The sequence below is a fragment of the Pseudomonas sp. G5001 genome (genome assembly GCF_013385475.1).
Taxonomy (GTDB): Bacteria; Pseudomonadota; Gammaproteobacteria; order Pseudomonadales; family Pseudomonadaceae; genus Aquipseudomonas.
Window position 1 is genome coordinate 1 of sequence record NZ_JACAPZ010000024.1, and the last position, 108,921, is coordinate 108,921.

The 108,921-nt window shown below is 59.1% G+C and carries 90 protein-coding genes, 1 tRNA gene, 1 rRNA gene and 2 pseudogenes; 64 read left to right on the plus strand and 30 right to left on the minus strand.

All coding sequences use genetic code 11. The features are described 5' to 3' along the window. Nucleotides 1-84 precede the first annotated feature (84 nt). Nucleotides 85-200, plus strand: a 5S ribosomal RNA gene (gene rrf / locus HX805_RS19800). Between the two features lie 78 nt (nt 201-278). On the opposite strand, the gene HX805_RS19805 is transcribed toward rrf, so the two are convergent. The 4 genes and pseudogenes from HX805_RS19805 to HX805_RS19820 all read right to left on the minus strand — a co-directional run bounded on the left by HX805_RS19805 (nt 279) and on the right by HX805_RS19820 (nt 5,603). Then, on the minus strand, nt 279-1,454 hold the full coding sequence (locus HX805_RS19805) for a PepSY domain-containing protein (RefSeq protein WP_177081717.1): 1,176 nt from the start codon (nt 1,452-1,454) through the stop codon (nt 279-281). 71 nt (nt 1,455-1,525) lie between these two features. Continuing rightward, nucleotides 1,526-4,018 (minus strand): TonB-dependent siderophore receptor, encoded by a 2,493-nt coding sequence (locus tag HX805_RS19810; RefSeq protein WP_177081716.1) that lies wholly within the window; start codon nt 4,016-4,018, stop codon nt 1,526-1,528. Nucleotides 4,019-4,123: 105 nt separating this feature from the next. Continuing rightward, nucleotides 4,124-5,106 (minus strand): annotated as a pseudogene (locus HX805_RS19815) (FecR domain-containing protein). Beyond that, a complete protein-coding gene (locus tag HX805_RS19820; protein ID WP_003218244.1) occupies nt 5,103-5,603 on the minus strand; it encodes a sigma-70 family RNA polymerase sigma factor in 501 nt (166 codons plus the stop codon). The pseudogene HX805_RS19815 and the gene HX805_RS19820 overlap by 4 nt, the downstream one beginning before the upstream one ends. Before the next feature lie 279 nt (nt 5,604-5,882). Here HX805_RS19820 and HX805_RS19825 point away from each other — a divergent pair, with 279 nt between their 5' ends. Then, nucleotides 5,883-7,763 carry a methyl-accepting chemotaxis protein gene (locus HX805_RS19825; RefSeq protein ID WP_003218243.1) on the plus strand — a complete coding sequence of 627 codons (1,881 nt, stop codon included), beginning with the start codon at nt 5,883-5,885 and terminating at the stop codon, nt 7,761-7,763. Between the two features lie 42 nt (nt 7,764-7,805). Here HX805_RS19825 and HX805_RS19830 read toward each other — a convergent pair whose 3' ends face one another. The 5 genes from HX805_RS19830 to HX805_RS19850 all read right to left on the minus strand — a co-directional run bounded on the left by HX805_RS19830 (nt 7,806) and on the right by HX805_RS19850 (nt 14,534). Further along, nucleotides 7,806-8,255: an SRPBCC family protein gene (locus HX805_RS19830; RefSeq protein WP_087692330.1), complete on the minus strand. Its 450-nt coding sequence runs from the start codon at nt 8,253-8,255 to the stop codon at nt 7,806-7,808. A 27-nt stretch (nt 8,256-8,282) separates the two neighbouring features. Then, nucleotides 8,283-11,666 (minus strand): amino acid adenylation domain-containing protein, encoded by a 3,384-nt coding sequence (locus HX805_RS19835; RefSeq protein ID WP_177117224.1) that lies wholly within the window; start codon nt 11,664-11,666, stop codon nt 8,283-8,285. Continuing rightward, the gene (locus HX805_RS19840) at nt 11,663-12,610 is read right to left on the minus strand and encodes a diiron oxygenase (RefSeq protein WP_177081713.1); all 948 of its coding nucleotides are present in this window, start codon (nt 12,608-12,610) and stop codon (nt 11,663-11,665) included. Before HX805_RS19840 ends, HX805_RS19835 begins: the two co-directional genes overlap by 4 nt. After that, nucleotides 12,607-13,371 (minus strand): DUF3050 domain-containing protein, encoded by a 765-nt coding sequence (locus HX805_RS19845; RefSeq protein WP_102605413.1) that lies wholly within the window; start codon nt 13,369-13,371, stop codon nt 12,607-12,609. The genes HX805_RS19840 and HX805_RS19845 overlap by 4 nt, the downstream gene beginning before the upstream one ends. A 452-nt stretch (nt 13,372-13,823) precedes the next feature. Then, complete coding sequence (locus tag HX805_RS19850) at nt 13,824-14,534, minus strand: GntR family transcriptional regulator (protein ID WP_008433627.1); 711 nt, start codon at nt 14,532-14,534, stop codon at nt 13,824-13,826. 298 nt (nt 14,535-14,832) lie between these two features. Here HX805_RS19850 and HX805_RS19855 point away from each other — a divergent pair, with 298 nt between their 5' ends. The 11 genes from HX805_RS19855 to HX805_RS19905 all read left to right on the plus strand — a co-directional run bounded on the left by HX805_RS19855 (nt 14,833) and on the right by HX805_RS19905 (nt 27,989). Next, the gene (locus HX805_RS19855) at nt 14,833-15,726 is read left to right on the plus strand and encodes a TauD/TfdA family dioxygenase (RefSeq protein WP_177081712.1); all 894 of its coding nucleotides are present in this window, start codon (nt 14,833-14,835) and stop codon (nt 15,724-15,726) included. Between the two features lie 14 nt (nt 15,727-15,740). Further along, nucleotides 15,741-16,766 carry an ABC transporter substrate-binding protein gene (locus HX805_RS19860; RefSeq protein WP_003218229.1) on the plus strand — a complete coding sequence of 342 codons (1,026 nt, stop codon included), beginning with the start codon at nt 15,741-15,743 and terminating at the stop codon, nt 16,764-16,766. A 1-nt stretch (nt 16,767) separates the two neighbouring features. Next, nucleotides 16,768-17,619, plus strand: a complete 852-nt coding sequence (locus HX805_RS19865; protein WP_008433632.1) for an ABC transporter ATP-binding protein — start codon at nt 16,768-16,770, stop codon at nt 17,617-17,619. Nucleotides 17,620-17,631: 12 nt separating this feature from the next. Then, the gene (locus HX805_RS19870; RefSeq protein ID WP_003218225.1) at nt 17,632-18,480 is read left to right on the plus strand and encodes an ABC transporter permease; all 849 of its coding nucleotides are present in this window, start codon (nt 17,632-17,634) and stop codon (nt 18,478-18,480) included. 216 nt (nt 18,481-18,696) lie between these two features. Next, nucleotides 18,697-19,617 carry a LysR family transcriptional regulator gene (locus tag HX805_RS19875; protein WP_177040678.1) on the plus strand — a complete coding sequence of 307 codons (921 nt, stop codon included), beginning with the start codon at nt 18,697-18,699 and terminating at the stop codon, nt 19,615-19,617. Between the two features lie 229 nt (nt 19,618-19,846). After that, nucleotides 19,847-21,382 (plus strand): MFS transporter, encoded by a 1,536-nt coding sequence (locus HX805_RS19880; protein WP_102367852.1) that lies wholly within the window; start codon nt 19,847-19,849, stop codon nt 21,380-21,382. A 26-nt stretch (nt 21,383-21,408) separates the two neighbouring features. Beyond that, nucleotides 21,409-22,467: an HlyD family secretion protein gene (locus HX805_RS19885; RefSeq protein ID WP_003218219.1), complete on the plus strand. Its 1,059-nt coding sequence runs from the start codon at nt 21,409-21,411 to the stop codon at nt 22,465-22,467. Continuing rightward, nucleotides 22,464-23,906, plus strand: a complete 1,443-nt coding sequence (locus HX805_RS19890; RefSeq protein WP_177081711.1) for an efflux transporter outer membrane subunit — start codon at nt 22,464-22,466, stop codon at nt 23,904-23,906. Before HX805_RS19885 ends, HX805_RS19890 begins: the two co-directional genes overlap by 4 nt. 73 nt (nt 23,907-23,979) lie before the next feature. Then, nucleotides 23,980-24,489, plus strand: coding sequence for a sigma-70 family RNA polymerase sigma factor (locus HX805_RS19895; RefSeq protein WP_008433639.1), 510 nt, complete (start codon nt 23,980-23,982; stop codon nt 24,487-24,489). Then, on the plus strand, nt 24,486-25,442 hold the full coding sequence (locus HX805_RS19900) for a FecR domain-containing protein (RefSeq protein ID WP_177081710.1): 957 nt from the start codon (nt 24,486-24,488) through the stop codon (nt 25,440-25,442). The genes HX805_RS19895 and HX805_RS19900 overlap by 4 nt, the downstream gene beginning before the upstream one ends. A gap of 93 nt (nt 25,443-25,535) precedes the next feature. Next, complete coding sequence (locus HX805_RS19905; protein ID WP_177081709.1) at nt 25,536-27,989, plus strand: TonB-dependent siderophore receptor; 2,454 nt, start codon at nt 25,536-25,538, stop codon at nt 27,987-27,989. Between the two features lie 62 nt (nt 27,990-28,051). On the opposite strand, the gene HX805_RS19910 is transcribed toward HX805_RS19905, so the two are convergent. Both HX805_RS19910 and HX805_RS19915 read right to left on the minus strand, forming a co-directional pair. After that, nucleotides 28,052-28,756, minus strand: coding sequence for a DUF3142 domain-containing protein (locus HX805_RS19910; protein ID WP_008433644.1), 705 nt, complete (start codon nt 28,754-28,756; stop codon nt 28,052-28,054). Between the two features lie 3 nt (nt 28,757-28,759). Continuing rightward, on the minus strand, nt 28,760-30,922 hold the full coding sequence (locus HX805_RS19915) for an outer membrane assembly lipoprotein YfiO (protein WP_177117225.1): 2,163 nt from the start codon (nt 30,920-30,922) through the stop codon (nt 28,760-28,762). 210 nt (nt 30,923-31,132) lie between these two features. On the opposite strand from HX805_RS19915, the gene HX805_RS19920 reads away from it, so the two are divergent. Together HX805_RS19920 and HX805_RS19925 are read left to right on the plus strand one after the other, a co-directional pair. Then, a complete protein-coding gene (locus tag HX805_RS19920) occupies nt 31,133-32,740 on the plus strand; it encodes a glycosyltransferase family 39 protein (RefSeq protein ID WP_371133010.1) in 1,608 nt (535 codons plus the stop codon). Nucleotides 32,741-32,815: 75 nt separating this feature from the next. Beyond that, on the plus strand, nt 32,816-33,061 hold the full coding sequence (locus HX805_RS19925; protein ID WP_102605404.1) for a DUF2789 domain-containing protein: 246 nt from the start codon (nt 32,816-32,818) through the stop codon (nt 33,059-33,061). Between the two features lie 4 nt (nt 33,062-33,065). Here the strand turns inward: HX805_RS19925 and HX805_RS19930 are convergent, their stop codons facing one another. Together HX805_RS19930 and HX805_RS19935 are read right to left on the minus strand one after the other, a co-directional pair. Continuing rightward, a complete protein-coding gene (locus tag HX805_RS19930; protein WP_177027844.1) occupies nt 33,066-33,359 on the minus strand; it encodes a type II toxin-antitoxin system RelE/ParE family toxin in 294 nt (97 codons plus the stop codon). Continuing rightward, on the minus strand, nt 33,356-33,634 hold the full coding sequence (locus tag HX805_RS19935; protein WP_003218199.1) for a hypothetical protein: 279 nt from the start codon (nt 33,632-33,634) through the stop codon (nt 33,356-33,358). Before HX805_RS19935 ends, HX805_RS19930 begins: the two co-directional genes overlap by 4 nt. A gap of 259 nt (nt 33,635-33,893) precedes the next feature. Here HX805_RS19935 and HX805_RS19940 point away from each other — a divergent pair, with 259 nt between their 5' ends. The 27 genes from HX805_RS19940 (at nt 33,894) to HX805_RS20075 (ending at nt 67,099) form a co-directional block, all read left to right on the plus strand. Next, on the plus strand, nt 33,894-34,325 hold the full coding sequence (locus HX805_RS19940; RefSeq protein WP_008433651.1) for a MarR family winged helix-turn-helix transcriptional regulator: 432 nt from the start codon (nt 33,894-33,896) through the stop codon (nt 34,323-34,325). Then, the gene (locus HX805_RS19945; protein ID WP_177081705.1) at nt 34,322-36,400 is read left to right on the plus strand and encodes an FUSC family protein; all 2,079 of its coding nucleotides are present in this window, start codon (nt 34,322-34,324) and stop codon (nt 36,398-36,400) included. Before HX805_RS19940 ends, HX805_RS19945 begins: the two co-directional genes overlap by 4 nt. Further along, nucleotides 36,397-36,606 carry a DUF1656 domain-containing protein gene (locus HX805_RS19950; RefSeq protein ID WP_003218193.1) on the plus strand — a complete coding sequence of 70 codons (210 nt, stop codon included), beginning with the start codon at nt 36,397-36,399 and terminating at the stop codon, nt 36,604-36,606. The genes HX805_RS19945 and HX805_RS19950 overlap by 4 nt, the downstream gene beginning before the upstream one ends. Beyond that, nucleotides 36,603-37,493, plus strand: coding sequence for an efflux RND transporter periplasmic adaptor subunit (locus tag HX805_RS19955; protein WP_177081704.1), 891 nt, complete (start codon nt 36,603-36,605; stop codon nt 37,491-37,493). The genes HX805_RS19950 and HX805_RS19955 overlap by 4 nt, the downstream gene beginning before the upstream one ends. Then, nucleotides 37,490-38,932 carry an efflux transporter outer membrane subunit gene (locus tag HX805_RS19960; RefSeq protein ID WP_003218190.1) on the plus strand — a complete coding sequence of 481 codons (1,443 nt, stop codon included), beginning with the start codon at nt 37,490-37,492 and terminating at the stop codon, nt 38,930-38,932. The genes HX805_RS19955 and HX805_RS19960 overlap by 4 nt, the downstream gene beginning before the upstream one ends. An 81-nt stretch (nt 38,933-39,013) precedes the next feature. Then, the gene (locus HX805_RS19965) at nt 39,014-39,646 is read left to right on the plus strand and encodes a hypothetical protein (protein WP_003218188.1); all 633 of its coding nucleotides are present in this window, start codon (nt 39,014-39,016) and stop codon (nt 39,644-39,646) included. Nucleotides 39,647-39,912: 266 nt separating this feature from the next. Next, nucleotides 39,913-41,409 carry a YdgA family protein gene (locus HX805_RS19970; RefSeq protein ID WP_177081703.1) on the plus strand — a complete coding sequence of 499 codons (1,497 nt, stop codon included), beginning with the start codon at nt 39,913-39,915 and terminating at the stop codon, nt 41,407-41,409. A gap of 181 nt (nt 41,410-41,590) precedes the next feature. Next, nucleotides 41,591-44,044, plus strand: coding sequence for a poly-beta-1,6 N-acetyl-D-glucosamine export porin PgaA (pgaA, locus tag HX805_RS19975; RefSeq protein ID WP_177117226.1), 2,454 nt, complete (start codon nt 41,591-41,593; stop codon nt 44,042-44,044). Between the two features lie 12 nt (nt 44,045-44,056). After that, nucleotides 44,057-46,054 (plus strand): poly-beta-1,6-N-acetyl-D-glucosamine N-deacetylase PgaB, encoded by a 1,998-nt coding sequence (gene pgaB, locus HX805_RS19980; protein ID WP_177117227.1) that lies wholly within the window; start codon nt 44,057-44,059, stop codon nt 46,052-46,054. 3 nt (nt 46,055-46,057) lie between these two features. Further along, nucleotides 46,058-47,404, plus strand: coding sequence for a poly-beta-1,6-N-acetyl-D-glucosamine synthase (pgaC, locus tag HX805_RS19985; protein WP_003218180.1), 1,347 nt, complete (start codon nt 46,058-46,060; stop codon nt 47,402-47,404). Then, complete coding sequence (gene pgaD / locus HX805_RS19990; RefSeq protein ID WP_003218178.1) at nt 47,401-47,883, plus strand: poly-beta-1,6-N-acetyl-D-glucosamine biosynthesis protein PgaD; 483 nt, start codon at nt 47,401-47,403, stop codon at nt 47,881-47,883. The genes pgaC and pgaD overlap by 4 nt, the downstream gene beginning before the upstream one ends. Before the next feature lie 321 nt (nt 47,884-48,204). Continuing rightward, entirely contained in the window at nt 48,205-49,926 is a 1,722-nt protein-coding gene (locus tag HX805_RS19995) for a ShlB/FhaC/HecB family hemolysin secretion/activation protein (RefSeq protein ID WP_177117228.1), read from the plus strand. Nucleotides 49,927-49,957: 31 nt separating this feature from the next. Beyond that, nucleotides 49,958-58,342, plus strand: a complete 8,385-nt coding sequence (locus HX805_RS20000; protein ID WP_177117229.1) for a DUF637 domain-containing protein — start codon at nt 49,958-49,960, stop codon at nt 58,340-58,342. 6 nt (nt 58,343-58,348) lie between these two features. Further along, complete coding sequence (locus HX805_RS20005) at nt 58,349-58,807, plus strand: SMI1/KNR4 family protein (RefSeq protein ID WP_008433668.1); 459 nt, start codon at nt 58,349-58,351, stop codon at nt 58,805-58,807. 135 nt (nt 58,808-58,942) lie between these two features. Continuing rightward, a complete protein-coding gene (locus HX805_RS20010) occupies nt 58,943-59,185 on the plus strand; it encodes a methyltransferase domain-containing protein (RefSeq protein WP_371133009.1) in 243 nt (80 codons plus the stop codon). A 91-nt stretch (nt 59,186-59,276) separates the two neighbouring features. Next, the gene (locus tag HX805_RS20015) at nt 59,277-59,651 is read left to right on the plus strand and encodes a barstar family protein (protein ID WP_087693608.1); all 375 of its coding nucleotides are present in this window, start codon (nt 59,277-59,279) and stop codon (nt 59,649-59,651) included. Nucleotides 59,652-60,025: 374 nt separating this feature from the next. Continuing rightward, a complete protein-coding gene (locus HX805_RS20025) occupies nt 60,026-60,661 on the plus strand; it encodes an SMI1/KNR4 family protein (RefSeq protein ID WP_256348234.1) in 636 nt (211 codons plus the stop codon). Nucleotides 60,662-61,130: 469 nt separating this feature from the next. Next, complete coding sequence (locus HX805_RS20030; RefSeq protein ID WP_177117230.1) at nt 61,131-61,451, plus strand: hypothetical protein; 321 nt, start codon at nt 61,131-61,133, stop codon at nt 61,449-61,451. A gap of 125 nt (nt 61,452-61,576) precedes the next feature. After that, on the plus strand, nt 61,577-61,732 hold the full coding sequence (locus tag HX805_RS20035; protein ID WP_177117231.1) for a hypothetical protein: 156 nt from the start codon (nt 61,577-61,579) through the stop codon (nt 61,730-61,732). Between the two features lie 49 nt (nt 61,733-61,781). After that, nucleotides 61,782-62,138 (plus strand): hypothetical protein, encoded by a 357-nt coding sequence (locus tag HX805_RS20040; RefSeq protein WP_177117232.1) that lies wholly within the window; start codon nt 61,782-61,784, stop codon nt 62,136-62,138. A 235-nt stretch (nt 62,139-62,373) separates the two neighbouring features. Then, nucleotides 62,374-62,901, plus strand: a complete 528-nt coding sequence (locus HX805_RS20045) for a hypothetical protein (RefSeq protein WP_256348235.1) — start codon at nt 62,374-62,376, stop codon at nt 62,899-62,901. Between the two features lie 197 nt (nt 62,902-63,098). Continuing rightward, on the plus strand, nt 63,099-63,587 hold the full coding sequence (locus tag HX805_RS20050) for an Imm6 family immunity protein (RefSeq protein WP_003218174.1): 489 nt from the start codon (nt 63,099-63,101) through the stop codon (nt 63,585-63,587). Between the two features lie 400 nt (nt 63,588-63,987). Beyond that, nucleotides 63,988-64,584 carry a hypothetical protein gene (locus HX805_RS20055; protein ID WP_023659327.1) on the plus strand — a complete coding sequence of 199 codons (597 nt, stop codon included), beginning with the start codon at nt 63,988-63,990 and terminating at the stop codon, nt 64,582-64,584. A gap of 316 nt (nt 64,585-64,900) precedes the next feature. Next, nucleotides 64,901-65,131 carry a hypothetical protein gene (locus HX805_RS20060; RefSeq protein ID WP_003218173.1) on the plus strand — a complete coding sequence of 77 codons (231 nt, stop codon included), beginning with the start codon at nt 64,901-64,903 and terminating at the stop codon, nt 65,129-65,131. A 297-nt stretch (nt 65,132-65,428) separates the two neighbouring features. Next, nucleotides 65,429-65,590: a hypothetical protein gene (locus HX805_RS20065; RefSeq protein ID WP_008433669.1), complete on the plus strand. Its 162-nt coding sequence runs from the start codon at nt 65,429-65,431 to the stop codon at nt 65,588-65,590. A 4-nt stretch (nt 65,591-65,594) separates the two neighbouring features. Further along, nucleotides 65,595-66,320, plus strand: a complete 726-nt coding sequence (locus HX805_RS20070; RefSeq protein ID WP_177117233.1) for a hypothetical protein — start codon at nt 65,595-65,597, stop codon at nt 66,318-66,320. Between the two features lie 248 nt (nt 66,321-66,568). Next, on the plus strand, nt 66,569-67,099 hold the full coding sequence (locus HX805_RS20075) for a contact-dependent growth inhibition system immunity protein (protein WP_177040697.1): 531 nt from the start codon (nt 66,569-66,571) through the stop codon (nt 67,097-67,099). A gap of 104 nt (nt 67,100-67,203) precedes the next feature. On the opposite strand, the gene HX805_RS20080 is transcribed toward HX805_RS20075, so the two are convergent. Further along, the gene (locus HX805_RS20080) at nt 67,204-67,461 is read right to left on the minus strand and encodes a hypothetical protein (protein WP_008433674.1); all 258 of its coding nucleotides are present in this window, start codon (nt 67,459-67,461) and stop codon (nt 67,204-67,206) included. 390 nt (nt 67,462-67,851) lie between these two features. On the opposite strand from HX805_RS20080, the gene HX805_RS20085 reads away from it, so the two are divergent. From HX805_RS20085 to HX805_RS20110, 6 genes are all read left to right on the plus strand, one after another. Further along, complete coding sequence (locus tag HX805_RS20085) at nt 67,852-68,544, plus strand: hypothetical protein (RefSeq protein WP_177117234.1); 693 nt, start codon at nt 67,852-67,854, stop codon at nt 68,542-68,544. Nucleotides 68,545-68,893: 349 nt separating this feature from the next. Then, entirely contained in the window at nt 68,894-71,482 is a 2,589-nt protein-coding gene (locus HX805_RS20090; RefSeq protein ID WP_177117235.1) for an autotransporter outer membrane beta-barrel domain-containing protein, read from the plus strand. Nucleotides 71,483-71,570: 88 nt separating this feature from the next. Next, a complete protein-coding gene (locus tag HX805_RS20095) occupies nt 71,571-72,164 on the plus strand; it encodes a hypothetical protein (RefSeq protein WP_177117236.1) in 594 nt (197 codons plus the stop codon). A 74-nt stretch (nt 72,165-72,238) separates the two neighbouring features. Further along, nucleotides 72,239-73,900, plus strand: a complete 1,662-nt coding sequence (locus HX805_RS20100) for a VWA domain-containing protein (protein ID WP_177117237.1) — start codon at nt 72,239-72,241, stop codon at nt 73,898-73,900. 26 nt (nt 73,901-73,926) lie between these two features. After that, on the plus strand, nt 73,927-74,487 hold the full coding sequence (locus HX805_RS20105; protein WP_003218160.1) for an RNA polymerase sigma factor: 561 nt from the start codon (nt 73,927-73,929) through the stop codon (nt 74,485-74,487). Then, the gene (locus tag HX805_RS20110; RefSeq protein WP_177117238.1) at nt 74,484-75,083 is read left to right on the plus strand and encodes a hypothetical protein; all 600 of its coding nucleotides are present in this window, start codon (nt 74,484-74,486) and stop codon (nt 75,081-75,083) included. Before HX805_RS20105 ends, HX805_RS20110 begins: the two co-directional genes overlap by 4 nt. 742 nt (nt 75,084-75,825) lie before the next feature. Here HX805_RS20110 and HX805_RS20115 read toward each other — a convergent pair. The 6 genes and pseudogenes from HX805_RS20115 to HX805_RS20140 all read right to left on the minus strand — a co-directional run bounded on the left by HX805_RS20115 (nt 75,826) and on the right by HX805_RS20140 (nt 82,053). Next, on the minus strand, nt 75,826-76,413 hold the full coding sequence (locus tag HX805_RS20115; protein WP_177117239.1) for an HNH endonuclease: 588 nt from the start codon (nt 76,411-76,413) through the stop codon (nt 75,826-75,828). Next, on the minus strand, nt 76,400-77,770 hold the full coding sequence (locus HX805_RS20120; protein WP_256348241.1) for an AAA family ATPase: 1,371 nt from the start codon (nt 77,768-77,770) through the stop codon (nt 76,400-76,402). Before HX805_RS20120 ends, HX805_RS20115 begins: the two co-directional genes overlap by 14 nt. Before the next feature lie 47 nt (nt 77,771-77,817). Beyond that, complete coding sequence (locus tag HX805_RS20125; protein WP_177117240.1) at nt 77,818-79,797, minus strand: AAA family ATPase; 1,980 nt, start codon at nt 79,795-79,797, stop codon at nt 77,818-77,820. Nucleotides 79,798-80,235: 438 nt separating this feature from the next. After that, nucleotides 80,236-80,802: a hypothetical protein gene (locus HX805_RS20130; RefSeq protein WP_177117241.1), complete on the minus strand. Its 567-nt coding sequence runs from the start codon at nt 80,800-80,802 to the stop codon at nt 80,236-80,238. Between the two features lie 125 nt (nt 80,803-80,927). Beyond that, a pseudogene (locus HX805_RS20135) lies at nt 80,928-81,808 on the minus strand (tyrosine-type recombinase/integrase); the annotation flags it as partial. A gap of 168 nt (nt 81,809-81,976) precedes the next feature. Further along, nucleotides 81,977-82,053 (minus strand) — tRNA-Arg (locus tag HX805_RS20140). Between the two features lie 395 nt (nt 82,054-82,448). Here HX805_RS20140 and gabD point away from each other — a divergent pair. From gabD to HX805_RS20155, 3 genes are all read left to right on the plus strand, one after another. After that, nucleotides 82,449-83,891 carry an NADP-dependent succinate-semialdehyde dehydrogenase gene (gene gabD / locus HX805_RS20145; RefSeq protein WP_177117242.1) on the plus strand — a complete coding sequence of 481 codons (1,443 nt, stop codon included), beginning with the start codon at nt 82,449-82,451 and terminating at the stop codon, nt 83,889-83,891. A 182-nt stretch (nt 83,892-84,073) separates the two neighbouring features. Continuing rightward, nucleotides 84,074-85,351, plus strand: a complete 1,278-nt coding sequence (gene gabT / locus HX805_RS20150) for a 4-aminobutyrate--2-oxoglutarate transaminase (protein WP_003218153.1) — start codon at nt 84,074-84,076, stop codon at nt 85,349-85,351. Nucleotides 85,352-85,488: 137 nt separating this feature from the next. Further along, nucleotides 85,489-86,697: an HDOD domain-containing protein gene (locus HX805_RS20155; protein ID WP_177117243.1), complete on the plus strand. Its 1,209-nt coding sequence runs from the start codon at nt 85,489-85,491 to the stop codon at nt 86,695-86,697. A 120-nt stretch (nt 86,698-86,817) separates the two neighbouring features. Here HX805_RS20155 and HX805_RS20160 read toward each other — a convergent pair whose 3' ends face one another. Then, the gene (locus HX805_RS20160; RefSeq protein WP_177117244.1) at nt 86,818-87,816 is read right to left on the minus strand and encodes a sensor domain-containing diguanylate cyclase; all 999 of its coding nucleotides are present in this window, start codon (nt 87,814-87,816) and stop codon (nt 86,818-86,820) included. Nucleotides 87,817-88,188: 372 nt separating this feature from the next. Beyond that, on the minus strand, nt 88,189-89,373 hold the full coding sequence (desA, locus tag HX805_RS20165) for a delta-9 fatty acid desaturase DesA (protein WP_087693634.1): 1,185 nt from the start codon (nt 89,371-89,373) through the stop codon (nt 88,189-88,191). Between the two features lie 166 nt (nt 89,374-89,539). On the opposite strand from desA, the gene dibA reads away from it, so the two are divergent. From dibA to HX805_RS20195, 6 genes are all read left to right on the plus strand, one after another. Further along, entirely contained in the window at nt 89,540-91,450 is a 1,911-nt protein-coding gene (gene dibA, locus HX805_RS20170) for a phosphodiesterase DibA (RefSeq protein ID WP_003218145.1), read from the plus strand. Between the two features lie 322 nt (nt 91,451-91,772). Then, nucleotides 91,773-91,955 carry a sulfur starvation response protein OscA gene (oscA, locus tag HX805_RS20175; protein WP_003170956.1) on the plus strand — a complete coding sequence of 61 codons (183 nt, stop codon included), beginning with the start codon at nt 91,773-91,775 and terminating at the stop codon, nt 91,953-91,955. Between the two features lie 76 nt (nt 91,956-92,031). Further along, the gene (locus HX805_RS20180; RefSeq protein ID WP_003218143.1) at nt 92,032-93,042 is read left to right on the plus strand and encodes a sulfate ABC transporter substrate-binding protein; all 1,011 of its coding nucleotides are present in this window, start codon (nt 92,032-92,034) and stop codon (nt 93,040-93,042) included. 163 nt (nt 93,043-93,205) lie between these two features. After that, nucleotides 93,206-94,024 (plus strand): sulfate ABC transporter permease subunit CysT, encoded by an 819-nt coding sequence (gene cysT / locus HX805_RS20185; RefSeq protein ID WP_003218141.1) that lies wholly within the window; start codon nt 93,206-93,208, stop codon nt 94,022-94,024. Nucleotides 94,025-94,037: 13 nt separating this feature from the next. Beyond that, nucleotides 94,038-94,910, plus strand: a complete 873-nt coding sequence (cysW, locus tag HX805_RS20190; RefSeq protein ID WP_003218139.1) for a sulfate ABC transporter permease subunit CysW — start codon at nt 94,038-94,040, stop codon at nt 94,908-94,910. 3 nt (nt 94,911-94,913) lie between these two features. After that, entirely contained in the window at nt 94,914-95,894 is a 981-nt protein-coding gene (locus HX805_RS20195) for a sulfate/molybdate ABC transporter ATP-binding protein (RefSeq protein WP_003218138.1), read from the plus strand. 126 nt (nt 95,895-96,020) lie between these two features. Here HX805_RS20195 and HX805_RS20200 read toward each other — a convergent pair whose 3' ends face one another. Further along, nucleotides 96,021-96,545, minus strand: coding sequence for a DUF962 domain-containing protein (locus HX805_RS20200; protein ID WP_177037339.1), 525 nt, complete (start codon nt 96,543-96,545; stop codon nt 96,021-96,023). An 83-nt stretch (nt 96,546-96,628) separates the two neighbouring features. Here HX805_RS20200 and HX805_RS20205 point away from each other — a divergent pair, with 83 nt between their 5' ends. Next, nucleotides 96,629-97,315: a Crp/Fnr family transcriptional regulator gene (locus HX805_RS20205; RefSeq protein WP_003218134.1), complete on the plus strand. Its 687-nt coding sequence runs from the start codon at nt 96,629-96,631 to the stop codon at nt 97,313-97,315. Nucleotides 97,316-97,353: 38 nt separating this feature from the next. After that, a complete protein-coding gene (locus HX805_RS20210; protein WP_003218132.1) occupies nt 97,354-97,719 on the plus strand; it encodes a response regulator in 366 nt (121 codons plus the stop codon). Nucleotides 97,720-97,864: 145 nt separating this feature from the next. On the opposite strand, the gene HX805_RS20215 is transcribed toward HX805_RS20210, so the two are convergent. Continuing rightward, nucleotides 97,865-98,869 carry an AraC family transcriptional regulator gene (locus HX805_RS20215; protein WP_003218131.1) on the minus strand — a complete coding sequence of 335 codons (1,005 nt, stop codon included), beginning with the start codon at nt 98,867-98,869 and terminating at the stop codon, nt 97,865-97,867. 101 nt (nt 98,870-98,970) lie between these two features. Here HX805_RS20215 and HX805_RS20220 point away from each other — a divergent pair, with 101 nt between their 5' ends. After that, on the plus strand, nt 98,971-100,050 hold the full coding sequence (locus tag HX805_RS20220; protein WP_177117245.1) for a fatty acid desaturase: 1,080 nt from the start codon (nt 98,971-98,973) through the stop codon (nt 100,048-100,050). Between the two features lie 38 nt (nt 100,051-100,088). Here the strand turns inward: HX805_RS20220 and HX805_RS20225 are convergent, their stop codons facing one another. From HX805_RS20225 to HX805_RS20250, 6 genes are all read right to left on the minus strand, one after another. Beyond that, nucleotides 100,089-100,400 carry a putative quinol monooxygenase gene (locus HX805_RS20225; RefSeq protein ID WP_177117246.1) on the minus strand — a complete coding sequence of 104 codons (312 nt, stop codon included), beginning with the start codon at nt 100,398-100,400 and terminating at the stop codon, nt 100,089-100,091. Between the two features lie 292 nt (nt 100,401-100,692). Next, the gene (locus HX805_RS20230; RefSeq protein ID WP_177117247.1) at nt 100,693-101,574 is read right to left on the minus strand and encodes a LysR family transcriptional regulator; all 882 of its coding nucleotides are present in this window, start codon (nt 101,572-101,574) and stop codon (nt 100,693-100,695) included. A gap of 12 nt (nt 101,575-101,586) precedes the next feature. Further along, nucleotides 101,587-102,759 (minus strand): L-dopachrome tautomerase-related protein, encoded by a 1,173-nt coding sequence (locus HX805_RS20235; RefSeq protein ID WP_003218125.1) that lies wholly within the window; start codon nt 102,757-102,759, stop codon nt 101,587-101,589. 130 nt (nt 102,760-102,889) lie between these two features. Then, on the minus strand, nt 102,890-103,822 hold the full coding sequence (locus HX805_RS20240; protein ID WP_003218124.1) for a LysR family transcriptional regulator: 933 nt from the start codon (nt 103,820-103,822) through the stop codon (nt 102,890-102,892). A 74-nt stretch (nt 103,823-103,896) separates the two neighbouring features. After that, complete coding sequence (locus tag HX805_RS20245) at nt 103,897-105,096, minus strand: CynX/NimT family MFS transporter (RefSeq protein ID WP_177117248.1); 1,200 nt, start codon at nt 105,094-105,096, stop codon at nt 103,897-103,899. Next, a complete protein-coding gene (locus tag HX805_RS20250) occupies nt 105,083-105,544 on the minus strand; it encodes a nucleoside deaminase (RefSeq protein ID WP_177117249.1) in 462 nt (153 codons plus the stop codon). The genes HX805_RS20245 and HX805_RS20250 overlap by 14 nt, the downstream gene beginning before the upstream one ends. Nucleotides 105,545-105,649: 105 nt before the next feature. Here HX805_RS20250 and HX805_RS20255 point away from each other — a divergent pair, with 105 nt between their 5' ends. The 4 genes from HX805_RS20255 (at nt 105,650) to HX805_RS20270 (ending at nt 108,733) form a co-directional block, all read left to right on the plus strand. Next, nucleotides 105,650-106,501 carry a LysR family transcriptional regulator gene (locus HX805_RS20255; protein ID WP_177009312.1) on the plus strand — a complete coding sequence of 284 codons (852 nt, stop codon included), beginning with the start codon at nt 105,650-105,652 and terminating at the stop codon, nt 106,499-106,501. Between the two features lie 240 nt (nt 106,502-106,741). Then, on the plus strand, nt 106,742-107,554 hold the full coding sequence (locus HX805_RS20260; protein WP_003218120.1) for an energy transducer TonB: 813 nt from the start codon (nt 106,742-106,744) through the stop codon (nt 107,552-107,554). A 50-nt stretch (nt 107,555-107,604) separates the two neighbouring features. Beyond that, complete coding sequence (locus HX805_RS20265) at nt 107,605-108,330, plus strand: MotA/TolQ/ExbB proton channel family protein (protein ID WP_085984637.1); 726 nt, start codon at nt 107,605-107,607, stop codon at nt 108,328-108,330. A gap of 1 nt (nt 108,331) precedes the next feature. Continuing rightward, nucleotides 108,332-108,733 (plus strand): biopolymer transporter ExbD, encoded by a 402-nt coding sequence (locus HX805_RS20270; RefSeq protein WP_017478080.1) that lies wholly within the window; start codon nt 108,332-108,334, stop codon nt 108,731-108,733. The last annotated feature ends 188 nt before the right edge of the window (nt 108,734-108,921 follow it).

Here is a 108,921-nt window from a genome sequence, read left to right on the forward strand (position 1 = left end):
TATGCAGTCAGGGGTTTTGTTTATGTAGAAGTCCATGATTTTCACCGGCACGTTGCGAACGCAACGGTCTGGTACACAGAATTTCTTGACGACCATAGAGCATTGGAACCACCTGATCCCATCCCGAACTCAGCAGTGAAACGATGCATCGCCGATGGTAGTGTGGGGTTTCCCCATGTGAGAGTAGGTCATCGTCAAGATTGAATTCCGAAACCCCTGTCTGCTAGCGCAGACAGGGGTTTTGTCGTTTAAGGGCTGGGCAAACAACTAGAACCGACTCACCCTTTGCGTGCCTTACTGCTTCGCCTGGCCATTAACTTGCGCCACCATATATAGATCCCGGTAGCAGACAACATCGCGATCACAGCTCCCAGCAGCGCAATCAGCACCTGACCCGCCACCCCGATGATCCTGCCCCCATGGATCGGCAGTTGCAGCCGATAAAAGCGCTCTCCCAACGTACCTTGCCCTGCTATTTCCTGCCCCAGTAAACGCCCATCCGTCCCGTGGAAAAACAACCAGGATTTCCCATGGGCCTCGGTATCATGTTGTCCAAAACCCGCCCCATAAAAGTTGTACTCAAAGCTGTAGTAAAGCTCTCCAATCGCCGCCGTCAGTCCCAGCCGCGTGCCTTCCTCCAGCGCCCGCTCATAGGCCTGTTGATAACTCAGTTGTGTCACGCCCAATTGCTCGGCGGGTAACCCGCCACGGGCCTCATAGACGCTAGGCTCAACCGGTGAGAACAGCGAGACAGCAGGCTTGAACACCTGGCTCGGCAAATTCATCGCGACGCTGCTGACTGCAATCGGCAGCAACAACAGCCAAAGCCATAACCCGCCTGCACGATGCAGGTCGAAGTTCAGCCGGTAAGCGTGGCCGCCCTTGATCTTCCACGCCGTGGACCACTTCTTCCAGAACGGTTTACCTCTCGGCAGGGTCAGCCACAGCGCGATAAAACAATCGAACACCCATGCGATCGCCACCAGTCCCATCAGCCACAAACCCCAATTACCCGGCAGTGTCAGGTTGTAGTGAAATTCCAGAATGAACGGAATGAAGTTCTCGCGCTGAAAGCAGCAAGCCCCCCAAACACGCCGGCCCATTTCTTCGCCGCTGACCGGATCCAGGTAAAAGACCTGGTTGGGCTCCTCAAAGGGTTTGCCCGTCGCCGGATCGTTTCTCGCAACTGCCGCCAGCATCGCGGTATGACCGGCCTCTTGTGGATACTCCATGTACCAGACTTGCAGTTTGGGATGCTGCCCCTGCAACGTGTCCACCAGTTCACCTGGCGGCAATGCCGAACCTTTGGCCGTTGCTTCATAAAAGCCGGGATTGAGCCATTCATCCAACTCATGGTTAAACGCCAGTAGGCTGCCCGTGAGTCCCGCCATCATCAGAAACAACGCCGTTGCCAACCCGATGTAGCGATGAAGTAAAACCAGCAATGCGCGCATAAAAATTTCCTGCAAAGACGACAAAGCCAGCGCCTGGAATCAGGAACTGGCTTTGTATGAATCGAGAGGGATTAGAACTGGTAGCTCACCGTCGCACTGACGTTGCGCTCTTCACCCAGGTAGCAGAAGTTCAAACTGGCACACGACGCCACGTACGACTCGTTCGTCAGGTTGTTGGCATTCAGGCGTACATCCACACCCTTCAGTCCAACCTTGCCAAGGTCATAACCCATCGAGGCGTCAAACAGCGTGTAGGCGGGCACCTTCATGGTGTTCTCCGCATCTGCCCAGCTGTAGCCGACATAACGAACACCACCACCGAGTCGCAGGCCATCCAGTGCGCCGCTATCGAACTTGTAGTCTGCCCATACCGACGCCATATGACGCGGCGCCTGCGTCGGCGAGTTCCCCTTGTTCTCGATCACGTTGTCTGCGGTACTCAGCGTGCTGACCATCGACTTCGAATACTCGATATCGGTGAAGGTATAGCTGCCCAACAATTTGAGATGGTCGGTCAACTGCATATGCGCCTCCAGCTCCAGGCCCTGGGAGCGCACAGCGCCGACCGCGCGATAGAAGTTTTCCTGCGGCAGTTTGGTCGCCAGGTTTTCCTGGTCGATGCGGAACAGCGAGGCCGTGAACAAATTGTCGGTACCCGGCGGCTGATACTTCAAGCCGACTTCCCACTGGGTACCGTCGGTAGGTGCAAGGGGATTGCCGGCACTGTCCGAATAGGAGTTCGGGTTGAAGGATTCGGAATAGCTGACGTAGGGCGCGAGACCGTTATCAAACAAGTAGAGCGCTCCGGCCCGGCCGGTCAGTTTGGTACGTTTATCACTGATCTCTGTGCCCAGCGGTCGTCCCGCTTCGGCAATGCGATTTTCATCGGAGGTCTCAACCCAGTCCTGACGCAGCCCGAGGGAGAACCGCCACTTGTCCATCTCAATCAGGTCTTGCAGGTAAACGCCGGTCTGCTCGAGCCGGCGCAGATAACTGGTTGGGCTGTAATAGCTGATCTCGGAATTGCCATACACCGGGTTGAACGCATTGATTGGCGCAAGAGAGCCGCTGCTCCAGTCCACGACGGTTTTGCGCCGCTGATAGTCCGCCCCCATCAACACCGTATGCTTGGTCGCGCCGGTAAAAAATTCAGCCTGCAGCATGTTGTCGATGATGAACGCATGCAGCTTTTCGTCACCGCCTGAGTAATAGCGATTCAACTCATTACTGGTGGGCGTAGTCCAGCCATAGGCATATACCTGGTCCAGCCGGACCTTGGAGTCCAGATACCGAAAGTTCTGCCGCGCGGTGAAAACATCATTGAAGCGATGCTCGAACTGATAGCCGAACGACTGTTGATCACGCTTGTACCCATCAATGCTCGGCTCGCCTTCGAAGAAGTGATTGGAGATCCGCTGGCCGTTGCGCTGGTGCAACGCGCCATCTGCCGGCATGCCTCCGTGGTAGCCACCGTCGGGGTCATGCTGCAGGTAAGCCTGGAGTGTGAGGGACGTGTCATCGGTAAAGTCGATGCTCAAGGTGGGTGCCAGCGCGTAGCGTTTTTCCTTGGCATGGTCGAATTGCGTGTCGGACTTGTCTGCAAGCCCGGTCAGTCGGTAAGCAATGCGCTTGTCGTCATCCACCGGGCCGCTGAAGTCGAAACCCATGCCTCGCTGCCCTTGGGAACCTATCGTGGCCTGGACCTGATGGTATGGCTCAAACAATGGCTTCTTGCTGGTCAACGCCACCAGCCCACCCGGCGAGCTGCGCCCGTAGAGCACCGATGACGGTCCTTTGAGGATATCTACGCGCTCGAGGAAATACGGGTCCACCTGCATGGTGCTGTAGGTTCCGCTGTCACCCATGGATTTCAAACCGTCAAGGTAGATGTTATCCACCGAACCGTCGTTGAAACCACGCATCGCCACATAGTCATAGCGGTGAGTGGCGCCATAAGGGTTGGTCAGCACGCCAGGGGTGTAACGCATGGCCTGGGCAACGGTTTGCGAGCCTTGGTCGTCCATCTGCTCGCGGGTCACCACTGAAACCGTCTGAGACGTTTCCAGCAGCGCGGTACTGGTCTTGGTGGCGATCTGGCTGTGGGTCGCGTTGTAGCCTTCCATGCTGCCCAGGGCATTACCCAGGGCGAAGCCTTTGATGTCGGTGGTCGGCAAGGTCAGCGCCTCGCTCTCGGGCTGGACCTGCAACACGAAACTCACGTCGTCCTGGGCCTGCGCCTGCAAGCCTGAGCCGTTGAGCAATTGGCTCAGGCCCTGTTCGGCCGAGTACTCCCCGTGCAGCCCGGGAGACTGTCGGCCCTGAGTCTGCGCAGGCGTGCTGGAAAGGGTGATGCCTGCCTGACGGGCAAACTGATTGAGCACATCGCTCAGCGCGCCTGCCGGGATGTCATAGCGCTGGCTGATACGTTCGACCCCGCTATCAGCCGCGACACCGGCCACTGGCAGCAAGCCGATGCCCATCGTGGTCGACAGCAATGCTGCGCGTACGGCTTTGCCGAGCAAAGGGTAGGAAGAGGGAGAGTTGCTGAAAAAACGCACAGTCATTATCGAGATCCGTAGAGGTCGCTGAAGGCAGATTGAATTGCTTACTGTCTAAGCCGGACTCACGGAAAAAAGCCGCCAAAAATAAATCAGGCACGCCAAAAATAATCAGGCCTGACGCTCCAGGCTCACCCACCAGCGGGTGCGATAGCGCAGGCGCACAGGCAGCGTCTGCGGAAGGATCGCCAATAGTTTCTCGGTGTCCTCCAGGCGAAAAACACCAGACAAGCGCAAATCTGCGATATTGCTCGAGCAGCCCAGATAACCATGGCGATAGCGCCCCACCTCCGCCAGGAAATCGGCAAGACGCATGTTGCGGGTGACGATCAATCCGTCGGCCCAGGCCCCTGTATCCATATCCGAAGGCGGCGCCAGAGCGGCCGCATTCTGACGCACCAGGTAGCTTTCTCCTGCATGCACTTGAGTGAAAAGCCCGTCGGCGGTATGCGGTGAATGAATCGCCACGTTGCCTGACGCGACGCTCAGACGTGTGCAATCGCTGTCCTGGCGCACCACAAATCGCCCGTCTATTCCTTCGAACAAACCATGGCGGGTGCGAACCAGTAGGGGGGGGTCGCCGCGGCGCCGCAGGTCACCAGGATTTCCCCACGCACCAATGTGATCAAGCGTTGTTGCGGGTTGAAGTCGAGGTCCACTGCGCTATCGGTATTGAGCTGCAGGCGCGTGCCATCCGGTAGTTGCACGCTACGGCGTTCGCCAGTGGTGGTAGCCAGGTCAGAGGTCCAACGCTGCCAGCCGGTGAGGTCTCGGCTGACCCAGGCCGCCGAACCCATCAACAGCACGCCGGACAATACCTTCAATGCCTGCCGGCGCCCAAGGCGCTGGGCACTGTTCTCCAGCGCCACATGGGCCCCGGGAATCGCCGCCAACTGGCTGCTTAATTCATGCTGCAGTGCCTGCACGCGTTGCCAGGCCAACTCGTGTTCATGATGAGCCTCGCGCCAGTGCTCGCACTGCGCCTTCAGGCGGACATTGGCGCGATTGTTACGCAGGCGCAGCATCCAGCTGATGGCCTGCTTGACCACCTGCGGGTCGATTCCTGCGCGCGCGGTGTTATCCATCGAGGTCATGCCTCATACCGCAGCACATAACAGTGATAAAGCGCCTCGGCGACATAGCGTTCCACCGAACGCAGTGATACACCCATCTGCTGCGCAATCTGCTTGTAAGTCAGGCCGTCGCATTGAGCCAGTAGAAACGCCTTGCGTACCTTGGGCTTGAGTCCGTCCAGAAGCCGGGCGATGGACTCCAGCAATTCCAGAATCAACGCACGTTCTTCAGCACTCGGCCCCAAGGCTTCGGGCAAATGCGCGATGGACTCCAGGTAGGCGCGCTCGATTTCTTCGCGACGCCAATGATCGATCACCAGGCCCCGCGCGATAGTGCGCAGGAAAGCGCGAGGGGCCTTGAGTTCGAAACGTTCGGTTTTTTGCAGCAGCCGCACGAACGTGTCCTGGGCCAGGTCCGCCGCATCCGCTGCGTTACCCAGACGGCTGCGCAGCCAAGTGTTCAGCCAGCCATGATGGTTGCTGTAAAGCGTCTGTACTGCGTACTCGGATGAGGGCATTCACACGGCCTGGCAAAGCGTCACAAATGATAATTAGTCGCATTGTCGACAAGCCTGAAAAATTTTGCAACTCCTGACGCTAGAGCGCTACCACTGGTCGGTTTCTGACATTAAAAGCAGATGCTTCTCACAAATTCCTAAGATTTATCCTGCCTTGGCCGAAAGCCTGACGAGCCATGCGTGCACCGAAATAGAGCAGTCGCAGAGTCTGCCTATACCGTTACATGGAATGTTGCATCCGGCACGCTCACCCCCTTTTGGCAAAAAGAAGTCAATGAAATGAATCTCAAGTTCAGTCATAAAATTCTGTTGGCCGCGTCAGGCGTAGTGGTTCTGGCCTTCGCGTTATTCACGTTCTACAACGACTACTTGCAGCGCAATACCATCCGGCAAAACCTGGAGTCGTCCATTCAGCAATCCGGTGAACTCACCGCCAGCAGCGTGCAGAACTGGCTCAGCGGGCGGGTGCTGGTACTGGAAAGCCTCGCGCAAAACGTGGCCCATCAAGGCAGCTCTGCCGATCTTCCGGGGTTGGTCGACCAGTCGGCATTTACCTCCAACTTCCAGTTCACCTACGTCGGTTCCACCAACGGCGTGTTCACCCAGCGTCCCGACGCCAAAATGCCCGATGGCTACGATCCGCGTCAGCGTCCCTGGTACAAGCAAGCTGTCGCAGCCGACAAGACCATGCTTACACCGCCCTACATGGCTGCGGTAGGCGGGCTGATCGTGACCATCGCGATGCCGGTGAAAAAGAATGGCGAACTGCTTGGCGTGGTCGGCGGTGACCTGAGCCTGCAAACCCTGGTGAAGATCATCAACTCGGTGGATTTCGGCGGCATCGGCCATGCATTCCTGGTCAGCGGTGATGGTCAGGTGATCGTCAGCCCGGACCAGGACCAGGTGATGAAGAACCTCAAGGACATCTATCCCGGCACCAACGTGCGCATCGAGAAGCTCAGCCAGGAAGTGGTCTTGAATGGCCAGGAACGGATTTTGTCCTTCACCCCGATCAGCGGGTTGCCGAATGCCGACTGGTACATCGGCCTGTCGATCGACAAAGACAAAGCCTACGCACCGCTGGGTAAGTTCCGCACCTCGGCATTGATCGCCATGTTCATTGCGGTTGCCGCCATTGCCGTGTTCCTGAGCGTCCTGATCCAGGTCTTGATGCGCCCGCTGACCACCATGGGCCGCGCCATGCAGGACATCGCCCAGGGCGAGGGTGACCTGACCCGCCGCCTGACAGTGGAAAGCAAGGACGAGTTCGGTGACTTGGGCAGTGCCTTCAACCAATTCGTCGAGCGTATTCACGCGTCGATTTCCGAAGTTTCCTCGGCGACGCGCCAGGTGCACGACCTGTCCCAGCGAGTAATGGCCTCGTCCAATGCGTCGATCATCGGTTCCGACGAACAAAGCGCGCGCACCAACAGCGTGGCCGCAGCGATCAACGAACTGGGGGCCGCCACGCAGGAAATCGCGCGCAACGCTGCTGATGCTTCGCAACACGCCAGCGGTGCCAGTGAGCAGGCCGATGATGGGCGCAAGGTGGTTGAGAAAACCATCCTGGCGATGTCGGAGCTTTCGCAAAAAATCAGCCTGTCCTGCACGCAGATTGAAACCCTGAACGCCAGCACCGACAACATCGGCCACATCCTGGACGTGATCAAAGGCATCTCCCAGCAAACCAACCTGTTGGCCCTCAACGCCGCGATTGAAGCGGCACGTGCCGGTGAGGCCGGGCGTGGGTTTGCCGTGGTGGCGGATGAAGTACGCAACCTGGCGCACCGCACCCAGGAGTCGGCAGAAGAGATCCACAAAATGATCACCTCGCTGCAGATTGGCTCGCGTGAGGCCGTGACCACGATGAACGCCAGCCAGACCTCCAGCGAAGAAAGCGTCGAGGTCGCCAACCAGGCCGGTGAGCGCCTGGTCAGCGTGACGCAGCGGATCGTCGAGATCGACGGGATGAACCAGTCGGTAGCGGCCGCCACCGAGGAACAGACCGCCGTGGTGGAAACCCTCAACGTCGACATCAACCAGATCAACCTGCTGAACCAGCAGGGCGTGGCCAACCTCAACGAAACCTTGAAGGATTGCGACGCCTTGTCTCAACAGGCCAACCGCCTGAAGCAGTTGGTCGACAGTTTCAAAATCTGATCGATGAACACACAGGAGCGAGCCTGCTCGCTCCTGTCTCCTTTAGCCAAACATCGCTCGCACATTCGCCAGCGCACCGTCGGCGAATGCCTGCACAAACGGCCCAAATCCCTCCATGCCAGGTTCAACCGGCTCGGCGATGATCGTCCAGGTCACCCGTGAGGATCCTGCTCCCAACGGTTCGACATTCATGGCGGCCCACAACCGTGCTACGCCCAAGGTGTTGTAGATCGTGGTCCAGGTCATGCGCATGGCCTGCTCGTCGCGGCTGTTGAGTTGCTCCAATACCAGATTTCCATCGTGGAAGAACTTCTTGCGCAGCGATCCCGCGCCCGCACCAGTGATTTCGATGTGGGACAAGGCGGGGATGAATCGATCAAATCCGCCAAAGTCACCGACCACCGCCCACACACCGGCGGCATCACAGGCAACCACAACTGAGGACACCACAGGTTTGGCGCAAGGGTTGCGAATCAACGTATCGGGTTTCATAAGGTCTTCCTTCAATTGAGAGCCTGGTCACAGGAAACCGGTGCTGCGCAGGTACTCGCAGCCCTTGCGTAACAGCGCCGGATTTTTTTCGGGGTAGCGTCCGCCCATCTGCTCGACGCCGCGTCGTGCGTTGTCATGGCGGATCATCGAGGTATCGCCGATGTCCTCGCCCACCCCGTTGAGGTAGAAGCCCAGTACGCCGAACAGCGCATTGCGGCTGTCCACTGTGTGCAGGTGACGTTGCCAGTGAGCCACGCTCACCAGCTCGAATGCGTGGCCTGCCTGGCGAAAGGCGTCGACGTAGGTTTCCCAGCTCAGGGGCTGCGGGTTATGCAGGTTGAACACCGTCCCTCCAGCACGGCAGCGGCTGCTCTGGAACGCAATAAACCGGGCGAGAAAGTCCACCGGCATCAGGTCGAAATTCAACTCAAGGTGCGGCACCAGGCCCAGTTGGAGTGAACCTTTGAGCATCAACATCAGGCGATTCTTCTGTGGCTCGCAGACTCCGCTGCGGCTGTTGAAGCTGATGTTCCCCGGGCGATGGATATTGACCCAGGCACCTTGCGCTGCGGCGCGTCCCAGCAAGCGTTCGGCAACCCATTTGGACAGGTTGTAGCCATTCTGGATGTAGAGCGGCGGGGTGGCCGCGGCGGGGTTTTCGAGTACCTGGCCATGTGCGTCGATAGTGCTGGCGGCCGACAGCGTCGAGATAAAATTGAAGACCTTCTTGCACCGGGTTTCACACAGGCGCAGGCATTCCAGCACCGGTTCGACGTTGTCCTTGGCCAGGGTGGCGTAATCCATCACATGATTGACGTGGGCGGCGTTGTGCACCAACACGCCGAACTCCCCGGCGAGGTAGTCATACACCTCACTCGACAGGCCAAGACGCGGCTGGCTGATGTCGGCGGCATACACCTGCACCCGGCTCAGGTCCAGGTGTTCCAGACGGTACTCTCGCAGGGCCTCGGCAAACCTCGCGGTCGCCGAATGTCCGGGCCGTTCGCGCACCAGGCACGCCACTTCAAGTGCACCCTCGGCCAACAGTGCCTCGACGATATGCACCCCGAGAAAACTGTTGGCCCCGGTCACGATCACCCGGCGACGTTCGCCCGCCTGTTCAGCCGGCAATGTCTGCACATGCAGCTCACGCAGCGCATCCCGGGTAGCCTGGCCGGTCGGTGCTTCGGGTGGTGCGTCGTCCCCCATCAGCGTAGCGAGGGTACGAACCGTGGGGGTTTCAAAAAACCGGCTGAGGGAGAGGCTGCGCCCGAACTGCTCGCGGATACGCAGCAGCATCGTCGACAGCAGGATGGAATGGCCGCCAAGATTGAAGAAGCTCTCGTCGGCCGACAGCTGCGTGACCGGCATGCCCAGCAACTCGCTCCACAGGTTGAGCAACTGCACTTGCATGGGCGTGTGCGGTTCGCCGTGAATGATGGCCGGCAGCGTTGGAGTCGGTAACGCCAGCAATGCCTGGCGGTCGACCTTTCCGTTGGGGGTGCACGGCATGCTCGCAAGTTCCGTGCACAGGGTTGGGCGCAAATAGTCCGGCAGTGTTTGCCGGGCATGCTGCGTCAGTGCAGGCAGGGCGTCTTGTGTTTCGGGCTGAGCAACAAAAGCCAGGATTCGCCGCTCACGGTCAATCACCACCGCCACTTGGCGAAACAGCTGACTGCTGCGCAGGCAATGTTCGATCTCTTGCGGTTCGACCCGGAACCCACGGATCTTCACCTGCTGATCCCGGCGCCCGACCAACTCGATGCCGGCAGCGGTCCACTTCGCCAGGTCGCCTGTGCGGTAGGCCCGCAAGGTCTGGCCGTCGGGCAACTCCAGGGGGACGAAATGCTCGGCGGTCTGACGCGGCTGGTTGAGGTAACCCAGGCTGACGCCGGGACCGGCGATGTACAGTTCGCCCAACACCTGCTCATCCACCGGTTGCAGGTGCTCGTCGAGGATCAGTACCTGGCTGTTGGCGATGGGCGTGCCGAGGTTGCGATTGCTGTCGCCCGGCTGCAACGTGTGGCTGGTCACCAGCACGGTGGCTTCGGTGGGCCCGTAGAAATTGTGCAGGCGGCACTGGCCTGCCAACTGCTCGATGACATAGGGCTCGCACACATCGCCTCCGGTCATCAGGTGCGCCAGGCCCAGGGGTTGATCCAGCGGCAGGATGCTCAGCAGCGCCGGCGGCAGGAAGGCGTGGGTGACGCGCTGTTGTCGGATCAACTCCACCAGTTGCTGCGGGTCGCGTCGCTGGTCCTCACTGGGCACGATCAGCTCGGCGCCCGCGATCAGGCTCGGGAAGATATCGATCAGGGACGAGTCAAAACTCAAGGGCGAAAACTGCAAGACCCGGCTGTGTTCGCTCAGCTGCACATGACCCCCGAACCAGGCGCTGAAATGGGCCAGGTTGTGCTGGCTGAGCAGCACGCCCTTGGGGTGGCCGGTAGTGCCCGAGGTGTGGAGCACCATGCAAGGGTCGTCCATGGCGGGGCGCTGGCGCATTGGCAGCGAGGTGTCGGGAGTGTCGACGGCACTCACATCCAATGCACAAAACCCGTCCCGCAGTGGATGCTTGCCATCATCCAGCAGCACCGAGACGCCGGCGTTTTCCAGCATCGCTTGCTGGCGTTGCAGCGGGTGGCCCGGCTCCAGGGGCAGGTACACCGCACCGCAGGCGAGTACCGCGAGAATGCTGGCGTACAGCTCCAGGGATTTGTCCAGGCAGACGCCGATTACCGGCGGTGTGTCGTGGGGCCTAAGCAGAGGTCGCAGACGGTGCTGGATAGCCAGGCTCTGGCGATGCAACTGTCGGTAAGTCAGCCCGCTGCCGGCAATGTTCAACGCCAGCCGGTCGGCGAAGGTTTGCAGACTGTTTTCCAATCGTTCGATCAGGGGTACCTGGGCTTGCTGCTGCAGAACCAAATCGGCCGTCAGGTTAAAACGATGCAGGTACGCCAGGGATGCGAGCGCTTGCAGGCCGTGTTCCGGATCATCAGAGGCGACGGCCGCCTGCGAGAAATAGCCCGGGTCCCGGGAGAACCCACTCACCTGTTGGGCTACCCACTCCACCAGGCTGCTTACTGCGTGTTGACGCAGCCGTTGACCATTGCCACAGGCTTCTCCGGCAACCTCCAGGGTTGTCAGGAGTCGCCGTGAGTGGGCGTAACACCTGAGCTGCAGGGCCGGCAATCCACAGTCGGTCAACGCTCCCATACCCACGCGCAGGCTCATCAAGGCTGTGCACGTCACGCCGGGCGGAACCTCCTCGCTACCGTCATCAATCAGCAGGTCTACTAGGTGGGTGACATCCTGTGCTCGCACCACCCCATGACCGTATTGCGCCAATGTCTCACCCAGTTCATTCAGCGCCGCGCTGAAGCCCGCCAGCCCAATCTTCAGGTGCCTCATGGGTGCCCTCCTGGCGCCGCAAGAAAGGCATCCAGCGCCCCAATCACACTCGGCGTTTGCAGCAGGCCGCTGTGGTTCAGGAAGCCCATGATATTGCCGATCAACGGGTGCTGGCGGGTAATGGGAAAGCCCATCGCCTGCACTTCAGTGCGCAGCGCAGAGCGCGTGCCGTCACTGACATCCAGGTGCTCGATCAAGTGCAGGTCGAAGTTTTTCTGCAGGTCGTGGGTCAGGTAATGCTGGAGAAAAACCGGCAGGATCCGGGCGATACAGTTGCGGTCCGCGGCGTCTGCAGACTGCCAATAAATACGCACCAGGCGCGTCCAGAAAAGCGCGTGGCGGCCCTCGTCAAACAGGTGGTCGGCCATCAACCCACGGATGGACTGCTTGACACTGTCGTCCTTGGAAAACGCTGCCACGTCATGGGTCACGGTGTTCTCGGCGATGGCCACGGCAATCAGTTCCACGGCATCGCGCAGGTGTTCGGGCGCCAGCGCCAGTGCGGCAGGCAAGGCGCGGCTCAGCTCGATTTGCGCGGGTAGTTCAAGGGGTGGGATCCCGGTCATCTCGATGGTCTGTTGCATGAAATCGAGGGCGACGAGGGCGTGGTAATCCTCGTCCACCACCACGGTCATGGCGTCGTAGCGACAGGCAAGCGGGAAGGGCACCGAAAAGCGATTCTTGGCGATGCTGCGTGCGGTCTTGTCGACGATCTCGGTTTCAAAGATCACCACGTCGTTGATGAACTTGTAGAACGTCTGCAGCAAGACAACATCACGGCACTGCGGGCATTGGTCGATAAAGGTCGCGCTCAGCACCAGAGGCTGTCGGCTCAGGGGGTAGATCAGTTTCTGATCGTTTTCCAACCGCCGCCGCGGGCGTGTGCGGATGGTCGCGCGGCGCTCCCAGTCGTCGGCAAATGAGCGGTAGTCTGCAGGGTTCATGCGCTCATCTCCGGCAGGCACCTATGCAACCCATCCCATAAGGCCAGGCGGCTTTCCACGGCGCCGAGGGCGCAACTGTCGGCTTGCTGCTCGCGGCTTGGGTCGCCGAGGGTAAGGCGTTGCAGCAATTGCGTTGCCGCCGGGCCATGCTCCTGGGCGTCGATCTCCATGTGGCGCTTGAGGTAGTAGCAGAAGGTGGGCGCCTGGCGATGGAGCACCTCGCACTCCTCCAGGATGCGCTTGAACATCGCCGGGATGACGCTCTCGCGCCCGTGGAGAAAGGCAGCCGCCACGCAGTGCGTCGGGGCGTCCAGGGCAACCTGCAGGGTACTTCTGACGAACCGGGCCACGGACGGGTGGATGTCGATTTTTTGCAGGGCCGTTTCTGCATCGTTGCCGTCACGCTGCAGGCTGACGAACCGCTCGATGTTCGCCGTGCTCGCGCCGACTTCACGCATGGCTTCCAGGTACAACTCGAAGTGGCTGCCGTGCCCATGGCCGGGATACGCGTCCGACTCTTCGCCCAATACGATCTCATTGATCAGGCGAGCCGCTTGCGGGTCCGTTGGCGGTAACCAGGGCAGGCGCATACCGGTGAGGTCATGTTGCAGGCGTTTGGTGAGTGTCATGAAGTCCCACACGGCGAATACGTGGTTTTCCATAAAGTACTGCAACTTTGGAAGGGTATTTATATATTTGAATATTGGATGGATATGTAACTTCTGCTTTTTTTGTTTAAGCAGGTGTGAGTGCTGGAACATGTTGATGCCTATAAGTCGTTGTCTCTTCCCTGATAAAAGCGTTGTGCTTTAGCGACAAATAAACATTGGTTTTCACGGATGCGCGGGTGCCTTGATAACAGGCAGCCCTGTACGAGGCTGACACTGTTACTGGCAAGCAGCATGCTGTGACAAAATACCAAGGCTTTATTTAAAGGAACGCCACGCGCAGTGACGCACCGAGCATGGATTCACGCTGTCGATTGGGAGAATTGGAGTGTTGGTAATAATCTGATTAAGTATTCAGGTGTTTTTAGTTTTATAAGTTTTTCGAGTTGGAATATTGCGGTAGTTGGATCGCTCTGCGGAGTGTGTGAAGTTTTCTTTGGGCTTAATGGTTTAACGGGAGTAATGGTGGTGCACTGGCCTCTGTCGGCCAGCGTCACTTTGCAGCGCTTTGTGGTCGAGGGAGGCGTTTCAGTTCCATGCCGAATTTACAGCGCAGCGTTCTGTTCAGTCTCTTCAAGAGTTTTGAGGTAACCCGTAATCACCTCCATGCCGCGGGTAAGGTGGTTACGCAGGGTCAGGATGCTTTCGTCGACCTTCTTTTGCGCCACGAGGTCGAGCAGTTCGCGGTGATCTTCCTGGGACGTCTTGCCCAGGCCCATGGCCTCGAGGTTGAAGCGCAGGAAACGTTCCTCTTCGTTCAAGCCGTGTTCAACCAGCTTGAGCAACCGCTGATTGCCCGCCTTGCCATATAGCGCCATGTGGAACAGGCGGTTGAGGCGGCCGATTTCGGTGTAGTCGCTTTCCCGTTCCAGCGCGTCGATAAAGGCGCCAGCCTGGGCGATGTCATCGGGCGTGAGCAGGGGAATCGACAAGCGCAGCGCTTCGGATTCGAGGAGTATGCGCAGGGCGTAGGTTTCCGCCGAGTGGTCCTCGATCAGTGGCGCCACCACCGCGCCTTTGTGGGTGACCACATGCAGCAGCGATTGGGCTTCCAGTTGACGCAATGCCTCGCGCACCGGCATCCGGCTGACACCGAACAAGCTGGCCAGCTCCTGTTGACGCATGGCGGTGCCACAGGGCAAGCGGCCATCCAGGATGGCGTTGCGCAATGTTTCTTCAATCACGGAGCGGGCGAGATGGGCGGGGATAGGCCCGCTGATCTGGATGCTGCTCAAAGGGTTCGGCTTCTGCGTCACGACTACGCTATCCTCCTTTTCAAGGTGAGGTGGCTAATTGGATCCAATGCACACTAGAGATTGTCTACAAGCTTGTCAAACGGGCAAGGTTTCGGCTTGTAAGCGACTCAACAGCGTGTTCTTCGGGCCCACAGCTCCCATTTGTCAGGTCTTACAGGCTAAAGGTCCGTCGTGCACATTTTATTCCCGGGAGTGGGGCCAACAGCGGTATTGCTGCATATCGATATTCACTAACGGTATTTAAAATGCGGTTCTTATGACTATAAAGTCACTCTCCTGACTGCACGGGAGTGAACTCATGTCTGCCACCTCTACTGTTCCAACAGCGACCGACACCACACAAACCTTCGAGATCCGTCCATTTCCCGGCAGCGTCGGCGCCGAAATCATAGGCCTGGACCTGGCCCGCCCGGTCAGCGACCAGGACTTCGCACGCATTCACCGCGCGCATCTGGACCATCACGTCGTGGTCTTCCGCGACCAACGTATCACCCCCGAGCAACAGATCGCCTTCAGCCGCCGTTTCGGCGTGCTGCAAATCCATGTGCTCAAACAATTCCTGCTGGCCAACCACCCGGAAATCCTGATCGTCTCCAACATCATCGAAAACGGCCAATCCATCGGCCTGGGAGACGCGGGCAAGTTCTGGCACTCGGACCTCTCCTATAAGGAGCTGCCGAGCCTGGGCTCGATGCTCCATGCCCAGGAGCTGCCGTCCGAGGGTGGCGACACATTGTTCGCCGACATGCATAAAGCCTGGGACAACCTGCCCGAGCCCTTGCGCAAGGCGGTCGAAGGCCGCAGCGCCGCGCATTCCTACACCGCACGCTACAGCGAAACCAAATTCGAAGGCAATTGGCGCCCGACCCTCACGCCCGAGCAACTCGCTCAAGTGGCGCAAGTGGTACACCCGATTGTGCGCACCCACCCGGAAAACGGCCGCAAGGCGCTGTTCGTCAGCGAGGGCTTCACCACCCGTATCGTCGGCCTGCCGGAAGACGAAAGCCGCGACCTGCTTGCCCAGCTGTACGCCCACAGCGTGCTGCCGGAAAACATCTACCGCCATCAGTGGCAGCCCCACGACATGGTGTTCTGGGACAACCGCTCGCTGATCCACCTGGCGGCCGGCTGCCCCAGCCACCTGCGGCGCAAGCTGTACCGCACCACCATCCAGGGCGACGCGCCTTTCTGACCCGGAGCATGACCATGTCCAAGAAAACCCCATTTGCGCGCCTGGCCGCGACGGTCGGCCTGGGCGTCAGCCTGCTGGCCGGCAGTCTTGTGGCGCCTGCCGCCGCCCAGGCCGAAGGCGAGATTCGCATCGCCGAGCAGTTTGGCATCGTCTACCTGTTGCTCAACGTGGTGCGCGACCAGAACCTGATCGAAAAATACGGCAAGCAGGAAGGCATCGACATCAAGGTCGACTGGACACAATTGTCCGGCGGCGCAGCCGTCAATGATGCGCTGCTCTCCGGTTCCATCGACATCGCCGGGGCCGGCGTTGGCCCGCTGCTGACTATCTGGGACCGCACCCACGGCAAGCAGAACGTGAAAGCCGTCGCCTCCCTGGGCAACTTCCCCTACTACCTGGTGAGCAACAATCCCAAGGTCAAGACCATTGCCGACTTCACTGAAAAAGACCGCATTGCCGTACCGGCAGTGGGCGTTTCCGTGCAGTCGCGTTTCCTGCAATACGCTGCCGCCAAGCAATGGGGCGACAAGGAATTCAATCGCCTCGACAAGTACACCGTCGCCGTCCCGCACCCGGATGCCACGGCTGCGCTGATTGCCGGTGGCACCGAGCTGACCGGGCACTTCTCCAACCCGCCGTTCCAGGAGCAGGCCCTGACCAACCCGAACGTGCATGTGGTGCTCAACTCCTATGACATCCTCGGGCCTAACTCGCCGACCGTGCTGTTCGCCACCGAGAAATTCCGCAACGACAACCCGAAAACCTACAAGGCGTTCGTCGAGGCACTGACCGAAGCGGCGCAGTTCGCCCAGAACGACAAAGGCGCCGCCGCCGATACCTACATCCGCGTGACCAAGGCCAAGATCGACCGCGCCGAGCTGCTGAAAATCATCGAAAACCCGCAGTTCGAATTCAGCGTCACACCGAAAAACACCTACCCGCTGGCGGAATTCCTCTACCGCGTCGGCGCGATCAAAAACAAACCCGAATCGTGGAAGGATTACTTCTTCCAGGACGCCAAGCCGCTGCAAGGGAGCTGACATGAACGCGCCCTTGCAAGGCCACACGGCCAGCAACCCGACCACCACCGAAGCACTGCTTTCGGTGGATAAAGTCAGCCTTGAATACCGCACGCCCGAACGGGTGGTGCGGGCCACTCACCAAGTCAGCTTCGCGATCGATCCGGCAGACCGCTTTGTATTGCTGGGGCCTTCGGGCTGCGGCAAATCCACACTGTTGAAATCCATCGCCGGCTTTATCAAGCCGTGTGAAGGCGAGATCCGTCTGCTCGGGCAAAAAGTCGAGCAGCCAGGGCCGGACCGTATCGTGGTGTTCCAGGAGTTCGACCAACTGCCGCCGTGGAAAACCGTCAAGCAGAACGTCATGTTCCCGCTGCTGGCGTCCAAAACCCTCAAGCGTCGCGAGGCCGAAGAGCGGGCGCTGTACTACCTGGAAAAAGTCGGCCTCACGGCCTTTGCCGACGCCTACCCGCACACCCTGTCCGGCGGCATGAAGGCCCGCGTGGCAATCGCCCGGGCGTTGGCCATGCAACCGAAAATCCTGCTGATGGATGAACCCTTCGCCGCCCTCGACGCCCTGACCCGGCGCAAGATGCAGGAAGAACTATTGCTGCTCTGGGAAGAGGTGCGTTTCACCCTGCTGTTCGTCACCCACTCCATCGAGGAAGCGCTGGTGGTGGGCAACCGCATCCTGTTGCTGTCGCCGCACCCGGGGCGGGTGCGGGCGGAAATCCACAGCCATCAATACGACCTGCACAGCCTCGGCGGTGTGGAGTTCCAGGCTTCGGCGCGGCGCATTCATCGGCTGCTGTTTGATGAAGCGCCCGAGGTGGAAACCGAACTGGGTTTCGCCGATATCCGCATCGCTTATTGAAGGGCTTGCACCATGCGCCAGGAATATGAAATCACTCTCGAACCGTTGCCCGGTGTACGCGTAGAGCGCGAGTTGCCGTGGCGCCAGCGCCTGTGGCAACAAGGCTGGCTGCGTAAAAGCCTGATCCTGATCGTGCTTGCGATCCTCTGGGAAGCGGCTGCCCGTTATCAGAACAATGACCTGCTGCTGCCGAGCTTCCTGCAGACACTGAGCGCGTTCTACGACGGCATGGCCAGTGGCGAGTTGTTGAGCAAGGTCAGTATCTCGCTGGTGGTGCTGATCAAGGGTTACCTGATCGGCATTGTGCTGGCGTTTGCCCTGACCACGCTTGCGGTGTCGACCCAACTGGGGCGTGACCTGCTGAGCACCCTGACCTCGATGTTCAACCCGTTGCCGGCGATTGCCCTGCTGCCGCTGGCGCTGTTGTGGTTTGGCCTGGGGCAGAACAGCCTGATCTTCGTGCTGGTGCATTCAGTGTTGTGGGCGCTGGCGCTCAACACCTATTCAGGGTTCCTCGGTGTCTCCGAAACCCTGCGCATGGCCGGTCGAAATTATGGCCTCAAGGGTATGCGCTTCGTGTTGTTCATCCTGATCCCGGCTGCGCTGCCGTCGATTCTCGCCGGGCTGAAAATCGGCTGGGCGTTCGCCTGGCGCACGTTGATCGCTGCCGAGTTGGTGTTCGGTGCTACCAGCGGCAAAGGCGGTTTGGGTTGGTACATCTTCCAGAACCGTAACGAGCTGTACACCGACAAAGTGTTTGCCGGCCTGGCGGTGGTGATCCTGATCGGGCTGCTGGTGGAGAACCTGGTGTTCGACACCCTGGAGCGGGTCACCGTGAAGCGCTGGGGCATGCAACGCTGACTGAAACACCAACCCGGACTGAAACACCAACCCTGTGGCGAGGGAGCTTGCTCCCGCTGGGCCGCGAAGCGGCCCCAATAACATCACCGCGTTCTTTCAGAAAAGTCTCGATTGCAAATTTTGGGGCTGCTTCGCAGCCCAGCGGGAGCAAGCTCCCTCACCACAGTCTGCTACGATTGCGCCAAGTTCACTCCCAACCCATCACGAGTGCTTGGCATGCAATTACCGGACATGAACCTGCTGGTCGCCCTCGACGCCTTGCTCGACGAGGGCAGTGTGGTAGGTGCCGCGCGGCGGATGAACCTGAGCCCGGCCGCCATGAGTCGCACCCTCACGCGTATCCGCGAGGCAGTGGGCGATCCGATCCTGGTGCGCGCCGGTCGCGGCCTGGTACCGACGCCCAAGGCCCTGGAGCTACAGGGCCAGGTGCGCAGCGTGGTGGAGCAGGCGGCGCTGCTGTTCCGCTCGGCGGACGAAGTGGACCTGCGCACCCTGCGCCGGCGCTTCAGCGTGCGGGCCAATGACTTTTTCGTCGGAGTGTATGGCGGTCGGCTGTTCGACACCATGGAACGCATGGCACCGCTGTGCGAACTGCGCTTCGTGCCGGAAGGCGACACCGATGACGAGGCCCTGCGTGAAGGCCGTCTCGACCTGCGGGTGGGCAACACCATGCCGATCACTCCGGAAGTGAAGGTGCAGAACCTGTTCACCACCACCTTCGTCGGCCTGGCACGGGAAGGGCACCCGTTGTTCGATGGAGAAATCACCGCCGAACGGTTTGCCAGCTATTCCCATATCAGCATCTCCCGCCGCGGCATTGCCCGGGGGCCCATCGACACCGCCCTCAACGCCCAGGGGCTGGAACGCCGAGTCGCGATGATCGCCCCGGGGTTTCACGGCGCGATGTTCATGCTGCCGGACTCCGACCTGATCCTGCCGGTGCCCAAGGAAGCGCTCTACAGCGCCAATCGCCTGAAGCTGCCGTTGCGAGCCTTCACCCTGCCGATCTCCCTGCCGACCCTGGTGCTGACCCAGGCCTGGCACCCGCGCTTCGACAAAGACCCGGCCCATAAGTGGCTGCGCGAGACCATGCGCGAATGCTGCGAGGCGACGTGGCGGGAAGCGCAGCCCAAGTGAGTCGCAATTGAGCCCGGTCAATGTGGGAGCTGGCTTGCCTGCGATGCGGGCGACACGGTTTTTCAGGCATAGCGAGGTGATGCCATCGCGGGCAAGCCCGGCTCCCACAGAGATCGCCTACATTTTGATCATTGCGTCTGGTGCACTTATAAGCTTCCTATAAGTCACTTTTTGTCATGTCTAAGCCTTATTAAACTGCTCGGGTATTTCCTATTCCGAGTTGTAGTTCATGACGTCCCTCGCTGCTCCCGCACCCCTGGCCGCAGCCAAACCGACCGCTATTACCCCGCCCGTTTTCGGCCCGCGCATCATCATCGGCCTGGTGGGCGTATTGCTTGCGGTACTGGTGTCCGGCCTCAACGAGATGGTGACCAAAGTCGCTCTCGCCGATATTCGTGGTGCGATGTACATCGGCTTCGACGAAGGCACCTGGCTGGTGGCTGCCTACACCGCCACCTCTGTCTCGGCGATGGCCTTTGCACCCTGGTGTTCGGTGACGTTCTCTCTGCGCCGTTTCACTCTCTGCGCCATCGGCCTGTTCACCGTGCTTGGCGTGCTGTGCCCGTTCGCACCGAACTACGAAAGCCTGCTGATCCTGCGCACCGTGCAAGGCCTGGCCGGTGGCGCCTTGCCGCCGATGCTGATGACCGTGGCCCTGCGGTTCCTGCCGGCCAACGTCAAGCTGTACGGCCTGGCCGGCTATGCCCTCACGGCCACTTTCGGCCCCAGCCTCGGCACACCGCTGGCGGCCATGTGGACCGAATACGTCGGCTGGCAATGGGCGTTCTGGCAGATTGTCGGGCCGTGCCTGCTGGCCATGGCGGCCGTGGCCTACGGCTTGCCCCAGGACCCGCTGCGCCTGGAGCGCTTCAAGCAGTTCAACTGGCGTGGCCTGCTGCTGGGCTTCCCGGCGATCTGCATGCTGGTGATCGGCCTGTTGCAGGGCAATCGGCTGGACTGGTTCGAGTCGCCGCTGATTACCTCATTGTTGATCGGCGGCCTGGTGTTGCTGGTGCTGTTCATGATCAACGAGTGGTCGCACCCGATGCCGTTTTTCAAGTTGCAGATGCTTGGGCTGCGCAACCTGTCGTTCGCGCTGATTGTGCTCGCCGGGGTGCTGATCGTGCTGCTGGCGGTGACCATCATTCCGTCCAGCTACCTGGCCCAGGTGCAAGGCTACCGCCCGCTGCAAACTGCACCGGTGATGCTGATCATGGCGCTGCCGCAGTTGATCGCACTGCCGTTGGTGGCGGCGTTGTGCAACTTGCGCTGGGTCGATTGCCGCTGGGTATTGGGCATTGGCTTGAGCATGTTGATCCTGTCCTGCGTGGGCGGGGCGCAACTCACGTCGGCATGGATTCGCGATGATTTCTACGTGCTGCAACTGCTGCAAATCTTCGGGCAACCGATGGCGGTGTTGCCGCTGCTGATGCTCTCCACCGGCAGCATCACGCCCCAGGACGGGCCTTTCGCCTCAGCGTGGTTCAACACCGTGAAAGGCCTGGCTGCCGTGGTCGCCACCGGCGTGCTCGATGCCCTGACCACACACCGCCTGCATTTCCACTCGACCATGCTGGTGGACAGCCTGGGCAACTCGCCCCTGGCCGACAGCGATGCCGCCGGCCTTGCCCATCGGCTGCACGAGCAGGCCGTGGTGCTCACCTCTTCGGATCTCTACTACGTCATGGCCGGTGTCGCGGCGGCGTTAATCCTGCTGATTTTCTGGATGCCGACGCGGATTTATCCGCCCCGCGCGCCGACTTGATTGCTCACTGAGCCAAAGGGATTGTTATGAAACGCAAAGACAAAATCGCTGTAACCGTCATCACCGTGTTTGCCGTAGGTGTGCTGGTTTACCTGCTGGCGCCGGGTGTGTTCGGCAGCAAACGCCAGAGCACCAACGACGCCTTCGTCGCCGCTGACTACACCCTGGTGGCGCCGCGTGTGGCCGGCTTCATCAAGGAAGTGCTGGTGGAAGACAACCAGCGGGTCAAGGCCGGGCAGTTGCTGGCGCTGATCGATGACCGTGACTTCCGCGCCGCTGCCCAGGCGGCCGATGCCGATACGCTGGTGGCCCAGGCGCAGCTGAAAAATGCCACGGCAACCCTGGAGCGCCAAAGCTCGGTGATCGCCCAGGCCCAGGCGACTGTGGCGGCGGATCGCGCCGAAGTGGCGTTTGCCGAACACGAACTGAACCGCTACAACCACCTCGCGGGTGTAGGCGCCGGCACCGTGCAGAACGCCCAGCAAGCCAAGACGCGTATTGACCAGGCCACCGCACGCCTGGCGAATGCCACGGCGGTGCTGGCCGCTGAACGCAAGCAGGTGGAAATCCTCAGCGCCCAGCGTGATGCGGCAGAGGGCGGCCTGAAACGTGCCCAGGCCGCACTGGAAATGGCCAGCTATCAGCTGTCGTACACCCGCATCGTCGCGCCGGTGGACGGCATGGTCGGCGAGCGCGCGGTGCGGGTCGGCGCCTATGTGACGCCGGGCAGCAAGATCCTCGCCGTGGTACCGCTGGCCGAGGCCTACGTGGTGGCCAACTTCCAGGAGACCCAGTTGTCCCACATGCACGCTGGCCAAACGGTGGACGTGAAGGTCGACAGCCTCGACGGCGAAGTGCTCAAGGGCCACCTCGAAAGCCTGGCGCCAGCTACCGGCGTGACATTTGCCTCGGTCAAACCCGACAACGCCACCGGCAACTTCACCAAGGTGGTGCAGCGTATTCCGGTAAAAATCATCCTGGAGCCCGGCCAGGCGTTGACCGAGCGCCTGCGGGTCGGCATGTCGGTGGAAGCCAGCGTCGACACCCACGCCGCCGCCCAGCAACGTGAGGTGGCGCAGCAATGAGACGCCTTGCCTGGTTAACCTTGAGCCTGCTCACCCTGAGTGCCTGCACCGTCGGCCCGGACTTCCAGCGCCCGCAGAATCCAGTCGGCCAATGGACCGAGCCCCATGGCCGGCAAGCCGCCAGCCACGCGGTCAACGACCCGCTGGAAGAGCGCTGGTGGGAAGTGTTCCACGACGCGCAGCTCACCGCGCTTACCCATCGCGCGCTGACCGATAACCTTGACCTGAAACTCGCCAGCAGCCGCCTGCAACAAAGCCGCGCGGCGCGCCAGGTGATCACCGCCGAGCGCTACCCGACCGTCAACGCCACCGGCGATTACCTGCGTCAGCGCAACAGCGCCGATGGCTTGAGCGATGCCTCGGGCAAGAACGGCCGCTCGGCGTTCAACCAGTGGGACATGGGTTTCTCCGCCGCCTGGGAACTGGACTTCTGGGGCCGGGTAAAACGCGAAACCGAAGCCGCCGACGCCACCCTGCAAGTCGCCGAAAACGACCGCCGCGCGGTGCTGTTGTCGGTGCTGGCGGAAACCGCCCAGGACTACATCCAACTGCGCGGCGTGCAAAACACCCGCGCCGTCACCGAGCAAAACCTCGAGGTGGCGCGCCACAGCCTGAAGCTCTCGCAACTGCGCCTGGCCGATGGTGTCGCCACTGACCTGGACGTAGCCGAAGCCGCTGCTCAAGTGGCCGCCATCGAGGCGCGCCTGCCGGATTTGCAGCAACGCCAGGACCAGTTGATCAACGCCCTGAGCCTGCTGATGGGCGAACCGCCACAAGCCTTGTACGCCGAGCTGTCCAAGGACGCTGCGGTGCCGCAAACCCAACGCCAGGTCGCCATCGGCCTGCCGTCGCAACTGGCCGAGCGCCGCCCGGATATCCGCCAGGCCGAAGCTCGCTTGCATGCGGCCACCGCCTCCATTGGTGTGGCCAAGGGCGACTTCTACCCGCGCATCACCCTGTCTGGCAGCGTGGGCTCCCAGGCGTTGCAGCTGGCGGATTTCGGCTCGTGGAGTTCGCGTGCATTCGCCTTCGGCCCGCAACTGAGCTTGCCGATTTTCAACGGTGGCCGGTTGCAAGGCATGCTCGATCTGCGCGAAGCCCAGCAACAGGAGGCGGCCCTGGCCTACCAGCAGACCGTGCTGCGGGCCTGGCATGAAATCGACGATCAACTGACCCGCTACAACGCCAGCCAACTGCGGCGCGACAGCCTCGCCGAAGCCGTGCGGCAGAACCAGATCGCCCTCAGCACCGCGCAGCATCAATACGTCGAAGGCGTGGTGGATTTCGTCAACGTACTGACCGTGCAAAGTGCGTTGCTGGCGACCCAGGAGCAGTGGGTGGAAAGCTCCACCAGTGTGTCCCTGGCCATGGTCGGGTTGTACAAGGCATTGGGTGGGGGCTGGGAGTCGGTGTACCCGTTGCAGACCGCCGGACGCTGAATGACAAAGAACTTTGCCAGCCGTGCAACATGGTGTAATGATAATTGCTCTCAATAACGTATCCGAGCTTTTCATGGACACCGCGACTGACGGCCGGCAACAGCTTCATCTCCTGTATCGCGACCATCATGGCTGGCTGCAAGGCTGGCTGCGCAAACGCCTGGGGGATCGCGAACACGCCGCCGATGTGGCGCAGGACACCTTCCTGCGCTTACTGGTATCGGGGCGCTTTCCCGGTGACAAGGAAAGCCGCAGCTACCTGACGCAGATCGCCCGCAACCTGGTGATTGATCAATGGCGACGCCTGCGCATCGAGCGTGCCTACCTGGAAAGCATTGCCCACCTGCCGGAGCCCGAATCCCCGTCCCTGGAAACCCGCGCACTGATCCTCGAAACCCTGATGCAGATCGACGCCATGCTCGACCGCATGCCCGACAACGTGCGCCGCGCATTTCTGTTGTCGCAGTTCGAAGGGCTGAGCTACGCACAGATCGCCGAGCGCCTGGAGGTCACTGTCAGCTCGGTGCAGAAGTACATGACCCGGGCGATTCTCGCCTGCTACCAGGTCGTCTACGAAGAATGAGAACCCCGCACGAAGCGCCGATTGCCCCGGCCATTGTCGAGCAAGCCAGCGAGTGGTTGATGCTGCAATGGGGCGGCGAGATGGACGGCGATCAGCGCCAGGCCTTCGTGCGCTGGCAGGAGGCCGATCCGGAACACCGGCGCGCCTGGAAGCGCTTGCAGCAGTTACAGCAAACCCTCGGCGGTGTGCCTGTCGACAGTGCCCGCGCGGTGTTACGCGATACACCAGACACCCAACGCCGTGCCGCCTTGAAACTGCTCGGGCTGTTGCTGGTGGCCGGTGGCAGCGGCTATCTGGTGCAAAGCAGCCAGCCCTGGCAGGCGGCGTTTGCCGAATACCGCACCGCCACCGGCGAGATTCGTCACCTGACCTTGAGCGATGGCACACGCCTGGACCTCAACAGCAACAGCGCGGTCGACTTGCGCTTCAGCGCCAGTGAGCGGCGTATCCGCCTGATACGTGGCGAGATGCTGTTGACCAGTGGCCACGACCCGTCCCGGCCATTGATCGTCGAAACCCCGGCCGGAGATGTGCAGGCCTTGGGCACCCGGTTTGCCGTGCGTGAAGTGGACGATGGCAGCCGCGTCGACCTGTATGAAGGACGTGTGCAGGTACGTCCGGTGCGCGGTGCGGCGGTGCAGATGAATGCCGGGGACAGCCTGTGGTTCAGCGCCAGCCGGACTTCGACGCTGGTGCCGGTGGATGCCAATGCCAGCAGTTGGACCGAGAACCGCTTGATCGCCGAGCGCCAGCCGCTGGGGCAGTTCGTTGCCGAGTTGAGCCGTTATCGCCCGGGGCTGTTGCGCTGCGATGCGGCAGTGGCCGGCTTGCTGTTGACCGGCGTGTTTCCGCTGAATGACACCGACGCGATTCTCCACGCGCTTGAGCGTTCGTTGCCGGTGCAGGTACAGGCGGTGACGCGCTATTGGGTCACGATCAAGGCGCGGGGCTAAAAAATTTTTTGCCTACGGCTTGTCGGTTTTCCAACCCCGTCCGGGATACCTCTTGAAAGCCAATCAAGAAGCGTTCTCACGGGGAGCCCTGCAATGTCGCACCACCCAATCCAACCCCTGGCCCGCGCCCTGCGCCGTGGCCTGTTTGTCAGTCTGCTGGCGACGGCGCCTGTGGTGCCGAGCGTGGTCCAGGCCCAGGAGAGTGCTGAAGCCCTGCGCCAATACAACATTGCGGCGGGCAACCTCGACCAGGCCTTGAACCAGTTCGCCAGCGCCTCGGGGATTCTGTTGTCGGTGGACGCCTTGCTGACCCAAGGCAAGCGCAGCGCCGGCTTGCAGGGCCGCTACGCCACCGGGCCAGGGTTGGAGCGTTTGTTGGCCGGCAGCGGATTGGTCGCGGTGCAATCCCAGGGCGGCTGGTCATTGCAGGCCCTGCCCGCGAGCGGCGCGCTGCAACTCGGTGCGACGCAGATCAGTGGTCAACAGGATCAGGAAACGGCCTGGGGCCCGGTCGACGGCATCGTTGCCAAGCGCAGCGCCACCGGGAGCAAGACCGATTCGGCGCTGGTGGAAATCCCCCAGACCATCAACGTCATCACCGCCGCCGAGATCAAGGCGCGGGGCGCGCAAAGCGTTACCCAGGCGTTGCTCTATACACCGGGCATGACGGCCGGCGGTTTTTCCGATCGGGTCAAACTGTTTGATGAGCCTACTTCCCGTGGCTTTACGCCGACGCCGCTGTACCTCGACGGTTTGCACTTGCCCTACGGCGGCGGAAGCACCGGCGGTGCTTTGCAGATCGAGCCCTATTCCCTGGAGCGCATCGAAGTGCTCAAGGGGCCGGCCTCGGTCTTGTACGGGCAGAACCAACCGGGTGGCATCGTCAACATGGTCAGTAAGCGCCCCAGCGAAACCCCGGTGCATCAAGTGGTGCTGGAGGCCGGCACCTACGAGCACAAAAGCGCCGCCATCGACCTCGGAGGACCGCTGGATGAGCAGGGCGAGTTTCTCTATCGCCTCACCGGCCTGGCCAAGGACGAACAGGGCGAGATCAACTACGTCGAGAACAAACGCCAGTTCATCGCTCCCAGCCTGACCTGGCAGCCCAACGACGACACGCGCCTGACCGTGTTCGCCCAGTACCAGAAAGACAAAGGCGTGCCCGAGGCCCAGGGGTTGCCCGCGTCCGGGACGATCTGGGACAACCCCAACGGCAAGATCAAGCGTGATGTGTTCATCGGTGAGCCAGGCGTCAACCAGTACAACCGCGAGCAGTACGTGTTGGGCTATGAGGTGTCCCATCGCCTGAACGACACCTGGACCCTCAAGCAAAACGCTCGCTACGCCGAAGTGGACGACCGCTACACCGCACCGTTGCACGGCTACAGATTTGTGCCCAACCCGGTAACCGGCGTGCAAGACCAACGCTATCTGCAACGCTTCGGTGTGGACTGGTCGCAGCACAACAAAGTATTCGGTGTGGATAGCATCGCCCAGGCGGAGTTCGACACCGGCGCCCTGTCCCACACGTTGATCGTTGGCCTGGATTACTACCACTTCAACTCGCAATTCCACGGCCTGTACGATCGTAATCCGCCGGTGATCGACCTGTTCAAGCCGGTCTATGGCCAGCGGCTGAATTTCGGCCAGCCTTATCGCTGGGACCGCACCGTGACCCAGACCGGCTTGTACGTGCAGGACCAGATCAAATTGGACAAGTGGGCGCTGGTCCTTGGCGGGCGCTACGACTGGGCCAACGTGGTCAACAAGGAACCACTGGCCGACACCCGCACCAGCAGCAAAGACCAGGCGTTCACCGGCCGGGCCGGTCTGGTGTACCTGTTCGATAATGGCCTGGCGCCGTTTGTCAGCTACTCCGAATCCTTCCTGCCGCTGTCGGGCACCGATATCAGCGGCAAACCATTTGACCCCTCTACCGGCAACCAGTACGAAGTCGGCCTGAAATACCAGCCGCCGGGCCAGAAGAGTTTTGTGCAGGTTTCGGTCTATCAACTGGATCAGAAAAACGTGCTGACCACCAACCCGGTAGACACCACCTTCAGCACCCAGAGCGGTGCCATGCGCTCACGTGGCGTGGAGCTGGAAGCCAAGGCGTCCCTCAGCGATGCCTGGGACGTGGTCGCGTCAGCGGCGCGCAATGACATCAAGTACACCAAGGACAACGACGGTCGTCAGGGCCGGCATCCGGCCGGCATTGCGCCGCTTACCGCTTCGGTCTGGGTCAACTACACCGTCCTTGGCGACACACCCCTGGCCGGTGTTGGCGCAGGATTGGGCGCGCGTTACGTTCGCAGCAGCTTTGGTGATTACTACGCAGGGGCGTTCAGCATTCCGTCCTATACCGTCTACGACGCCAGCCTGAGCTACGACCTGGGCCGCTCGGCGTTCAAGCTCAAAGGCGTGAAGCTGGCAATGAACGTGCAGAACCTCACCAACAAGACCTACGTGTCGCAGTGCACCAGTGACCTGGATTGTTACTACGGGGAAGGGCGCACGGTGGTGTCGAGCTTGACTTATGACTGGTAGATACCGGTCATTCGCGGGCGTTTTTTAGCCCTGAGTGCCCACAGTCCAAGGACCGTGGGCACTCAGGGATTCTGCAAAAACACCACATACCCGCGAAACCACTCACTCCCCTTCAAATACCCCGGCTCCTCCCATGCCCCACCCTGAATCAACCCAATCTTGAACGGCACCCCCAACCGGTTCATGCGTGGCAGATACGCCGCGTAGTCCGGGATGCTGTGGCGGCCCTGGTAGGTCTGCACCACCACTTCATCAATCACGCCCTTGAGTTGTGCGATGGCGGCCGGGTCGGCGTTGCTGCTCCAGTCCATCAGCCCGGTGATGCTCAGGCGTAGATCCTTGGGCAAGCGTTGGCGCAGGTCGCGCAGGAAATCCGCGTATTCGTCGAGGTATTGCGTGCGCGCATCGAAGTCGATCTGGATGCCCACCACCGGGTTGCCCGCATCCCGCCAGCGTTGCACCTGGCCGAGCATCTGGCTGTACACCGACTCGGGCCAGTGCAGGGTGTGGGCGCGGTACACCACCCAGATTTCACCCTGGGTGATGCGCGGCACACTCATGCCCTGGGCGATGAATTGCACGCCACGCCGGGGCGCGCGGCGGGTCGAGTTGATCTGGCCCTGGAGGATGTACAGGGTTTTCGCCTGCTTGAGCACCGGCTGCGGCGCGACGCCGCTCCACAGCCAGAACGCGTCATGGTCGCGGGCGTCCACCGCGCCGAAGGCCGGGCTTGCCAGCAGGAGCAGGGCCAGCCAGAAACGCTTCACGGCTTACCAGTAGTACTGCAGCGACTTGCCCCACTGGGTGTCGGCGAACCCGGTTTTCAACTGGCGGAACCAGCCTTTGCGCACGTTCTTGTCGACGTCCTCGCCACCGCAACTGTTGTAGCCCGAAGGTCCGTAGCAGTTGATGGCACGAAACAGCGCGTAGGCCTTGTCGTTTCGCGGTGCCTTGGGATTGCCGATCACCCGCTTGTAGCCCTCCAGTCGCGAGAAGGTTTCACCCTTGAAGGGCGAGGCGGTACTGCCCAGGCTGCCGGCGGAGCGCGCTTGTTCCAGGGGCATGCCGTCCAGGCCGTTACGCAGGACGAATTCCCCCAGGCAGTTCAGGCCCTGCGGGTTTTTCGGATCGGCCTGCAAGGTGCTGGCGATTTGCGCGATGCTCGGGCAGGTGTAGCCGGACTCGGCCTTGTCACCGTTCCACTGGAACAGTCTCAACGACTGGCCGCCGCTGTAGACGTAGCCCAGGCTGGTGCCGAGCTTGTCATCGGGAACCGAGGCGGGCAGTTGCTTGAGGTCCTCGGCAAAGGTCTCGAACTGGCCGCGCAGCAGGTCTTTATAGAGCAGCGTGAATTGCGCAGTCTGGCGCTCTACCGGGTCTTCGGCATGGGCAAGCTGTTGGCGCAGCAGGTCGGGACCGGCGACGTTGCGCAGCAGGATATAGCGCACCTGCTTGGCACTGATCGGCGAATCGGCGGCGAATACCTTGGCCAGCTGGCCGCTGCGTTCGTAGTTCATCGCCAATGCCAGCTCCAGCTGGTCACGTTGCAACGGTTGCTTGGTCAGCGGCAGCAGTTGCAGCCACAGCGCTTCGGCGGCTTTCCAGTCTTCCTTGGCTTCCAGCGCGAGGCCACGCAGGGTCTGTTGGCTGAAAGCGAAGTAGTCGAGATTCGACGGCACGTCTTGCGGCAGCAGCTTCAAGGCACGGTCGGGCTGATGCTCGACGTTCAGGGCAAACGCCGCCTGCACGTAGGCATACAGCGCGGGCTCCTGCGCGAACACCGCTTTTTGTGCATCGAGCGCTTCACGCGTGAGCTTCGGCGGCTCACCGGCACGCATCCACATCAGGTCGTTGAGGGCCAGGATCAGCGGGTTGCCCACAGGTGCCGTGGTGCTGGTCAGCAGCTTGGTGTCGGCTTCCTGCACCAGTTCATCCAGCGACACGTTGCGCTGGGCATCGGTGGCCTGGGTCAGTTGCCAGGCAAAGTCGTCCGCCAGTTTGTCGGGGTTGGGCGCCAGCCAGTGCACCCGGCGCAACAGGCCACGGGCGGAGGCGGCGTATTCGCCCTGTGGATAAGTTTTCAGGTAGTCGTTGAAAGCGCTTTCGGCCCGTTGCAGGGCAGACTTATCCACATGCTCAAGCGACGGTGTGCCGTATTCATCGAAGGCATTTTGCTGGGCGTCGTTCAGCGCGGTGCGGGCGGTCATGTACAGCGCTGTTTCCTTCAGCCAGGGCAGCGAGCTGCTCGTCAGCCCGGCAAAACCTTTTTGCGCATCGCTGAAGCGTCCGCTGTAAAAGTCCCCGGCGGCTTTCAGGTAGGTGAGCAATGCCTGGCCGTCTGCCGATTTGATTTGGTCGGCCTCGCCTGCCGCTACGCCGTCCGAGGAACAACTGCCGAGCATCTGCAGCCGCAGCTTGGCCAGTAACTGGCGCTCGGCCTGCGGTACATCGGCCTTCACCACCTGGCTGATAAACGCGGCGGCACTGTCATCGGCGTTGCTGCGGCAGCGGCTGCCTTCGCCGGAAAGGAAGGCTTCACCGGCGGTCTTGGCGTCGTCGCGCGTGATCCCCAGCGGGCTGAGCAGTGCATCCAGTTCGGCGGTGCGCGAGTCGTCGGGTTTGTTGTCGGGCTCATCCGCAGCCGGCATAAGCCGATACACCGGAAAGGGCACCGGGCCAAATCCTTCGGACACGTCCTGCTCGCCCAAGGCATTCGGCGCCAGCGGCATGACGTTTTTGTCCGCCAGCAACAGCCGCAGGTTGACCCGGCTGTCATTGCCGGGGCTCAGGAAGGGCAGGTTGCTGCACACGTCCAGGCTGTTGCGCGACACCCGCCAATCCGGGTAGCAAGAGTCATCGCCGCTGGCGTGGGCCTGGAGGGGAAGGGTGGCGAGCAATGCCAGTGCCAGGGGTGACAGAAGACCGATGCGCATGAAATGTCCTTGATCCTGAATCCATGGAAGGCAGCAATCATAGCGTGATCCGATGAAAGCGTCGGAGACGTCCTGCGCAAAATTCAGATTTGTCCGATTGGCGGATGGTTGGTCAAATCCATGCAAAACAGCGGGCGAATCAAGGCCTTTTGACCTAGAGTGGCGGGTGTTCGCGCAAGCGCAGGTTCAGTAGTGGGTGAGGAAGTAGAGGTGCGACGCTCTGTGGCGGAACAAGACAACAAGGCCGGGGCATTGCCCGTGCTCAATCCTGGCCTTTGGGAGAATGCCGGCTGGCTGGCTCGGTTGTGGTGGGTACCGCTGGTGGCGTTGGCCATGGCCGTGCGTTTCTATGGCCTGACCGCCTCCGCCATCTGGGGCGATGAAGGTTCAAGCCTGCTGCTCGCCGAGTATTCCCTGGAAGACCTGTGGTTTCACGCCGCACATGACGTTCATCCGCCGCTGTATTTCTGCATGCTGCGCGGCTGGATCGAGGTGTTCGGCGACAGCATTTTCTCCCTGCGCAGCATGAGTGCGATCCCCGGTGTGGTCGCAGTCGGCCTGGGAATCTGGCTGACAAGGCTGGTCGCGACCCGTCGCGCGGCGGTGCTGGCCGGGATTCTGTTGGCGTTGCTGCCCACGGCAGTGCGCTACAGCCAGGAAGTGCGGATGTATTCGCTGCTGGGCGTGTGGCTGCTGGCCGCCACCCTGGCCCTGGTGTATTGGGTCCGCCAGCCTGAGCGCAAGCGCTATCTGGTGGCCTATGCGCTGTTGATGACGGCAGCCTTCTACACCCACTATTTCACCGCGTTGTGCGTGCTGGTGCATTGGTCATGGCTGCTGTTGCTGCGCCAGCCACGGGCCGGCGGCCTGCGCCTGGTCACGCGTGCGGGCTGGTGGGTGGCCAACGTTGCCATTGTGTTGCTGTACTTGCCCTGGCTCCCGAATCTGCTGGGCCTGGTGCAGCACACCGAAGAACTCAAGGTGGGCGGTGATATTGGCTGGGAAGACCCGGTCAACCTGTATTCCGTGCCGTCGATGGTGTGGCAGTTCCTCATTCAGGACCCGGGCGACCACTTGTGGCGACCGCTCTTTGTGGTGTTTCCGTTATTGCTGATGGCGCTGGTCGGTATGACTGCCTGGCGCGATCAAAGCCGCTTTCGCTTTGGCTGGCTGCTGGGGCTTTTTTTCATGCTGCCGGTGCTGCTGGTCTATGGGGTTTCGTTTATTTCCCCGGTGTTTATCGAGCGTTATCTCACCGCCTACGCGATGAGTTTGCCGATCATCGTGGCGTTGGCCGTCGACCGTCTGTCGTCGCGCCTGCCGCTCGCAGCAGCGGCAGTCTTCGTGTTGTTTGTCGGGGTCGAGCTGGTGGGCGTGAAGACCAACTCCACCGTCGATGAGCATGATCAATTCAACGTGGTGGTGGAGTTCGTCAATCGTAACTACCAGGAAGATGACCGCATCGTCATCAGCGACATGCTGTGGTACCTGCCCTACGTCTATTACGACGAGACCGACGCCCAGTTGCAGCTTTTCACACCGCCGACCGCCGCCGGCAAGTCCACCCGGCCTAATGCCTATGGTTTTGGCACCCTGGTGGACCAGGATGGCGGGCGCATCTACCTTGATCGCTTGTCGGTGTTACCCGCCGAGATCCAGCGTGTATGGCTGATCAGCGCCGCGGAGCCGCCGGATGAGTTTGCCCCGTTGCCGGCCGGATGGCGTCAGCTCAGCCAACAGGACGGCGGCGGCGCGCGGGCCCGGCTGTTCGTGCTGTGTAACGCGCCAGCGGGCGTGCACCGTGAGGGCTGTGATTAATCTGCGCAACACCCGAGAGGTTTATGTTCGCCTGGGGGGCTAGACTCAGGTGAACCTACTCTCCAGGAACGCCTCATGGAATCCCCAGTCCACAACTTGCCATCGTTGTTCAAACAGCTCGGTTTGCCGGAAGACCCGGTCAGTATCGAGCGGTTCATCGCGGTCCACTCCCCACTCAAACCCGAACTGCACCTGGCGGATGCTTTTTTCTGGACGCCGGCTCAGCGGGCGTTTTTGCGTGAAGAGATTCTGGAGGACGCGGATTGGGCGGAGGTGGTGGATGAGTTGAATTTGCGGTTGAGAGAGGGGCGAGGAGTCTAGGCCGTCAAGAGGCGGTTGCTTTCTCTGGTGGCCATTGGCGAGCGGTGTGCACAAGCGCCACGACCCTTTCTACGTCGGGCTCAAGTTGGTAAGCAAGGCGGTAGCTTGGATGAGGAATGACTTCGCGTGTACCTGTGATCCTGCCGAGTGGGCCGATTTCTGGGTGTTTTGCCAGCCCCAGCACTGCACTGCTGAAGCGTCGATCCATATCGGCTGCGGCTTGTGGGTTTTTCTCAAATAAAAAGTCCCAGATATCCCTACGGTCCTGCGCCGCTTCCGGCGTCCAGGCAACCCTCATTCCTGATTATCTACGTGAGCACGTTTCGCAGAAAACTCAGCTTCCAAATCCTCATTGGAAATCTCTCTGCCTGCCTGTATCGAGGCGCGAGAGGCGTCTACTTTACGCTGCAAGAACGCGTCGTACTCCCGTGATTCCTGCTGGGCCTGGACAAACTGACGCATCATATCTCGCACGATTTGCGATGCAGGACGGTGGGTAGCCTCGCACTCGGCCATGAATTGGTCGCGTAGTTCCGACTCAAGCTTCAAGGTGAAAACGGCTAGTTTTGACATAAGTGAATGCTCTAGATTGGTATGTACGAAGTGTATACAACGTGCATACCTGACGACGCATGTGAGCTGAGTGAGGCGACTGACGGTTGCTGACGGCGAAACACCTTCCCCAAACCAGCTTTACTTAGCCCACGGGCCATCCTCCCATCCGCAAATTTGTATCAAAACTTGACTGCATTGGATCCATCGACCATATTGATAGTTAGCAAACTAACTGTATGCGAATAATCCAGTGTCCCAGACCCTCGAACAACTCCAGATGAACATCAGCAGCAGCATGGTGGTAGGTGCCAGGACCTGGCGCAAAATCTGCCAGACCACGCTCGTCAGCTATGGCATCTCCGAAGCCTGCGCCGTGCCGCTGCTGATGATCGGCCGCCTCGGCGACGGTGTGCATCAGGTCAAGGTGGCCCAGGCCGCCGGGATGGAAAGCCCGTCCCTGGTGCGCCTGTTGGATCAGCTGTGCAGTTCCGGCTATGTGTGCCGCACCGAAGACATCCACGACCGCCGCGCCAAGGCCTTGAGCCTCACCGCGCGTGGCCGCGAGCTGGTGCAGGCAGTGGAACAGCAACTGGTGCGCCTGCGTCGCGAGGTGCTGGCGACAATCGACCCCGATGACCTGGAAGCTGCTTTGCGTGTACTGCGGGCCTTCGAAGGTGCCAATCAACATCCCATGGTTGTGAGTTCTTGAACGGATTTTTTACCGGCATGCCGCCGGCCAAGGATTGGTTCTACGGCGTAAGGACATTCGCCGCTTCAATGATCGCGTTGTACATCGCCATGCTGATGCAAATGCCGCGTCCGTATTGGGCGATGGCCACGGTGTATATCGTGTCCAGCCCGTTTGTCGGCCCTACCAGCTCCAAGGCGCTGTACCGGGCGGTCGGTACCTTCATGGGGGCGGCCGCAGCGGTGTTTTTTGTGCCGATGTTTGTGCAGACGCCTTACTTGCTGGTGGTGGTGATCGCGCTGTGGACCGGGATTCTGCTGTTCCTGTCCCTGCACCTGCGCACCGCCAACAGCTATGCGCTGATGCTGGCCGGCTACACCTTGCCGCTGATCGCCCTGCCGGTGGTGGATAACCCGCTGGCGGTGTGGGATGTGGCCGAAGCGCGGACCGAAGAGATCTTCCTCGGCATCGCCGTGGCGGCGGTGGTGGGGGCGATGTTCTGGCCGCGACGCCTGGCGCCGGTGTTCGATGACTCGGTGAGCAAGTGGTTTGCCGACGCCCAGGTCTACAGCCAGCGCTTCCTCAGCCGCAACGTGCAACCCGAGGAAATCAGCACCCTGCGCGGCGGCATGGTCGCTACCTTCAACACCCTGGAATTGATGATCGGCCAACTGCCCCACGAGGGCTCCCGGCCGCAAACGGTGCGCAATACAAAGGAGCTGCGCGGGCGGATGATCCACCTGCTGCCGGTGATCGACGCACTGGACGACGCTGTGTACGCCCTGGAACACCGCGCCCCGGAGTTGCTCGAGCGCTTCACGCCGCTGCTGACCGCCGCCAACGAGTGGCTGGTCAGCACGCAAAAGGATGCGCCCCTCGAACGCTGGCGTGTCCTGCGCGACCAGATCGAAGCCCTGCAACCCGATGCCGACGCCCTGGATGACCGCCATCAGTTGCTGTTCTCCAACGCCCTGTATCGCCTGGGCGAGTGGGTGGATCTGTGGCAAGACTGCCGCAGCCTGCAAGCCGCCATCCAGTGCGAAAGCCAGGACAGCTGGCGCGCAGTTTACCGCCACTGGCGCCTGGGCCGGCTGACGCCATTCCTCGACCGTGGCCTGATGTTCTACTCGGCGTTTTCCACCGTCACCGCGATCATCGTCGCCTCGGTGCTGTGGATCCTGCTGGGCTGGACCGACGGTGGCAGCGCGGTGATCCTCGCGGCGGTGGCCTGCAGCTTCTTCGCCTCCATGGACGACCCGGCGCCGCAGATCTACCGGTTCTTTTTCTGGACCGCGATGTCGGTGCTGTTCGCCAGCCTCTACCTGTTTCTGGTGCTGCCCAACCTGCACGATTTCCCGATGCTGGTGCTGGCGTTTTCGGTGCCCTTTATCTGCATCGGCACGCTGACGGTACAGCCGCGTTTCTACCTCGGCATGCTGCTGACGCTGGTCAATACCTCGTCGTTCATCAGCATCCAGGGTGCCTACGACGCGGACTTCCTGGCCTTTGCCAACTCCAACCTGGCGGGCCCGGTGGGCCTGTTGTTCGCCTTTGTCTGGACCCTGATTGCCCGGCCGTTCGGCGCCGAGCTTGCGGCCAAGCGCCTGACCCGTTTCAGCTGGCGCGACATCGTCACCCTGACCGAGCCTGCGACCCTGGCCGAACACCGCAAGATGGGCGTGCAAATGCTCGACCGCCTGATGCAACACCTGCCGCGCCTGGCCATGACCGGCCAGGACACCGGCATCGCTCTGCGGGAAGTGCGGGTGGCGCTGAACCTGCTGGACCTGCTGGCGTACTCGCCGCGCATCCTCGGGGTGCCGCGGGTGTTGTTGAACCAGGTGGTGGAAGGCGTCGGCGGTTACTTCAAGGCCTGCCTCAAGGCCGGTGAACGTCTGCCGGCCCCCAGCGGTCTGCTGATGACCCTCGACCGTACCCGCCGCGCCCTCAACGGCCAGGGCCTGCAAGGCGAGGACGAAACCCGCCTGCATTTGTTGCACGCTCTCAGCGGCTTGCGCCTGGCGCTGTTGCCCGGCGTGGAATTTCTTGGCGGCACAGAGATGGAAGCGCCGTTACCCGATGGAGCGCCTTTATGATCGGTGATCTGGATATCAGCGGGGTGTTCCTGCCCACGTTGCTGGTGCTGATGGGCATTACGTATGTGTTGTACCTGGTGGTGCACGGGCTGTTGACCCGCGTCCACTTCTATCGCCTGGTCTGGCACCGGGCATTGTTCAATGTGGGTCTCTACGCTCTGTTGCTGGGCGCAGTGGATTCACTCAGTCGATACCTCATGACATGAAAAAACCTTTTTTGACCATTGGCCGTGTAGTCCTGACGTTACTGGTGGTGACCTTCGCCTGCGTCGTGGTGTGGCGCATGGTGATGTACTACATGTTCGCGCCGTGGACCCGTGACGGCCACATCCGTGCCGACATCGTGCAGATCGCCCCGGACGTGTCCGGGTTGATCCAGCAAGTGGACGTGCGCGACAACCAGTTGGTGGTGCGCGGCCAGGTGCTGTTCTCCGTCGACCAGGACCGTTTCAAGCTGGCCCTGCGCCAGGCCCAGGCCGCCGTGGCCGACCGTCAGGAAACCCTGGCCCAGGCCGTGCGCGAGAACAAGCGTAACCGTGGCCTCGGCAACCTGGTGGCCAGCGAGCAACTGGAAGAAAGCCAGTCCCGCGTCGCCCGTGCCCAATCGGCCCTGGCCGAGTCGCAAGTGGCGGTGGATGCCGCGCAACTCAACCTGGACCGCTCGGTGATCCGCAGCCCCGTGGACGGCTACATCAACGACCGTGCGCCGCGTAACCAGGAGTTCGTGACCGCCGGGCGTCCGGTGTTGTCGGTGGTGGACAGCAACTCCTTCCACATCGACGGCTACTTTGAAGAGACCAAGCTCGACGGCATTCACGTCGGCCAGAGCGTCGACATCCGCGTGATCGGCGACAACGCTCGCCTGCGCGGGCATGTGCAGAGCATCGTCGCCGGTATCGAAGACCGTGACCGCACCAGCGGCTCCAACCTGCTGCCCAACGTCAACCCGGCGTTCAGCTGGGTGCGCCTGGCCCAGCGGATTCCGGTGCGCATTGCGTTTGACGATGTGCCGGCAGACTTCCGCATGATTGCCGGGCGCACCGCCACCGTGTCGATCATCGACGACCAACCCAAGTCGGAGAACCAGCCATGAAACGGCTTTTAGCAACCGCCGGGCTGGGGTTGTTGCTGGCGGCCTGCCAAGTGGTGGGGCCCGATTACAAACTGCCGGACAAGGCGGCCGTGAACCGCGGTGACCTTCAGGGCCAGTTGGCCGGGGAGGGCAGCAATGTGGTGTCGGCGCCGGTACCGGCGGACTGGTGGAAGCTCTACCAGGACCCGCGCCTGGATAAGCTGGTGGAGCAGGCCATGGCCTCCAACACCGACCTGCGGGTGGCTGCGGCCAACTTGCAGCGCTCGCGCTATCAGGTGCAGCAAGCCGAATCGGCCGGCGGCTGGAGTGCCGGCGCCAAGGCCGAAGCCCAGCGCCTGCAAGAATCGGGTGAGGCCTATTTGCTGACGGAAAAAGTCCCGGTGGCGAATATCGGCAGCGCCAGTATCAGCACCTCCTATCAATTCGATTTGTTCGGCACCTTGCAGCGCGGCATTGAAAGCTCCCAGGCCACTGCCGATGCGGCCCAGGCGGCGTCCGATATCGCCCGTATCACGCTGGTGGCGGACGTAGTGCGCTCCTACACCCAAGTGTGTGCGGCCAACGAAGAGCTGGCGATCGCCAACGAGTCCCTCGACCTGCAAGCCCAGAGCACGCACCTGACCCAGCGCCTGCGGGATGCCGGGCGCGGTGATGAAACCCAGGTCACCCGTTCGCAAACCCAATACAAATCCTTGCGCGCCGAAATGCCGCGCTATGAAGCACTGCGCCAGGCCGGGCTGTTCCGCCTGTCGATGTTGCTGGCCAGGCCGCTGGATCAGCTGCCGGCCGGCACTGCCCAATGCGCCGAGCTGCCGCACATCGCGCAACTGCTGCCGGTGGGCGATGGCGCCACGCTGCTCAAGCGTCGCCCTGACGTGCGCCAGGCCGAACGCCAACTGGCGGCGGCCACCGCGCGCATCGGTGTGGCCACCGGCGCGCTGTACCCGGACATCAGTATCGGCGCCACCGTGGGCACCGTCGGCATCCTGGATGACCTCGGCACGCCGGCCACCAACCGTTGGGGCTTTGGCCCGCTGATCAGCTGGACGCTGCCGACCAACGGCGCCCGCGCCCGCATCCACGAAGCCGAAGCCGCGACCCAGGGCGCCCTGGCGCACTTCGACGGGGTGGTGCTCAACGCTATCCGTGAAACTCAGACGGGCCTCGCGCAATACACCGCGCAACTGCAACGCCGCGATGCCCTGGCGGATGCCGGCGCGTCGGCCAAAGAGGCGGCGGAGCAGACGCACCGGTTCTTCCAGGCCGGCCGCGCGTCGTTCCTGGCCGACCTGCAAGCCACCCGCACCTACACCGACGTGCGGGCGCAACTGGCCGCGGCGAACACCCAGGTTGCCATGAGCCAGATCGATTTGTTCCTGGCCCTGGGCGGCGGCTGGGAAAGTGGACGAACGCAAGCCACACAAGCCAGCAAACCCTGAGCTGATTGCTATGCTTTGACAGGCGGACTTACGTGATGGTCCGCTGGTCACTGCTCGCGTTTGCTCATGGGGATTCCAATAATGAAAAACCCTTATGCTCCCGCTTTCTGGTGCGTGTTCTTCGCACTGGTGTTGCTATCGGCGACTTACTTCTACGGCATCATGCTGGCCCATCAAATCGACAAGGCCATGGTGTTCCTCGACAGCGCCAGCGCGCTGATCGCGGTGCTGTCCATCGGCGTGGTGGCCTGGGCCTCCTACCAGGGCCAGCGAATCAAGCGAAGACTGCTCGAACAAGGCAAGACCCGCGTGGCGATCTGGGACACCAAGGTTGCCCTGCGTCGGGTCGAGACAGTGTTCGACCGCTACTTCTGGGGCAGCTACTGGCAACCGGGGCGCACCTTCCAGGAAGTCATGGGTGAACTGACCGGCACCCCGCTGGAAAAAAGCCTCGAAGCCCTGAAAAAACAATGCGTGATGCTTGATCGGCAAGTCGCCGACGGACGGCATTGGCTGAATAACGCCCGGGAATTATCCGACGTGGCCACTGCGATGGCGCGAGAGCGTTACCAGCTGGATTTTTATGATCCCAAGTCGGATACGCCGGGCAATGCGGTGATTCACCGTGAGTTTGAGGTGCTGGTGTATACGTGGACGGCGCGCCTGAAAAGCTTCGACCATCAACTCGATGAGATCGAAACCGAGTATTCCTGAAATCTGTGGTGTCTGTACTGACGCCTTCGCGAGCAAGCCCGCTCCCACATTCGATCGAGTTCCATCTTTGGAATGCAGTCGAATGTGGGAGCGGGCTTGCTCGCGAAGGCACTTTACCGTTCAGCGCTGAAGTCTGCGCCTATTGAAAAATTGGGCTGCATACGCCAGCCAATGCTAATCTTCCCCGGATTTCGGCGGGCTTGAGCCGACACCCTTCGGGGTTCAGGGAAGACAGCCCACTTCACAGGATTTGATCAGGTCACTACATGAATAAGCCAGCAGTCGTTCTCTTGGGTATCGTCGTCGCCATTGGTGCAATCAGCGCAGGCGGTGCCTGGTACACCGGCAAGCAACTGGAGCCGGTGCTGCAAACCGCCATCCAGGACGCCAACAAGGAACTGCAGACCTCCATGGCCGGTGTCGACGGCACCGTGACCCTCGAACTGGTCTCCCTCGACCGCCAGCTGTTCAGCAGCACCGCCCACTATCGCCTCAAGGCCCAGGGCGCGGTGTTCGGCGAAAATCATCAGGACACCGAACTGCTGTTCGTCGACCATATCGAACACGGCCCGCTGCCGTTCTCGCGCCTGGTGTCGCTGAAGTGGCTGCCGGTCATGGCCACCAGTCACTACGAACTCGAGAAAAACCCCACCACCGAAAAATGGTTCGCTGCCAGCAAGGACGTGTCGCCCCTTAAAGGCGTGGCCAACATCGGTTATGACCGCTCGGTGACCGGCAACGTTGAACTGCTGCCCCTGGAACTCAAGGACGACAAGTCGGCCGTGAGCTTCTCCGGCGCCAACCTCGACTTCGACTCCACCGCCGAAGGCAAGAAGGTCAAGGCCAGCGGCTACATGGACAGCCTCAAGGTCTCGGTTGTCGATGCCAACAACGCCAAGCTGGATGCGGAGCTGAGCGGCCTGACCATCGCCAGCAACCTGGAAAAAACCACCTTCGGTTTCTACACCGGGCAAAACACCGTCGAGCTGACCAACACCAAGGTCACCTTCGGCCCGCAGCAAGCAGTGCTGACTCTCAAGAACTTTGAGCAGAAAGACAGCAGCGAAACCAAGGACAACAACCTGGCCGGCCGCGTCGACTACAAGATCGACGAGATCGGTTACCAGGGCAAGCCCGTGGGTTCGGCGGCCATGGCCGTCAGCATGAAGAACGTCGACATCCCGTCGATGCTGGTACTGACCAAGCTCTACCAGGAAAAAGTACAGCCGGCCCAGGCCGCTGCCGCTGCTGGCCAGCCCGTGCCTGAGTTGCGACTGACCGAAGCCGAGCAGACCCTGGCCCAGGCCAACGTCGACCAACTGCTGGCTGCCAAGCCGCAAGTGGCGGTAGAAAACCTGTCGCTGAAAACCACCAATGGCGAGAGCCGCTTCAACCTGGTGGCGGACTTCGCCAAGCCGTCGAGCATGGACCTGCCGCCGGTTGAACTGGGCAAGCAAATCGTTGCGCTGCTGGACGCCAACCTGACCCTGTCCAAGCCGATGATCCAGGACGTTGCCGGCCTGCAGGCGCAGATCGGTGGTGTGACCGACCCGAAAGCCATCGAGCAGCAATCCCAGATGGCCAGCGAGATGATCAGCGGCATGGCCGTGGGTACTCAACTGGCGACCCTGGTGGGTACCGATATCGTGTCCAAGCTGCACTACGCCAACAATGAAGTGACCTTCAACGGCCAGAAAATGACCGTCGAGCAATTCATTGGTTTTGTGCTGGGCAAGTTCGGCGCGGTCAGCGGCGCTCAATAAGATTCGGCTCAAAGTGATGTAGGCCAATTCTGAACAATTGTTCTGAATTGGCCTTTTTTGTACCCCCCTCAAGGATATTGCGCCCCGGGAAAGCTTGGCCGCGTCATCAGATGCCGGCCGCCTGGAGTGTCGTGCAGGTGAACTTATCGCTACAGCTTTCCCTGGTGAGGAAGCTGACGACATGTCGCGTAATATTCATCCGTTTATCCGCCTGGCCCTGTGCAGCCAACTGCTCTGGCCCGTCGTGGCATCGGCCGATGCGGCCTATGATTCGCTGATCAACCAGGCCCGCAGTGGCAACTATGGTCCGGCCCTCAACCTGTTGCGCCAAATGCCCGCCGAGCGCCAGACGCCGGGGCAGGTCAGCGATCACCTGTTGATTGCCAGCTGGGCGCGCCAGGACGCCGAGGTGCTGACGGTCTACGAGGCCCAGGGCCGCTCACGCACCCTCACCACCCAGGCGCTGGCCACCGTCGCCCGCACCTATCGCAACCAGCAGCGTTGGGAACCGGCGATTGCCGTGTATCGCCAGGCGTTGCTGCGCGAGCCGAATAATCCGGACTTGCAACTCGGCCTGGCCCTGACCCAGGCGGACGCCGGCCAGACCGCTGAAGCGGTGCAGCGCACCCGCGCCCTGGTGGCCGCCAAGCCCGACGACGCCGACCGCCGCATGGCCCTGGGTTACGCACTGACCCGTGCCGGTTCTACCTATGACGCGCTGTTCGAATTCGACCAGGCGTTCATGCGTGCCGGCAACAAACCTGAAGTCGCCCGCGAATACATCGTCGCCCTGCAACGTGCGCGCCTGCCGGAACCGGCCCTGCGCCTCGCTGCCCGGCGCCCTGGCCTGTTGGACCCGGTCACCCAACGCCGCCTCGAAGGCGACCTGGCCGCCGAGCGCGTGCGCATGGCCGAGTTCGCGACCCGCAGTGAAAAAGAGCGCTACGTCATCGCCGACCGTGCCCTCAAGGATTACGACCAACTGCTCACCACCTGGACACCGGATGCCAACGCCCATGATGACGTGGTGCGCTGGCGCATCGACCGTCTGGGCGCGCTGAAAGCCCGGGCGCGCACCGCCGAGGTGATCCGCGATTACCAAGTCTTGAAGGGCGAAGGCGTGCAACTGCCGACCTACGCCCTGCGCTGGGTCGCTGCCGCCTACCTCGACCAGCGCCAGCCGGAAAAGGCCGCGCCGCTGTATCGCCAGGCCCTGGCGGCAAGCGATGCGGACGCCGGCGATCACGTCGAAGACAGCACCGCGCTGTTCTACGCCCTGCTCGAAAACGATCAAGTGGTGGAAGCCCGCGAAGTCGCCGACAACCTGGCGAGCACCCAGAAACCCCGAGTCGAGCTCAAGGGCTTGCCCATCGGCAACCCCAACGACGCCTGGATGGACGCCCAACAATTGGCCGCCCAGGCCGGCACCTATGGCGCCGACCTGCCCGCCAGCGAAAAAGGCCTGGAAGCCCTGGTGCAACAGGCCCCCGGCAATATCGGCCTGCGCCTGGCCCAGGCCGATATGTACCGTGCCCGCGACTGGCCACGGCGCGCCGAAAACACCCTCAAGGAAACCGAAGCCCAGGCCCCGCGCGACATCGGCCTGGAGGTTTCCCAAGGCCACACTGCCCTCGATCTGCAGGAGTGGCGCCAACTCGATGCACTCACCGATGACGTGGTCGACCGCGCCCCGGACAACCGCCAGGTACAGCGCCTCAGCCGCCTGCGGGATGTGCACGACATGGCCGAATTGCGCGTCGAGGCCTACACCGGCAAAAGCAACGGCGGCGGCGATGACGGCGCGGGCGCGGTGTCCGGCAGCCGCGATTTCGGCATCGAAACCTTGCTCTACAGCCCGCCCATCGATGAAGACTGGCGCGTGTTTGGCGGGGCCGGCTACGCCACCGCCGATTTCGAAGAGGGCACCGGCCAACACCGTTGGCAGCGCCTCGGTGTAGAGCGGCGCACCCGCGACATGACCCTCGAAGCCGAGGTCTCCAACCACTCCTACGGCTTTGGCGACAAGCAGGGCGCACGCATCGCGATTGCCCGCGACATCAATGACCAATGGCAGTACGGCGGCAGTCTCGATTACCTCTCCGCGAGCACCCCGCTGCGGGCACTGAATGCCGACATTACTGCCAACGGCGGCAGCGGGTTTATCCGCTGGCGCGCCAACGAAAGCCGCGAATGGAAACTGGCCCTGAGCCCGTCCCACTTCAGCGACGGCAACAACCGCCTTGAAGCGCTGCTCACCGGTCGCCAGGGCGTGTACAGCTCGCCGGGGGTGCAAGTCGACCTGGGCCTGGAAGTCGGCACCAGCCACAACACCAAGGAGGACACGCCGTACTTCAACCCGCGCTCGGACTTCAGCGTGCTGCCCACGGCCACCGTCAACCACGTGCTCTACCACCGCTACGAAACCCAGTGGAGCCAGCAGTTCCAGGTGGGGGCGGGCACCTACAGCCAGCGCGACTACGGTACCGGCGGCGTTGCACTGGTGGGCTACGGCCAGCGGTTTCGCTGGAACGACGTGCTCGAAACCGGCGCCAACCTCAGCTGGATCAGCCGACCTTATGACGGTGAGCGCGAAAGCGACCTGCGCCTGATCGTCGACCTCACCTACCGCTTCTAGAAGAGTCCGATCATGCCTGTCTTGTCCCGTTGCCTGTTGGCCCTGGGGTTAATGCTGAGCAGCGCTTGCGCCCAGCAACCCGCACCTTTCACTCCACCCGCCGAGCGGCTCAAGCCTGCCAGCGAAGCGGCGTGGCCGAAGAACCATTTCCTCGGTATCGCCTACCACGACATCGAGGACCGCGACCCCGATCAGGCCGTCGTGGCCGTGCGCACCGAACGTTTGATCGAGCAGTTGGCGTGGCTGCGGGAAAACGGCTACCAGCCCGTCACCGTCGACCAGATTTTGGCGGCCCGCAACGGCGGCCCGGAGTTGCCGGCGAAGGCGATCATGCTCAGTTTCGATGACGGCTACGCGAGCTTCTACACCCGTGTGATGCCGATCCTGCGCAGCTACAACTGGCACGCGCTGCTGGCGCCGGTGGGTTCGTGGGTGGATACGCCGCTGAACCAGCCGGTGGATTTCGCCGGTACACCACGCCCGCGTTCGGACTTCCTGACCTGGCAGCAGGTGCGCGAAATCGCCCAGTCCGGCCTGGTGGAAATCGCCGCGCACACCGACGCCAATCACAAGGGCGTGCTGGCCAACCCACAAGGCAACCTGCAACCGGCCGCCACCACCCGACGCTTTGACCCGGCGACCCATCGCTACGAAACCGAAGCCCAGTTCCAGGCGCGGATGCGCACCGACGTGACGGCGATCTCCAACAAGATCCGCGCCGTCACCGGCAAGGCGCCGCGCGTGTGGGTGTGGCCTTACGGCGCTGCCGATGGCACCTCGCTGGCGGTGGTGGGCGAGCAGGGTTACCAGATGGCCCTGACCCTGGAAGACGGTCTCGACAGCCTCGGCAACCTGATGAGCAGCCCGCGCTTCCTGGTGGCCTCCGACCCGGACGGCGAACACTACGCCAACGCCATCGTCGCGACCCAGACTGAAGCCCCGCTGCGGGTGCTGCATGTGGACCTGGACAACGTCTACGACCCGGACCCGGAACAGCAGGTGCGCAACCTCGACAAACTGATCCAGCGCGTGGTCGACATGGGCGCCAGCGCCGTGTTCCTGCAGGCTTTCGCCGACCCCAAGGGCGATGGCCTGGTGCGTTCGCTGTACTTCCCCAACCGCCATTTGCCGGTGCGCGCCGACCTGTTCAACCGCGTCACCTGGCAACTGCGCACCCGGGCCCACGTGAACGTATTTGCCTGGATGCCGGTGCTCAGTTTCGCCCTCGATTCGAAGCTGCCCCGCGTCACCCGTTGGGACCCGCAAACCGGCAAGGTCGCCATCGACCCGGACCAGTACCAGCGCCTGTCGCCGTTCGATCCGAAAGTGCGGCAGGTCATCGGTGAGATCTACGAAGACCTGGCGCGCACCAGTGCCATCGACGGCGTGCTGTTCCACGACGACGCGGTGCTGTCGGACTTCGAAGACGCCAGCCCGCTGGCGCTCAAGGCCTACGCCGCCAATGGCCTGCCGGACACCATCGAAGCCCTGCGCGCCGACCCTGCGGTGATGCAGCGCTGGACGCGTTTCAAGAGCCGCTACCTGATCGACTTCACCCATGAGCTGACGGCCAAGGTCCGCAAGCTGCGCGGCCCGCAGGTGCAGACCGCACGCAATATCTTCGCCGAACCGATGCTCAACCCGGGCAGCGAAGCCTGGTTCGCGCAGAACCTCGACGACTTCCTCACCAGCTACGACTGGACTGCGCCGATGGCCATGCCGCTGATGGAAGGCCAGGACCTCAAAGGCTCCAACGCCTGGCTGGAAAAGCTCGTGGCCACCGTCAAGGCCCGCCCCGGCGCGCTGCAACGCACAGTCTTCGAGTTGCAAGCCAAGGACTGGCGCACCTCGGCCGCCCCCGATCTGGACGGTGCACAAATGGCCGAGTGGATGGGCGTGCTCAAGCGTCAGGGCGTGACCAGTTTTGGCTACTACCCCGACAACTTCCTGGAGAATTCGCCGGATCTGAAAACCGTGCGTCCGGCCCTTTCCAACCAGTGGAATCCTTGACTCATGTTCGACAGAATCCTCGCGCTTATCGTGTTGTCGCTGGTATTGGGTGTGCCCCTGGGCCTGATCTTTCTGGTCACCGGGCAGTTCCTGATGGACTTCGTCTTCTTCTATCCACTGTTCATGTCCGGCTTGTGGATCGCCGGCGGCCTGTACTTCTGGCTGCACTGGGAGCGCCACTGGCCGTGGGCGGATGACACCCCGGCGCCGGTACTCGCCGGTGAGCCGCTGATCTCGATCCTGATCCCTTGCTACAACGAAGGCGACAACGCCGCCGAGACCATCGGCGCCGCGTTGGCCCAGCAATACCGCAACATCGAAGTGATCGCGATCAACGATGGCTCCAGCGACAACACCGCCGCCGTGCTCGATGCGTTGGCCCTGAAAGAGCCGCGCCTGCGGGTGCTGCACCTGGCGCAAAACCAGGGCAAGGCCGTGGCCCTGCGCATGGGCGCAGTGGCGGCGCGCAGCGAATACCTGGTGTGCATCGACGGCGATGCGTTGCTCTCGCCGAACACCGCGGCGTACCTGGTGGCGCCGATGCTCGACAACCCGCGCCTGGGGGCGGTCACCGGCAACCCGCGGATTCGCACGCGCTCCACCTTGATCGGCCGGGTGCAGGTGGGCGAGTTCTCTTCGATCATCGGCTTGATCAAGCGCACCCAGCGGGTCTTCGGGCGGATCTTCACCGTCTCCGGCGTGGTGGTGGCGTTTCGGCGGGCGGCCCTGGACCGGGTCGACTACTGGAGCACCGACATGATCACCGAAGACATCGACGTGAGCTGGAAGCTGCAACTGGACCACTGGAGCATCTTCTACGAGCCTCGCGCGCTGTGCTGGATCCTGATGCCGGAAACCCTCGGCGGCCTGTGGAAGCAACGCCTGCGCTGGGCCCAGGGCGGCGCTGAAGTGCTGTTCAAAAATATTCGTGGCATCTGGCAATGGCGCCATCGCTACCTGTGGCCGCTGCTGTTCGAGTACTGCCTGTCCACCGGTTGGGCCTTCACCTTTTTGCTCTCGGTGATTTTCTGGGCCGTGGGCAAGGTGGTGACGCTGCCCGCCGCCATCGCCGTCGACTCGCTGATGCCGCCGGCCTTCACCGGCCTGCTGCTGGCGGTGGTGTGCCTGGTGCAGTTCGCGGTGAGCATCATGATCGACCGGCGCTATGAAAAGGGCCTGTGGAAAACCCTGTTCTGGACCGTCTGGTACCCGCTGGTGTTCTGGTTGGTGAGCCTATTCACCACCCTGGTCAGCTTCCCCAAAGTGCTGTTCCGCCAACACCAGAAACGCGCGCGCTGGGTCAGCCCGGATCGCGGAATCAAAGCCCCCACTACGGATGTGCAGCCATGAATCTGATCCGAACCCAACAGCGCCCGGTGATGTGGGCCATCGACGTATTCCTGACCCTGCTGGCCTGGGCCGGGCTGATTATCCTGCTGGTGCGCGGGCTGGTGCCGATGCTTGACAGCCACGGCGGCCCGCGGATCGATGCGCCGATTTTCGCGGCGCTGGATACCTTGCAGATCTACCTGTGGATTGCCGTGTTCAACGCGGTGGTGCTGATCAGTTGGGCACGCTACCAGCAGCGACGTGGCAAGCACTTTGCCCAGCGGCGCTCGGCGGCCAAGGCCTTGAGCGACCAGCATTTGAGCGACAGCTTCAGCCTGGGGGAAGGTGACCTGGAGCAACTGCGCCGCCCGGGTGTGCTGGTGATTCATAACGACCACGAAGGGGGCGTGCAGGAAGTGACAGCCCATGTGTCCCGGCATGTGGAGCGGCCAGGGTTGAAGTTGGTGGCGGGGCAGGAGCGGACCAAGGAGGTTGGTTAACCGGGATATCGAAAAATGGGATCCAATTCACAAAATAACCGCGAACTTTTCTCATCTTTTGGCTACTAACCAGTCTTGATACCGCATTGATGGCCAAGTAATGGCAATTGTAAGCGCCATCATTGGAGGTGTATCAAAACTGTTACCGCTTGTCGGAATAAAAATTCCAATTGCAAGCAATTAAACGTTGCATGATTTATTTATTGTTAATAATCAGCAACTTATATGCCTGTTAAACATAGCTTCCCACTAAGCCAGAATCTTGGCCCACCGGAAGTTCGATGTTAGTTTGCCGGCCCCCGCTTTTTCGACGGATCGAACATGTCTTTATTATTGCCACGGACTCGGCTGCTGCTGGGCGTTTGCCTGCTGACTTGCTTCGCACTCAATAGTGCGGTGGCGGCGCCTACGCCTGGCGACCAGGACCTGATCCGCGACCGGCAAAACCGTCTGCTGGAAGAACAGCGCCGGCGCCTTGAAGACCTCAAGGAACTGCCCGGCAAAGAAGCCAAGCCCCAAGCGCCTGCCACCCCGGCCGACACCCGTTGCTTCCCGATCAAAGACATCGAACTCAAGGGTGCCGACAGCCTGCCTGCACCGGACCGCGAGCGCCTGCTCAAGCCGTATATCGGCCAGTGCCTGGGCGTCTCCCAGCTCAACCAAGTGCTCAAGTCGATCACCGACTACTACATCGACAAAGGCATGGTTACCAGCCGTGCTTACTTGCCGCAGCAGGACCTTTCCACCGGCCACCTCCAGGTGTTGGTGGTGGAAGGCAAGCTCGAAGGCTTGAAGGGCGCCGACGGCAGCAACCTGTCCCCGCGCGAGCTGGCCATGGCCTTCCCCGGCAAGGTCGGCGAGCAGCTCAACCTGCGGGAAATCGAGCAGTTGGTGGACCAGTTGAATCGCTTGCCGTCCAAGCAGGCGCAAATGGAACTGACCCCCGGCAGCCAGGTGGGCGGCAGTGAAGTGCAGGTCAAGAACGTCCCGCAAAAGCCCTGGCGCGCCAGCCTGTCGCGCAATAACGACGGGCAGAAAAGTACCGGCGAACAGCAGTGGGGCGCCGGCCTTGAGTGGGACAGCCCCCTGGGCCTGGCCGACCAGTTGGTGTTGCGCGGCGGCCACGATGGCGTCAGCGACCACCAGAAAACCTCGAAAAACAGCATGCTGTATTACAACGTGCCGTGGGGCTGGTGGAACTTCAGCTACACCTACAGCGAGAGTGATTACCGCACCTTTGGCGTAACCAACGACTTTAAATTCAAGCAGAACGGCGACAACGAAAACCACCAACTGCGCGCCGAGCGGGTGATCCATCGTGACGACGTGAGCAAGACCTCGGTGAACGTCGGCCTGTCGCACCTGCGCACCAACAACTACATCCTCGACGTGCGCACCGAGCCCAGCAGCAACCGCCTCAGTGAACTGCAACTGGGCATCAACCACGGCCGCCGCATCGGCAATGCCTTCGTCAACCTCGACCTGGGCATGCAGAACGGTATCGGCGCCTTCGATGCCCAAGCTGAAAACGAGCGCGATCAGTACGGCAATCGCCTGCCCAACGCGCGCTACCGCAAATACACCGCCACCGTCAGCTACCTGCAGCCGTTCACGCTATGGGGTGAGTCGTTCAGTTTCTCCAGCCTGGCCACCGGCCAACGCAGTGAAGACATTCTGTTCAGCCCCCAGCGCATGAGCCTCGGCGGCTCGGCCTCGGTGCGCGGTTTCAAAGACCAGCAGCTCACCGGCGACAGCGGCGGCTACTGGCGCAACGACGTGCGCTGGGCGCGCCCGGTGACCTGGGACTGGATGCGCCCGGCCTTTGCCGAATACGGCGCCAGCGTCGGCTACGACCAGGGTGTGATCAGCAACGACCGCTATAACGGTGAAGTGCATGGCCGGGTCTCGAGCAACTCGTTGGAGCTGTTCGCCCGTGGCAAATACGTCAGCACCAGCGTGACCTTTGCCCATTCCCTGGAACGCCCGGCAGTGATGAGCGAGCGCGAAGCGCCGATCTACTTCCGCATGGATTTCTTCCTGTAATTCAACGCCCCGTTACATCGAGAATATGACAATGGATGTTCGCCACTTTGCCTTCCTGGCCCGCCAACCTTCTGCTGCGCTGAAACCGCGAGACTCGTTCTTCGGCCTGCCCAAGCGCGGTTTGGTGCTGATCCTGGCCAACGCGCTGTTCTGGCAGCCGCTGCTGGCCCAGGCCGGAGGCATTGTGGTCAGTGCGCCGGGCACCACCGTCGGCCAGGCCGGCAATGGCGTACCGGTGGTGAACATCGCCACCCCCAATGGCAGTGGCTTGTCCCATAACCAATTCAAGGACTACAACGTCGGCCCCAACGGCGTGATCCTCAACAACGCCAACGGCCCCATGACGAACACCCAGCTGGGTGGCTACATCGTCGGCAACCCCAACCTCAAGGGCGGCGCGGCCAGCGTCATCCTCAACGAAGTCAACGGCGGCAGCCCCAGCCAACTGCGCGGCTACACCGAAGTGGCGGGCCAGTCGGCCAAGGTCATCGTCGCCAACCCGTACGGCGTTACATGCAGCGGCTGCGGCTTCATCAACACCCCCAACGTGACCCTCACCACCGGCAAACCGGTGCTCGACGCCAGCGGCCAGTTGCAGCGCTACCAGGTTGACGGCGGCGCCGTGACCATCGACGGCGAAGGCTTGAATGCCAGCAACGTCGACCGCTTCGAAATCATCACCCGCTCGGCCAAGATCAATGCGCAGATCAACGCACGAGAATTGACCGTCATTGCCGGGCGTAACGACGTCGATGCCAAAAGCCTGAAAGCCACCGCGCGCGCCGATGACGGCAGCGCAAAGCCCGAGCTGGCCATCGATTCCTCGGCATTGGGCGGCATGTACGCCGGTGCGATCAAACTGGTGGGCACCGAGGCCGGCGTAGGGGTGAAACTCGACGGTACGCTGGCCGCCAGTGGCGGCGACATCCAGCTGGATGCCAACGGGCGCCTGAGCATGGCGCAGACGGCGACCACCGGTAACCTCAAGGTCACCGCGCAGAACGTGAACCTGACCGACAAGATCTACGCCGCCGGCAATGTGCAGGTGAGCAGTGCTGAAGAACTGGTCAACCAAAAGAGCCTGGCCGCTGGCCAACGCATCGAACTCAACGCCACCACCGTCACCAACCCGGGCATCATCGAAGCAGGCGTGCAGGCCGATAACAGCCGCAATGCCACCGGCGATGTGGTGGTGAATACGCAAACCCTGAACACCAGCGGCAACGTCCTGGCCAGCCGCTCGCTGAGCGCCACGGCCACCCGGGAACTGAACAACCAGGGCGCAGTGATCCAGGGTAAAACCGTCACGCTGAACAGTGCCAGACTGACCAGCCAGGGCGCCACCGCGCGGGTGTATGGCGAGCAAGCGCTGGCGATCAACGCGCCGGCCATCGTCAATCTCGGCGGGCTGATTCGCTTCGGTGCCGATCAGGCGGCAACGCTGCAAACCGATTCGCTGGATAACCGCCAGGGCCATATCCAGGTCGCGGGCGGCAGCTTGACGCTCAACAGCGGCACGCTGAATAACACCGGCGGGCAGATTGTCGCGGGCAACCTCGGTGTGACAGCGGACACGATCAACAACCAGAACGGTTTCCTGGTTGCCGACGCCGTGACGGTCAACGCCGCCCGCCTCGACAACAGTGCCAAGGGCTTGATCAGTGCCGAGAAAGGCGCGCTCAACCTCACCGTCACCAACACCTTCAACAACAGCCAGGGTCATGCCCAGGCTGGCACTGACTTGAACCTGCGCGCCGGTGACGTCGCCAACCAGGACGGCAAGCTGGTGGGTGGGCAACTCACCGCTACCCTCGGCAGCCTCAGCAACAACGACGCAGGTGTACTCAGCGCGGATGCCGGCAAGTTGACCTTGACCGTCGCCCAACAGTTGAACAACGCCAAAGGTCACTTGCAGGCCGCCCAGGGCGACATCGAACTGCACGCCGCGAGCCTGGATAACCAGGGCGGCGCCATCATCGGCAAGCAGTTGCTGCTGGATGCGCGAAGCGGGCAGATCGACAACCGCGCCGGGCGTATCGTCGGTGACCAACTGGACGTCCGCGCCGGCAGCCTCGACAACCGCAGTGCCGGGTTGCTGGCCGGTGGTGTGCCGGGTGTGAGCGTGGTGCTGGGCGACCAATTGCTCAACACCCAGGGCCGTATTCAAAGTGAGGGTGACCTGCTGCTGACCGGCAAGCGCCTGGGCAACAGCGCCGGGATCCTGCTGGGCAAGGCCCTCACTGTCACCGCGCAAGACCTCGACAACAGCAGCAAGGGCGCGCTGGTCAGCAATGACGGCGACATCACCCTCAACACCAGCAACCTGCTGACCAACACCAACGGCGTGATCGACGCCGCCGAACGCAGTGTGCTGGTCAAGGCCTTGACCACCCTCGACAACCAGGGCGGCACCTTGCGGGGCAAGCGCCTGGATATCGCGGCGCAAACCCTCGACAACGACCAGGGCCAACTCCTGGCCGGCAATCAGGGCGTGAGCTACCGCGGCCAGGACCTGAGCAATCGCCAGGGCATGATCCTCAGCGGTGGTGCGGCGGTCGACCTGACGCTGGGCACCTTGAACAACCAGGGCGGCACCGTGCAAGGCGACAGCTTGACGGTGACAGCCGACAGCGTCGACAACAGCCAAGACGGTACCAAGGCTGGCGCGTTGACCGCCTTGAAGAGCGACCTGCAACTGACGGTCGAGGCCTTGACCAACCGGGGCGGCAAACTGTTCGGCAAGGAGCACGTCACCGTCTCCGGCGCCACCCTGGACAACAGCGCCAACGGCCAGATCAGCGGCAATCAGCTCAGCCTGACCTCGCGTACCCAACTGACCAACCAAGGCGGCCTGATTGAGTCCAACCAGGGCCTGACCTTCAATGGCGGCAACCTCGACAACAGCGCGGGCGGCCAACTGCGGGCGATGGAAGGCGCCAGCAGCACGCTGACGGTCACCGACCAACTGAATAACCAGAACGGCATTCTTGAATTCGGCAGCCAGGCCTTCAGCCTCAGCGCCGGGCATCTGAATAACCAGGCCGGGCAACTGCAGCACGCTGGCACCGGCGTGTTCAGCCTCAATACCAGCAGCCTCAGCGGCAGCCAGGGCAGCATCAATGGCCTGGGCACCGCCGACTGGTCGTTCGGCCGGGTCGATGGCCTCGGCCGTGTGCAACTCAATGAAGCCTTGCACTACACCAGCACCCAGGGCCTGAGCCTCAAGGCCGGCGACCGCCTGGCCAGCGCCAAGGGTCTGACCCTGGATATCGCCAGCCTGGATAACGCGGGCGAGTTGCTCAGCGACGGTGACCTGAGTGTCAACCTGACCGGCGACATGACCAACAGTGGCCGCCTTTCGGCCCAGCAAAAACTGAGCGTGGTCGCCAACAACCTCAGCCAGAACGGCGGGCGTTTGGCCGGCGGCACCACCACCCGCATCACCCTGGGCGGTACGCTGGATAACCTCGGCTACCTCACCGCACGCCAGCAACTCGACATTGCCGCCGCACAGATCAACAACCGCGGCACCCTCGGTTCACAAGGCAACGTCAACCTCAACGCCAGCAATGGCATCAGCAATAGCGCAGACACGCTGCTGTTCAGCGGCGGTGATCTGACCCTGCGCGGGAACAGCTTCAGCAACCTGTACGGCGACGTCTACAGCAAGGGCAACCTGAGTTTCGCGGCGCTCGATGGCGGCATGGCGGCGGGCTTCAGCAACCTTTCCGGTACGGTTGAAAGCGAAGGCAATATCGGCATCAGTGCGCGGAATGTGGAAAACGCCAAGGCTGAATTCGAGTTGGGCCAGACCGTCACCACCGGCAGCCTCAATTGGCAGTGCGGCCAGCACTGCGGCGGGCACGACTCGTTCAAGCGCGGTCAAATCACCATCAACCAGACCTACCTTGAATCCGCGATCAAGGACTCGGCCTCTGCACGCCTGGTGGCGGGCAAAGACCTGCTGATCCAGGGCGACAACGTCCAGAACCGCTATAGCCTGCTGGCGGCCAATGGCAACCTGAGCATCACCGCCAACGACCTGCTCAACCAGGGCGCCGCGACTCGCACCGGGCAGAACACCATCGTCATCGGCACCCCGCAGCGCATCGACACCGATGAGTGGGACCGGATGGAATACATCGACGTACCCGCCTTCAACGCAGCAGTGGCAGCGGGTAATTTCGATGAAGCACGCTTTGAGGTGCTCAAGGCCCGGTCGAGCGACTGGCGTTTCTCCGAACAAAGCAACGTCACCACCTGGACCGACAACGGCGGCCCGGGCTACACCGCGACGATACAGGCCGGTGGCGCGGTCAACCTCAACGTTGCGCGCACCCTGCAAAATGGCACGTTGCACACCAACACCCTGGAGCAACTGACCGGCACCCTCGGTGACGACCAGACCGGCATCCCCGTCGGCGGCATCAACATCAACCTGAGCAAGCACGTCAACGACGCCACCGCCCAGGCGCCAAGCAGCGTATTGCCGGTGACCAGCATCGCGCCCGACGGCCGCTACGTACCCGTGGACTACACCGGCGAGTCCTTCACCCCGGTCGACCCCACCACCGCGCCCGGCTTCCAGTTGCCCAAGGGCGACTACGGCCTGTTCATCAAAAACGCCGACCCCACCAGCCACTACCTGATCGAGACCAACCCGAACCTCACCACTGTGGCGGGCTTCTTCAGCTCCGACTACATGCTCGGCAAGCTCGGCTACAGCCCCGACAACGCCTGGCGTCGCCTGGGTGACGGGCAATACGAGTCACGGCTGATCCGCGATGCCGTGCTGGCGCAAACCGGGCAACGCTTCCTCGCCGGTGGCCTGACCAGCGACTACGACCAGTTCCGCTACCTGATGGACAACGCCCTGGCCAGCAAGGACGCCTTGCGCCTGAGCGTCGGCGTGTCCCTCACTGACCAGCAAGTCGGCGCCCTGACCCACGACATCGTGTGGATGGAAAACCGCGTGGTCGACGGCCAGACCGTGCTCGTGCCGGTGCTCTACCTGGCCCAGGCCGACTCCCGCAACGTGCGCGGCAACAGCCTGATCCAGGGCCGTGACCTCAACCTGATGACCGGCGGCGACCTGATCAACGTCGGCACCCTGCGCGCCAGCAACAACCTCTCGGTGGCCAGCAGCGGCAGCCTCTACACCGGCGGCCTGATCGAGGCCGGCAACAACCTCAGCCTGCTGGCCCAGGACAGCATCCGCAATTCCATGGCTGGCGAGATACGCGGCACCCAGGTCAGCCTCACCACCCTGAAGGGCGACATTACCAACGACAACACCGCCATCCAGGTGCGCCAGGGCGCCGGCATGCGCACCCTCACCGACAGCAGCGTCAGCACCATCACCGCCCGCGAAAACCTGGCCATCGACGCTGGCCGCGACCTCACCAACCACGGTGCACTCACCGCCGGCGGCGATGCCGACCTGAAAGCCGGGCGCGACCTCAACCTGATCGCCGTCAGCGACACCAGCGAGATCCACGCCTTCAGCGACGGCGGACACAAATCCACCATCACCACCGACGTGAAAAACCAAGCGGCCACGGTCACGGCCGGCGGCAACCTGAGCATGGTGGCGGGGCAAGACGTCAACATCATCGGCAGCAACGCCACCGCGGGTAAGGACCTGAACATTCAGGCCGGGCGCGATTTCAACGTGGCGTCTGTCAGCGATGTGCACAACGTCGAAGGCAAGGAAAAAGACGGCAAGAAACGCATTAAGACCGCGGATGAGCAGACCACGCAGTTAGCCAGTGTGCTGACGGCGGGCAGGGACTTTACGAGCCAGGCCGGGCGCGACACCACGCTGGTGGCGAGCAAGATCAGTGCGGGGAATGAGGCTTATCTGTATAGCGGGGATAAGTTGAATTTGCTGGCGGCGCAGAACAGTACTCATACGTTGTATGACATGAAGGAGAACGGTGGCTGGGGCGCGAAGAAAGAGCAGCGAGACGAAGTAACCCGCACCACGAACGTTGGGACCGAGATCAAGACTGGCGGCAACCTCACGTTGATCAGCGAAGGTGACCAGCGTTACCAGGTCGCGAAGCTTGATAGTGGTAATGACATCATTCTTAACAGTGGCGGGGCCATCGTCTTTGAAGGCGTCAAAGACCTTCATGACGAGAGCCATACCAAGAGCAAGGGTGACCTCGCTTGGTTCAGCGCCAAAGGTAAAGGCAACACTGACGAAACGCTGCGCCAGAGTGAAATGATCGCTCAAGGGCAGGTCGTTATCAAAGCTGTCGACGGATTGAAGATTGATGTCAGGCAGATCGATCAGCAAACCGTTAGTCAGACCATCGATACCATGGTCAAAGCCGATCCGAATCTGGCTTGGCTCAAGGATGCTGAAAAGCGCGGTGACGTGGACTGGCGCCAAGTCAAAGAGATCCACGATAGCTTCAAATACAGTAACTCCGGTTTAGGTGCGGGCTCGCAGATTGTAATAGCAATTCTGATGGCCGCATTTGTCGGGCCGTTGGCAATGACTGCGGCTGCAGGTGCTGGAGCAGGCGTCGCTGTCGCGGCAGGTGCGGGAGCCGTAGCGGCAGGCGCTGCGACCAATGCGACGGTTAGTGTCGTTAATAATCGTGGCAACTTAGGGGCGGTGTTCAAGGATGTCACCTCTTCGGATGCTTTGAAGGGGTATACGATTTCCGGTGTGACCGCTGGATTGACCGCAGCTTATTTTGATGGCTGGACCGGAACTCATACTGATCAGGCGACTAAGCAAATAACGGGGCCACAGCTCAACACATGGACTGGTGTAGGGCAGTTTGCCGCGAACCAGACATTGCAAGGCGGTACTTCAACGCTGTTGAGTAAAGCATTGGGGCAGGGCGGCAGTGGGAGTGAGGCGCTGAAAACTGCGCTATTCAATACCCTGGCAGCGGCCAGCTTCAATGCCGTCGGCGACTACACGAAAAAGTGGAACATCGAAAACGGTTCAATTCCCAAGATCGCGATTCATGCGATGGTCGGTGGCCTCTTGGCCGAAGCAACGGGTGGAGATTTCCGTACAGGCGCATTGGCAGCCGGCGCCAATGAGGCACTGGTCGTACAGCTTAACGACATCGTGAAGGGCGACAAGACATTGTTGTCCATGAGTTCTCAACTGGTCGGTGTTTTAGCTGCGGCCACACAAAAAGATGCAGATGCTAGCAAATTGGAGAAGGGTGGCTGGGTGGCGAAAAATGCCACGCAGTACAACCACCAGCTTCACAAGTCTCAAGCCGATGCGTTGGATGAACAGCGACGGTTCCATCCGGAAAAGGCTGATCGTTTGAATGCGGCGGCCTGCGCTTTGGTTAGTTGCGCAGAGTCGATCCCGACCAACGATGAAACCTATAAGGACTTCAAGGCACTTCAGGATCGCGGCGCCACTTTTAGTGAGGAGATCGCGTTACTTGAGGCGACCGGCCAGTTTGGTGGCCGTAGTTGGCAGGATTGGAGCGACGATACGCTCAATGCTCACGGCAAGGCGGTGCAGGTCGTTGGAGCAAGCAAAGACACTGCCCTTGGCCTAGTCGGAGGGGCTACTGCATATACCGGGATGGTGATGTCGTCACCCGCATGTGTTGGCGTTGTTACCTGTGCCTTACCCATCGGCTTAGGAGCGCTTGGCACCACCTCGATTGTGGGGGCATGGGATTCTGCTAGCCGGATTACGGCGGATTTTAAATCCAATGAGCCCGACCGAGTGCTAGCTTCTTTCTTTCCGGAAACCTTTCCAGGAGAGTCGAGCGTAACGTCTGACCTGGCATGGAGCACGGCGAAATCCGCAGCTCAGGCGGCTCTGTTTGGCGGCGCGAGTAAATACTTTAATGGTAAGTTAGCTGGAGAGCTTGCCAGTGGTGCAAAAGGGCTAGGTTCTGCTGGTACGGGCACGACGGCGGGTAGTAATGTTGCAAGTACGACGCCTAAAGTTGATGTTTTTTGGAATAAAACAACAGTTCTAGATAGGACTGTTTATCAACGTAACGACCTCTTTGACCCAGAGGCCCTATCGACCTGGAGAGTACGAGGTAAAACTGTTGAAGGCTCAAACCTTGAGAGGATGGCCTCGGGTCGAGCACCAATTGGGTATGATGGGAAATCAGTTGAGTTACATCATCTCTCGCAAACTGAAGTTAATGGATTCGCTGGTACTCGTGGTTCACTTGCAGAAGTTGGTTCTGTTTTCCATAGCCAGAATAGCAGTGTTCTTCATGTCCCATCCAATGCCGCTCAAAGCTTTAGGTATACTCGTTACAAAGACTCTGCAGAATACAGAAACCCTACGACTGACTATGTTTCAGTTCCTACGGATTTGAATGCAAAAACATTGACAAAGCAGGCTAAAGAGTTTAACTCTTATCAGTCGGATTATTGGAAGTTGCGGGCTCGGAGCGGGGAGTAATTAGGCGTGGATTATTCGAGAATAATTAATCTTATTAAAGAGTCGGATTACGTTGAGTTTGCTGATTATGGTGACGGGATTGCTGATGAGTGGATTTATAAAGCTGAAGCTCGTCTTGGGTTGAAGTTGCCTGATAGCTATAAATGGTGGCTGAAGTGTTATTCTGGCGGGGAAATATCTGGGGAGGAGATTTATAGTATCTACGAAATGGATTTTGATAGTGTAAGGGGGGGGGATATCGTTTATATGTCAATCGTTAACGGTCGAAATGGGTTGTGTGGGAAGGAGAGGCTATTTATCTGCGAACCGCCGGGTGCAGGGGAATCATTTTATTTTGCCACGGACGATGGTCTTAATGATGGAGAGTATCCTGTTTATAGGCTTGAACTTTCTGATCAAACTTCTAGTTTGTATGCGAAAAACTTTATCGATTTCTTAGAAAAAAGAATAATGTCTTTCAGTTGAATAACGATTCTGCGTTTAAAAAATGGTTGAGAAAGGCTCGGTGCAAAAGCGACAGGAGAATTAGCTGGTTCTGGTGGGAAACCCACTGTTGAGTTATTTGGTGGGAAGAATGCTCAAACTCCTGGTGCTATAAACGTGGATGTCCGAGCAGATATTCAGTCTGGTATTCGAGCGGACGCAACGAAACTTCCTTTCAAGGATAGTTCGGTGGGAGAGATTGTTGCTAGTAACCCATTCATTCCCAAGAGTGCAGGTGGTACTAACTCAATGATGGATTTTCTTCCGGAAGCTACTCGCGTGGTTGAGCCTGGTGGAAAGATATTTGTCAACGCAAATGCTGCGAACCCTTACGTGCGTAAAGGGGACGGATTTATTTAAATATTTAAAAATCCAGATGAGTTGATTAAATAAATCCGTCCCCTTTGACCCCAAAACCTTCATCCCGATAAAAAATTGAGGCCTGTCGAAAATGTTGCCATTCAAGTTTGTGGACATCCCGCCTTCATATGACGCGGCCGAGGTTTTTTATGTGCGGATTGACCCGTCCATTGGGATTGCAGAGGAATTGATAAGATCGCTGTATTACCTGCTTTGGTTGCCGGGGTATTTTGGATTTAACTGGGATGCCTTATATGATTGCTTAAGAGATCTTAGCTGGATTCCATGCCACAAAATCGTCCTTGTACATGTGACTCTTCCAGAATTGCCAAGAGAGGATCTACAGGTATACCTTGAGATTCTACGTGATGCGGTCTTTGATTGGATTGGTGACGAAGGGCACGAGATAGAAGTAGTCTTCAGAGAAATTGATAGGCTTACGGTCGAGGATCTGCTAGACAAATAGCTTAAGCCGCTGGTGCAAAAGCAACTGGGGCCGCTGGCGGTGACGCTGAAAAGATTGTCACAGTCAGCAAAAGCCGCTTTCCTGAATCAGCGCAACACATCGAAGATGCTATTGACGCGGGTAAGCCTGGTACTCTGACCATAGATCGCGCGAATGCAGCATCACGCAGGCGTGACTCTTTGCGCGGTACTGAAACCAAGCCAGGCCTTGATCGTGATGAATATCCACCTGCAATGTTTCAAGAGGGTGGTCAAGGTTCCTCCGTAAGACATATCAACCCTAGCGACAATCGCGGGGCTGGTGCCTGTGTTGGTGCTCAATGTAGAGAGTTACCAAACGGAACGAAGATTCGAATAGATGTGGTGGATTAGAATATGTCCAGCTTGGAAAAATTGTTATCGAATGCAAGCTCATCTTTGAGTGATCATGCGCCGGAAATTTCTGGGCCGTCACATAGATTGGCCGGTGCTTTAGCTGATCAACTTTTAAGGATGCTGGTTCAACGCAATGGCTTCTACGCCCTAGAAAGCGCTTTACATGTGTTTCCCACACATTCTAGTCAGGACGAAATTGGTCTTCGTGATTGGAATGAAGATACTCTTTGGCGCGCTGCTTATAAGGGTATTGCCGATGGTTGCTTATTTTTTGCTGAAGACATTTTCGGTGGGCAGTTCTGTATTAAAGATAACAAGATTTATATTTTTGACCCGGAAACCGGGGCACTAGAGTATTTGGCTGACGATATTGAAAGCTGGGCAAAAATAATACTTAGTGATTATGAGGCGCTCACGGGCTACCCGTTAGCGCATCAATGGCAAAAGAAGAATGGTCAGCTTCCCACAGGAAAACGTTTGTTGCCGAAGGTGCCATTCGTGCTGGGAGGAGAGTTTGTGCTGGATAATATGTATTTGGCAGATGCTGTGGAGGGGATGAGGTTTAGGGCTGATATTGCCTGCCAAATTAAAGACCTACCAGACGGAGCTGAGATTAAACTAAAAACTGATAGTTAAGTGTTTAGAGTTATATGAAGAAGTCGGTGCACGCCACCGTTATTGCGAATGCGGGTATTGGTGGTCCCCTATTAACAACAAGCGTAAAGGGGGCGGATTTATTTAAGTATTAAGTTCAAAAAGTTCCAGATGAGTCGATTAAAGAAAATAGGGGGCAGACCACGTTTTAAGGCTGGCAGAGTTGCTCTTTAAAAACATGGAAGAATAGTGGTCTGACGCCTATTTCCTCGCGTTAATGGTCGGCCTGCTGGCGAAGCGACTGGCAGCGACTTCAAAACCGGTGCTGCGGCTGCCGGACTGAATGAGGCACTGATCAACCAGCTGGCTTGGGCAGCACGCGGTAATGACGACATCACGTTGATGCTGTCGCAGCTGACGGGCTTGTTAGCAGCTGCAGCCGTTGATGGTGATCTTGAAAAGGGCTCGGAGATCGCCCAAAAAGCCTCGACGTACAACTGGCTGACTCACCGTGAAATTGAGGATGCGGACAAGGCGAGAGCTGGGTGTAGTGCGCTCGGAGCGGGAGCGGGTGCGTGCGAGAAGAAAAATCATCAGGGATATGGACGAGCTCGATAAGTCCAGAAACCTTGGAATGTTTGATCTTGAGCGCTCATTGCAGCTATCAGTTTTGCGAGATGGAATGACGCAAGGTGAGTACCGTGAAGCACTGCTCGACGGCTTCAATGGCCTTGATCCGAAAGACCTGGTCTTCACGGGCTACGCGCCTGCCAACGTAAAGGGGACGGATTTATTTAAACAATTTAAAACTCCAGATGAGTTGATTAAATAAATCCGTCCCCTTTGACCCCAGGATCCTACGACTTTGTTACATTACCTGACGGAACTATTAAGGTTAGTAGACAGAATGTGAATGAGCATTTTTCGACACATCTCGGGCTTAGGGGTGGAGGAGAAGTGAAATATGCCGGCTCGGTACGCTTTGGTAATAATGATGGTCCAGAGCGAGGAAAAATAACAGGTTGGGATAATAGTTCTGGCCACTATCAGCCGCCGGCCACCTTAAAAGGTAACTCGGGGCTTCCAGAAAAAACATTTAATCCAAGAAAATAGGTTTGATATGGACGCTCGGTTAACGTCACTTTGTAAAGAAATAGTGAAGATGACTTCTGATCAGGCTGCGGCTTGGATAATGAGTGAGTATCCTATCAATTCTGAACATTGGAGTGAGGCTTTGGTGCTTATACCTCACCGATCTTGGAAGAAGTCCGAACAAAGACTCTTAGCGGAGTACTATTTCAAGAATGTCCCTTTTTCAAGTGGAAAAGGCTATGAAGCGTTCGCGTCAATTATGTCTACTAAACTGATGATTGCATGCCTTAAGGACGCTGTGCCGAAGGATCCGGCCAGGTGTGATTTGATGCAGTATTATTTAATTCCGGTGCTGGAGCGTTTTGCGAAAAATGATACGGATCGAATGGCTATAAATGATTTTTTTTGTGCTGTTTCCGCAAAATAAAAAGAAGCGCTTTAGGAAAAGCGGGGTCGGGCTACGATTAATGTGAATGCGGGTATTGGTGGTCTAGCCCCTGTTTTGGCAAAGAGAAGAATAGCGGTCTGATCCCTATTTCCTCATCTAGAGAGTTGTTAAGCAGAACCGTAAAGCGTAAAGGAAGAGCGTAAAAGGACGGATTTATTTAAATATATAAATTCAGATGAGTTGATTAAATAAATCTGTCCCCTTTAACCCTTCCTTGCCTGAGATTACTAAAGCGACGCTTTATTTTCCTCATGCCGACAGTCTAGTGCTGCGAATAAATGAAGTGATTCAGGCAGGTACACTAAAAGAAAGGTTATACCTGTTCCCAACCACGGATTCGACCGACTTTGAGTTGATGCGCAAGGGGAAGGCCTGGTTGCAAGATCAGGCAAATTTTTGTAAATCGCTTGGCGACAATGAACTGTACGAAATATGCAGTCATGCAAAACTGGTTTACGGCGACAAAGATGATTTTAAGTCTTTTGACAAGCTGGATACTCCAAGTAGTTGGATACTTGAGCTGGTGGGGGATCAGGTAAGGGATTCAAGGTTGCTCAAGACTGAGCAAGAATATGCGTTGTTTGAGGCGCTTTACGGCGTCGCTGCTGACTATTATTTGGCGTGGTATATGGGGCAACCTTTGATAACACTGGAGTTCGATTTTCGGTCATATTTTGAATTTTGGCGCGTGAGCGGTGTTGGGTATCTCAGTGAAGATCGATTTTTGATATGCCGAAGATAACGGATTATACGTAAAGGGGACGTGTAAAGGGTGGTGTAAAGGGGACGGATTTATTTAAACAATTTAAAACTCCAGACGAGTTGATTAAATAAATCCGTCCCCTTTGACCCCTGCTCTTCTGCTAAGAGTTACCGCTGAGGGAGGGGCAGCAATGCCAAATCGTCTAACAGTCCTAGTTAAAGATGGGAGAATAGGTAATGGACAATGAAGAAGCGCTTAAAGTCATTGACAGTATGATGTGGGTAAAGAAAGCCTCAATTTTCCTTCTGTTGCTTGATTATGCTCTACGTAACCTTGACTCGGCGAGTGATACGCAAAAAAAATGTCAGGAGGCAGTTGATAAGTGTTGGCGATGGTTGTCTGATCGAGGGCTCAGTGCTGATGAATTAGCATATTATCTAGACTCCGATGATATGCAGAGCGGACCGCTGGCAGAAGGAAATTTTGCATCTGAAAGCGTAGAACAAAATAGTTTAATTTTAATATTGTTGGTGATCGGTTTTTTTGCCAATAAGGCCTATAAGATTGTAGGGCTACAAGAGCAAATGTCTGAGCCGGTATGTGAGGCGGACGAGAGCTCTGCTGTATATATTGTTGATTATATTGAACGGATAGGCTTGTCTGATAAGTTGAGTGTTTATCTATCTGCACACGTTTTGGAAAATAGGGGGCAATCCACGTTTTAATGCTGGCAGAGTTGCTCTTTAACGTAAAGGGGAAGGATTTATTTAGGACGTAAAAGTGACGGATTTGTTTAAATATTAGATTTAAAAACTCCAGCTAGGTCGATTAAATAAATCCGTCCCCTTTGCCCACTGAGAGCTTGGATCCTCGCACAGTTAGCTCTGTTGAGAGCAAGCTTGGTGTGAAAATAGGTGAATTAACAAGTTTTTGCAGGAATTCTGCTGGTGCATGTGCAGAGGTATCAGCAGTAGATAAGCTTGTCAGGTCAGGAGGGAATCCAGAAAATATCAAATTCACACAGGCTTTACGTCCTAAAACCATCAGGGATGAAGGTGGATACACCCCTAAAGCAGTTATAGAAACATGCCCGAATTGTAAGGTGACTTGGCCGGGGAATAAATGATGGTTATTGATGAACAATGGGTTCCAGGATTTGGAGAAATTGTTACTTGGTTTGCGATGGACAAAGCCGGTGCTATTGCCGTCATGGTGAATAACTGTTTTGGATCGTTACCAAAGGTTTTGTTGGAAGTTACAGCTGTGGAGCAGAAGCTTGATAGCTTAAGTGAGTACTTGTGGGAAGAGTCTGGTGATTACGAAGAATATCCGAAAGCTAAAAACGGTAAAACAATTCTTGATTTATACTCTGCCTGTGCATATCGTCACCTAGACTCTAGGGCTGAAGTGGAACGATGGATAGCGGATCGATCTTCACTCCAAGCCAGGCTGACAGAATATAACCTTCCAGCAATTAAAGGTGTCTATATATACCATGCTATAGAAGGTAGTGTGTCTGGGGAGGACTTCCCTTCCGGTTATGATGGAGAGTCTAAAATGGGGGACTATTTTCGCTACTTAATCCCTAGCGTTAAGGCTGGTATAGAAGATATTCCTTTTGAGCTTAGGGGGATAGTTGTTGTTTCTGATAGTCTGGAATTTTCAGATGTGAGTTTTTGGTCTGGAAGTTCTATTGATGAGCATTTCTCTCGTATGTATTGACGTAAAAGGGGCAGATTTATTTAAATATTAAATTTAAAAAATTCCAGATGGGTCGATTAAATAAATCCGTCCCCTTTGACCCAGTCCCCTTTGACCCATTAACCCAAGAGGTTCCTGCAAGGACAGAAGGACCTACTCGGGGTGCTTCTTTCGCCACGGAGTTTGATCCTAAAACGGGCAGTACGAGGCAATGGATGGAAAGCTATGACCATGCAGGAGAAGTAATCCGTGTCCACCCGAAAAGTATTAATGGGCAGCCGGTTGATGCTCAGCACTACCCTCCGACCGCAGGAGAGCTAAAGAGTTGGGGGCAGCAATGAGCATGGAAGACATAGTGGCTGACAGACTTGGAAGAGCAGTTGCTGATGGATTTGATATTTTTAAAATATCAAAAGAGGCACTTGATATTTACCAAGATCCAAACCTTTCTCTCACAAAAGATTTAGACATTGCGTTGTTGTCACTAATGGCAATGGTCGAAGGGCCAGAGTTTGAGATGACAGAAAAAGAATTTTATGATTTTTTATCTGATATTCGACAAATGTAGTTTTCAATATACCCAACTTGATCAGGCACTATCGACACCGGCCTTGCGCCGGTGTTTTGCACTCTATTTGCACCCTTTTTGCCGCCTTCCTGCACTCATCCTGTGAGCGTAATGCGTAAAGGGGACGGATTTATTTAAATATTTAAAAATCCAGATGAGTTGATTAAATAAATCCGTCCCCTTTGACCCCAATCCAATAACTTCCCAGTTATTGACTTCCAGCTCGACACTAATGTGGTGAGTTTGAAAACGATTGATACCCGAGGTAAAGGGTGGTCTTATGACATGAGAACCCATATGGACACCTTGCAAAGTTCAAAAATTACCGTGGATGGCGTACCGGCAACGAAAATTTTGGACATCCGAGTTCAACCGGGCGGAATGGCTGACGCGAGCAAGCTTATAGAGTATGGAAAGCAACGTAATATTACTGTGATTATTAAAGAGTTCGGTGGCTAATCATATGGCTGAAATTGAAATTGTCTTTAGCGAGAGGCTACATGATGGCGCTTCAGTTGTATGGGGGCGGCTAATACAACAGCTCAAAAACTTTAATGAGGATACCGTCATTGATGGCTTTACCGGCAAGAAAATAGGGTTGGCGGACGTTTCGAATTACTTGAAGAAAAACAAGTGTCAGAGTTTTTTTATTGAGCTGGCAAACGGTTCTGTCGAGTTTTCGTATGTGGCAGATAAAGCGTTTTATCGGCTTGATATGAAACACCTGGCGAATTCGATTGAAGTTGCACAGACCTTGATTGAAGCTTTAATCGATGAGCCCGGCTTTGTTCAGGCTCGAATTTACGACGCCGAGTATGATCGATGGCAAAATGCCGAGAGTCTTACGCTCTTTGAAGTTGAGCGCGTCGAACACGCTCATCTGCCCAAGAAAAGTAATGGGCTGCCTTTTCCGCTGACCCAAGAGGTCGTAGATATATCAAAAAATCCTGGGCGTTGGGTTTTAAGAAACGGCTACATTGAGGCGGTTGGCGCTTTCATGTGGGTAAGCAAATCCTTGCTTCAGTTAGTGGGTGTCGACGAAAAGAAGTTAATGGATATCGACTGCTTTGCAGTAGAAGATTTGGGCGGCGTTTTGAAGATTGCTGCCTATAACCAGTGCTTCACTGCAGCCGTAGGGGCTCAGGCAAAGAGGCAGGACTTGCTGAGAGAAGTTTTGTTTAACGCGTGAATTAGAGCGAGAATCGGGCGCGGGAAATAGGGTTCAGGCCACGGTTTTCTAATTAAAGTATTAATAGTGGTCTGACCCCCTATTTCTCGGTCGATGATATAACAGCGTAAAGGGGGCGGATTTATTTAAATATTAAAAATTTCTTATGAGTTAATTAAATAAATCCGTCCCCTTTAACCAAGTCAATAGAGCCATTGAATATGGTCAGAGCAAAGGCATTACGGTAAAAATTACCAAGGTGAATTAAGATGAACGATGTCGTGAAAACAGCCTGGGCGGATGCAGGAGTCAATAAGGAATTCATTTACGTTAAAACTTATTCTGGCTATCGGAGTAGTCGAGCTGATCCACAGGGTGTCGAGCATCACGCCAGCCCTGAAATCAGTGATCAAGAGTTAGGTGTTGTGGTATTGGATGCGTTGGCCCATAGCCGATTTGTGCTTCCCGAGCCGCGTAAGGATGTTTGGATTCACCCCGAAGCTACGTTTGATATGGATTTATACGACTACGACTTGACCAGTCAACGATATGATCAATGGGTTGGCAGTACTTGGGAGCGCTATAGCTACAAGAGTAAGCGTGCATTATTTAAAGATATGAAAAAATGCAGTATTGAAAGTAAGGGGGACCAGATAACTATTCGTCCTAGCCATCACGAAAAGCTAGAAGCCTGGAGTGGTAAGGGACTAAGTGAGAGTGACTATGTCATTATCCCCGGCGGTAGTAGTCCTTCCGATGTAGGTGCGGCCTTACGCTTGGCTTTTAGTCGGTGCACCTAATACGTAAAGGGGACGGATTTATTTAAATATTAAATTTAAAAAACTCCAGATGGATCGATTAAATAAATCCGTCCCTTTGACCCCGTCCCCTTTGACCCGTTTACTCAGGATGGATCGGTATTGAGTCTGCGGCTGATGACATCCAGCAAATCACACCCATCTCGCAGCGGAATCGCCAGCAATTGGGCGAAGTCTTGAAGCACCACAGCATCGCTGCTGAGTTGGTCGCGAAAGGCCAGGTTTTCCAGCAGTTGGGTGACGGCGCGAATCCGGTATACGGCGGCGTCGTGGAGGACATCGAGGGGCGCATGGGTGTCGATAAGCAGGGCGGGGACGGTGCAGTCGTGGCCCGTGAGGGGCATGTATCGATTCATTGTCAGTACTCTGTTGGTGGATTAAGCCACCACTCATTCGTCGCCAAACGAATGGGTGGCAGCTGTACGCAGGTTGGCGAACCGGCAACAGAGTAAACCGGCAGACCCGAAGGTCTCCCGCGCACAGCCGCCATATCATGCACAGCTTTGCGGGTGCAAAAACACCTGCATAGAAGCGGGATGCTTTTGCGCTCTGTTGTCAGGTCGCCAAACCTGAATCGCCATATGGGCGACGGCCCGGACTATAAGCCCGCACCCAAACCCACGCAAGGCAGCAAAGTACTGGCCCAATCACAAGGCCTCATGTCTTCACCCCCATTGCCGACACACTGGCGTTGATTAAACGCATCCACCCACCACCAACATTAAAGGACTGATGTGAAAAACCTTCTCCTGGTTCTCCTCTCCACCCTCATCCTCGGCGGCTGCGTCAGCCAGCCCCTCACGCCCGAGCATCGTGCGCAGGTCAAGACGGTCAAAGTGCTGCCCGTAAAGTGGGAAAAGAACATGGTCTACATGGGCCGTGAACAAGCCTGGGGTGCGGCCCTGGGCGCCGGGCTTGGCGCGGGCGTCGGCATGGCCAGCGGCGCGTCCAAGCTGGGCACGGCAGCCTTGAGCGGCGCGGGGTTTGCCGCCGGCATGAAGGCGGGGCAACTGGCCGAGATGTCGACGCCTGCGGCGATTCTCACGGTGATGGACGTCGAAAATATCGACTTGGGTGTGTTGCTCAAGCAGGCCTTCATTGATGCCTTGGGTAAGACGTCATCGCTCAAAGTGGTGGGTGACGACGAGCCGGCCGATGCGCAGATTCAACTGACGGTAGGCGAGTGGGGCTTTCGCCTGACCCAGGGTTTCAGCAGCGTGGTCTACCCGACGCTCACCGTGGTGGCGCGCATGGACCGTGGCGACGAGATGCTCTGGCGCACGGTGGAGTCGATCACGCCGTTCAATGGCCAGAATGTCTACGGCTACACGCCGCTCACTTATCGCACTGATCCTGAGGCGTTGCGCCGCGCGTTGACGGGTATCACGCAGATCTCCGGGAGTTATCTGGTGAAGGAGCTCAAGTAGACCAGCGAGAGTTCTCCGCGTGGCTTGCGGTGGCTGATCCTGACGCGAGCAGTTTGATAGAACTCGCCGAGCACCTTGAACATTTTGTATATCCCAGTGTCTTTACCCCGCCCACCCGCAACCGGTCGGGCTGCATGGACTGCAGCGTTTTCAAATGACATTAAGGATTAATGTGAACCTCGCCCCCCAAGCCTCTTTTCTGTCACCGCCCGCTGTGGTGCACAGGCGCGCGCCTGCGTTTCAGGAAGGCACCCTGGGGGAATGCATTCGGATCAATTGATCCCTCGCTTAGTACACCTACTGCCGCCGGGCCTATTGGCGGCTTTTAATGTAGTTCATGGAGTTTGAAATGAAGCGTAAGCAGTTCCAGAAAAGCCTGTTGGCACTCATGGTCGGCGCAATCAGTTCGCAAGCGCTGGCGGTGGAATTCGACCTGGGGCAGGGCAAGAACATTTGGGTCGGCGAGACCTTTAATGAGTCATTGATTATCAACGGGACGTTCTCCGAAGTAGTGGTGCCGACCACCACCAACCCTGCCGGACTGGGTGTGGCCAACACCACTATCCAGGGTTCGTTGATCAACCGTGCCGACATCACTCTGGATTCCCAGGGCGCCGCCATCCGTGCGATTGCCCTGGACCCGCTGTTCTGGTCGGGCCCGCAGAATCTGAGCCCGGGAACTGTCACCGGGGACGTGGTCCAGGCGGGCAACATTCTTATGAAAAATGGGGGTTACGAGGGGCTTGAGATCGGCGCGACGACCATCGGTGGAAGTGTCATCAACTCCGGCACCATCCGTTCCACGCTGCCCCTGAGCCCGCCGGCTTCACCCTCCTACGTGGATGGCGGCGAAGGCATTTACCTGCATGGCACCACCATCGCCGGCGACGTCTCGAACACCGGTGTGATCGACATGAGCGGTGATTACGCCATCGGCCTGATCCTCGACCGTCAGAACAATCTGGGTACCACCGTCGGCGGCAAAATCCTCAACGCCGGCACGCTCAAAGCGACGGGCGAGGGCGCCTGGGGCATCGAGGTGGAAACCGACACCAACCCTCTGCGCATCGAAAACAGTGGCCTGCTTTCTGCCAACGGCAATGACGCCAAGACGGTGATGTTTCTAAACGGTACGGTCGACTACATCCTCAACACCGGCACCGTCGAGGCCACGGGCACCAACGCCAATGCCTTCGAGTTTGCCGGGGCAACCTTTGCCCAGAACAGCGCGACCGGCGCGCGCGGCATCGTTAACCGCGGCACGATCAGCGCCGATGGCACAGCCATTCATGTAGATGCCGCGGACCAGACCTCGGCGTTCGAGATCAACCAGCAAGCCGGCGAAATCCGCAGTAACGCCGGCATCGCCATCGACGCCGCCAACCTTGCCACGCTGAATTGGACCGGCGGCAAAATCACCGGCGACCTGCTCAACTTGAGCGCGGTGAATGTCGCAGGCCAGGCCGATTTCACCGGCAGCCGCATCATCGCGCCGGTATCGGTCAACTCGGGCTCGCTGAACCTGTCGGCGCCCGGTACTGCGATCACTGGCAACCTCAACGTTGCTAGCGGCGCAGGTATTGATATGCACCTGGCCGACAGCGTAGTGCCGACCACGCCGTACCTGACCGTCAACGGTGCAGCGAATTTCGCCCAGGCTTCGAAACTGACCGTGAGCGCCAAACCGGGCGACTTCGCCAGCACCAACAACGGCACTCAGTACACCCTGTTGCAAGCCACCAGCGTGCATGACAATGGCCTGTCTGTGGCCAGCTCGTCCTCTCTGCTGAACGTGCTGAGCTACTCGGCCGACGCGCAAACGGTCAAGGCCGTGGTGGCGGTTAAAGACAACCAGCAAGTGCAGCAGGAGCTCGCCGCGGTGGGCGCCGGCGCTGCGTCAGCGACGGCGGTGAACACCTTTAAAAACGACGTACTGAGCGGACTCAATCAGAACGACCCAGTGTTCCAAACCCTGGCTGACGCCGGCACAGCACAGCAGCTTGCTCAGGTCAGCGAACAACTCAAGCCGGACGTCAATCGCGGCGCCCTGGACGTGGCGTTGTCGGGCCAGACCGTGGTCAACGGCGCGATCTTCAACCGCCTCACCGACCAGCGCGAAAGCCATCAAACCGGCGGCGTGTGGGTGCAGGGCCTGAGCAGCAACATGGACCAGGACGGGCGTGGCGGCAACAACGGCTACTCGGCCAACAGCAGCGGCATGGCCGTGGGTGTGGACGGGCGCTTGAACGACACCACCACGTTGGGCGTGGCGTACAGCTACCTTAACTCCAACATCCATTCCGACCTCGGCAACAAGACCGACGTGGAGGGCCATGCGCTGTCGCTGTACGGCAACTGGTCGCTGCAAAACTGGTTTGTCGACGGCAGCCTCAGCTATGGCCATAACGACAACGACAGCAAACGCCATATCGCCGGCACCACAGCCAAGGGCAGTTACGACAGCAATGTGCTGTCTGCCAGTGTGATCGGCGGCTACAGCTTCAAGCCGTCGCAGGCCGTGGTGATCGAGCCGCGCGTGGCAGCGCGTTACGCCAACGTGCGCATGGACGGTTTCAACGAGAAGGGCTCCTCGGCCGCGCTGAGCACCCAGTCGCAACGCTATGAAGTGGGCGAGCTGGGCGCTGGTGTGCGCTTGGCGGGCAACTTGCCCATGGGTGCCGGTAGCTTGCAGCCGGAAGCAACCTTGATGGCGTATCACGACCTGATGGGTGATCGCGTCGCACAAACCTCCAGCTATGTGCTCGGCGGTTCTGCGTTCACCGTCACCGGCGCTTCGGTGGCGCGTGACAGCTATGAAGCCAGTGTCGGCGTGAACTACCAGGTGTCGGACTTTACCGTGGGTGCCAGCTACACCCGCCAGGCCCGCAGTGGTTTTGATGCCGATGGGGTCATGCTCAAGGCGCGGTACGCGTTTTAAGTATTACGGCCGATAGAAAACGGCATCGGGCTGCGGTTCTCCCACGTAGCCCGAGCCAGATTTTTAAATGTGCTCAAGGAAGTAACCCATGAAAAAGACCTCACTCTTAATCCTCGCCCTGGCCTTGGCCGGCTGCCACTCCACTGCCAGGAACTCCTCGCCAAGCCTGCTGACGGACGGCGTCCAGTTGCAGCAGAAAAAGGTCGAGGTGGACGCCGAACACGCCAAGGTCATCATGAAGGCAACCGGTTTTACCTATCCGGTGCAGTTCTCCGTACGCCGTAGTTCCGATGCAGATCAGCGTCCGGAAATCCTCGGGACGGTGGTGGATTCCGGCCGTGGCAAGGTATTCGGCTGGATCGCCAAGATGAACGAAGTGGGCAACAGCGCCGTCGCCAAACGCTTCCCGCAGTTGGAAGTGCAGGCTGACCCGGGGCAGCCCTTTGAAGTGATCGGCGAGTCACGGGTCTACAACGCCAACTATGTCGGCCTCGTCAAAACCTATGTGTATGAGTGCGGCCCCATGAGTTCGACCTTCAAGCCTGAGAAGCAAAAGGTTTACCTGGTGGAATTCGTGATTGTCGGGAAGGGCTGTGAGCAGCATGTGTATGACGTAACTGCGCCTAATGAGCGTGTCCCGGTGGCGACTGTGGCGGCGACAGGAAATATTCCGTCGCTCTAAGTTGCTTTAACCCGAATCGCCAGCCCCTTGCGTCTGACCTTGTGAACGGATCATTCATTCACGAGGTTCAGCCCATGTCCCGTCCTCTTCTGCTGTTACGCCCTGCCGCCCAAGGCTTCACCGTGACCCTGCTGGTGGCGCTTGCCGGGTGTGGGCTCTCTTCATCCCGTGACGTGGCCAAGCCCGCTGAGTCGGCGCCTGTCGTGGAGGTGCAAAGTGAGCCCGCCAGCGTCCAGGGGGCCATGGTCAAGCGGATGGTTGCGCCTGCACCGATGGCGTCGCGATTGGTCATGAACGACTCGATCGCCATGCAATACCAGACCGAGCCTCGGGAGCAATATCAGAACCTCCCGGACAACCCGATCCGCAGCGTTGCCGAAACACCGGTCTCCACCTTCAGCGTCGATGTCGACACCGGCAGCTATGCCAACGTACGACGCTTCCTCAATCAAGGCAGCCTGCCGCCCGAAGGTGCTGTGCGACTGGAGGAAATGGTCAATTATTTTCCCTACGACTACGCCCTGCCTACTGACGGCTCGCCCTTTGGCGTGACTACGGAAGTTGCACCGTCGCCGTGGAACCCTCACACCCGACTATTGCGCATCGGCATCAAGGCCTCGGACCGCGCCGTGGCAGACCTGGCTCCGGCTAACCTGGTGTTCCTTGTGGATGTGTCAGGCTCGATGAATCGCCGCGAAGGCCTGCCTCTGGTCAAGACCACCCTGAAATTGCTGGTGGACCAACTGCGGGACCAGGACCGCGTCTCGCTGGTGGTCTACGCCGGCGAATCGCGGGTGGTGCTCAAGCCCACCTCGGGCCGCGACAAAACCACGATCCGCAATGCCATCGACCAACTTACCGCCGGCGGCTCAACCGCAGGCGCGTCGGGGATCGAAATGGCCTACCAAATGGCCCGCGAAGGGTTTATCGACAAAGGCATCAACCGCATCCTGCTGGCCACCGACGGTGACTTCAACGTAGGCGTGAGCGACTTCGACAGCCTCAAGCAAATGGCGGTCGACCAGCGCAAAAGCGGCGTGTCCCTGACCACCCTCGGCTTCGGTGTGGATAACTACAACGAACACCTGATGGAACAACTGGCCGATGCCGGTGATGGCAACTACGCCTATATCGACAACCTGCGCGAAGCCCGCAAAGTGCTGGTGGACCAGCTCAGCTCAACCCTCGCCGTGGTGGCCCGGGATGTGAAACTGCAAGTGGAATTCAATCCGGCGCAGGTCAGTGAATACCGATTGCTGGGTTATGAAAACCGCGCCCTGAAGCGTGAGGATTTCAACAACGACAAGGTCGACGCCGGCGAAATCGGTGCAGGGCATACGGTGACCGCGTTGTATGAAATTGTCCCGAAGGGTGAACAGGGTTGGCTGGAGTCCCTGCGCTACGCATCGGCGGCCAAGGCTGACGGTAAAACTGATGAGTTGGCGATGTTGCGGGTACGCTACAAACCAGCGGAAGGCGGCAACAGCCGACTGATCGAACACCCGATCAGCAACCCGCAGAGCGGCAAACCCAGCGACGACCTGCGCTTCTCTGCCGCCGTGGCCGCCTTCGCCCAGCAACTCAAGGGTGATGGCCGCTACACTGGCAGCATGAGTTTCAAGGACACGGCCGCACTGGCCCGTTCCGCACGGGGCGACGACCCTTTTGGTTTGCGCGGCGAATTTGTGCAACTGGTCGAATTGGCCCAGAGCCTCCAGGCCCCGGCCAAACACTGATCCACCTCAAAGGAGTGCGCCACCTGATGGATTCACCCAGCGACGAAGCCCTGCTGTCCCGCTACCGCAGCGGCGACGGTGCAGCGTTCGAGGCCCTGTACGCGCGGCATCGACAGGGCCTGTACCGTTTTCTCGTGTCCTTGAGCAACAAGGCCGAACTGGCCGAGGAAGTGTTCCAGGACACCTGGCTCAGCCTGATCCGCAGCACCAGCGAGCCACAGGGGCGGGCGAGTTTTCGCACCTGGCTGTTCCAGATTGCCCGCAACCGCCTGATCGACCACTGGCGCAAGCACGGCATCCACAACCCGCTGCACGACAGCTACGATGAGCAGCTTCACGGCCAGCCCGACGACAGCGCCGGGCCTGAGCAACTGCTGAGCCTGAGTCGTGATCAGGCGCGCCTGGACAGCGCACTGCAAGACTTGCCCGAAGACCAGCGCGAAGTGTTCCTGCTGCGCCTGCATGGCGAGCTGGAAGTGCCACAAATCGCCGCGCTCACCGGCGCCCCACTGGAAACGGTAAAAAGCCGCTTGCGTTACGCCCAGCAGAAACTGCGCCGACTGCTGGCCGAGGAGGTACCCGCATGACTGACCCCCGACATACCCAGGACTCGAACGACGAGCTGCTGATCGAGCATTTCCGTCAACACACCAGCGGCGAGCCGCCGGCTTCCCTGGACGCCTTCATCCTGGCCACCGCCCACCGTGAAGCACCGGTGCGGCAACCCGGCCTGTGGCAGCGCTGGTTACAGGCCTGCCAACGGCCGCGCTGGCAGATGGCATTTGCCACCGTCGCGGGTGTGGCCCTGATGATTGGTTTGGTCACGCGCTCGCCGGTGCCGCAGCCGGAGTTATCCACAGGGACTTACGCGGCCGCCCCGCAGGAACAGGCCCGCCCGGCCCCGGCAGCCGCGCCGATGGCTCGATTCTCCGTGGCTCCGCAGGCTGACAGTGCGCCGCAGGTGCAGGCAGAAGTCGCGGGTTCGCTGGCGGATGAGCCGGTGGCGAAGATGAGCAAGCGCGCGGCTGTTGTGCTGCCGTCATTGGAGCAAGGGCTGCAGGAAATCCTGCGGTTGCGGCAGGCGGGAGAGGCCAAGGCGGCGGATGAGAAGCTGCTGGAGTTGCATAAGCGCTTTCCCAAGGAGGATCTGCCGGCGCGGTTGGAGGCGTTGAAAAATCCTTGAGGTGGAGGTCGCCAGCCGGTGGTTGACGAGAGACTTCCGGCCTTTATAATCATTCGCAACACGGCCCCTGTCGGTTGATGCGCTTCGGTGCAGCAATTGCTCAGGGGTTTTTTATTGCCTTGATTTTTTCGATTACCAATCGCGCTCCTGCCAGTGGTGATCCACTCCCATGCCCTCCAAATTCAGATCAAGGTGGGACAAGTCTGGAAAGTCATTCTCCAATAGTGCTTTCAGCCGTCGTCCCCAGCTTGATGACGGATTGATGACCTTCATCAAGTGGTGGGTGAGGCTTTAGATCGCTCAGTAACGATCATTCCGCGAGCTATCAATATCTCAAGTTGGTCCTGGTAGCTCTGCCAAGGCTTAGGGTAACCCTGGATCATTGGTGCATCACTTTAGGCATGTGCGAGTTCCTCCAGCTTGAAATCGATGCAAGCGCCCGCCCTTCGATGTGTGGCGTCACTCGGGCTTTCACTTTGCTGGTCGAGAAACTTATGGTCAGCCATAAAACTGTTACTTTATTTGCATCTTCTTCCTTATCTTGCGCCCACAAAAAAAACCCAGGCCTTTCGACCTGGGGCTTTTTCATCTGTATCTGGTGCCCCGGCGGGATTCGAATTTGATATATAAACCATTGAAAATAAAGGATTAATTAAAAATTACATTAAGTGGGGATACATATGGGGATACAGCAAGCGCTTTTCAGTCACGAGCGCCATTAGATACTCATTACGACGGATTTCTACCTTTGATGAAACCTCTCTGCCTCAGCCATTACTCTCAGATTGTTAAGGAGTTCTTCTGATATACCAAACTGTTGCGAAAAACGATTCAGATTACATACATATATTGTGTATCCTCCGGCCGGGCTAACTTCCAAATAGAAATGTCCTGCTTTTTTAATATTGTTTTCATAATCATCGAAGTGAGGATGATAGATACGATATTGGTCTATGTTGGTTGGATATTTCCTGCGAGGGTTTTTCTTCATAGCAGCATCTGCAAATGCCTCACGCTGACTTTTATATTCATTACAGTCGGGACATGCTACGCAAAGATTTTTAGGTTCAAACATGAATTGAGGGTAGTTAGATTTCGACACTATATGCTCAACATGCGCCCCCTGAGCTGACCTTGCCGTAACAGGATTTAAACAATATGCGCAATTGAGGCGCTGTTCTTTCCGATAGAAGTCTCTAACTTCGCGTCTGATCTCTTCAAGATCATCGTCTCCCCATCGTGTATGGCTGTATGCGGGTTCCTTTTTTATTTCCTTGATTTTTCTTTTATTAAGATCGCTAAAAACAACTGAGTTATTAATTGCTGGCATAGTAATAATACAGCTCGCGTACAGAGTCTATGAGTTGAATTGTTGGGTCGTGTGGACTTAGCTGAATTTGCATCTCTAATAATTTTTGTAGCTCTTCGTGTATTTCTGAGTCGACCTTTTTTCTGGTTCTAAGTTTTGCGATTAAATTGAAACTAACTCGTGAAATATATTCGTTCATTAAGCCCGGAGCGTCAAAAAGCTCCGCTAGTTGAAAGTCCGCAGACTTGTTGTTGAAGTAATTTGACTCGTAGAGTGCTTCCTTGCTGAACGAATAAATATACGAATCTGAAGTGTTCAGCCTAGAAATAACTTGAGGCGAGTGGGTGGCTATTATAAACTGGCAATGGTGGTATCCTTCGAATGCTGATGTTAATAGCCGCATAAACTCTTCCTGCCATCTTGGATGCAGGCTGATTTCTGGTTCGTCTATAAGAATAAGAGAGCCATTTTCTATATGTCCCGCAATTCCGAGCATCAGAACAATTAAACATTGTTCACCGGAACTTGCCTTTCTTAGGTTCAATTCTCCAAAACCTTCCTTGTGTAGTTGGAGATCTATCAGCCTCACCAAGCCTACATCCATTAGTATTTGGATGGAGTGTATTATGTGTGAGTGTGTCAGGTTACCATCTAGGAAACACTCATTTGTCATGAAGTCAACATCGAGCGATAGTGCTTTACGCTCGGTGAAGTAATCTGCAAGATTGCTCATTGCGTATTTGGCTGTTGACTTAATTTCTGTCGCTAGAGAGTTAAAGTTTTTAGCGTATCGTTCATCTAACATGAGCGTATCGGAAAGGTCATCCGATTCTATTCGAGCATAATGAACAGGTATATTTTTGGAGTCCCATTTCTCCGTATAGCGAAAGAATGCAGGCTTGAATATGAAGCTAATGCTTGGTAAGAAAGAAAGAGATTTAAAAGCATCAATTAGGTTGGCATTGTTTTGCTGGTTTAATAATTTGTTGAGTAAGCCTTTGGAGGCCGAAGAAATAAGGGAAACTGCGGATGAGGCAGAAAATAGTCCCTCGCCACGCATCCCAACATACCTGTAGTTGTTAGGGTTGGCATTTCTTTTGCCTCGAGGGGTTGGGAATTTATCGAATGGGCTAGTGGATACAGCAATAACTAATGGTGTTCGATCAATGCTGCAATTTGGGGATGCAGAGTCGTAAAGGTCATCGACATCGTAAATGTTGCGAGTTTGCGATTTTGCAATATTCGTTAATAGTCTGCTTTTGCCGAGGCCATTTTTCCCCACCAAGACCGTATATGTGTTTTTGTCAGAAAAAAGTTTATTTTCTGGCAGTAATTCAATTATTTTACCATCGTGCTCTATTTTAGATACGCGAAGCATCTGTATGTACCTACATAAAAGTTAAGGCATAGTTTCTTCGGTATAAGCTATAGAGATGGCCGCTTCGGCGTCTTTGTTATTTTCTTTCTGCGAACTAATGGCTTGGCGTTATCTGTCTTGGGAGATAGGAAGTCAGTGATACCCAACATCCACTCGGGCCTCTCTTTTGCATCTGCTAACTCGATGTATCGAAGAGCAAATTTTACCTTAAATTCGGCCATTTCGAACAAGTCATCTAATGCCTTTATTTCCATGCGGCGGAGATTCAGTGCGAATGAAGGTGGCATTTTCTCATCCTGAGATTTCAGCCCTTTTATCACTTGGTTTACTATAGTTGCATATGGTTCATCATCTTTAAAGCTTTCAAGAGCTTTAAGGAAGAACCGAGGAATCAACGTGTCCTCAATAACCGTGGCGGGATGAAAGTCATTATTGCCAGTGGTAATCAGCTCCGTTCGTTGTGTCTCTTCGTTGTTTTTAACTCTTCGAATCTGAATGGATTTTATTGAGTTTTTTGTATCGAATCTTTCATATTTTTTGTCAGTATCAAGCAGCATGAATACACTGCCATTTATATCATCTCGCGCATCTATTAATGCCAGCTCTATGTACGTATATATCTTTTTTAACGCAGGGCTGCCTCCTACCGCGACGATCAAATACCCTTCATCCTTTAAGTAATGGTCTAGATAAATTTTATCTGCAGATCCCTCGCATATTAACCATTTATAGTTGCTAGCAGTGATCGACGCGACGATAGACTGTACAAGGTCATTAGTGCCCTTTAGCTCAATTTCTGTTGGGAGCCTTCCGCCTGTGACTTGCTTAAGTTTTTTAACATCTTCTCTAAAGCATCGAAGATCTAATAATACTGGACCACCATCTGTTTTTGGACAGTAAACTGCTACGCCATTTGATACGATCGGCATGAATCCATACCAATGAGTGGTAACCAAAACCTGTACGCCGCTTTCCGCGACGTCTCGCAGTTTTTCAAATTGGCTAAAACAAGCTGAAACGTGTAGCGATAGCTCTGGCTCGTCAATTGCTAAAATAAGCTGCTGATTAGATGCATGGGCGGATGATGTGAGGAACGCTTGTGCGACATCTATAAGCGCCTGTCTTTTTTCTCCTGAACTTAAATCAGCAACTGGAACAGTATCCTTGCCTACTTTTTTGTTTAAAACTTTTGAGCCGAAATAAGAATCTATAATGGTTTCCGTGAAGTGTGTTAAGTTGACGAGGCTTTGTTTTAGTGCTGGTTTTCGATATTCATAGTTTATTAGCTTTTCAGAAAGACTATCTAAAAATTCGCTTAATTTTGTGTTAATGTCAGTGACAATGGTTTTGTCAATTAGATGGCGAACGATTTTGTCGATTTTCTGGCCTAGTAAAGCCTGCATAGTGCGACTTTCGAGTTTTGTATGTTCTTTGAAATCAAGCTCGGATGGGAGATAAATAAATTTATAATAATGTTGGATTAACTTTTGTAGCTCTAATACTGCATCAGAGAAAGTTGCATATTTTTCAAGTGCTGCATAATCTTTCAATGTCTCAAAAATAGAGAGATACAATGTCGGAGTAGCAGTTCTGCTTGTTTTTTGTATGCCAAATGGGAAAAGATAGTGCGTGTCTTCTTTGAATCCTAATTTTATTATTTCTTCACGCTGTTTGCAAAATAGCTCCGCATGGACTTTGCCGGAGGGGTTGAAGTCCGTAATTTTTGCTGTCCACGACATTCCGCTTAATTTGTTCAGTAGCCAGCCGTTAACAGGTTGTGGAAAGTTAGACTTTTCTATTAGGAAGATTGGGCAGATGAATGGCTCGCGCTCTTGAAAACCTTTGGATAGTGTGTGATTAAAATTCCACTCCGCACCATTAAAATAACTGTTTAATGCTTCTAGTACGGAGCTCTTCCCTGCGCCATTCTCTCCGACTAGAGCACTAAATTTCTTACCATTTGATAAGGCAATGTAATTTATCCCTTGATAGGTTTTGAAGTTTCTAGTTAGCAAACTAAATATCATCATGCGTCCCTGCAAAGTAGGCTTTCTTAGGATTGCTCAAGCCTTCCTGAGCATGGTCTCTATGGTGGCAATATGGCCTCATATAACTATGCGATGTCAAGTCTGCACTTGAGTGCTCCCGGGTGCAGGGTTTTGAAGGGGATTTGCAATAGCCTGAACAAGCATGAAGCATTGATCCTTACTGGTTGGAGGTCGTTAGAAGGTTTGCAGAAATACCGACCTATTTAGCCCGCAGGTGTGGTGGGGGGACAACAGCGCGCGCCGGGGTGGAGGCTCGCCATCCAGCGCCGGGAGCTCGACCAGTGGGACCAGCCAGAAATTGGCTCTCTGCAGCTCACCTAGCGCCATGGCCAGCACTTCCATTGAGCTAGTGGGGAATCTCATCGAAAACGAAAAAGCCGCCCTATGGCGGCTTGCACGCTGTGTGTGGGATCGAATTCAGGACGTTTGCGTTTGAGTGTGTTGCTCAATCATTGCATTCAACTCCGAACGGCGGCGCGCTCGATAGATCGGGCTCTTCAACTCTTTCTCGCCGGTGGTGAAATCGTCACGCGGAACGATAGAAAGCGCCTGCCACACGGCATTGTCATCGACGCATAACGCAGCACTGGCTCGATCAATAAAACCGAACAAGGCTTCTCCTAGGCGTCGTGCTTCCTCGCGGCTGACGGCCTTTTTTTCGTCGCTAAACGTCGCCTCTTGATAGAACGCATCCTTCTCTATATCCCGTTGGATGATGAGCTTTTTGCGCTGTAATGCTTTAAGAAACGCTTCTGCTTCGGGCAGTGCGAAAAGAGCGGTCGCAGAGGTGGTGAGGCAATGATCGCCATAGAGCGCAAACGCCGTCTCGCGACTACTCAGATAGCGCTCACGGGCTTCATAGGTATCTATCTGGCACAACTCCATTGCCGGTTGCAGTTCGCCGGCCAGGCAGGCGTACTCCAATGCCAATTCGCGGCTGTCCAGTTCCTGGCGCTTGAAGTTGCGAATATCTTTGTTCAGCACGCCATCGCTTTCCCGGAAAAGCTTCCGCCAGGTAGCTCCATCTAGCATCGTTTGCTGTTCGGCCGCGCCGGCCGTTTTGCGGTGTTTTTCTTCTCGCGCTCTCAAGCCTTCAAAGCGCTCGCGTATAGACAGGTAACCGCCTGCTTTGACAGAGGTACTAGATGGTCGCGGCGCTTTTTCATGCGGGCAGCCGGAATGCTCCAAAGTGCGTTTTCAAGGTCAAACTCCGACCAAGGCGCCTCACGTAGCTCGCTTGGCCGCACGCCGGTCAGCGTCAATAGGTGCAGGCCAAGGCGCAGATCTAAAGCGTGAGGATATGTGCGGATGGCGCGGAGCAGTTCAGGAAGCTCTTTCGCCGTGACGTGGGCGTAGTTCTCGGCTGGCTTGGATTGCAGGAAACGACTAAGGCCTTCCAGCGGATTGTGAATGGCTCTGCCTGTCACTCTCGCCAGATCGTAGATTTCCTTGCAGGAGCGGCGAACGCGGCTCATTTGTTCAAGGATTCCCTTTCGCTCAAGTGTTTGTAGAAAGTCCATCCATTGCTTGGGCGTTATCTCTGCATACGGTCTTTTGCCGAAAACGGGGAAGACGTGGAGCTGTAGAGCGCCGACTGTGCGTTTTGCGGTGCTGGCTTCCCAGCCAGGGCTGCGAATTTCGATCCACTCGCGAGCCAGGATCTCGAACGTGTTTGTTGCCGCTTCGAGTTCAGCCGCCTTGCGGGCTTTGCGTGCAGCGATAGGGTCGCCGCCGTTGGCTATTTCCTTGCGGTACTCGGCGGCCTTTTTCCTGGCCAGCGCACCACTGACCTCCGGGTAGCCGCCTAAGCCAAGCCAGCTCCACTTGCCCGCTTGGTTTTAGTATCGAAGTTGCCAGGATTTCTGGCCATCCGGTTAACGCGCAGATAGAGGCCGCTGCCGTCGAGCTCGCGATATTCCCTGGTCTCGGGTTCGATGCTTGCTAGCGCGGTGTCACTGAGCGGCCTGCGTTTGATTTCTGACCGTTTCACGCTCGTGTATCCCCTCGGTTCTAGATATGGCCAAGGATACACCGAGGGATACACACAGCTGAAGTATGAGGGGAGATGACTATAGACAAGCAGAAACAACAAAGCCCGCACAGGGCGGGCTTTGCGGGGCGTTTCGTAGTCATCAGGAGACAACCAGAAACATCATTTTGGTGCACCCGGCGGGATTCGAACCCACGACCCCTGCCTTCGGAGGGCAGTACTCTATCCAGCTGAGCTACGGATGCTTGTGCGGGCGACATCATACCCATGTCGACCTTGGGCGTCCATGCCGCTTTTCGCCCGGCCACCGGTAGGAATACGCGCCGCTGACGCCCTGTGCCGGGCATCTCGGCGCAATACGGTGGAACTCGCCCGAAACACGCTGATCAGAAAAATCGAGCAAATGCGCCGTTTTCGTTCTTTTTTTCGAACAGACTATTGCCCTGCACCCCCATTGATCCTAGGATTCGTTTGAGATTTCAAACGCTCCTGCCTGGGTGCTGAACCGCACATTTGTCCTTTCGTGCGCTATTTACGTGCTTGCGCCCAGTGAATGATTTCCCTGACGGCAGCCCTCAAGGCGCCTTTCAACAACTCTAATTCGCTCCGCGCGTGCGCGGTGCTGTTAAGGAAAGCCGACATGCAGCTCAAAGACACCCAGTTGTTCCGCCAGCAAGCCTTTATTGATGGCGCTTGGGTCGATGCGGACAACGGTCAAACGATCAAGGTCAACAACCCCGCTACCGGCGAAATCCTCGGTACCGTGCCAAAAATGGGCGCCGCCGAAACCCGTCGTGCCATTGAAGCAGCTGACAAGGCCCTGCCGGCCTGGCGTGCACTCACCGCCAAGGACCGCGCCAACAAGCTGCGCCGCTGGTTCGAGCTGATCATCGAGAACCAGGATGACCTGGCCCGCCTGATGACCCTGGAGCAAGGCAAGCCGCTGGCCGAAGCCAAGGGCGAAATCGTTTACGCCGCCTCGTTCATCGAGTGGTTCGCCGAAGAAGCCAAGCGCGTCTACGGTGATGTGATTCCCGGCCACCAGCCGGACAAGCGCCTGATCGTGATCAAGCAACCAATCGGCGTTACCGCTGCCATCACGCCGTGGAACTTCCCGGCCGCGATGATCACCCGTAAAGCCGGCCCGGCCCTGGCTGCCGGTTGCACCATGGTGCTCAAGCCTGCGTCGCAAACCCCATTCTCCGCGTTCGCCCTGGCTGAACTGGCCCAGCGTGCCGGGATTCCGAAAGGCGTGTTCAGCGTGGTCTCCGGCAGCGCCGGCGATATCGGCAGCGAGCTGACCAGCAACCCGATCGTGCGTAAGTTGTCCTTCACCGGCTCCACCGAAATCGGTCGCCAGCTGATGGCCGAATGCGCCAAGGACATCAAGAAGGTTTCCCTGGAACTGGGCGGCAACGCGCCGTTCATCGTGTTCGACGACGCAGACCTGGATAAGGCCGTCGAAGGCGCGATCATTTCCAAGTACCGCAACAACGGCCAGACCTGCGTCTGCGCCAACCGCCTGTACATCCAGGATTCGGTGTACGACGCGTTCGCCGAGAAACTGAAACTGGCGGTGGCCAAGCTGAAGATCGGCAACGGTCTGGAAGAAGGCACCACCACCGGCCCGCTGATCGACGAGAAGGCGGTGGCCAAGGTGCAGGAGCACATCGCTGACGCCCTGAGCAAAGGCGCGACCCTGTTGGCTGGCGGCAAGGTGATGGAAGGCAACTTCTTCGAGCCGACCATCCTGGTCAACGTGCCGAAAGATGCTGCCGTGGCCAAGGAAGAAACCTTCGGCCCACTGGCGCCGCTGTTCCGCTTCAAAGACGAAGCCGAAGTGATCGCGATGTCCAACGACACCGAGTTCGGCCTGGCTTCCTACTTCTATGCCCGCGACCTGGGCCGTGTGTTCCGTGTGGCTGAAGCCCTGGAATACGGCATGGTCGGCGTCAACACCGGGTTGATCTCCAACGAAGTGGCGCCGTTCGGCGGCATCAAGGCTTCGGGCCTGGGCCGTGAAGGCTCCAAGTACGGGATCGAGGATTACCTGGAAATCAAATACCTCTGCCTGGGCATCTAAGCCCGGCAAGGCATTGTTGCAAACGCAAAGGGCACGAGAGCGCTGTCCCTTTGCGTGTTTCACCCCGTTATTCGTAGTGGCCGGGAAAGCTGTGGCAGTCGATCATCGCATGCTGCCGTAGTTGCCTCCCCGCCACGTATTCCTTGGACCACGCCACCCGATGAGTGGCGAATGAGGACTTTATGAGCAAGACCAACGCATCCCTGATGAAACGCCGCGAAGCCGCTGTACCACGCGGTGTTGGCCAGATTCACCCGATCTTCGCCGAGTCGGCGAAGAACGCCACCGTGACCGACGTTGAAGGTCGCGAGTTCATCGACTTCGCCGGCGGTATCGCCGTGCTGAACACCGGCCACGTGCACCCGAAAATCATCGCCGCCGTGACCGAACAGTTGAACAAGCTGACTCACACCTGCTTCCAGGTACTGGCCTACGAGCCGTACGTTGAGCTGTGCGAAAAAGTTAACGCCAAGGTCCCGGGTGATTTCGCCAAGAAAACCCTGCTGGTCACCACCGGTTCCGAAGCGGTAGAGAACGCCGTGAAGATCGCCCGTGCCGCCACTGGCCGTGCCGGCGTGATCGCGTTCACCGGCGCCTACCACGGTCGCACCATGATGACCCTGGGCCTCACCGGCAAAGTGGTGCCGTACTCGGCCGGCATGGGCCTGATGCCAGGCGGCGTGTTCCGCGCGCTGTTCCCGAACGAGCTGCACGGTGTGAGCGATGACGACTCCATCGCCAGCATCGAACGCATCTTCAAGAACGATGCCGAGCCGCGTGATATCGCTGCGATCATCATCGAGCCGGTGCAGGGCGAAGGCGGTTTCTACGTCGCGCCTAAATCCTTCATGAAGCGCCTGCGCGAACTGTGCGACAAGCACGGCATCCTGCTGATCGCCGACGAAGTGCAAACCGGTGCCGGCCGTACCGGTACTTTCTTCGCCATGGAACAGATGGGCGTTGCCGCCGACCTGACCACCTTCGCCAAATCCATCGCAGGCGGCTTCCCGCTGGCCGGTGTATGCGGCAAGGCTGAATACATGGACGCCATTGCGCCAGGTGGCCTGGGCGGCACTTACGCTGGCAGCCCGATCGCTTGCGCCGCGGCCCTGGCCGTGATGGAAGTGTTCGAAGAAGAGCACCTGCTGGACCGCTGCAAGGCTGTGGGCGAGCGCCTGGTGACCGGTCTGAAAGCTATCCAGGCCAAGTACCCGGTGATCGGCGAAGTGCGTGCCCTGGGCGCGATGATTGCGGTCGAGCTGTTCGAAGATGGCGACAGCCACAAGCCGAACGCCGCTGCTGTCGCTTCCGTGGTGGCCAAGGCGCGTGACAAGGGCTTGATCCTGCTGTCCTGCGGCACCTACGGCAACGTGTTGCGCGTGCTGGTTCCGCTGACTTCGCCGGACGAGCAGTTGGACAAAGGCCTGGCGATCATCGAAGAGTGCTTCTCCGAGCTGTGATCAAAAGTTGACCTGATCGACAAAAAACCCGCTTAGGCGGGTTTTTTTGTGCCCGATGAACGGTATTCAGCCGTTGTTCATTGTACGCAGGCGGCTCCTTTGTCTAAGGTGCTGGTATTGCCGATGGAGCGTGCTGGATGACTGCTGTTGATTTACCGGCTGTACCCCGTGTGTTGATTGCCGAGGCCGACCCTTGGTCCCGAGATCTGCTCAAGCAGGTGTTGCTGAATGTGCGCTGTGACGCACGGCTGGATGTGTGTGCCGATGGCCAGCGGGCCACCGAGTTGCTGCGTGACAAACCCTATGACCTGATCATTGCCGATTGGGAGCTGCCCGGCGTCGATGGCCTGAGCCTGCTGCGCAGCGTGCGCCTGCAACGGCGTACGCCGCTGTTGCCGTTTATCCTGCTGAGTACCCGCAACGACAGCGCCAGTGTGCGCGAAGCTTTGCCCCTGGCACCGACCGCGTACCTGACCAAACCCCTGAACATGGAAAGCCTGACCCAGCGCCTGCAGGACTTGCTGCTGAACGAAGGTGAGACGGTGTATTGCGAAGTCCCGGCCCTGGCGCCGGGCATGACCTTGCCGGTGTTTCTGGAGCGGCGCCGGGAAGCCTCAGACGGTGCGCCGCTGCGGGTCGACGTGCAGGCTGCGGTGCAACATAGCCTGGAGCCGGAGGGCCTGGACCTCAAGCGCCTGGAGGAGCAGGTGCGCATGGACCCGCAGATTACTGCCGTGTTGATCGCCGCCGCCAACAGCGCCAGCCATCACGGTTCGCCGGTGCAGACCCTGGGCATGGCCCTGCACAAGCTGGCGGCGGGGCAGAGCATGAACCTGATCCTGGGACTGGCCCTCAAGCACAACGTGGTACTGAGCGACCCGAGCCTTGTGGATTACGCCGAGCGTCATTGGCAGCTGTCCCAGCGCACCGCCGACTACGCCCGCAGCCTGGCGCGCATGCTCGACCTGGATCACGAGCGCTGCTACAGCGCCGGCATCCTCCATCGCCTTGGCGACCTGGCCTTGCTGCGGTGCCTGCAAGACTGGCTGCTGGGCGGTGGCGAATTGGATGACGAAGCGATTGGCGAGTCCCTCTACACCTTCGGTGCGGCCTATGGCTCGGCACTGCGCACCCGCTGGCGCCTGCCGCTGGAGTTGCGCCAGTTGATCGCGGCGATATATTCGCTGGAAGGCGGGGTGTATTCCCGGGAGGCGCTGGTGGTGAACCTGGCGGCGCAGCTGGCGCGGCTGACCGAGCATGAAGGCGTCGAGGCATTGGCGAAAGGCAAGACGGCACGCTTGCTCAAGGTGGGTTTGCCGGAATTGACGCGTATGCGCAAAACCTAGCAGGCGATGCGTGCCAGTGTGGGAGCTGGCTTGCCTGCGATAGCATCATCCCGGTACAACCGACACACCGAGGTGCCTGCATCGCGGGCAAGCCCGGCTCCCACAGGTCATCGTGTAGCGTCAGCCGGTGAGCACGCGGTTTTTGCCCTGGCGCTTGGCCTCGTACATGGCCGCGTCAGCGCGGGCAAACAGGCTGTCCACGTTGGCGTCCTCGGCGGTCAGGCTGGCCAGGCCCTGGCTGACGGTGACCGCAAAGCTCTCACCGTCGTGGCTGAAGCTCAGCTGCGCAATCTCGCGCCCCAGGCGTTCGGCCACCTGCATTGCCATCTCCGGGGCACAACCGGGCAGTATGGCGGCGAACTCTTCGCCGCCAATGCGCCCGAACAGGTCGCCACGGCGCAGAACTCCCCGACCGCTCTCGGCGATACGCTGCAACACCTGATCGCCTTCCAGGTGGCCGTAGGTGTCGTTCACCACCTTGAAGTCATCGATGTCCAGCAACAGAAACGCCAGGGGCGTGCCTTGCAGGCAGGCGCGTTCAAACTCGTGGTGGGCGCACTCGAAGAAATGCCGGCGGTTGCTGCTGCGGGTCAGCACATCGGTGGTGGCCAGGCGGTGCAGCTCCAGCTCCAGCTGCTTCTTTTCAGTGATGTCTTCGGCTATGCCTACCACGATCACCGGCTGGCCGGGCTCGGCCTGCTGGTTGATGTAACACTTGTCGCTGAGCCAGCGGATCTGCCCGTCGGCGGTGATGATGCGGTACTCGCGGTCTTCCACGGCGCCGCTGTGCAGCACCTGGGCCAGGCTGTGCTCGGCGTAGTCGAGGTCTTCGGGGTGGATGCTGTTGCGCCATTCCCGATAGTCGGTCAACAACATGCCCGCCGTACGTCCGAAAACCCGCTCATAGGCCGGGCTGACGTACAGCACGCGGCGAGTGTCCCACTCGATTGCCCAGAGCACGGCATTCACACTGACCAACAGCGAACTCAGCAGTTGCTCGCGTTCACTCAGCCGTTCCACTTCGCCCTGGGCATGCATCAGGGCCAGCAACGTAGCGGCGGCTGCCGGTCGTGGGTGTTCGAGGACGGGGGTGTCGGTGAAGGTCTGTTCGGGGACCATCGGCACAACTCTCTCTGGGCAGGCCGCGGGGTTGGGCAGCGGTCACAACAAGGGCCGCCGGGATGGCGAAGTGTTGATTGAGAGGGGGAATTTGCTGCGAAGTTCCGTTATCAGCGCCGATTAGAGGCGACCAAGAACTGGCGCCAGAAACATGTAGGAGCGAGTTTGTTGGGGGGAGGGGCTTGCTGTGGGGAAGGAGTTGCGGTGGGGAGGGGCTGCTATGGGGAAGGAGCTTGTTGTGGCGAGGGAGCTTGCTCCCGCTGGGCTGCGTAGCGGCCCCAAAATCTTGGGAGCGCTGCGCACTCCAGCGGGAGCAAGCTCCCTCGCCACAGAAGCTCCCTTGCCACAAAAAATCGGCTCGCTACAGCCGTATCAGGCCGCGGCAGGCCGCAGCGAATAGGTCTTCAGCTGATGGGCAAAGTCCCGCAGGGATTGAATCCCGCTGGCCTCGGCCTCGTGCACCCATTCCTTGATCGCCGCCAGCATGTCGTGGCCGTTGGTGCTGGTTTTCAGCCAGATCTGTTGCAGCGCCAGGCGCTTCTCGTAGATCACTTTCAGGGCCTGGCTGTGCTCCAGCATGCTCTGGATGCGCACGTGGTGGCGGTCATCCAGCAGGCTGGTCTCCCGCGACAGCAGGCGCTTGGCGCGATGGAATTGGTGGCGCACCGAGTGATCGACCTTTTCCAGTTCCTGCTTGACCAGCGGGCCAATCACCAACTTGCGGTACTGGGCCATGATCTGGAAGCGGTTGTTGAGGATCGCCATCGCGGTATCCATGTCCAGGCTGCCCTTGCCTTCGACCCGGTGGGCGATCGGCGCGACCCGTTGCACCTTGGCCAGGCGCAGGAAGCTGAACACTTTGATCCAGGCCCAGCCCAGGTCGAATTCCCACTTCTTCACCGACAGCTTGGCGGAGTTGGGGTAGGTGTGGTGGTTGTTATGCAGCTCTTCGCCACCCACGATGATGCCCCAGGGAATCAGGTTGGTCGCCGCGTCGCGGCATTCGAAGTTGCGGTAGCCGATGGCATGACCCAGGCCGTTGATTACGCCGGCAGCCCAGAACGGGATCCACATCATCTGGATGGCCCAGATGGTGATGCCGATGGTGCCGAACAGCAGTAGGTCGATCACGCCCATGATCGCCACGCCCAGCAGCGGGTACGGGGTGTAGAGCTTGCGCTCGATCCAGTCTTCCGGGCAGTTCTTGCCGTAGATACGCAGGGTCTCGGGGTTCTCGGCTTCGGCGCGATACAGCTCGGCACCTTTGCGCAGCACGGTGGACAGGCCCTTGATCACCGGGCTGTGGGGATCGTCGACGGTTTCGCACTTGGCGTGGTGTTTGCGGTGGATAGCGGTCCACTCGCGGGTGTTCTGCGCCGTGGTGAGCCACAGCCAGAAGCGGAAGAAGTGTTTCAGGCCAGCATTGAGCTCCAGGGAGCGGTGGGCTGAATAGCGGTGCAGATAGACCGTGACCCCGACAATGGTCACGTGGGTCATCAACAGAGTGACTGCCACCAGTTGCCAGGCCGACAAGTCAAGAAAACCGTTGTACCACATAGGCTGTATGGCCCTCAGATAAAGAAAAAACCAGCTTGCGCATTATCACTAAGCCTACAGATAAAACCAGCCGCCCTTTCAGATAGGAGTGACTGGATGTTTCTTATTCTATAATCCGTAACCTTTGTAGGGCGAATCTGGTTTTTTAGTAAGGATTACTGAACATATGCTGTTTTCATACCGAGGTGCCCTGCGTGCCGGGCTGATGTACCTGCTGGTTTCGATTGTGTGGATTCAGCTCAGCCATCAGGTATTGATCAACTTTATCGATGAACCCGTGGAGCTGGGCCACTGGCTTCAGATACGCGGTTACCTGTGGGTCAGCCTCAGTGCCCTGGCGATCTACCTGCTTTGCGCGCACTTTGCCCGGGCGAACCTGATCCAGCAGCCACTGAAGGAAAACCGCGAGCGCCTGCGCCAGGCCGCCGCCGTGTTCGATTGCACCCGCGAAGGGGTGCTGGTCACCGATGCCCTGGGGCTGATTGTTCACGTCAACCGGGCCTTTATCGAAATCACCGGCTACCAGTGCGAAGACGTGCTGGGGCACCAGCCGAGCCTGTTCAAGTCCGGGCGCCACTCGGCCAGTTTCTACCAGGCGATGTTCGAGACGCTGGAACGTGACGGTGAATGGAGCGGTGAAATCTGGAACCGCCGTAAAAGCGGCGAAATCTATCCACAGTGGCAGACCATCCGGGTGATCCGTGATGAGCAGGGCCATATCAGCCACTACGTCGCGGTGTTCTCCGATATCAGCGCCATCAAGCACTCCGAGAGCGAGTTGGCGCACCTGGCCCATCACGACCCGCTGACCGACCTGCCCAACCGCCTGCTGTTCACCGATCGTGCCGAACAGGCCCTGGCCTCCGCGCAGATCCATAAACGTGGCTGCGCCTTGCTGCTGCTCGACCTCGACCATTTCAAGATCATCAACGACAGCCTCGGCCATAACGTCGGCGACCAGTTGCTCAAGGCCGTCGGCGAGCGCCTGCAAGGCCTGTTCGGCCCCGGCGTGACCCTGGCGCGCCTGGGCGGCGACGAGTTCGCGGTGCTGGCGGAAAGTTGTCCACAGGTGGGCCAGGCCGCCGCCCTGGCGCAACGTATTCTCGACGCGATGAAAGAACCGGTCATCTTCGACGGCCATCAACTGTTTATCAGCGTGAGCATCGGGATCAGCCTGTTCCCCAGCGACGCGCTGAGCGCCGAGCAACTGCTGCGCAACGCCGACTCCGCGTTGTTCAAGGCCAAGAGCGCCGGCCGCGAAGGCTATGCCTTGTACACCGAAGAGCTTACCGCCCACGCCCAGCACCGCGTGGAAATGGCCGGTGAACTGCGCCGCGCGCTGGATCAGCAGGAGCTGCGGGTTTACTACCAGCCAGTGCACGACCTGCAAGACAGCCGAATGATCGGCGTCGAAGCCCTGGTGCGCTGGCAGCACCCGGAGCGCGGGCTGGTGCCGCCGGGGGAATTCATCCCGATTGCCGAGCGCACCGGACTGATTGCCGACATCGACGCCTGGGTCATGGACCAGGCCTGCCGCCAGATGTGCCAATGGCTGGCAGACGGCGCACCGCTGACGTTTCTCGCGGTGAATGTGTCCAGCCGCCTGTTTGCCCGGCGTGAGCTGTATGAGCAAGTAGCCAAGGTGCTGCACGACACGGGGCTGGATCCGGCGCTTTTAGAGCTGGAAGTCACCGAAAGCGCGGTGATGGAAGACCCGGAAGTCGCCCTTGAGCAAATGCATCGCCTGCGTGAGCTCGGCTTGCGCCTGGCCATCGACGACTTTGGCACCGGTTATTCATCGCTGCTGCGGCTCAAGCGCTTGCCGGTGCAGAAGCTCAAGATCGACCAGGGTTTTGTCGCCGGGTTGCCATGGGATGAAGACGATGCGGCGATTGTGCGGGTAGTGATCGCGTTGGCGCAGAGCATGGGCATGCAGGTGCATGCCGAGGGCATCGAGCAGGTTGAGCAGGCGCGGTTTCTATTGGAACAGCGCTGTGACCTGGGCCAGGGGTACTGGTTTGGTCGGCCGATGCCGGCCAGTGAGCTGGATTGGGCGAGGGCGCCGACCATTCGTTAACCACCGCCTGTCCTGATTTCAAACAGGGCCAAAATGTGGGAGCGGGCTTGCTCGCGAAGGCGGTGGGTCAGTCAGCAAATCTGTCACTGACCCACCGCCTTCGCGAGCAAGCCCGCTCCCACATTTGGATCTCCACACGGCTTTATTTCACGGGTCGTCCCGCAAAACCCCTCGCAACCCCTCGTTCCACCAGAAAATTCTTTCTGGTTATATAAACATTCTTAAATAGTATTTTTAAGAATATCCGCGCTTATCTACTATCGCCCTCACGCCGCAAGCAGTGCCGCCACTGCGAGGCACTTCTCATTTCAGGAGCACGACCATGAGCGCATCTCTACGTAGCGTTGACGGCCAGGACGAAGCAGCCATTTTGCGCGAGATCCAGAGCGCCCTGCGCGATCTGCGGTTTGGCGCGGTGGAAATCACTGTGCACAACGCCCAGGTAGTACAAATCGAACGCAAAGAGAAATTCCGTTTGCAGAACCCGGGCAACAAACCGAGCTGAGCAACTCCGGCGATTCGATTGCAAGACCCGCAACTATAAGAAAAAAGCCAACACCCAAGAATTTCAGGAGCCTTCTATGTCGTCGATTCGCCGTTATGCCCTGGCAGCACTGGCCAGTGCCGTGTTTGCCGGTTCCGCTGTTGCCAAGGATTACGAACTGCTCAACGTGTCTTACGACCCCACCCGCGAGCTCTACCAGGACTACAACGCTGAATTCACCAGCTTCTGGAAGCAGTCGCACCCGGGTGACAACGTCAAGATCCAGCAATCCCACGGTGGTTCGGGCAAGCAGGGCCGCGCGGTAATCGACGGCCTGCGCGCCGACGTCGTGACCCTGGCCCTGGCCGGCGACATCGACGAAATCGCAAAACTGGGCAAGACCCTGCCGGAAAACTGGCAAACCCGCCTGCCGGACGCCAGCACCCCGTACACCTCGACCATCGTGTTCCTGGTACGCAAGGGCAACCCTAAAGGCATCAAGGATTGGGGCGACCTGATCAAGAAAGACGTGTCGGTGATCACCCCGAACCCGAAAACCTCCGGCGGCGCCCGCTGGAACTTCCTCGCCGCCTGGGCCTACGGCCTGAAAGCCGGTGGCAGCGAAGCCAAGGCCCAGGAATACGTGAAAGAGCTGTTCAAGCACGTGCCGATCCTCGACACCGGCGCGCGCGGTTCGACCATCACCTTCGTCAACAACGGTCAGGGTGACGTGTTGCTGGCCTGGGAAAACGAAGCCTTCCTGGCCCTGAAGGAAGACGGCGGCGCCGACAAGTTCGACATCGTTGTACCTTCGCTGTCGATCCTCGCCGAGCCGCCAGTGGCCGTGGTCGACAAGAACGCTGAGAAAAAGGGCAATACCGAGATCGCCACCGAGTACCTCAAGCACCTGTACAGCCCGGCTGGCCAGGAGATTGCGGCGAAGAACTTCTACCGCCCACGCGATGAGAAAGTCGCCGCCAAATACGCCCAGCAGTTCCCGAAACTGGACCTGGTGACTATCGACAAAGACTTCGGCGGCTGGAAAACTGCCCAACCGAAATTCTTCAATGACGGTGGCGTGTTCGACCAGATCTACTCGGCGCAGTAAGCAAAATCAAACTGTAGGAGCCAGCTTTCTGTGGGAGCCGGGCTTGCCCGCGATAGCATCACCTCGGTGTAACTGATACACCGAGGTGCCGGCATCGCAGGCAAGCCAGCTCCCACAGAAGCTCGCTCCTACAGTGGTATCTACCCGCTAACCAAGGACTCTTATGTCGCGTCGTATCTCCCCCGTCATACCCGGCTTCGGGCTGACGCTGGGCTACACCGTGGTGTACCTCAGCCTGATCGTACTCATCCCCCTTGCGGCGATGTTTGTACATGCCGCTCAACTCACCTGGGATCAGTTCTGGAACATCATCTCCGCACCGCGTGTGCTGGCGGCGTTGAAACTGAGCTTCGGCACTGCGTTGTATGCCGCGATCATCAACGGCGTGATCGGTACCCTGCTGGCATGGGTACTGGTGCGCTACACCTTCCCCGGGCGCAAGATCATCGATGCGATGATCGACTTGCCGTTCGCCCTGCCCACCGCCGTCGCCGGTATTGCACTCACCGCGCTGTACACGCCCACTGGCCTGGTAGGCCAGTTCGCCGCCGACCTGGGCTTCAAGATCGCCTACACCCCCCTGGGCATCACTCTCGCGCTGACCTTCGTCACGCTGCCATTCGTGGTGCGTACCGTGCAGCCGGTGTTGGCCGATATCCCCCGGGAAATCGAAGAAGCCGCCGCCTGTCTCGGCGCCAAGCCCCTGCAAGTGTTCCGCTACATCCTGGTACCGGCGCTGCTGCCTGCCTGGTTGACCGGCTTCGCCTTGGCGTTTGCACGAGGTGTCGGTGAGTACGGTTCGGTGATCTTCATCGCCGGCAACATGCCGATGAAAACCGAGATCCTGCCGCTGCTGATCATGGTCAAGCTCGACCAATACGACTACCACGGCGCCACGTCCATCGGTGTGCTGATGCTGGTGGTTTCCTTTGTCCTGCTGCTGCTGATCAACTTGCTGCAGCGGCGCATCGAACACCCATAAGGAGGCGCGGAACATGTCCCAATCGTCTATTTCCGCCGCGTCCTCGGCCAACGCTGCCCGTCGTGGCAGTGCGGTGTCCCGACGCATCCTGATCAGCCTTGGCTGGCTGGTGTTCTTCCTGTTTTTGTTGCTGCCGCTGTTTATCGTGGTGTCCCAGGGCCTGAAGAATGGCCTGGGTGCGTTCTTCACCGCGATCCTTGAGCCGGACGCGCTGTCGGCATTGAAACTCACGGTGATCGCCGTGGTGATTTCGGTACCGCTCAACGTGGTGTTCGGCGTCAGCGCCGCCTGGTGCGTGAGCAAGTACTCGTTCCGTGGCAAAAGTATCCTGGTGACCCTGATCGACCTGCCGTTCTCGGTATCGCCGGTGATCGCCGGCCTGGTCTACGTGTTGATGTTCGGCGCCCAGGGCTTCTTTGGCCCGTGGCTGCAAGACCATGACATCCAGATCGTGTTCGCCTTGCCGGGCATCGTGCTGGCGACCATCTTCGTCACCGTGCCGTTCGTGGCGCGTGAGCTGATCCCGCTGATGCAGGAGCAGGGCACCCAGGAAGAAGAGGCCGCGCGCCTGCTGGGCGCCAATGGTTGGCAGATGTTCTGGCATGTCACCGTGCCGAACATCAAGTGGGGCCTGATCTACGGCGTGGTGCTGTGTACCGCGCGGGCCATGGGTGAGTTCGGTGCGGTGTCGGTGGTGTCCGGCCACATTCGCGGCGTGACCAACACCTTGCCGCTGCACGTCGAGATCCTCTACAACGAATACAACCACGTCGCCGCGTTTGCCGTCGCGAGCCTGTTGCTGATCCTGGCGCTCTTCATCCTGCTGCTCAAGCAGTGGAGCGAGAACCGTATCAACCGCCTGCGCAAAAGTGCTGGTGAGGAATAAGTCATGTCGATCGAAGTCCGTAATGTCAGCAAGAATTTCAACGCCTTCAAGGCCCTGAACAGCATCAATCTGGACATCCAGAGTGGCGAGCTGGTGGCGTTGCTGGGCCCGTCCGGCTGCGGCAAGACCACCCTGCTGCGGATCATCGCCGGTCTCGAAACCCCGGATGCCGGCAACATCGTGTTCCATGGTGAAGACGTCTCCGGCCACGACGTGCGTGATCGCAACGTCGGCTTTGTGTTCCAGCACTACGCGCTGTTCCGCCACATGACCGTGTTCGACAACGTCGCGTTCGGCCTGCGGATGAAACCGAAAAACCAGCGCCCCACCGAAAGCCAGATCGCCGTGAAAGTCCACGAGCTGCTGAACATGGTGCAGCTCGATTGGCTGTCGGATCGCTACCCGGAACAACTCTCCGGCGGCCAGCGCCAGCGTATCGCCCTGGCGCGCGCCCTGGCAGTAGAGCCGAAAGTGCTGCTGCTGGATGAACCTTTCGGCGCCCTCGATGCCAAGGTCCGTAAAGAACTGCGCCGCTGGCTGGCGCGCCTGCACGAAGACATCAACCTGACCTCGGTGTTCGTGACCCACGACCAGGAAGAAGCCATGGAAGTGGCGGACCGCATCGTGGTGATGAACAAGGGCGTGATCGAGCAGATTGGCTCACCGGGCGAAGTCTACGAAAACCCGGCCAGTGATTTTGTTTATCACTTCCTCGGCGACTCCAACCGCCTGCATTTGGGTGAAGACAAGCACGTGCTGTTCCGCCCGCATGAAGTGTCGTTGTCGCGCCATGAACTGGAAGACCACCACGCGGCTGAAGTGCGTGATATTCGCCCGCTTGGCGCGACCACCCGGGTGACCCTGAAGGTCGAAGGCCAGAGCGAGTTGATTGAGGCTGAAGTGGTGAAAGACCACGACAGCCTGACCGGCCTGGCGCGGGGCGAGACGTTGTTCTTCAAGCCCAAGGTCTGGCAAAAAGCCTAAAAGCGCCGCAAAACCCATGTGGGAGCGGGCTTGCTCGCGAATGCGGTGGTTCAGTCGGTACATCCGGTGACTGACACTCCGCTTTCGCGAGCAAGCCCGCTCCCACATTTGGATCTCCAGTGTTGCTCAGGCCGTGGCGTTCTTGTGCCGCACGGCCACGGGCCCTGAGCGCTCTTCAATCTGCCGCTTCAGCTCATGCCGCAGCCCCACCAGGAACGCCAACTCCGCCACCACAAACAACGGCCCCACGATCAACCCGGACACGTCATCGACAAACGCCGGTTTGCGCCCCTCGTAGTAATGCCCCACAAACTGGATCACCCAGCCCACCACGAACATGCCGATGCCGCTGCTCAGCCACACCAGCGTGCTTTGTGCCGCCAGCACATGCCCGGCCCACACCGACAGGCCCATCAGCACCGTCATCAGCATGCCGAGCGCCAGTTCCAGGCGCAGGTAGAACCATGCCGAAAGCAGCGCCACTACCACCGCGGGCGACAGCCACAGCCCGGCCACCGTCCATTCGGGGCGTGACAGCAGCACGGCCACCGCCACCACAATCAGCGGGATGCCGATAAAGTGGCTGGCGATATTGCGCGGGTCGCGGTGGTAGGCGGCGTATTGACTGAGGTGGTCGACGAGGCTTTTCATTGTTGTTCCTCCTGTAGGATGTTTGATCATGCCCTGTAGGCCCACGACACACTGTCAACTGGCCGACAATCTTCGGAGTTCGCATGGATGTAGAGAAATGGCACCCACGGCTGGCCACCGGTCACTGGTACAGCCATCTGCCTGCTGATCTACAGAATAGCTTGCTGGCCAGCGCCCGGTTGCGGCAGCTGACGGCGGGGCAATACCTGTTCAAACGCGGCGATCCGCCGTGTGGGTTGTATGCGGTGCTGGAGGGCTCCCTGCGTATCAGCGCGGTGAACGAGCAGGGCAAGGAGGCAGTGTTGAGCCTGGCGGAGTTGCCATACTGGTTCGGCGAAATCTCATTGTTCGACGGGTTGCCCCGCACCCACGATGCCTGCGCCGTCGGGCCGTGTACGTTGCTGCAGGTACCGCAGCCGGCGTTGCTGCACATTCTTGAACAGACTCCGCGTTACTGGCGCGACATGGCCCTGTTGATGAGCCAGAAACTGCGCCTGACCTTTATCAATATCGAGCAATTGAGCCTGATGCCGGCGTCGGTGCGGGTGGCGCACCGCCTGCTGATGATCGCCGAGGGCTATGGCGACATCGAGCAGGCCCGGCAGGTGCTGCAACTGCCCCAGGAAGACTTGGCCGCGATGCTGAGCCTGTCGCGCCAGACCACCAATGCGTTGCTCAAGGATCTGCAAGGCCAGGGCATCGTGCGCCTGGGCTATGGCGAGATCGAAATCCTCGACCCGCAACGTTTGCGCGAGGCGGCGCATGCCTGAGGGTGGTAGCCTGCGTTCACGATTATTCGAGGTGTGTTATGCGCGTCCTGCTAGTGGAACACGAGTCAGAGGCGGCCGAGGCGATGGGCCGCAGTCTTGAAGAGGCCAGCTACACGGTGGAGGTGGCGGCCAATGGCATGGCGGCCCTGCGCTTTGTGGAAAGCACCGAATACGACCTGGTGATCCTGGATGTGATGCTGCCGGGGCTGAATGCCTGGAAGCTGCAGCAGGCGATCCGGTTGAAGGGTGAGACGCCGATGTTGTTTTTGACCACGCCGGACGGGATTGAAGATCGGCTGCGTGGGCTGGAGTTGCACGAGGATGATTATTTGCTCAAGCCGTTTGAAGCCCGGGCGTTGGTGGCGCGGGTGAAGAAAGTGTTGCGGCGGGATCGGGGGCGCTGACTGCCACTGGCTTTTGGGGTGTTTGATTGACCGCTTTCGCGAGCAAGCCCGCTCCCACATTTGACCGAGTACATCCTTTGGAATGCGGTCAAATGTGGGAGCGGGCTTGCTCGCGAAGAGGCCCTCGCAGCCGCCGCAACTCCAGCTACCTCAACCCATCCCGAAACTGCCCCGGCGTCATCCCGGTCCAGCGCTTGAACGCCCGGTTGAAGCTGCTGGTATCGGCAAACCCCAGCAAATGACTGATCTCCGCCAGCGAACACTCGGGATCCCGCAGATGCAGCAGCGCGAGGTTCTCCCGGCATTCGTTCAGCAGCGCATCAAACCGGCAGCCCTCATCCGCCAGATGCCGCTGCAAGCTGCGCAAACTCAGATGCAACGCCTGGGCGATGCGCTCGGCGCTCGGCTCACCGTCAGGCAACTGCGCTTCGATGGCCGAACGCACCTTGCGTTCCCAGGTCAGCGGCCGCAGTTGCGCCAGGGTGCGCTTGAGCACGGTTTCATTGTGCTCGGCCAACTCGGGGTTGGCATCGTCCAGGTGGCTGTCAAAGTCCCGCGCCGCAAATTCCAGACGGTCTTCCTCGGCGGCAAAAAACACCGGCGCGCGAAATACCGTGTGCCACGGCTTGGGATCAGCCGGCTCGGGCCGCCGCAGGTACACCGCCAGCGGCGCGTACTCCCGGCCCAGGCGATTGCGGCAGGTGCGCACGTAAATCGCGGCGAACGCATCAATCGCCTCAAACGCGGGTGCGGGTGTACCGGCGGGCTGTTGCAGGCGAAAGCGGTAACGTTCGCCCTCCCGGCTAAGCTCCAGGCTCAGTGCGTCGCTGACCACCTGGTGATAGCGCACGATCCGCTCGAACACTTCCCGCAGGCTGCCGCTGGCCACCAGCGCATATCCCAGCGCGTGAAAGGTGGTGGGGCTGACAAACCGCGACACCCGCAAGCCAATCGCCGGGTCGCCGCTGGCCTGTACCGCCAGTTCCCACAGGCGCGTGGTGGCCGATAGCGGGTAGCGCGCGTTCGGATCTTCCATCAACTGCGGGTCGAGCCCGGCCTGGGCGCACAGCGCGGCGCTGTCGAGGCCCAGGGCGTCGAGCTGCTTGCGCAGGGCGCGGGTCCAGCTGGCGAGAGAGGTGGGTTCGGTCATGTTGATTGGCGCTTGCGGTCAACAGGTTGGCGTGTGGGGCTAGCGTCCCGCCAGATCGCATAGGGCAGGATGTACGCATCAATAAGACAGAGGATGGAAGCATGGACGGTACTTCTGCAAGCCCCCGGCAGATGAACGCACAACAGCGTTCAGCGCATATTCGTGAAGTGGTGCTGGCCGAGGGGCTGTTATTGCGCCAGCGCCACCCCTGGCTGCTGCATCAGGATGCGTTGGGCGCGGGCATCCTGGCCTTTGCCCTGGTGGGCATGCTGGGTTCGGCGGCGCTGTATATCACCGGGCACATGGCGTGGTGGGTGTGCCTGCTGCTCAACGCATTCCTCGCGTCATTGACCCACGAACTGGAACACGACCTGATCCACAGCATGTACTTTCGCAAGCAGCGCCTGCCCCACAACCTGATGATGGGCCTGGTGTGGCTGGCGCGGCCCAGCACCATCAACCCTTGGGTACGACGCCATATCCACCTCAATCACCACAAGGTTTCCGGCAGCGAAACCGACATCGAAGAGCGCGCAATCACCAACGGTGAACCGTGGGGCCTGGCACGTTTGCTGATGGTCGGCGACAACATCATGTCGGCACTGATCCGGGTGCTGCGGGCACCGTCCTGGAAGCACAAGCTGGGCATTCTCAAGCGCACGGCGCTGGTCTACGCACCGCTGGCGCTGCTGCATTGGGGCGCGTGGTATGTGTTCCTCGGCTTTCATGCCGCCAATGGCATCGCCAGCCTGCTGGGCGCGCCGATCGACTGGTCGGCCAACACGCTGGCGGTGATGCACATCATCGACATCGCCGCCGTGGTGATCATCGGCCCCAACGTGCTGCGTACCTTCTGCCTGCACTTTGTCAGCTCCAACATGCACTACTACGGCGACATCGAGCCGGGCAACGTGATCCAGCAAACCCAGGTGCTCAACCCGTGGTGGCTGTGGCCGTTGCAAGCGTTCTGCTTCAACTTCGGCAGCACCCACGGGATTCATCACTTTGTGGTCAAGGAGCCGTTCTACATCCGCCAGATGACGGTAAAGGCGGCGCACAAGGTGATGGCTGAGATGGGTGTGCGCTTCAACGATTTCGGCACATTTGCCCGGGCCAATCGGTTTGCGCGCCAGGAGGGACGGCTGAGCGAACTCAACCCGGTGGAAAGGACAGCGATCTGAGCAAGCGTCCCGGTCACCCTGGGGTGACCGGGTGCGATTTACTGAATGGCCTGGTAGAAGTTCACCTGTGCTTCATCCAGGTACGCGAGGATTTTCGCCTGCAGGCGCTCGGTGGGTTTCGCCGGGCCGAAGGCTTTGTAGAGCGTTTCGAAATGCGCGTGCAGGTCCGCGACGCTTTCCCACTGTTCGTTGAGAAAGAACCGGTTGGGGTTCTCTTCATCCTTATGCCATTGATAGACCACGGCCTTGTCGTGCTGGTGGGTGAGCTTTTGTGAAACGGCCGCTACATCACGATAGAACTCGGCCTGTTTGCCTTCTTTGATGGTGCCGCTGAAAACCAGGTAGAGCATGTTGGAATCCTCGGTTTGGGGAGATTGCAGAACATCTGCATCGCCAAACTAGCCTCAGTGAGCAGACCCTTGTAGCCAGCCTGCCGCGAATTCAGAATTCGTAAAAGGCCTCGGAATCGAACGGCCGTCTTTGCCCGGTCAGGCTCATGCGTTGCAACACCAGCACTACCACCGCAGCGGTAACCCGATGGAACGACAAGTCTGTCACCCCTAGTCGAACGACACGTGGGCCGCTCGCGAGATTTGTTCTGCCTGCAGCTTGGTGAGTCACCGTCATGATTTTTTCCCTATGCTAAAAATCGCCCTGGAACTCGGCGATCATGAACTCGACGAAAGCCCGAGCCTTGGATGAGATCAACCGCGCGCTGGGGTAGATCGCCCAGATATCCCGGGTTTGCTCCAGGACACAGGACGGCATGATTTCCACCAATGCGCCGCTTTCCAGTGAGGGCCTGACGTTCCACTGTGAAACAGAGACGATGCCGAGCCCACCTTCCGCTGCAAGCCGTGCGCTTTCGCCGCAATTGACTCTGAGCGAACCACTGATTGCCGTGACTTTGTGTGACTGGGCATCCACGAAACGCCAATGGTCCTCGTCGCCCAGCAGGATGCAGGAATGATTGACCAGCTCCGCAGGTGAAGTCGGTTCGCCATGCGCCTGGAGGTAGGCGGGTGCCGCACACAGGATGCGTCTGTCGCAGCCGAGCTTGCGCGCCACCAGGGATGAGTCCTTCAGGGCGGCGATGCGGATTGCCACATCAATCCCGATCTCGGTCAGGTCCTGCATTTGATCGGACAGTATCAGGTCGATCTTCAGCTTCGGGTTGGCGTGCAGGAACCGGGTAATGGCCGGCATCATGCACATCCGCGCGAAGGACCCGGGGGCGGATACTCTTAACACCCGTTTGGCCACGTCCTTGCCTTTCACCGCGACCAGATAGGCCTCGTCCACGGCTGCCAGCACCCGGATTGCATGGGGCAGAAACAGCGCACCGTCTTCGGTCAGGCTGACCTGGCGAGTGGTGCGATGCAGCAGGCGCATGCCCAGGTATTCTTCAAGCTTCGCCAGTTTGTGGCTGGCCACCGAGGGCGCGAGTCCCAGCTCCCTGCCGGCTGCGGTGATATTGCCCAGCTCTGTTGATCGCATGAACAGGTTCAACGCATCAATATTCATGCTTCGGCGCCGCTAGTGTGTGGGCGCCGGCGCGGCATCGATCTTCACGCGCAGCAGGCTGTAGGGTTTCTGGCGCAAGTCTTTGCCTGCGTGAAAGATGCTTTGGCGGTGCAGCTGATTGGCGATGAAGTACAGGTAGCCATCAGGACCGATTGACAGTGTGTCGGGCCAAAGCACACGCGGATCATGGACGATGGTCTGCCATTGCCCGTTCGCCAGCCGTTTGCGCACGCTGTTGTTTTCGTAGTCGCCGGCATACACGGCCCCCGAGGCGTCGGCTTCAAGCCCGTCCGAGGCGCCTTTTTCCCCGAGGTCTTTGACCGCCATTTCGAGCCGTGCTTCGCTGACTGTCTCGTCACGCAGCAGTGCCGTGGGGATGGCGTACAGGTGCCGACTCGACAGCGGGCAGAAATACAAGGTCTGCCCATCAGCCGACAGGGCGATGCCGTCCGAAGCCACGGCAAAAGGCTGGGTGCCGCCTTTGGCATCCCGCACTTTCAGGACCTGGCCTTCGACCGTGGGTACGAAGTTCGGGTCGACCGAGGTCGAGGGTGCACCACTGAGCCGGCGTATGGCCGTGCCACTGGCGATGTCCATGACGATGATCGCGCCCGGGCCGGTAAGTGAAGAGTCGGTGATATAGATCACGCCTTGGTCACCCACGCGAAAATCAAAGCGCATGTCGTTGACGTAGGTGCCGGGCAGCATGACGTTTTTCGGGAATACGAGGGTCTTGACCACCTTGTTGGTGGCGAGCTCAACTGCGACGAGCTTGGCACCACCTGGCTGTGGAGGCGAGAAGCCAGGCGCCGCGGTGTCCAGTATCCAGAGGCGTCCGCGCCCGTCGGCCACCACGCTTTGTACGCTGATAAACCCTTTGGCCGGGTCTTTGGGGTTGGCCTGGTTTATCGCCTGGTCAGGGTAGGGTACGACTTTGCCGTCGCGCAGTTCTGCGACGGTAAACGGCACCTCGTCGCCCCAGCGAGGAAAGTTGACAAAGATGCGTCCGGTCTCGGTAACGCTCACACCGGTGGGCATGGCATCGTGGAAGGCGTGCACCTGCTCGATGGCGCCAACGCTCTGATCGGCGGGCAGGTTCGCCGGCATGGAAGCCTGGGCGGCGGTGCCGGTGAGGGCCGCTGCCAAGGCAAGGGCAGTCCAACTGATTGGGTATTTCAAGTACATGGCAGGGCTCCAGGTTTTTCTGTTCTGGAGCCAATGGTGTCGGTTCCCGGCAGGCGAAAAAACCCGCTGATTGCCGATAACAGTTTCATTGAAATCAAGAGAATGGGCTGTCGCGCGCAAGCCTGGTTTTTTAATTGCGGGCGAGCAAGCTTGCTTCAGCAGAGGGGGTATCCACGGTGATCAGGGTTTCGATCATCGCCTTCGCCGCCGGCGACAAGCGAAACCCGGTACGGCTGATGATCCCGCAGCGGTTGTTCAAACTGTCGAGGCTGTGAGGCACGTTGCGCCAGTGCAGCACCGTCAGTGCGCCACGGGCAAAGTCTTCGGCAAACGCATCCTCGGCACCCAGGCCAATCGCGTTGGACTGGTGCACGATGGCCGCCAGCGCCGCAAACTGCTCCAGTTCGATAGCGGGAGAAAAGTCGACACGCCCGCTCAGGTTGGCCAGTAGCTTGCGTACCCCGGGAGCGATCAGCGGTGTGGCCAGCGGGTAGTCAAACAAGTCGTTGGTCGAGAGGCTGTCCTTGGCCAGTAACGGGTGCCCGGCGCGGCAGAAAAATACATTGCGCCGGGGTGTCAGGGCCTGGGTCTGGAAATTCGGATCGGCCTCGAAGTGGCGCACATCGGCGATGAAGAATTCGATCTCTTCGCGACTCAAACTGCGTCCGAGTTTTTCCCAGTTATCCACATGCAAACCGCTGCGTACTCGTGGATGAGCGCCGACAAACCGTGCGATCGCTCCAGGCACCAGGTTCACCGCCGCCACGGCATCGCAGCCAAAGCGCAATTCGCCGGCGTCGAGCTTGGTCATGCGGGTGACTTCGTGGCTCAGCCGCGCCGCGCCCTGAACGAGCGACAAGGCATGTTGCAACACCACCTGGCCCTCGGGAGTGGGGCGCAGGTCTTTGTGGGCGCGGTCCACCAGCACACAGCCAAACTCCTGTTCCAGGCTTTGGATGCTGCGGCTGAACGCCGGCTGGGTAATGCCCATGGCGTCGGCGGCGCGCACAAAACTGCGGTACTCGTTCAGAGCAATGAAGTAGCGCAGTTGGCGAAGGTCCATGGAGTTTTCCGGCGTCCTGAAGGAAACCGCGATTCTAATCCCCTCGCTTATTCCGCAAAAGAATGTTCATTGTTTTATCTAGATTCAAATTGCATATCCATAGAGCCTGTGCGGTAGGTGGCCGGGCTGAACACCCGGGTGAGTATCAGCATCGCCACCACCGTCAGCGTCAGCACCATCCACGCGCTTAAGAAACTGCCAGTCAATTCCCGCAGCCAGCCGGTCAGCCACGGTGATACGGCGTTGATCAAAAAGCCCACGCCCTGGACGAACGCCGCCAGTTGGCCGGCCTCCCGAGGGTCGCGGCGGTGATCCAGGGTCAGCAACAGGCTCAGGGCGAAACACGCTCCCAGGCCGAAACCGATCAACGCCACCCACACGTGGGGGAACTCCAGCGGCGCCGTCAGCAGGCCGATATAGCCCACGGTCTGGGCCAGCAGGCTGATGCTCAGTAACGGTCGACGATCAATGCCACGTTGCGCCAGGGCCGGCATCAGCAGCGCGGCGATTACCTGGAAGATCGTCATGAACGCCAGCAGCGAACCACTGGGCAGTACGCCCCAACCCAACTGCTGATAGTAGGCCGGCAGCCACGCGACCATGCTCATGTAGCCGCAATTCACCAGGCCGAAATACAGCGCCAGCAACCACGCCCGACGGTTGCGCAGGCCCTGGAACGGCGCCGTCACCTGCGGGTTTTTCGCCGCACCCAATGGCAGCCACGCCCACAACAATAGTGCGCCCAGGGCCGGTAGCAGCCAGATCCCGAGCCCCGCCTGCCACTGCTGGAAATGCCCCGCCACCAACGGGCTGAGCAGGGCGGCCAAGCCACCGCCGCCCATCAGCGAAGCCGAGTAAACCCCCATCGCCAACGGCACGCGCTGGTGAAACTGGCGCTTGATCATCGCCGGCACCAGCGCCTGGATCAGCGCCACACCCGCACCGCCGAACAATGCCGTGGCCAGCAGCGCCGGCGCCTGGCCAAACAGCCAGCGCGCGAGGCACGCCAGCAGAATCATCATCAAGCCCAGGGCGATTCCGCGACGCTCCCCCAGCCTTGCCTCCAGGCGCACCCCCACCAACGCCACCAGGCCCATGCAGATCACCGGCAGGCTGGTGAGCAGGGCGCTGCTCTGGAAACTCAGGCCGGTGGCCAGACGGATTTCCCCCAGCAATGGGCTGATGGAACTGAGGATGGGCCGCAGGTTCAGGCCCAGCACCACCAGCAAACCCCAACCGGCGAGCTTGCCGGCGAATGAATTATTCAGCGTCATGCAGGGCCTGCCACTCGCGGTAAAGGGCTTGCATCGCTGCCTGCGGCAGGTGCTGCACGGGCAATTTTTGCTCCACCAGCGGCAGCGCCAGTTGCTGGTAGATCGCTGCTGTGGACAAACCAAAGGGCGCCGCCACGTCGTTGCTGGCAGCGAACACCACACGGGATATGCCGCACAGGTGCATCGCACTCAGGCACATCGGGCAGGGCTGGCCGCTGGCGTAGATCACACAACCGTCGAGGCGCGGGCCGAGTTGTTGGCTGGCGGCACGGATGGCGAGCATCTCGGCGTGGGCGGTGGGGTCCTGTCTCGAGTGGATTTCGTTGACCGCCTCGACCAGCACCTCGCCGTCGCGCACCAGCACGGCACCAAACGGGCGGCCACCAGCGGCTACGTTGGCCTTGGCCAGTTGCACGGCGTGATGCAGATGCTGTTGATCGTCAGTCATGGAAAACCCCTCGTGCGCAATGAGGCGTGAAGTATGGGCAGCCACAGGGGTATTCTGAAATTAAATATAACCATGCCAATCAGTGGCAAATGGAATGGTGAGCCCATGTTCGATCCCGTGTTGTTGCGCAGCTTTGTTGCCGTCGTCGATTGCGGCAATTTCACCCGCGCGGCCGAGCGGCTGCACTTGACCCAGTCCACGGTCAGCCAACAGATCCGCCGCCTGGAAGATGCACTGGGTAGCCAGGTGCTCGACCGGGATCAGCGCCGCGTGGTAGCCACGGTGGAGGGTGAACGCTTGCTGGCGTATGCGCGGCGCATCCTGGCGCTGCACGAAGAGGCGGCCGACGTGCTGATCAATCAGCAGAGCGATGGCGTGTTGCGCCTGGCGGTGCCCGAGGATTTTGCGGCCGAGCGCCTGATGCCGCTGCTGTCGGCGTTTGTGCAGGCTTATCCCCGGGTGCGCCTGGAGGTCACCAGCGGCTTGGGGCCGGAATTGTTGCGGGATTATCGCGGCGGTGAATTCGACGTGCTGCTGGTCAAGCAAATGGGTGACAGCGATGACTGCCTGGTGTCCTGGCCGGAGCCGTTGTGTTGGGTCGACAGCCGCAGTTCGCCGTCCCTGGGACGTGATCCGCTGCCGCTGGTGGCGTTTCCCGCTGGCGGCCTGTACCGCAATGAAATGCTGCATCACCTGGAGGTAGGCGGCTGGCGCTGGCGCATCGGTTATTCCAGCGCCAGCTTGGCCAGCGTGTGTTCGGCGGTGGCGGCGGGGCTGGGGATCAGCCTGTTGCCAATGCGGGTGGTGCAGCCCGGGCACGTGATGTTGGGCGCGGACAGCGGTTTGCCTGCGGTGCAGGGCGTGCGGCTGGCGCTGTATGGCCGTAACGGCCTTGGTGCGGCAGGGCAGGCGTTGCTACGCCAATTGCAGGATTTGTGTGCCGGTAATCCACGCTGAGCCATGCCTTCAGTGAATATTTTGTATGCCTCAAAAGCATTGAGATTTTCCCCCTCGGCGCCAGGCCGCGCAGGACGTGGCTTCGGCGTATCCGGATGTTTCGGTTATTCAATTTAGATCTATCTATAACTTTAAAGATTACTTTAAGAGATAAGCGTCTGCCCCCGATGATTCAGCCCTCGACGGCCGCCAAGGCAGGCCCGTCGGTTTTTTTGCTTAAGACCGCAGGGGAGTTAATCAATGGGCAATGTCCAGACCGCCGCCAGTGCACAAGAGGCGCAGTGGCGCCACGCACCGGGTGGTGAGTTGGTCGACCTTGGCCGGCCGCATCGCGCGCCGTTGGGGCAGTTGCGTACGCAGAAAACCCCGAAGGGTGTGTTGAGTCGGCGTGAAGCGATCCTGTTGGGGATTCTCGCGCTGGCCTTGCATGGCGCGGTGATCTATTGGGTCAGCCAGAAGCCAACCCCGGTGCTGCCGATTGTGCCGCCGGAAATCCCGCCGATGACGATCGAATTTTCCCAGCCGGCTCCGCCGGTAGTGGAGCCGCCACCGCCTGTACCACCACCGCCGCCGCCACCGGTTGTCGAGCCACCGCCGCCGGTGGTTGATGAATTGGCCGCCAAGCCGGCGCCGAAAAAGATTCCGAAACCCAAGCCGGTGCCAAAGCCTGTGCCCAAGCCCGCACCGAAACCGGTAGCCGAGCAGCCGCCCGCGCCGCCTGTACCCGCGCCACCGGCTCCAGCACCGCCGGCACCGCCTGCGCCCGCGCCGGTCACACCGGCCTCGGCCAACGCCGCGTACCTGAAGAACCCGGCGCCGGAATACCCGTCACTGGCCCAGCGCCGGGGTTGGGAAGGCACGGTGCTGTTGCGGGTGCATGTATTGGCCACCGGCAAGCCGGGTGAGATCCAGATTCAGAAAAGCAGTGGTCGCCAGCAACTCGACGAAGCCGCACTGGCTGCCGTGAAGCGCTGGAGTTTTGTACCGGCCAAGCAGGGTGATGTGGCCCAGGACGGCTGGGTCAGCGTACCGATCGATTTCAAGATTCATTAATTATTGGATGCGGTGTGTTGGACACATCGCGACCTGCACAGAGGGAAAACATCATGGCATTAGCATCTCCAACTGAATCCATCGAAAGCGCGGTGATCTGGCTGCTGGTGGTCTTTTCGGTCGCTACCTGGGGCCTGGCCCTGCTCAAGGGCGTCCAGTTCGGCCGCCTCAAGTCCCAGGATCGCAAGTTCCACAAACAGTTCTGGGCGGCATCCAGTCTGGACTCGGCCGCTGAGTTGGCCGAAACCAAACCCGGCGCCGCCGCTCGTGTGGCCCAGGCTGGTTACGCCGCGATCCAGGTGGGTGAGGCGCCACACGCTGCTGACCTGAGCCAGGCGATCAACCATCAGGACCGTCTTGAACGCGCTTTGCGCCAACAGATCGTGCGTGAGCGCCGCTCCCTGGAAACCGGCCTGGCCGTGGTTGCGAGTATCGGCAGCACCTCGCCGTTTATCGGTCTGTTCGGCACTGTGTGGGGGATCATGGAAGCCCTGAAAGGCATCAGCGCCGCCGGTTCCGCCAGCCTCGAAACCGTGGCCGGGCCGATCGGTGCGGCACTGGTTGCCACGGGTGTGGGTATTGCCGTCGCGGTGCCGGCGGTGCTGGTTTACAACTACTTCCTGCGTCGCCTGAAGCTCACGGCTGCTGACCTGGACGACTTCGCCCACGACTTCTACAGCCTGGCGCAGAAGAACTCGTTCCGCGTGCTGCTGCACCCGACGCTGAGCAAGGCCGGTGCCCAGGGTGGCGCGCAAAAAGTGAAGGAGGCGTCCTGAGATGGCCTTCTCCACGCAAGACAGTGATGAGGTGCTGAGCGAGATCAACGTTACGCCGCTGGTGGACGTGATGCTGGTGCTGCTGGTGGTGTTTATCGTCACGGCGCCGTTGTTGACCAATGCGATTCCGATCAACTTGCCCAAGACCGAGGCGGTGGCCCCGGTGGAGCAGAAGGACCCGCTGGTGGTGAGCATTGATGCGGCCGGCAAACTGTTTATCAACAAGGATGAAATCCAGCCGGATTTGCTGGAATTCAACTTGCAGTCGGCCAAGGCCAAGGACCCGGAGGTGCGGGTGCAACTGCAGGCTGATGATGGAGTGAACTATGGCGAAGTGGCGCGAGCCATGGCGTCGATTGAGCGGGCGGGGATTACCAAGCTTTCGGTGATTACTGCACGTTAGTTTCAAATGCCTCGACAATTTTTTTGGCCGTCTCCTTGGCAGGGTGCGGCCTTTTTTTTGCTTTGGGGGGAGTACATATCCGTTATTTAGGTAACGGCGGCTTATGGTTCCGCTCTTACAGCGGGTCACTTTTGGCAAACGCCCCAAAAGTAACCAAAAGGTCTTTGCCCCACCACTCGGTGCCTCGC

Bases quoted from the DNA above. Each gene is read 5' to 3' on its own strand.
- HX805_RS19805 (WP_177081717.1), bottom strand. From the start codon at position 1,454: ATGCGCGCATTGCTGGTTTTACTTCATCGCTACATCGGGTTGGCAACG.
- HX805_RS19810 (WP_177081716.1), bottom strand. From the start codon at position 4,018: ATGACTGTGCGTTTTTTCAGCAACTCTCCCTCTTCCTACCCTTTGCTC.
- HX805_RS19820 (WP_003218244.1), bottom strand. From the start codon at position 5,603: ATGCCCTCATCCGAGTACGCAGTACAGACGCTTTACAGCAACCATCAT.
- HX805_RS19825 (WP_003218243.1), top strand. From the start codon at position 5,883: ATGAATCTCAAGTTCAGTCATAAAATTCTGTTGGCCGCGTCAGGCGTA.
- HX805_RS19830 (WP_087692330.1), bottom strand. From the start codon at position 8,255: ATGAAACCCGATACGTTGATTCGCAACCCTTGCGCCAAACCTGTGGTG.
- HX805_RS19835 (WP_177117224.1), bottom strand. From the start codon at position 11,666: ATGAGGCACCTGAAGATTGGGCTGGCGGGCTTCAGCGCGGCGCTGAAT.
- HX805_RS19840 (WP_177081713.1), bottom strand. From the start codon at position 12,610: ATGAACCCTGCAGACTACCGCTCATTTGCCGACGACTGGGAGCGCCGC.
- HX805_RS19845 (WP_102605413.1), bottom strand. From the start codon at position 13,371: ATGTTCCAGCACTCACACCTGCTTAAACAAAAAAAGCAGAAGTTACAT.
- HX805_RS19855 (WP_177081712.1), top strand. From the start codon at position 14,833: ATGTCTGCCACCTCTACTGTTCCAACAGCGACCGACACCACACAAACC.
- HX805_RS19860 (WP_003218229.1), top strand. From the start codon at position 15,741: ATGTCCAAGAAAACCCCATTTGCGCGCCTGGCCGCGACGGTCGGCCTG.
- HX805_RS19865 (WP_008433632.1), top strand. From the start codon at position 16,768: ATGAACGCGCCCTTGCAAGGCCACACGGCCAGCAACCCGACCACCACC.
- HX805_RS19870 (WP_003218225.1), top strand. From the start codon at position 17,632: ATGCGCCAGGAATATGAAATCACTCTCGAACCGTTGCCCGGTGTACGC.
- HX805_RS19875 (WP_177040678.1), top strand. From the start codon at position 18,697: ATGCAATTACCGGACATGAACCTGCTGGTCGCCCTCGACGCCTTGCTC.
- HX805_RS19880 (WP_102367852.1), top strand. From the start codon at position 19,847: ATGACGTCCCTCGCTGCTCCCGCACCCCTGGCCGCAGCCAAACCGACC.
- HX805_RS19885 (WP_003218219.1), top strand. From the start codon at position 21,409: ATGAAACGCAAAGACAAAATCGCTGTAACCGTCATCACCGTGTTTGCC.
- HX805_RS19890 (WP_177081711.1), top strand. From the start codon at position 22,464: ATGAGACGCCTTGCCTGGTTAACCTTGAGCCTGCTCACCCTGAGTGCC.
- HX805_RS19895 (WP_008433639.1), top strand. From the start codon at position 23,980: ATGGACACCGCGACTGACGGCCGGCAACAGCTTCATCTCCTGTATCGC.
- HX805_RS19900 (WP_177081710.1), top strand. From the start codon at position 24,486: ATGAGAACCCCGCACGAAGCGCCGATTGCCCCGGCCATTGTCGAGCAA.
- HX805_RS19905 (WP_177081709.1), top strand. From the start codon at position 25,536: ATGTCGCACCACCCAATCCAACCCCTGGCCCGCGCCCTGCGCCGTGGC.
- HX805_RS19915 (WP_177117225.1), bottom strand. From the start codon at position 30,922: ATGCGCATCGGTCTTCTGTCACCCCTGGCACTGGCATTGCTCGCCACC.
- HX805_RS19925 (WP_102605404.1), top strand. From the start codon at position 32,816: ATGGAATCCCCAGTCCACAACTTGCCATCGTTGTTCAAACAGCTCGGT.
- HX805_RS19930 (WP_177027844.1), bottom strand. From the start codon at position 33,359: ATGAGGGTTGCCTGGACGCCGGAAGCGGCGCAGGACCGTAGGGATATC.
- HX805_RS19935 (WP_003218199.1), bottom strand. From the start codon at position 33,634: ATGTCAAAACTAGCCGTTTTCACCTTGAAGCTTGAGTCGGAACTACGC.
- HX805_RS19940 (WP_008433651.1), top strand. From the start codon at position 33,894: ATGAACATCAGCAGCAGCATGGTGGTAGGTGCCAGGACCTGGCGCAAA.
- HX805_RS19950 (WP_003218193.1), top strand. From the start codon at position 36,397: ATGATCGGTGATCTGGATATCAGCGGGGTGTTCCTGCCCACGTTGCTG.
- HX805_RS19955 (WP_177081704.1), top strand. From the start codon at position 36,603: ATGAAAAAACCTTTTTTGACCATTGGCCGTGTAGTCCTGACGTTACTG.
- HX805_RS19960 (WP_003218190.1), top strand. From the start codon at position 37,490: ATGAAACGGCTTTTAGCAACCGCCGGGCTGGGGTTGTTGCTGGCGGCC.
- HX805_RS19965 (WP_003218188.1), top strand. From the start codon at position 39,014: ATGAAAAACCCTTATGCTCCCGCTTTCTGGTGCGTGTTCTTCGCACTG.
- HX805_RS19970 (WP_177081703.1), top strand. From the start codon at position 39,913: ATGAATAAGCCAGCAGTCGTTCTCTTGGGTATCGTCGTCGCCATTGGT.
- pgaA (WP_177117226.1), top strand. From the start codon at position 41,591: ATGTCGCGTAATATTCATCCGTTTATCCGCCTGGCCCTGTGCAGCCAA.
- pgaB (WP_177117227.1), top strand. From the start codon at position 44,057: ATGCCTGTCTTGTCCCGTTGCCTGTTGGCCCTGGGGTTAATGCTGAGC.
- pgaC (WP_003218180.1), top strand. From the start codon at position 46,058: ATGTTCGACAGAATCCTCGCGCTTATCGTGTTGTCGCTGGTATTGGGT.
- pgaD (WP_003218178.1), top strand. From the start codon at position 47,401: ATGAATCTGATCCGAACCCAACAGCGCCCGGTGATGTGGGCCATCGAC.
- HX805_RS19995 (WP_177117228.1), top strand. From the start codon at position 48,205: ATGTCTTTATTATTGCCACGGACTCGGCTGCTGCTGGGCGTTTGCCTG.
- HX805_RS20000 (WP_177117229.1), top strand. From the start codon at position 49,958: ATGGATGTTCGCCACTTTGCCTTCCTGGCCCGCCAACCTTCTGCTGCG.
- HX805_RS20015 (WP_087693608.1), top strand. From the start codon at position 59,277: ATGTTGCCATTCAAGTTTGTGGACATCCCGCCTTCATATGACGCGGCC.
- HX805_RS20025 (WP_256348234.1), top strand. From the start codon at position 60,026: ATGTCCAGCTTGGAAAAATTGTTATCGAATGCAAGCTCATCTTTGAGT.
- HX805_RS20040 (WP_177117232.1), top strand. From the start codon at position 61,782: ATGACTTCTGATCAGGCTGCGGCTTGGATAATGAGTGAGTATCCTATC.
- HX805_RS20050 (WP_003218174.1), top strand. From the start codon at position 63,099: ATGGACAATGAAGAAGCGCTTAAAGTCATTGACAGTATGATGTGGGTA.
- HX805_RS20055 (WP_023659327.1), top strand. From the start codon at position 63,988: ATGGTTATTGATGAACAATGGGTTCCAGGATTTGGAGAAATTGTTACT.
- HX805_RS20060 (WP_003218173.1), top strand. From the start codon at position 64,901: ATGAGCATGGAAGACATAGTGGCTGACAGACTTGGAAGAGCAGTTGCT.
- HX805_RS20065 (WP_008433669.1), top strand. From the start codon at position 65,429: ATGGACACCTTGCAAAGTTCAAAAATTACCGTGGATGGCGTACCGGCA.
- HX805_RS20070 (WP_177117233.1), top strand. From the start codon at position 65,595: ATGGCTGAAATTGAAATTGTCTTTAGCGAGAGGCTACATGATGGCGCT.
- HX805_RS20075 (WP_177040697.1), top strand. From the start codon at position 66,569: ATGAACGATGTCGTGAAAACAGCCTGGGCGGATGCAGGAGTCAATAAG.
- HX805_RS20080 (WP_008433674.1), bottom strand. From the start codon at position 67,461: ATGCCCCTCACGGGCCACGACTGCACCGTCCCCGCCCTGCTTATCGAC.
- HX805_RS20090 (WP_177117235.1), top strand. From the start codon at position 68,894: ATGAAGCGTAAGCAGTTCCAGAAAAGCCTGTTGGCACTCATGGTCGGC.
- HX805_RS20095 (WP_177117236.1), top strand. From the start codon at position 71,571: ATGAAAAAGACCTCACTCTTAATCCTCGCCCTGGCCTTGGCCGGCTGC.
- HX805_RS20100 (WP_177117237.1), top strand. From the start codon at position 72,239: ATGTCCCGTCCTCTTCTGCTGTTACGCCCTGCCGCCCAAGGCTTCACC.
- HX805_RS20105 (WP_003218160.1), top strand. From the start codon at position 73,927: ATGGATTCACCCAGCGACGAAGCCCTGCTGTCCCGCTACCGCAGCGGC.
- HX805_RS20110 (WP_177117238.1), top strand. From the start codon at position 74,484: ATGACTGACCCCCGACATACCCAGGACTCGAACGACGAGCTGCTGATC.
- HX805_RS20115 (WP_177117239.1), bottom strand. From the start codon at position 76,413: ATGCCAGCAATTAATAACTCAGTTGTTTTTAGCGATCTTAATAAAAGA.
- HX805_RS20120 (WP_256348241.1), bottom strand. From the start codon at position 77,770: ATGCTTCGCGTATCTAAAATAGAGCACGATGGTAAAATAATTGAATTA.
- HX805_RS20125 (WP_177117240.1), bottom strand. From the start codon at position 79,797: ATGATATTTAGTTTGCTAACTAGAAACTTCAAAACCTATCAAGGGATA.
- gabD (WP_177117242.1), top strand. From the start codon at position 82,449: ATGCAGCTCAAAGACACCCAGTTGTTCCGCCAGCAAGCCTTTATTGAT.
- gabT (WP_003218153.1), top strand. From the start codon at position 84,074: ATGAGCAAGACCAACGCATCCCTGATGAAACGCCGCGAAGCCGCTGTA.
- HX805_RS20155 (WP_177117243.1), top strand. From the start codon at position 85,489: ATGACTGCTGTTGATTTACCGGCTGTACCCCGTGTGTTGATTGCCGAG.
- HX805_RS20160 (WP_177117244.1), bottom strand. From the start codon at position 87,816: ATGGTCCCCGAACAGACCTTCACCGACACCCCCGTCCTCGAACACCCA.
- desA (WP_087693634.1), bottom strand. From the start codon at position 89,373: ATGTGGTACAACGGTTTTCTTGACTTGTCGGCCTGGCAACTGGTGGCA.
- dibA (WP_003218145.1), top strand. From the start codon at position 89,540: ATGCTGTTTTCATACCGAGGTGCCCTGCGTGCCGGGCTGATGTACCTG.
- oscA (WP_003170956.1), top strand. From the start codon at position 91,773: ATGAGCGCATCTCTACGTAGCGTTGACGGCCAGGACGAAGCAGCCATT.
- HX805_RS20180 (WP_003218143.1), top strand. From the start codon at position 92,032: ATGTCGTCGATTCGCCGTTATGCCCTGGCAGCACTGGCCAGTGCCGTG.
- cysT (WP_003218141.1), top strand. From the start codon at position 93,206: ATGTCGCGTCGTATCTCCCCCGTCATACCCGGCTTCGGGCTGACGCTG.
- cysW (WP_003218139.1), top strand. From the start codon at position 94,038: ATGTCCCAATCGTCTATTTCCGCCGCGTCCTCGGCCAACGCTGCCCGT.
- HX805_RS20195 (WP_003218138.1), top strand. From the start codon at position 94,914: ATGTCGATCGAAGTCCGTAATGTCAGCAAGAATTTCAACGCCTTCAAG.
- HX805_RS20200 (WP_177037339.1), bottom strand. From the start codon at position 96,545: ATGAAAAGCCTCGTCGACCACCTCAGTCAATACGCCGCCTACCACCGC.
- HX805_RS20205 (WP_003218134.1), top strand. From the start codon at position 96,629: ATGGATGTAGAGAAATGGCACCCACGGCTGGCCACCGGTCACTGGTAC.
- HX805_RS20210 (WP_003218132.1), top strand. From the start codon at position 97,354: ATGCGCGTCCTGCTAGTGGAACACGAGTCAGAGGCGGCCGAGGCGATG.
- HX805_RS20215 (WP_003218131.1), bottom strand. From the start codon at position 98,869: ATGACCGAACCCACCTCTCTCGCCAGCTGGACCCGCGCCCTGCGCAAG.
- HX805_RS20220 (WP_177117245.1), top strand. From the start codon at position 98,971: ATGGACGGTACTTCTGCAAGCCCCCGGCAGATGAACGCACAACAGCGT.
- HX805_RS20225 (WP_177117246.1), bottom strand. From the start codon at position 100,400: ATGCTCTACCTGGTTTTCAGCGGCACCATCAAAGAAGGCAAACAGGCC.
- HX805_RS20230 (WP_177117247.1), bottom strand. From the start codon at position 101,574: ATGAATATTGATGCGTTGAACCTGTTCATGCGATCAACAGAGCTGGGC.
- HX805_RS20235 (WP_003218125.1), bottom strand. From the start codon at position 102,759: ATGTACTTGAAATACCCAATCAGTTGGACTGCCCTTGCCTTGGCAGCG.
- HX805_RS20240 (WP_003218124.1), bottom strand. From the start codon at position 103,822: ATGGACCTTCGCCAACTGCGCTACTTCATTGCTCTGAACGAGTACCGC.
- HX805_RS20245 (WP_177117248.1), bottom strand. From the start codon at position 105,096: ATGACGCTGAATAATTCATTCGCCGGCAAGCTCGCCGGTTGGGGTTTG.
- HX805_RS20250 (WP_177117249.1), bottom strand. From the start codon at position 105,544: ATGACTGACGATCAACAGCATCTGCATCACGCCGTGCAACTGGCCAAG.
- HX805_RS20255 (WP_177009312.1), top strand. From the start codon at position 105,650: ATGTTCGATCCCGTGTTGTTGCGCAGCTTTGTTGCCGTCGTCGATTGC.
- HX805_RS20260 (WP_003218120.1), top strand. From the start codon at position 106,742: ATGGGCAATGTCCAGACCGCCGCCAGTGCACAAGAGGCGCAGTGGCGC.
- HX805_RS20270 (WP_017478080.1), top strand. From the start codon at position 108,332: ATGGCCTTCTCCACGCAAGACAGTGATGAGGTGCTGAGCGAGATCAAC.